General features: G+C 72.7%; 96 protein-coding genes (2 of these 96 cut by a window edge). 39 read left to right on the plus strand and 57 right to left on the minus strand.

Annotated features, from left to right (window positions below):
* Positions 1 to 2,736, plus strand: partial view of an AfsR/SARP family transcriptional regulator gene (locus FXF51_RS18855; protein WP_262379637.1) — the 3' portion only. The gene continues 198 nt to the left of window position 1, outside the view; 2,736 of the gene's 2,934 nt are visible here — the last part of the coding sequence; its start codon lies off the left edge, out of view; its stop codon occupies positions 2,734 to 2,736.
* Positions 2,737 to 2,744: 8 nt separating this feature from the next.
* On the opposite strand, the gene FXF51_RS18860 is transcribed toward FXF51_RS18855, so the two are convergent.
* Both FXF51_RS18860 and FXF51_RS18865 read right to left on the minus strand, forming a co-directional pair.
* On the minus strand, positions 2,745 to 3,770 hold the full coding sequence (locus FXF51_RS18860) for a LacI family DNA-binding transcriptional regulator (RefSeq protein WP_148435803.1): 1,026 nt from the start codon (positions 3,768 to 3,770) through the stop codon (positions 2,745 to 2,747).
* On the minus strand, positions 3,754 to 6,189 hold the full coding sequence (locus FXF51_RS18865; RefSeq protein WP_148435804.1) for a glycoside hydrolase family 3 N-terminal domain-containing protein: 2,436 nt from the start codon (positions 6,187 to 6,189) through the stop codon (positions 3,754 to 3,756). Before FXF51_RS18865 ends, FXF51_RS18860 begins: the two co-directional genes overlap by 17 nt.
* A gap of 362 nt (positions 6,190 to 6,551) precedes the next feature.
* Between FXF51_RS18865 and FXF51_RS18870 the strand changes: the two genes are divergently transcribed.
* Genes FXF51_RS18870 through FXF51_RS18880 form a run of 3 tightly spaced genes read left to right on the plus strand, consistent with a single transcriptional unit; the run spans position 6,552 to position 9,745 of the window.
* Complete coding sequence (locus FXF51_RS18870) at positions 6,552 to 7,922, plus strand: extracellular solute-binding protein (protein ID WP_262379638.1); 1,371 nt, start codon at positions 6,552 to 6,554, stop codon at positions 7,920 to 7,922.
* The gene (locus FXF51_RS18875) at positions 7,919 to 8,836 is read left to right on the plus strand and encodes a carbohydrate ABC transporter permease (protein ID WP_262379639.1); all 918 of its coding nucleotides are present in this window, start codon (positions 7,919 to 7,921) and stop codon (positions 8,834 to 8,836) included. The genes FXF51_RS18870 and FXF51_RS18875 overlap by 4 nt, the downstream gene beginning before the upstream one ends.
* A 3-nt stretch (positions 8,837 to 8,839) precedes the next feature.
* Complete coding sequence (locus FXF51_RS18880) at positions 8,840 to 9,745, plus strand: carbohydrate ABC transporter permease (protein WP_148435805.1); 906 nt, start codon at positions 8,840 to 8,842, stop codon at positions 9,743 to 9,745.
* Here FXF51_RS18880 and FXF51_RS18885 read toward each other — a convergent pair.
* Positions 9,723 to 10,496, minus strand: coding sequence for an aminoglycoside phosphotransferase family protein (locus FXF51_RS18885; RefSeq protein WP_262379640.1), 774 nt, complete (start codon positions 10,494 to 10,496; stop codon positions 9,723 to 9,725). The genes FXF51_RS18880 and FXF51_RS18885 overlap by 23 nt on opposite strands.
* Before the next feature lie 109 nt (positions 10,497 to 10,605).
* Here FXF51_RS18885 and FXF51_RS18890 point away from each other — a divergent pair, with 109 nt between their 5' ends.
* From FXF51_RS18890 to FXF51_RS18900, 3 genes are all read left to right on the plus strand, one after another.
* On the plus strand, positions 10,606 to 11,331 hold the full coding sequence (locus FXF51_RS18890; RefSeq protein WP_187414443.1) for a response regulator transcription factor: 726 nt from the start codon (positions 10,606 to 10,608) through the stop codon (positions 11,329 to 11,331).
* Positions 11,328 to 12,926 (plus strand): sensor histidine kinase, encoded by a 1,599-nt coding sequence (locus FXF51_RS18895; protein WP_148435807.1) that lies wholly within the window; start codon positions 11,328 to 11,330, stop codon positions 12,924 to 12,926. Before FXF51_RS18890 ends, FXF51_RS18895 begins: the two co-directional genes overlap by 4 nt.
* A gap of 146 nt (positions 12,927 to 13,072) precedes the next feature.
* Positions 13,073 to 13,783 (plus strand): hypothetical protein, encoded by a 711-nt coding sequence (locus FXF51_RS18900; protein ID WP_148435808.1) that lies wholly within the window; start codon positions 13,073 to 13,075, stop codon positions 13,781 to 13,783.
* Here the strand turns inward: FXF51_RS18900 and FXF51_RS18905 are convergent.
* Together FXF51_RS18905 and FXF51_RS60845 are read right to left on the minus strand one after the other, a co-directional pair.
* Positions 13,767 to 14,534, minus strand: coding sequence for a DUF4239 domain-containing protein (locus FXF51_RS18905; protein ID WP_148435809.1), 768 nt, complete (start codon positions 14,532 to 14,534; stop codon positions 13,767 to 13,769). The two genes, FXF51_RS18900 and FXF51_RS18905, sit on opposite strands and share 17 nt — an antisense overlap.
* Before the next feature lie 569 nt (positions 14,535 to 15,103).
* On the minus strand, positions 15,104 to 15,262 hold the full coding sequence (locus FXF51_RS60845) for a hypothetical protein (RefSeq protein ID WP_187414444.1): 159 nt from the start codon (positions 15,260 to 15,262) through the stop codon (positions 15,104 to 15,106).
* 165 nt (positions 15,263 to 15,427) lie between these two features.
* Here FXF51_RS60845 and FXF51_RS18910 point away from each other — a divergent pair, with 165 nt between their 5' ends.
* From FXF51_RS18910 to menC, 5 genes are all read left to right on the plus strand, one after another.
* Positions 15,428 to 18,178: an ATP-binding protein gene (locus tag FXF51_RS18910; protein ID WP_187414445.1), complete on the plus strand. Its 2,751-nt coding sequence runs from the start codon at positions 15,428 to 15,430 to the stop codon at positions 18,176 to 18,178.
* Positions 18,179 to 18,253: 75 nt separating this feature from the next.
* Complete coding sequence (locus FXF51_RS18915) at positions 18,254 to 19,834, plus strand: Na+/H+ antiporter (protein ID WP_148435811.1); 1,581 nt, start codon at positions 18,254 to 18,256, stop codon at positions 19,832 to 19,834.
* 89 nt (positions 19,835 to 19,923) lie between these two features.
* The gene (locus tag FXF51_RS18920; protein ID WP_148435812.1) at positions 19,924 to 20,475 is read left to right on the plus strand and encodes an acyclic terpene utilization AtuA family protein; all 552 of its coding nucleotides are present in this window, start codon (positions 19,924 to 19,926) and stop codon (positions 20,473 to 20,475) included.
* A gap of 182 nt (positions 20,476 to 20,657) precedes the next feature.
* The gene (locus tag FXF51_RS18925) at positions 20,658 to 21,425 is read left to right on the plus strand and encodes a GNAT family N-acetyltransferase (RefSeq protein WP_148435813.1); all 768 of its coding nucleotides are present in this window, start codon (positions 20,658 to 20,660) and stop codon (positions 21,423 to 21,425) included.
* Positions 21,422 to 22,522: an o-succinylbenzoate synthase gene (gene menC / locus FXF51_RS18930; RefSeq protein WP_187414446.1), complete on the plus strand. Its 1,101-nt coding sequence runs from the start codon at positions 21,422 to 21,424 to the stop codon at positions 22,520 to 22,522. Before FXF51_RS18925 ends, menC begins: the two co-directional genes overlap by 4 nt.
* Before the next feature lie 63 nt (positions 22,523 to 22,585).
* Here menC and FXF51_RS18935 read toward each other — a convergent pair whose 3' ends face one another.
* From FXF51_RS18935 to FXF51_RS61935, 3 genes are all read right to left on the minus strand, one after another.
* Positions 22,586 to 24,328 carry a PucR family transcriptional regulator gene (locus FXF51_RS18935; RefSeq protein WP_148435814.1) on the minus strand — a complete coding sequence of 581 codons (1,743 nt, stop codon included), beginning with the start codon at positions 24,326 to 24,328 and terminating at the stop codon, positions 22,586 to 22,588.
* Positions 24,329 to 24,393: 65 nt separating this feature from the next.
* A complete protein-coding gene (locus FXF51_RS61930) occupies positions 24,394 to 25,704 on the minus strand; it encodes a serine hydrolase domain-containing protein (RefSeq protein WP_262379641.1) in 1,311 nt (436 codons plus the stop codon).
* The gene (locus tag FXF51_RS61935) at positions 25,668 to 27,584 is read right to left on the minus strand and encodes an alpha/beta hydrolase family protein (RefSeq protein WP_222871354.1); all 1,917 of its coding nucleotides are present in this window, start codon (positions 27,582 to 27,584) and stop codon (positions 25,668 to 25,670) included. The genes FXF51_RS61930 and FXF51_RS61935 overlap by 37 nt, the downstream gene beginning before the upstream one ends.
* Before the next feature lie 213 nt (positions 27,585 to 27,797).
* On the opposite strand from FXF51_RS61935, the gene FXF51_RS18950 reads away from it, so the two are divergent.
* Entirely contained in the window at positions 27,798 to 29,093 is a 1,296-nt protein-coding gene (locus FXF51_RS18950) for a UDP-glucose dehydrogenase family protein (protein ID WP_148435816.1), read from the plus strand.
* A 224-nt stretch (positions 29,094 to 29,317) separates the two neighbouring features.
* Positions 29,318 to 30,490 carry an elongation factor Tu gene (tuf, locus tag FXF51_RS18955; RefSeq protein ID WP_148435817.1) on the plus strand — a complete coding sequence of 391 codons (1,173 nt, stop codon included), beginning with the start codon at positions 29,318 to 29,320 and terminating at the stop codon, positions 30,488 to 30,490.
* 158 nt (positions 30,491 to 30,648) lie between these two features.
* On the opposite strand, the gene FXF51_RS18960 is transcribed toward tuf, so the two are convergent.
* The 9 genes from FXF51_RS18960 to FXF51_RS19000 form a co-directional block, all read right to left on the minus strand.
* Complete coding sequence (locus FXF51_RS18960) at positions 30,649 to 33,441, minus strand: glycoside hydrolase family 2 TIM barrel-domain containing protein (protein WP_148435818.1); 2,793 nt, start codon at positions 33,439 to 33,441, stop codon at positions 30,649 to 30,651.
* A gap of 128 nt (positions 33,442 to 33,569) precedes the next feature.
* Positions 33,570 to 34,979, minus strand: coding sequence for a M20 family metallopeptidase (locus FXF51_RS18965; RefSeq protein ID WP_262379642.1), 1,410 nt, complete (start codon positions 34,977 to 34,979; stop codon positions 33,570 to 33,572).
* A 65-nt stretch (positions 34,980 to 35,044) separates the two neighbouring features.
* A complete protein-coding gene (locus FXF51_RS18970; RefSeq protein ID WP_148435819.1) occupies positions 35,045 to 36,181 on the minus strand; it encodes an amidohydrolase family protein in 1,137 nt (378 codons plus the stop codon).
* Positions 36,182 to 36,269: 88 nt separating this feature from the next.
* A complete protein-coding gene (locus FXF51_RS18975; RefSeq protein ID WP_262379643.1) occupies positions 36,270 to 39,668 on the minus strand; it encodes a phosphodiester glycosidase family protein in 3,399 nt (1,132 codons plus the stop codon).
* Positions 39,669 to 39,906: 238 nt separating this feature from the next.
* Positions 39,907 to 42,045, minus strand: coding sequence for a hypothetical protein (locus FXF51_RS18980; protein WP_148435820.1), 2,139 nt, complete (start codon positions 42,043 to 42,045; stop codon positions 39,907 to 39,909).
* Positions 42,046 to 42,112: 67 nt separating this feature from the next.
* Positions 42,113 to 44,335: a hypothetical protein gene (locus FXF51_RS18985; RefSeq protein ID WP_148435821.1), complete on the minus strand. Its 2,223-nt coding sequence runs from the start codon at positions 44,333 to 44,335 to the stop codon at positions 42,113 to 42,115.
* A gap of 90 nt (positions 44,336 to 44,425) precedes the next feature.
* On the minus strand, positions 44,426 to 45,271 hold the full coding sequence (locus tag FXF51_RS18990; protein ID WP_262379644.1) for a sugar ABC transporter permease: 846 nt from the start codon (positions 45,269 to 45,271) through the stop codon (positions 44,426 to 44,428).
* Positions 45,268 to 46,245 carry a carbohydrate ABC transporter permease gene (locus tag FXF51_RS18995; RefSeq protein WP_148435823.1) on the minus strand — a complete coding sequence of 326 codons (978 nt, stop codon included), beginning with the start codon at positions 46,243 to 46,245 and terminating at the stop codon, positions 45,268 to 45,270. Before FXF51_RS18995 ends, FXF51_RS18990 begins: the two co-directional genes overlap by 4 nt.
* A gap of 3 nt (positions 46,246 to 46,248) precedes the next feature.
* Positions 46,249 to 47,535, minus strand: a complete 1,287-nt coding sequence (locus FXF51_RS19000) for an extracellular solute-binding protein (protein WP_148435824.1) — start codon at positions 47,533 to 47,535, stop codon at positions 46,249 to 46,251.
* A 282-nt stretch (positions 47,536 to 47,817) separates the two neighbouring features.
* Between FXF51_RS19000 and pulA the strand changes: the two genes are divergently transcribed.
* Together pulA and FXF51_RS19010 are read left to right on the plus strand one after the other, a co-directional pair.
* On the plus strand, positions 47,818 to 50,679 hold the full coding sequence (gene pulA, locus FXF51_RS19005; protein ID WP_262379676.1) for a pullulanase-type alpha-1,6-glucosidase: 2,862 nt from the start codon (positions 47,818 to 47,820) through the stop codon (positions 50,677 to 50,679).
* Between the two features lie 151 nt (positions 50,680 to 50,830).
* The gene (locus FXF51_RS19010) at positions 50,831 to 51,478 is read left to right on the plus strand and encodes a hypothetical protein (protein WP_262379646.1); all 648 of its coding nucleotides are present in this window, start codon (positions 50,831 to 50,833) and stop codon (positions 51,476 to 51,478) included.
* Positions 51,479 to 51,530: 52 nt separating this feature from the next.
* Here the strand turns inward: FXF51_RS19010 and FXF51_RS19015 are convergent, their stop codons facing one another.
* On the minus strand, positions 51,531 to 52,148 hold the full coding sequence (locus FXF51_RS19015; RefSeq protein ID WP_187414447.1) for a Uma2 family endonuclease: 618 nt from the start codon (positions 52,146 to 52,148) through the stop codon (positions 51,531 to 51,533).
* A 243-nt stretch (positions 52,149 to 52,391) separates the two neighbouring features.
* Here FXF51_RS19015 and FXF51_RS19020 point away from each other — a divergent pair, with 243 nt between their 5' ends.
* Complete coding sequence (locus FXF51_RS19020) at positions 52,392 to 53,114, plus strand: VIT1/CCC1 transporter family protein (RefSeq protein ID WP_148435827.1); 723 nt, start codon at positions 52,392 to 52,394, stop codon at positions 53,112 to 53,114.
* On the opposite strand, the gene FXF51_RS19025 is transcribed toward FXF51_RS19020, so the two are convergent.
* The 6 genes from FXF51_RS19025 to FXF51_RS19050 form a co-directional block, all read right to left on the minus strand.
* Complete coding sequence (locus FXF51_RS19025) at positions 53,111 to 53,737, minus strand: LysE family translocator (RefSeq protein WP_148435828.1); 627 nt, start codon at positions 53,735 to 53,737, stop codon at positions 53,111 to 53,113. The genes FXF51_RS19020 and FXF51_RS19025 overlap by 4 nt on opposite strands.
* Complete coding sequence (locus FXF51_RS19030) at positions 53,734 to 54,273, minus strand: hypothetical protein (RefSeq protein ID WP_148435829.1); 540 nt, start codon at positions 54,271 to 54,273, stop codon at positions 53,734 to 53,736. The genes FXF51_RS19025 and FXF51_RS19030 overlap by 4 nt, the downstream gene beginning before the upstream one ends.
* A gap of 6 nt (positions 54,274 to 54,279) precedes the next feature.
* The gene (locus FXF51_RS19035; RefSeq protein ID WP_148435830.1) at positions 54,280 to 54,633 is read right to left on the minus strand and encodes a GerW family sporulation protein; all 354 of its coding nucleotides are present in this window, start codon (positions 54,631 to 54,633) and stop codon (positions 54,280 to 54,282) included.
* 27 nt (positions 54,634 to 54,660) lie between these two features.
* Complete coding sequence (zwf, locus tag FXF51_RS19040) at positions 54,661 to 56,028, minus strand: glucose-6-phosphate dehydrogenase (protein WP_148435831.1); 1,368 nt, start codon at positions 56,026 to 56,028, stop codon at positions 54,661 to 54,663.
* A gap of 1 nt (position 56,029) precedes the next feature.
* The gene (gene pgi, locus FXF51_RS19045; RefSeq protein WP_148435832.1) at positions 56,030 to 57,661 is read right to left on the minus strand and encodes a glucose-6-phosphate isomerase; all 1,632 of its coding nucleotides are present in this window, start codon (positions 57,659 to 57,661) and stop codon (positions 56,030 to 56,032) included.
* A 106-nt stretch (positions 57,662 to 57,767) separates the two neighbouring features.
* On the minus strand, positions 57,768 to 59,474 hold the full coding sequence (locus FXF51_RS19050; RefSeq protein WP_148435833.1) for an IlvD/Edd family dehydratase: 1,707 nt from the start codon (positions 59,472 to 59,474) through the stop codon (positions 57,768 to 57,770).
* A gap of 53 nt (positions 59,475 to 59,527) precedes the next feature.
* Here FXF51_RS19050 and FXF51_RS19055 point away from each other — a divergent pair, with 53 nt between their 5' ends.
* Entirely contained in the window at positions 59,528 to 61,825 is a 2,298-nt protein-coding gene (locus FXF51_RS19055; RefSeq protein WP_148435834.1) for a phosphoketolase, read from the plus strand.
* A gap of 7 nt (positions 61,826 to 61,832) precedes the next feature.
* On the opposite strand, the gene FXF51_RS19060 is transcribed toward FXF51_RS19055, so the two are convergent.
* From FXF51_RS19060 to FXF51_RS19070, 3 genes are all read right to left on the minus strand, one after another.
* Positions 61,833 to 62,861: a PAS domain-containing sensor histidine kinase gene (locus FXF51_RS19060; RefSeq protein WP_148435835.1), complete on the minus strand. Its 1,029-nt coding sequence runs from the start codon at positions 62,859 to 62,861 to the stop codon at positions 61,833 to 61,835.
* Positions 62,862 to 62,954: 93 nt separating this feature from the next.
* A complete protein-coding gene (locus FXF51_RS19065) occupies positions 62,955 to 63,374 on the minus strand; it encodes an ATP-binding protein (RefSeq protein WP_148435836.1) in 420 nt (139 codons plus the stop codon).
* Positions 63,375 to 63,468: 94 nt separating this feature from the next.
* The gene (locus tag FXF51_RS19070) at positions 63,469 to 64,113 is read right to left on the minus strand and encodes a response regulator (RefSeq protein WP_148435837.1); all 645 of its coding nucleotides are present in this window, start codon (positions 64,111 to 64,113) and stop codon (positions 63,469 to 63,471) included.
* A gap of 269 nt (positions 64,114 to 64,382) precedes the next feature.
* Between FXF51_RS19070 and FXF51_RS19075 the strand changes: the two genes are divergently transcribed.
* Genes FXF51_RS19075 through FXF51_RS62685 form a run of 4 tightly spaced genes read left to right on the plus strand, consistent with a single transcriptional unit; the run spans position 64,383 to position 68,647 of the window.
* Positions 64,383 to 64,865: a cation:proton antiporter regulatory subunit gene (locus tag FXF51_RS19075; RefSeq protein WP_148435838.1), complete on the plus strand. Its 483-nt coding sequence runs from the start codon at positions 64,383 to 64,385 to the stop codon at positions 64,863 to 64,865.
* An 8-nt stretch (positions 64,866 to 64,873) separates the two neighbouring features.
* Positions 64,874 to 66,034: a cation:proton antiporter gene (locus FXF51_RS19080; RefSeq protein ID WP_148435839.1), complete on the plus strand. Its 1,161-nt coding sequence runs from the start codon at positions 64,874 to 64,876 to the stop codon at positions 66,032 to 66,034.
* Between the two features lie 23 nt (positions 66,035 to 66,057).
* Complete coding sequence (locus tag FXF51_RS19085; RefSeq protein WP_148435840.1) at positions 66,058 to 66,675, plus strand: pentapeptide repeat-containing protein; 618 nt, start codon at positions 66,058 to 66,060, stop codon at positions 66,673 to 66,675.
* Positions 66,676 to 66,724: 49 nt separating this feature from the next.
* Entirely contained in the window at positions 66,725 to 68,647 is a 1,923-nt protein-coding gene (locus FXF51_RS62685) for a hypothetical protein (RefSeq protein ID WP_148435841.1), read from the plus strand.
* 86 nt (positions 68,648 to 68,733) lie between these two features.
* Here FXF51_RS62685 and FXF51_RS19095 read toward each other — a convergent pair whose 3' ends face one another.
* Positions 68,734 to 69,591 (minus strand): helix-turn-helix domain-containing protein, encoded by an 858-nt coding sequence (locus FXF51_RS19095; RefSeq protein ID WP_148435842.1) that lies wholly within the window; start codon positions 69,589 to 69,591, stop codon positions 68,734 to 68,736.
* Positions 69,592 to 69,693: 102 nt separating this feature from the next.
* On the opposite strand from FXF51_RS19095, the gene FXF51_RS19100 reads away from it, so the two are divergent.
* Complete coding sequence (locus FXF51_RS19100) at positions 69,694 to 70,293, plus strand: NADPH-dependent FMN reductase (protein WP_148435843.1); 600 nt, start codon at positions 69,694 to 69,696, stop codon at positions 70,291 to 70,293.
* Positions 70,294 to 70,295: 2 nt separating this feature from the next.
* Positions 70,296 to 71,288, plus strand: coding sequence for an aldo/keto reductase (locus FXF51_RS19105; protein ID WP_148435844.1), 993 nt, complete (start codon positions 70,296 to 70,298; stop codon positions 71,286 to 71,288).
* A 40-nt stretch (positions 71,289 to 71,328) separates the two neighbouring features.
* Here FXF51_RS19105 and FXF51_RS19110 read toward each other — a convergent pair whose 3' ends face one another.
* From FXF51_RS19110 to FXF51_RS19120, 3 genes are all read right to left on the minus strand, one after another.
* The gene (locus FXF51_RS19110) at positions 71,329 to 72,330 is read right to left on the minus strand and encodes a hypothetical protein (RefSeq protein WP_148435845.1); all 1,002 of its coding nucleotides are present in this window, start codon (positions 72,328 to 72,330) and stop codon (positions 71,329 to 71,331) included.
* Positions 72,320 to 72,901 (minus strand): copper resistance protein CopC, encoded by a 582-nt coding sequence (locus FXF51_RS19115; RefSeq protein ID WP_148435846.1) that lies wholly within the window; start codon positions 72,899 to 72,901, stop codon positions 72,320 to 72,322. Before FXF51_RS19115 ends, FXF51_RS19110 begins: the two co-directional genes overlap by 11 nt.
* Before the next feature lie 90 nt (positions 72,902 to 72,991).
* A complete protein-coding gene (locus tag FXF51_RS19120; RefSeq protein ID WP_148435847.1) occupies positions 72,992 to 73,594 on the minus strand; it encodes a hypothetical protein in 603 nt (200 codons plus the stop codon).
* A gap of 62 nt (positions 73,595 to 73,656) precedes the next feature.
* Here FXF51_RS19120 and FXF51_RS19125 point away from each other — a divergent pair, with 62 nt between their 5' ends.
* Complete coding sequence (locus tag FXF51_RS19125; RefSeq protein ID WP_148435848.1) at positions 73,657 to 73,947, plus strand: hypothetical protein; 291 nt, start codon at positions 73,657 to 73,659, stop codon at positions 73,945 to 73,947.
* On the opposite strand, the gene FXF51_RS19130 is transcribed toward FXF51_RS19125, so the two are convergent.
* The 6 genes from FXF51_RS19130 to FXF51_RS19155 all read right to left on the minus strand — a co-directional run bounded on the left by FXF51_RS19130 (position 73,937) and on the right by FXF51_RS19155 (position 80,708).
* Entirely contained in the window at positions 73,937 to 74,974 is a 1,038-nt protein-coding gene (locus tag FXF51_RS19130; RefSeq protein ID WP_262379649.1) for a fatty acid desaturase family protein, read from the minus strand. The genes FXF51_RS19125 and FXF51_RS19130 overlap by 11 nt on opposite strands.
* A 217-nt stretch (positions 74,975 to 75,191) precedes the next feature.
* A complete protein-coding gene (locus FXF51_RS19135; protein ID WP_148435850.1) occupies positions 75,192 to 76,331 on the minus strand; it encodes an FAD-dependent monooxygenase in 1,140 nt (379 codons plus the stop codon).
* Between the two features lie 26 nt (positions 76,332 to 76,357).
* Complete coding sequence (locus FXF51_RS19140; RefSeq protein ID WP_148435851.1) at positions 76,358 to 77,950, minus strand: MFS transporter; 1,593 nt, start codon at positions 77,948 to 77,950, stop codon at positions 76,358 to 76,360.
* Positions 77,951 to 78,028: 78 nt separating this feature from the next.
* Positions 78,029 to 79,429 carry an FAD-binding oxidoreductase gene (locus tag FXF51_RS19145; protein WP_148435852.1) on the minus strand — a complete coding sequence of 467 codons (1,401 nt, stop codon included), beginning with the start codon at positions 79,427 to 79,429 and terminating at the stop codon, positions 78,029 to 78,031.
* A 67-nt stretch (positions 79,430 to 79,496) separates the two neighbouring features.
* Positions 79,497 to 79,733 (minus strand): hypothetical protein, encoded by a 237-nt coding sequence (locus tag FXF51_RS19150; RefSeq protein ID WP_148435853.1) that lies wholly within the window; start codon positions 79,731 to 79,733, stop codon positions 79,497 to 79,499.
* A 69-nt stretch (positions 79,734 to 79,802) separates the two neighbouring features.
* Complete coding sequence (locus FXF51_RS19155) at positions 79,803 to 80,708, minus strand: hypothetical protein (protein WP_148435854.1); 906 nt, start codon at positions 80,706 to 80,708, stop codon at positions 79,803 to 79,805.
* 251 nt (positions 80,709 to 80,959) lie between these two features.
* On the opposite strand from FXF51_RS19155, the gene FXF51_RS19160 reads away from it, so the two are divergent.
* Positions 80,960 to 82,657, plus strand: a complete 1,698-nt coding sequence (locus tag FXF51_RS19160; RefSeq protein WP_148435855.1) for an exo-alpha-sialidase — start codon at positions 80,960 to 80,962, stop codon at positions 82,655 to 82,657.
* 77 nt (positions 82,658 to 82,734) lie between these two features.
* Here FXF51_RS19160 and FXF51_RS19165 read toward each other — a convergent pair whose 3' ends face one another.
* The 4 genes from FXF51_RS19165 to FXF51_RS19180 all read right to left on the minus strand — a co-directional run bounded on the left by FXF51_RS19165 (position 82,735) and on the right by FXF51_RS19180 (position 86,189).
* On the minus strand, positions 82,735 to 83,631 hold the full coding sequence (locus FXF51_RS19165; RefSeq protein WP_148435856.1) for a DUF2382 domain-containing protein: 897 nt from the start codon (positions 83,629 to 83,631) through the stop codon (positions 82,735 to 82,737).
* A 125-nt stretch (positions 83,632 to 83,756) separates the two neighbouring features.
* Positions 83,757 to 84,299, minus strand: coding sequence for a DUF4142 domain-containing protein (locus FXF51_RS19170; protein WP_187414448.1), 543 nt, complete (start codon positions 84,297 to 84,299; stop codon positions 83,757 to 83,759).
* 90 nt (positions 84,300 to 84,389) lie between these two features.
* Positions 84,390 to 85,718, minus strand: coding sequence for an alpha/beta fold hydrolase (locus FXF51_RS19175; RefSeq protein WP_148435858.1), 1,329 nt, complete (start codon positions 85,716 to 85,718; stop codon positions 84,390 to 84,392).
* A gap of 195 nt (positions 85,719 to 85,913) precedes the next feature.
* Positions 85,914 to 86,189: a hypothetical protein gene (locus FXF51_RS19180; protein WP_148435859.1), complete on the minus strand. Its 276-nt coding sequence runs from the start codon at positions 86,187 to 86,189 to the stop codon at positions 85,914 to 85,916.
* Between the two features lie 114 nt (positions 86,190 to 86,303).
* Between FXF51_RS19180 and FXF51_RS19185 the strand changes: the two genes are divergently transcribed.
* Positions 86,304 to 87,284 carry an acetylxylan esterase gene (locus tag FXF51_RS19185; RefSeq protein ID WP_148435860.1) on the plus strand — a complete coding sequence of 327 codons (981 nt, stop codon included), beginning with the start codon at positions 86,304 to 86,306 and terminating at the stop codon, positions 87,282 to 87,284.
* Positions 87,285 to 87,339: 55 nt separating this feature from the next.
* Here the strand turns inward: FXF51_RS19185 and FXF51_RS19190 are convergent, their stop codons facing one another.
* Positions 87,340 to 87,627 (minus strand): HesB/IscA family protein, encoded by a 288-nt coding sequence (locus FXF51_RS19190; RefSeq protein ID WP_148435861.1) that lies wholly within the window; start codon positions 87,625 to 87,627, stop codon positions 87,340 to 87,342.
* A 139-nt stretch (positions 87,628 to 87,766) separates the two neighbouring features.
* Between FXF51_RS19190 and FXF51_RS19195 the strand changes: the two genes are divergently transcribed.
* Positions 87,767 to 88,942 carry a methyltransferase domain-containing protein gene (locus FXF51_RS19195; protein WP_187414449.1) on the plus strand — a complete coding sequence of 392 codons (1,176 nt, stop codon included), beginning with the start codon at positions 87,767 to 87,769 and terminating at the stop codon, positions 88,940 to 88,942.
* Here the strand turns inward: FXF51_RS19195 and FXF51_RS19200 are convergent.
* The 4 genes from FXF51_RS19200 to FXF51_RS19215 form a co-directional block, all read right to left on the minus strand.
* Positions 88,939 to 89,394 (minus strand): pyridoxamine 5'-phosphate oxidase family protein, encoded by a 456-nt coding sequence (locus FXF51_RS19200; protein ID WP_148435863.1) that lies wholly within the window; start codon positions 89,392 to 89,394, stop codon positions 88,939 to 88,941. The two genes, FXF51_RS19195 and FXF51_RS19200, sit on opposite strands and share 4 nt — an antisense overlap.
* An 81-nt stretch (positions 89,395 to 89,475) precedes the next feature.
* A complete protein-coding gene (locus FXF51_RS19205; protein WP_148435864.1) occupies positions 89,476 to 93,453 on the minus strand; it encodes a hypothetical protein in 3,978 nt (1,325 codons plus the stop codon).
* Positions 93,454 to 93,568: 115 nt separating this feature from the next.
* Entirely contained in the window at positions 93,569 to 94,075 is a 507-nt protein-coding gene (locus tag FXF51_RS19210; RefSeq protein ID WP_148435865.1) for a methyltransferase family protein, read from the minus strand.
* Between the two features lie 95 nt (positions 94,076 to 94,170).
* A complete protein-coding gene (locus tag FXF51_RS19215; RefSeq protein WP_411268366.1) occupies positions 94,171 to 95,199 on the minus strand; it encodes an NAD(P)-dependent alcohol dehydrogenase in 1,029 nt (342 codons plus the stop codon).
* Between the two features lie 59 nt (positions 95,200 to 95,258).
* On the opposite strand from FXF51_RS19215, the gene FXF51_RS19220 reads away from it, so the two are divergent.
* On the plus strand, positions 95,259 to 95,915 hold the full coding sequence (locus FXF51_RS19220) for a TetR/AcrR family transcriptional regulator (protein ID WP_148435866.1): 657 nt from the start codon (positions 95,259 to 95,261) through the stop codon (positions 95,913 to 95,915).
* Positions 95,916 to 95,940: 25 nt separating this feature from the next.
* Here FXF51_RS19220 and FXF51_RS19225 read toward each other — a convergent pair whose 3' ends face one another.
* Positions 95,941 to 96,954, minus strand: a complete 1,014-nt coding sequence (locus tag FXF51_RS19225) for a zinc-dependent alcohol dehydrogenase (protein ID WP_148435867.1) — start codon at positions 96,952 to 96,954, stop codon at positions 95,941 to 95,943.
* A gap of 110 nt (positions 96,955 to 97,064) precedes the next feature.
* On the opposite strand from FXF51_RS19225, the gene FXF51_RS19230 reads away from it, so the two are divergent.
* Positions 97,065 to 97,256 (plus strand): DUF1918 domain-containing protein, encoded by a 192-nt coding sequence (locus FXF51_RS19230; RefSeq protein WP_148435868.1) that lies wholly within the window; start codon positions 97,065 to 97,067, stop codon positions 97,254 to 97,256.
* 3 nt (positions 97,257 to 97,259) lie between these two features.
* Here the strand turns inward: FXF51_RS19230 and FXF51_RS19235 are convergent, their stop codons facing one another.
* Complete coding sequence (locus tag FXF51_RS19235; protein ID WP_148435869.1) at positions 97,260 to 97,784, minus strand: type II toxin-antitoxin system prevent-host-death family antitoxin; 525 nt, start codon at positions 97,782 to 97,784, stop codon at positions 97,260 to 97,262.
* A gap of 112 nt (positions 97,785 to 97,896) precedes the next feature.
* Here FXF51_RS19235 and FXF51_RS19240 point away from each other — a divergent pair, with 112 nt between their 5' ends.
* Genes FXF51_RS19240 through FXF51_RS19250 form a run of 3 tightly spaced genes read left to right on the plus strand, consistent with a single transcriptional unit; the run spans position 97,897 to position 100,062 of the window.
* A complete protein-coding gene (locus FXF51_RS19240) occupies positions 97,897 to 98,442 on the plus strand; it encodes a GNAT family N-acetyltransferase (protein ID WP_148435870.1) in 546 nt (181 codons plus the stop codon).
* Positions 98,443 to 98,501: 59 nt separating this feature from the next.
* The gene (locus FXF51_RS19245) at positions 98,502 to 99,263 is read left to right on the plus strand and encodes an SDR family NAD(P)-dependent oxidoreductase (protein WP_148435871.1); all 762 of its coding nucleotides are present in this window, start codon (positions 98,502 to 98,504) and stop codon (positions 99,261 to 99,263) included.
* Between the two features lie 58 nt (positions 99,264 to 99,321).
* Positions 99,322 to 100,062, plus strand: a complete 741-nt coding sequence (locus FXF51_RS19250) for a DUF4142 domain-containing protein (RefSeq protein WP_148435872.1) — start codon at positions 99,322 to 99,324, stop codon at positions 100,060 to 100,062.
* Positions 100,063 to 100,218: 156 nt separating this feature from the next.
* Here FXF51_RS19250 and FXF51_RS19255 read toward each other — a convergent pair whose 3' ends face one another.
* The 8 genes from FXF51_RS19255 to FXF51_RS19290 are packed head-to-tail and all read right to left on the minus strand — an operon-like array spanning position 100,219 to position 108,918.
* On the minus strand, positions 100,219 to 101,640 hold the full coding sequence (locus FXF51_RS19255; RefSeq protein WP_148435873.1) for an aldehyde dehydrogenase family protein: 1,422 nt from the start codon (positions 101,638 to 101,640) through the stop codon (positions 100,219 to 100,221).
* On the minus strand, positions 101,637 to 102,803 hold the full coding sequence (locus tag FXF51_RS19260) for a P1 family peptidase (protein ID WP_148435874.1): 1,167 nt from the start codon (positions 102,801 to 102,803) through the stop codon (positions 101,637 to 101,639). The genes FXF51_RS19255 and FXF51_RS19260 overlap by 4 nt, the downstream gene beginning before the upstream one ends.
* Positions 102,803 to 103,981, minus strand: a complete 1,179-nt coding sequence (locus FXF51_RS19265; RefSeq protein ID WP_148435875.1) for a M20 family metallopeptidase — start codon at positions 103,979 to 103,981, stop codon at positions 102,803 to 102,805. The genes FXF51_RS19260 and FXF51_RS19265 overlap by 1 nt, the downstream gene beginning before the upstream one ends.
* Entirely contained in the window at positions 103,978 to 104,778 is an 801-nt protein-coding gene (locus FXF51_RS19270; RefSeq protein WP_148435876.1) for an ATP-binding cassette domain-containing protein, read from the minus strand. Before FXF51_RS19270 ends, FXF51_RS19265 begins: the two co-directional genes overlap by 4 nt.
* Positions 104,747 to 105,661 carry an ABC transporter ATP-binding protein gene (locus tag FXF51_RS19275; RefSeq protein ID WP_148435877.1) on the minus strand — a complete coding sequence of 305 codons (915 nt, stop codon included), beginning with the start codon at positions 105,659 to 105,661 and terminating at the stop codon, positions 104,747 to 104,749. The genes FXF51_RS19270 and FXF51_RS19275 overlap by 32 nt, the downstream gene beginning before the upstream one ends.
* Entirely contained in the window at positions 105,648 to 106,481 is an 834-nt protein-coding gene (locus tag FXF51_RS19280) for an ABC transporter permease (protein WP_148435878.1), read from the minus strand. The genes FXF51_RS19275 and FXF51_RS19280 overlap by 14 nt, the downstream gene beginning before the upstream one ends.
* Complete coding sequence (locus tag FXF51_RS19285) at positions 106,478 to 107,416, minus strand: ABC transporter permease (protein WP_148435879.1); 939 nt, start codon at positions 107,414 to 107,416, stop codon at positions 106,478 to 106,480. The genes FXF51_RS19280 and FXF51_RS19285 overlap by 4 nt, the downstream gene beginning before the upstream one ends.
* Complete coding sequence (locus FXF51_RS19290; protein ID WP_148435880.1) at positions 107,413 to 108,918, minus strand: ABC transporter substrate-binding protein; 1,506 nt, start codon at positions 108,916 to 108,918, stop codon at positions 107,413 to 107,415. Before FXF51_RS19290 ends, FXF51_RS19285 begins: the two co-directional genes overlap by 4 nt.
* An 88-nt stretch (positions 108,919 to 109,006) precedes the next feature.
* Between FXF51_RS19290 and FXF51_RS19295 the strand changes: the two genes are divergently transcribed.
* The 6 genes from FXF51_RS19295 to FXF51_RS19320 all read left to right on the plus strand — a co-directional run bounded on the left by FXF51_RS19295 (position 109,007) and on the right by FXF51_RS19320 (position 114,877).
* Positions 109,007 to 109,759, plus strand: coding sequence for a FadR/GntR family transcriptional regulator (locus FXF51_RS19295; RefSeq protein WP_148435881.1), 753 nt, complete (start codon positions 109,007 to 109,009; stop codon positions 109,757 to 109,759).
* A 29-nt stretch (positions 109,760 to 109,788) separates the two neighbouring features.
* Entirely contained in the window at positions 109,789 to 110,754 is a 966-nt protein-coding gene (locus FXF51_RS19300) for an adenylate/guanylate cyclase domain-containing protein (RefSeq protein ID WP_148435882.1), read from the plus strand.
* 35 nt (positions 110,755 to 110,789) lie between these two features.
* Complete coding sequence (locus FXF51_RS19305) at positions 110,790 to 111,548, plus strand: aminotransferase class IV (protein ID WP_148435883.1); 759 nt, start codon at positions 110,790 to 110,792, stop codon at positions 111,546 to 111,548.
* Positions 111,549 to 111,577: 29 nt separating this feature from the next.
* Complete coding sequence (locus FXF51_RS19310; RefSeq protein ID WP_148435884.1) at positions 111,578 to 112,555, plus strand: LLM class flavin-dependent oxidoreductase; 978 nt, start codon at positions 111,578 to 111,580, stop codon at positions 112,553 to 112,555.
* Positions 112,556 to 112,588: 33 nt separating this feature from the next.
* Positions 112,589 to 114,109: an acyl-CoA synthetase gene (locus FXF51_RS19315; RefSeq protein ID WP_148435885.1), complete on the plus strand. Its 1,521-nt coding sequence runs from the start codon at positions 112,589 to 112,591 to the stop codon at positions 114,107 to 114,109.
* A gap of 198 nt (positions 114,110 to 114,307) precedes the next feature.
* Positions 114,308 to 114,877, plus strand: coding sequence for a class I SAM-dependent methyltransferase (locus FXF51_RS19320; protein WP_148435886.1), 570 nt, complete (start codon positions 114,308 to 114,310; stop codon positions 114,875 to 114,877).
* A 6-nt stretch (positions 114,878 to 114,883) separates the two neighbouring features.
* Here the strand turns inward: FXF51_RS19320 and FXF51_RS19325 are convergent, their stop codons facing one another.
* Positions 114,884 to 115,343, minus strand: partial view of a benzoate-CoA ligase family protein gene (locus tag FXF51_RS19325; protein ID WP_148435887.1) — the final stretch only. The gene runs 1,082 nt beyond the window's last position; only the last 460 of its 1,542 coding nucleotides appear in the window; the start codon falls outside the window, past its right edge; its stop codon occupies positions 114,884 to 114,886.

Below are 115,343 nucleotides of genomic sequence, written 5' to 3' on the forward strand. Positions count from 1 at the left end.
ACCCGGTCGCCGGGTTACGCGATCCGGTGCCCGCCGGGGCGGCTCGACGTGGAGGCGTTCTACAGGGCGGTGGCCGAAGGCCGCCGGCACGCGGCGGCGGGAGAGCACGGCCAGGTGGTCGAGAGCCTGCGGGCGGCGCTGGCGCTGTGGCGCGGCTCGGCGCTCGGCGGCGTCGGCGACGTCCTGCGCGGCGAGGCGGCCCGCCTGGACGAGACGCGCCTGCTCGTCGTGGAGGAACTGCTGGAGGCCGAGCTGGCGCTGGGCAGGTCCGCGGAGGCGGCCGGCGAGCTGACCGAGCTCGTCCGCGCCCACCCCGCCCGCGAACGCCCCCGCGCCATGCTCATGAGGGCCCTGTACCGGCTGGGCCGCCAGTCTGACGCGCTGGCCGTCTACCACGAGGGCCGCCAGGCGCTGGCCGATGACCTGGGCGTCGATCCCGGGCACGAGCTGCGGGAGCTGTACGAGGCGCTCCTGCGGGGCGACCCGGCGCTCGGCCAGGACACCCCGGTGCGCGCCGCGGCCCGGGTGGTGCCCGCGCACCTGCCGCGCGGCGTCGCGGACTTCACCGGCAGGCAGGAACAGCTCGACGAGCTGGCCACCCTGCTCGGCGCGCCCAGCGACACGGTCACGGTGTGCGTCATCTCCGGCAAGGGCGGGGTGGGCAAGTCGACGCTCGCGGTGAAGGCCGCGCACCTTGTGGCGCCGGCGTACCCGGACGGGCAGCTCTACGCCGACCTGCGCGGCGTCACCGGCTCGCCCGCGCCCGCCCTGGAGGTGCTCGGCCGGTTCCTGCGGGCGCTCGGCCTGCCGTGCTCCGAGGTCCCCGCGACGGCCCCCGAGTGCGTGGACGCCTACCGCAGCGCCCTGCACGGCCGCCGCGTGCTGGTGGTGCTCGACGACGCGGCCAACGAGCAGCAGATCCGTCCCCTGCTGCCGGGCAGCCCCACCTGCGCCGTCCTGATCACGACCAGGCGCAGGCTCGCTGGCCTGGAGGGCGTCAGCGTGACCGACCTCGACGTCCTCGACCCGCCTGCGGCCCTGGAGCTGCTCGCCCGCATGGCCGGCGCCGATCGCGTACAGGCGGAGAAGGAGTCTGCCCGGCGCATCGTCCATCTGTGCGGGCACCTCCCGCTGGCGCTGCGGACGGCGGGGGCGCGGCTGGCGGCAAGGCCGCACTGGCCGCTCGCGGCCCTGGCCGGACGGCTGGCCGACGAGTGCCGCCGCCTGGACGAGCTGACCGCGGGCGACCTGGAGGTGCGCGCCAGTGTCGCGCTGAGCTACCAGGGGCTCGACGAGCAGGCGAAACGCGCGTTCCGGTGGCTCGGGCTGCTGGGGGTGCCCGACTTCGCGTCCTGGGTGCCCGCGGCTCTGCTGGGCGTGCCGGAGACGGAGGCGGACAAGGTCATCGACCACCTGATGGACGCCCAGCTCCTCGACCACGTCGCCGTGGACGCGGCCGGTCAGGCCCGGTACCGCCTGCACGACCTGCTGCGCGTGTACGCGGCCGAACGCGCCGAGGCCGAGGATCCGCCAGGCGAACGCGCGGCGGCCGTCAACCGCGCGCTGGGCGGATGGTTGTGGCTGATCACCCGCGCCGCCGCGGCCAGGCCGCCGGGCGCGCTGACCCCGCGGCGCGAGTACTCCATGGCCAGGCCCGTCGAGTCGGAGGTGCCCGATCTGCTCGCGTGGTTCAACGCCGAGAGCCCCGCGCTGGTCGTCGTCGTGGAGCGGGCCGCCGCGATGAACCTGTACAAGGTGGCCTGCGAGGTGGCCGCCGCCCTGTGCTCGTCGTCGTTCTCGGTGGACACCCGGTTCGAGGAGTGGCGGCGTACGCACGAATCCGCGCTGGAGGCGGCGCGGCGGGCGGGCGATCCGCTGGCGGAGGCCACGCTCCTGGTCGGGCTCGGTCAGCTGCGCTGCCGCCAGGACCGTTACCCGGAGGCGCAGGCGTTCTTCCACCAGGCGTTGCCGCTGCTGCGCGCGGGAGGCGACACGCATGGGGAGGCGGTGGCCGTGGCGGGCATCGGCACCGCCTGCAGGGAGCTGGGGGACCTCGCCGTGGCGCTGGCCCATCTGCGGGAGGCGGCCGCGACGTTCACGCGGCTCGGCGACGGCGCCGCGGTCGGGCACGTCAAGCGGCTGGCCGGATCGGTGCTGCTCGAACAGGGGGAGTTCGGTCCGGCCCGTGAGCTGCTGGACGACGCGCTCGCCGCCTTCCGGCGGCTGGGCAGCAAGCGCGGTGAGGGGATCACGCTGCGGACCATCGGCCTGGTGCACCGGGCGGCGGGGGAGCTGGGCAGGGCCGAGGAAGTGAGCGAGCAGGCCGTCGTCCTGCTGCGTGAGGCCGGTGACCCGCTCATGCTCGCGTACTGCGTGCAGGCCCTGGCCAAGGTCAGGATCCGGCTCGGCGGCGACACGGAGGTCCTGCCCTGCCTGCGGGAGGCGCTGGAGGAGTGCGAGCGGCACCAGGACAGGTTCGGCATGGCGCTGATCGAGCGCACCGTCGGCGAGCTGCACCTGGCCCGGGGCAGGTACGCGCGGGCGGAGGAGCATCTGCGCAGGTCCGTCGCGATGTGGGAGGCGCTCGGCCTGCCGCTGTTCCGCGCCCGCACGATGCGCGACCTGGCCACCGTACGCGAGGCCGTGGGCGACGGCCCGGCCGCCTCGGCCATGCGGGAGGCGGCGCTCGCCGTCTTCGCCCACTGCGGGACCCGGGAGTACGGCGAGCTGAGCTGACCGTCGGTTCAGGCGCGGCGCGGGACCGGGGCGGTCGAGCCGCGCACCACCAGCTCCGTGGCCAGCTCCACATGATGGGAGTCCACCTTCTCCCCCGCCGCCAGCCGCAACGCCGTGCGCAACGCCACCCCGCCCATCTCCCGCAGCGGCTGCCGGACGGTCGTCAGCGGCGGCGAGGTGAGCTGCGCGATCTGCGTGTCGTCGAACCCCACGATGCTCAGGTCCTCGGGGATCCGCAGCCCTCGCGCCCGCGCCGCCTCCATCACCCCCACGGCCACCTCGTCGCATCCGGCGAAGATGGCCGTCGGGGCGTGCGGCAGGTCGAGCACCGCCGCCCCGCTCGCCATCCCGTCGTGGTAGCGGAAGTGCCCCGAACGCACGAACCCGGGCAGGACCGGCGCCCCCTCCGCCTCCATGGCCGCCCGGTAGCCGTGCAGCCGCGCCTGGTTGCAGGCCGCGGTGGCGGGCCCGCCGATGTAGGCGATGCGCCGGTGCCCGAGCGACAGCAGGTGGTGGGTGGCGGCCAGGCCGCCGGCGAAGTTGGTGGAGCCGATGCTGGTGACGCGGGTGCGCGGCAGGTTGAGCGGGTCGATGAGGACGAGCGGCAGCCGCGCCCTGGCCAGCGCGGCCGGCTGCCCCGAGGTGAGCTGCCCGGTGACGGCGATCAGCGCCCGGCGGCCGGCCGCGACGAGCCGGCGGGCCCAGGCGGTGGTGCGGGCGGTGTCACCGCTCCTGATGCTGACGACGATCCCGACCCCCGCCTCCGCCCCGGCGGCCACCGCGCCCTGGATGATCTCGGTGGAGTACGCGTTGAGGTCGGCGTCGAACTGCAGCTCGACCGTGGCCAGGCCGGGGGGCTCGCGGCGGGGCGCCGGGGCGACGTAGTCGTGCTGCTGGAGCAGCGACTGCACCAGGGAGCGGGTGGCGGGCGAGACGTCGCTCCGGCCGTTGAGCACCTTGGAGACGGTCGCGACGGACACCCCGGCCGAGGCCGCGACCGTGGCGAGCGTGGCGCGTCTAGGACTGGACGGCATCCGCACCCCCTCGCCCCCGCACCTCGACGGGGGTGACGAGCCGCCGGTCGTGGCCGACGTGCCTGGACGGGCCGGTCAATCGTACGACGCCGCGGCACGGCAGTTCGGCCGCCGACGTACCGGCGAGGACCTCGATCTCGCCCGGCTCGACGACGCGGCGCAGGTCGCGTCCGGTGAAGGCGGTGCGGTCGGCGTGCACGTGGAAGCGCACGCCGGCGCTCTCCCCCGGTTCCAGCCGCACCCGCGCGTACCCGGTGAGCTGCCGCACGGGCCTGGTCACCTGGGCGAGGACGTCGTGCAGGTAGAGCTGGACGACCTCCTCCCCGGCACGGGCGCCGGTGTTGCGGACGGTGACCGTCGCGGCGAACTCGCCGTCGGTGGGCACCTCGTCGTGGCTCAGGCGCAGGTCCGTGACCTCGAAGGTGGTGTACGAGGCGCCGTGGCCGAAGGGGTACAGCGGCGTCGGGTCGAGGTTGCTGATGCCGTGGCTGTCGGTGCCGAGCGGCGGCTGCAGGTAGGTGCCGGGCTGGCCGCCGGGGCCGCGCGGGATCTGCACGGGCAGCCGTCCCACGGGCTGGACGCGGCCGGACAGCACGCCGGCGATGGCCGCGCCGCCCTCCTCGCCGGGCATGAACGCCTGGACGAGCGCGGCGGCGTACGCGTGCACCTCGCCCAGCGCGTACGGGCGGCCGGAGACGACGACCACGACCAGCGGCGTGCCGGTGGCGGCCAGCTCGGCGAGCAGGTCGGCCTGGACGCCGGGCAGCCGCAGGTCGTCGGCGTCGCAGCCCTCGCCCGACGTGCCCTGGCCGAACAGGCCCGCCAGGTCGCCGACCACGGCCACGCACACGTCCGCGTCGCGGGCGGCGGCGATCGCGTCGGCGAAGCCGGAGCGGTCCTCGCCGCGGACGTCGCAGCCCTTGGCGTAGCGGATCTCGGTGCCGGGGAGTTCGGCGGTGAGCGCGTCGAGCACGGTGGGCGCCTCGATGCCCAGGCCGAGGCCGGGGTGGCGGGGCAGGACGTGGTTGGGGAAGGCGTAGCAGCCCATGAACGTGCGGGCGTCGTGCGCCGCCGGTCCGACCAGCGCCACCACCCGCTCTTCCATCGGGTCCGAGCCGCCCAGCGGCAGCACGTTCCCGGCTTCCAGCAGCACGATCGACCGCTCGGCCAGCTCCCTGGCCAGATCCCGGTTGGCGGGCGAGTCGAGGTCCACGGACCCGGCCCCGGCGACCGACCCCTCAGGCGTCCAATCGGGATCGAGCAGCCCGAGCTCCACCTTCTGCGTGAGCAGCCGCCGCACCGCCCGGTCCACGACCGCCTCGGACAGCTCCCCGCGCCGCACCCGCTCGGCCAGGTGCTGCCCGAAGCCCAGCGTGTCGGGCAGCTCGACGTCGATCCCTGCGCCGAGCGCCAGCACGCCGGCCTCCTCCGGATCGGCGGCGACCAGGTGCATGGTGGCCAGGAACGGGACGGCCCAGTAGTCGGAGACGACGGTCCCGGTGAAGCCCCACTCCTCGCGCAGCACCTCGGTCAGCAGCCACGGGTCGGCCCCCGCGGGCACGCCGTCCACGTCGGAGTAGGAGTTCATGACGGACCGGGCCCCGCCGAGCGCGATGGCGGTCTCGAACGACGGCAGGATCATGTCCGTCAGCTCGCGCCGCCCCATCGGTACGGGCCCGTGGTTGCGGGCGGCGCGCGAGGCGGAGTAGCCGGCGAAGTGCTTGAGGGTGGCGATGATCCCGGCGCTCTCCAGCCCGCGCACGTAGGCGGCGCCGAGGGTGGCGACGACGTACGGGTCCTCGCCCATGGTCTCCTCGACCCGCCCCCACCGGTAGTCGCGCACCACGTCGAGCACCGGGGACAGCCCCTGGTGCGCGCCCACGGCCCGCATGTCGCGGCCGATCGCGGCCGCCATCCGCTCGACCAGCTCCGGGTCGAAGGTGGCCGCCCAGGCGATGGCCGCCGGGTAGACGGTGGCGCCGTACGCGGTGAAGCCGGTCAGGCACTCCTCGTGCACGATCGCGGGGATGCCGAGCCTGGACGCCGCGACGACGGCGCGCTGCAGGCGGACGACCTCGGCCGCGCCCTCAGCCGGGGTGACGGGGGCGCTGCCGTGCACGCGGGTGAGGTGGCCGAGCCCGTGGCGGACGGCCTCGTCCAGCGGAACGGTGCCGGAGGCGGCGAACACGTCCTGCATGGGCGCCACGTTCAGCGACTCGGCGCCGGGCTCCGGCCCCGGGCCGCCGCCGGCGGCCGGGCTCATGTCGTTGCCGAACCACCGGCTGCCGAGCTGCCCGACCTTCTCCTCCAGCGTCATCTCCGCAAGGATGGCTTCGACTCGGTCGGTCACGGCGAGCGCCAGGTCCTGCCACGGGCGGACCGCCCGCTCCGCCGTCGGGGTCCGATCAAGAGCCGTCATCTACTGCGCTCCTTAAAGAGGTGCGGTACTGCCGTAAGTTTTCGAAATGTTTCGACACCGGTGGGCGGCCCCGCGCGAAACCCTCCACCCCATCACGGACCAGGTGAGGGTAGGCGGAAGTTACCTTACACGTGAGCTTCAGGAAATCCAGGGGTTTCCTGATCGACAAGGTCTTGACACCTTTATTGCCGAAATCTAGATTGGCGAACCCCGCGGTCATGTCGAAAATGTTTCGATGAGCTGACTTTAGGAGGAGTGGAAAGTGGCGTCGGGACGACGCCGATCCACGACCGCCGGCCATCGCATGCAGTGATCAACGAGCCGCGACCCCCAGCCCGCGGCATACGAGTACGGAGATCAGCGTGGAGTCCAGGACAACCTCTCGCCGCAACTTCCTCAGCCTCGTCTCCATGGGCGTCCCCCTAGGAGCAGCACTCGCCGCCTGCGGCGGCACAGGACCCACCCAGACCGGCGCCGGGGGCGGCACCGGGAACGCGACCGCCAGCGGCGGTGGCGGCGGCAGCAGTGCCACGTACTGGTACCTGTCGACGCAGCCCCAGGAGGGCGTGCGCACCAGGACCATGGAGCGGCACAACCAGGCCAACCCGAACGGCAAGATCGAGGGCACGACGTTCCAGAACGACGCGTTCAAGACGAAGATCAAGACGGCCATCGGCGCCGGCCAGGCGCCGACGCTGATCTGGGGCTGGGGCGGCGGCACGCTGCGCAGCTACGTGCAGGCGGGCCAGGTCGAGGACCTGACCTCCTGGTTCGACCAGAACGCCGCCGTGAAGGACAAGCTGTTCCCGTCGGCCTTCGGCGCGGCCACCATCGACGGCAAGATCTACGCGATGCCGTGCGAGACCCTGCAGCCCATCGTCCTGTACTACGACAAGCGCTCGTTCGAGAAGATCGGCGCGCAGCCGCCCCAGACGTGGGGCGACATCATGGACCTGGTGCCCAAGTTCAACGCCAAGGGCATCGCGCCGTTCTCCCTCGGCGGCCAGTCGCGCTGGACGAACATGATGTGGCTGGAGTTCCTCTTCGACCGCCTGGGCGGCCCCGAGGTGTTCCAGGCCGTGTTCGACGGCGAGAAGGACGCCTGGAACAACCCGCTCGCGATCCAGGCCCTGGGCGAGGTGCAGAAGCTGGTCAAGGCGGACGGGTTCGTCAAGGGCTTCTCCTCGATCACCGCCGACTCCAACGCCGACCAGGCGCTGCTCTACACGGGCAAGGCCGCGATGATGCTGCACGGCGGCTGGACGTACGGCAGCATGTCGACCGACGGCGGCGACTTCGTCTCCGGCGGCAACCTCGGCTACATGAACTTCCCGCCGATCGACGGCGGCAAGGGCGACCCCGGCAACACTGTCGGCAACCCCGGCCAGTACCTGTCGATCTCCTCCAAGGCCACGCCCGAGCAGAAGGAGATCGCCAAGAAGTTCTTCTCCGGCGCGCTGATCGACGACACCGCGGTCAAGGAGTGGGTGGAGACCGGCGCCGTCCCGATCATCAAGGGCGCGGACGCGCAGTTCGCCGCCTCCAAGGACAAGGACTTCCTGACCTTCGTCTACAACATCGCGGTCAACGCCAAGACCTTCGCCCAGTCGTGGGACCAGGCGCTCAGCCCGACGGCCGCCGAGGTGCTGCTCGACAACATCTCGAAGCTGTTCCAGCTGTCGATCTCGCCGCAGCAGTTCGCCACGAACATGAACGCGGTCATCGGCAAGTGAGCGCGGTCACGACCACCGCCAGGCCCGCCGGAGCACCGGCGGGCCGTCGCGGCGGCTCACTCGGGTGGATGACCGTTCCCGCGCTGGCGCTGTTCATCGGGTTCGCGGTGATCCCGCTGATCGGAGTGCTCGCGCTGAGCTTCGCGCAGTGGGACGGGCTCGGCCAGATCGGCATCGCCGGGTTCGGCAACTGGGGCGCGATCCTGAGCGACCCCGGGCTGCCGCACGCGCTCTGGATCACGTTCCTGCTCATGGCCGTGTCGTGGGCGGTGCAGACGCCGGCGAGCATCCTGATGGGCGCGTTCCTGGCCGGGCACCAGCGGTACCGGGCGGTCCTGTCGGTCGTGTTCTTCATCCCCCTGCTGCTCAGCTCCGCGGCGCTGGCGATCACGTACAAGGCGCTGCTCGACCCGAACTTCGGGCTCGGCGCGGGCCTCGGCATCGACCTCCTCATCCAGGACTGGCTGGGTGAGCCGGTGCTCGCCTTCGGCGTGGTGATCTTCGTGGTGTCCTGGCAGTACATCCCGTTCCACGCGCTGATCTACCAGGGCGGCATCCGGCAGATCCCGCGCTCGATGTTCGAGGCAGCGGAGCTGGACGGCGCGGGCCGCGTGCGCAGGTTCTTCAGCATCACGCTGCCGCAGCTCAAGTACACGGTCATCACGTCCTCGACGCTGATGGTGGTCGGCTCACTGACACTCTTCGACCTGATCTTCGTGCTGACCGCCGGCGGTCCCGGCGACGCCACCCGGGTGCTCGCGCTCGACATGTACAAGCGCGGCTTCCAGGCCAACCTGATGGGCCCGGCCAGCGTGATCGCGGTCATCCTCGTCCTCGTCGGACTCGCCCTGTCGCTGCTGCTGCGCCGGCTCGGCGGACGCGACTCCAGCCACAGTCAGCTCGAAGGGGTCTGACGCATGACGACCGTCCCCACCAGGGCTCCCCAGCGCGCCGCCGCCTCCAAGGCGGACGGCCCGGGTCATCGCCGCAAGGTCACCCGCAGCAAGGAGCGGCCCAACTGGCTGGCCGGCCTGACCAGCATCCTGTGGCTGGCGATCGTGTTCGTGCCGATCTACTGGATCGTCATCACGAGCTTCAAGTCGCAGTCGAGGTACTACCAGGAGAACCCGTTCGCGCCGCCCTCCGAGCCGACCCTGGCGAACTACCGGCTGGTCATCGAGTCGGACTTCGTGCAGTACTTCATCAACAGCGTCATCGTGACGGTCGGCGCCGTCGTGCCGGCCGTGCTGGTCAGCTTCATGGCGGCGTACGCGATCGTGCGCGGCGGCCGCAGCAGGCTGCTGCGCTGGACGAACTCGCTGTTCCTGATGGGCCTGGCCATCCCGCTGCAGGCCACGATCATCCCGATCTACCTGATCATCATCCAGCTCGGCCTGTACGACTCGCTGATGGCGCTGATCCTGCCGTCGATCGCCTTCCACATCCCCCTGTCGGTGCTGGTCCTGTCCAACTTCATCAGGGACGTGCCGAAGGAGCTGTTCGACTCGATGCGGATCGACGGCGCGACCGAGGGTGGCATGCTCTGGCGGCTGGCCTTCCCGCTGACCCGCCCGGCCGTGGTGACCGTGACGATCTACAACGCGCTGCAGATCTGGAACGGGTTCCTGCTGCCGCTGATCCTCACGCAGAGCCCGGACAAGCGCACGCTGCCGCTGGCGCTGTGGTCGTTCCAGGGCCAGTACAGCATCAACGTGCCGGCGGTGCTGGCCTCGGTCGTGCTGACCACCCTGCCCATCCTCTTCCTGTACGTGGTGGGCCGCCGCCAGCTCCTCAGCGGCCTCACTGTGGGCTTCGGCAAATGAGAGCGCTCTCGTGCGCGCGTAGGTGCTCGATGTTCCGCTCGTAGAAGCGGTCGTCCCCGCGGGCGACGTGACCGGCGAAGGCCGCGTCACCCGCGGCGGCGCGCTCCCGCATGAAGGCGACCAGGTGCCGCAGCCGCCTGATCGCGGTCTGCGCCAGCGCCTGCCGGTCGTCGTCGCCGAGCCCGTACGCGTCGGCGAACAGCCGCAGCCGCCGCGCCTGCTCCGCCACCGGGATCCCGTCGCCGTCGCCCGGATGGTGCAACGGCACGAACCGGTAGGCCGCGTACGCCACGTCCCACACGCGCGGCCCCGGATGCGCCGTGTCGAAGTCGATGAACGCGACCGGCTCGCCGTCGTCCCCGAACACGCAGTTGTACGGCGCCACGTCCCCGTGACAGATCACCTCGGCCGGCTCGACCGGCGGGAAGTACCAGACGCCCTCGCGCGGGACGCCCGCCGTCGCGTCGTGGTAGCCGCGCAGCAGGCGCGCCACGCCCGCCAGCACCTCGTCGGTGCGCACCCAGGCGGGCAGCGGGTAGTCGGCGGTCCGGCCCGGCACGAAGTCGAGAACCTCCCGGCCCTGCTCGTCGATCCCGTGGCTCCTCGGCGCGCCGGTGAAACCGCGGGCGGCCAGGTGCCGCAGCAGCGCGTGCACGGACGGCGTCCAGGGGCCCGACGGCCTGCGCACGGTGTCGCCCGCCCGCACCACGTGGTTCACGCCGCCGCCCGTCAGCACCTCTTCCTCCGGCACCCGCGCCCCCTCGCTCGCGTCCTTGATCGCGTCAGTGTGCCACGCGGCCTTCGGCTTCCGCCCCCCATTTTTCACCGGATTCCCAGGTGGACCGGGTAGAACAGGCGGCATGGACTCAGCGCGGAAACCCCCGATGGTGCTCGTGGTCGACGACGAGCCCAACATCCGCGAGCTGCTGCTCGACGCCCTGGAGCTGAACGGGTTCCAGGTCCGCACGGCCGCCTCGGGCACGCAGGCGCTGGAGTCCGTCGGACGGGAGCGGCCCGACATCATCCTGCTGGACGTGATGCTGCCCGACCTCGACGGTTTCGCCGTCGCCCAGCGGCTGCGGCCGGACGGCGGCGGCCCGCCGGTGCTCTTCCTCACCGCCCGCGACACCGTCGCCGACCGGATCGCCGGGCTTTCCGCCGGCGGCGACGACTACGTCACCAAGCCGTTCAGCCTGGAGGAGGTGGTGCTGCGCATCCGCGCCATCCTCCGGCGGACGGGGGCGGGGCGGGAGGAGGAACGGGACGACGGCCTGCTGCGGTACGCCGATCTCGAACTGGAGGAGGAGACGCACGTGGTGCGGCGGGGCGGGCGGCGGATCCATCTGTCGCCCACCGAGTTCGGGCTGCTGCGGTATTTGATGATCAACGCGGAGCGGGTCGTGAGCAAGTCGCAGATTCTGGATCGGGTGTGGAGTTCGGGGTTCGGGGCCGACAGCCGGATCGTGGAGTCCTACATCAGTTATCTGCGGCGGAAGATCGACGTGGCGGGGCCGCCGCTCATTCACACGTTGCGGGGGGTGGGCTACTCACTGCGCGACCAGAGCCTCCTGGACCGGCGCCGATGACCCCGCCGCAGCCTCGGGACGAGCCGTCGCGGCCGCGACCTCCGGATCACGCGGGGCGGGCGGGGCGGGCCTGGCCGTTGCGGCATCGGCTGCTGGCGGCGCTGCTCGGCCTGTCGGCGGCCGCACTGGCCGTGTTCGCCGCCGCCGGGGTGCTCCTGCTCGACCGCTCCCTCCTGTCCCGCGTGGACACCCAGCTCACCGACTTCGCCACGAACTTCCGCAAGGGCCCGCCCCCCGGCGCCCCCGTCCGCCCCCGCCGCGACGACGTCGAACTCCCCACACAGTTCCACCTGGCCATCTACGACCCGTCGGGCACCGTCGTCCGCCGCCTCCCCGACGCCGGCAGCGGCCCCGCCGTCCCCGCGAGCGCGATCTCACATCCGGCCCCCGCCCCCTTCACCGTCCCGGACCGCGCGGGCGCCGCCGAGTGGCGCACGATCGTGGTCCCCCTCCCGGACGGCGACCGGGCGGCGGTGTCGATCTCCCTGGAGTCGAACCGCAGCACCGTACGGCAACTCCTGCTCATCGAGGCGGCGGCGGGCGTGCTGGTGCTGGCCCTGCTGGGCGCGGTGGCGCTGGTGGTGGTGCGGCTCGGGCTGCGCCCGCTGACCAGGATGGAACGCACGGCCACCGCCATCGCGGCGGGCGAGCTGGACCGGCGGGTGTCCGACAGCGACCCGCGTACCGAGACGGGCCGGCTCGGCAGCGCGCTGAACGTCATGCTCGGCCGCCTCAGCGAGGCGCTGCGCCAGCGGGAACGCTCCGAACGGCGGCTGCGCCGCTTCCTCGCGGACGCCTCGCACGAGCTGCGCACCCCGCTGACGTCCATCCGGGGGTTCGCGGAGCTGTACCGGCACGGGCGCAGCGAGCCCGACCCTGCGGTGGCGCGGATCCTCAGCCGGATCGAGGGCGAGGCGGAGCGGATGGGCGTGCTGGTGGAGGATCTGCTGCTGCTCGCCAGGATGGACCAGGAACGAGCGCTGGACCTGACGGAGGTGGACCTGCACGTCCTGGCGGGCGACGTGGTGCACGGGGCGCGGGCCCGCGATCCGGGCCGGACGGTCGAGCTGGTGCTGGGGGAACGGCCGGTGCGGGCGGTCGGCGACGAGCACCGGTTGCACCGGGTGATCGCCAACCTGGTCGGCAACGCCGTCGCCCACACGCCTCAGGAGGCGGCGATCCGGGTGGTGGTGACCCGCGCGGACGGGGGCGACGCGAAGGGCGTTTGCGCAGGCGGGGCCGGCGCGCATGGGTCCGGCGCGCATGGGTCCGGCGCGAACGGGTCCGGCGCGAACGGGTCCGGCGCGGCGGGGCCGGTGACGGTTGCGGGGGCCGAGGTGAGCGGGGAAGTCGCCGTCGTGGAGGTGTGCGACGACGGGCCCGGGATCGAGCCCGAGCACCTGCCGCACGTCTTCGACCGCTTCTACCGGGCCGACGCCGCCCGCTCCCGCGTCAGCGGCGGCACCGGCCTGGGGCTGGCGATCGCGGCGGCGCTGGTGGAGGCGCACGACGGCCGCATCGAGGCACGCAGCCGCCCTGGCCACGGCACGTGCTTCCGCGTGGTGATCCCCCTCCACGGCCCGGGCAGCACCTGACGCCGCATCGCTCCCGCGCCACACCCGAACCCAGCGCCCAGCGCGACCCCGCCACACAGCGCCCGGCGCCACGCCTTACCCGGCCCCCTCGCGCGGCCGCTTACGCCCACCGTCAGCCTCACCGCCGCGCCCGGAACGCCACAGCCGTGGTCGAGGTGATCGCCGTCACCAGCACCACTGTGAGCAGCACGGACTTCATCGGGTTACGCCGCCGCTCCGCCGGCTCGCCGACCTGGACGGGCCGCCGGGGAGAGGGCGTCGCACTGGGGCTGGGCGTGGGGCTGGGCACCGGCGGAGGCAGGACACGAACCGGCACCACGGGCGGCGCGACCGTCCGGGGCTGGGGCGCGGCCCGTGGCCGGCCGCGCGGGCACTCCCCCAGCACGACCCCACCCGCACAGACCCCGTCGGGAAAGACCGTCACCCCCGGCACCGTCACCTCGGGCCTGGCCCGCCGATCGGCGCGCGGCATCGAGATCGACACCTTGGGGTCGGGCGACCTGCGCGTGGACACCCGCGGCACCTTCACCGTGGGCCCCACGGTGACCCGCCTGGGCGGCGCGGGCCTGCGTACGGACACCCGCGGAACCGGCCGCGGCGGACGCACCCGCCCCACCCGCGGCGAAGGCACCGGCCGGGCCATCGGCACCCGGGGGACGCCCGCACGCGGAATCGCCGCACGCGGAATCGCCGCACGCGGGATCGCCGCACGCGGGGCCACCCGCTCCCCCACCGGCGCCCGCCAGGGCCACGGCTCAGGTTCGGCCGCCGCCGGGCCCGCGACGGCGGCCAGGGCGAGGGCGGCGGCGAGCAGGAGGGGCGCACGCCTGACGCCCACGTTCACATCCCCCCGCTGATCCGCGCGAACTCCTCGAGCGCCCCTTGGAAGGCCTCGGGCCCCACGGCCAGCGGCCCGTCGAAGGCCCGGGAGATGTCCCACGTCAGGTAGGTGCCGAACCCGATCAGCGCCGACGTGGCCACCAGAGGCAGGATCGCCAGCCCCTTCGGCCTGGCCCCGGCCAGGAAGGGGAAGACGACGACGAGGACGCCGGTGAGGACGGTCAGGAGGAGCAACCCTTCGGGCGGGCTGGCGTCGGCGTCGGCGGTGCGCTGCGCGCGGGCCGTGGAGATGGCGCTGATGTGCTCCAGGACGGTCGCCTTGGCGTCCTCTTCCTCGTCGTCGGTCGGCTGCAGCGCGTTGACGCGCCCGCGCAGGTCGTCCATGCGCTCGTCGCCGACGGGGTGCATGCGCCCGCCCGCCATGTACGGCCACTCGTCCTTGACCACGAAGGCGACGTACTCGCGCAGCGACCTGCGCACCTCCTCGGGCGCGGAGCCGGGCAGGCCGGAGGCCGCCCAGTACGCGTCGACCGAGGACTGGCTCTCGGCGTGGGTGTTGAGCCTGGCGGCGTCGGCCGTGGTCCAGGGAACGATGATCGCGATGGCGAACACGAGCAGGAACATGGCCGACAACATGGCGCCGGCGTGGGCGGCCGACGGGCCGTTGGGGTCGCGGTCCTCTCCGGCCGTCTTCACCCGCCTGAAGACCAGCGCCGTGAGCGCCACCGCGCCCATCGCCGCGAAGATCGAGAGTATGTACGCCACCATGAAGATCTCCCAGATCCCGTTTGAGTACGCAGTGTCACATTACTATCACACAGCGCAATGATGGCGTGAGGCCCTGAAAGGTAAAGTCCCAGCGCAAGCGCCACGGCTGAGCCCGGCGTCGCGCGGCCCCGTGACCCGCGCGCCCCCGGGCCCAGCCGTACGCGATCCCGCACGGGGCGACGCCGTGCGGGCGCGTCCCCGTGCGGGGCCCGCGGCGGACTGCCGGGGAGCCGCCGCCGCGGGCATGTGAGCGGGCGTCCGACACCGCAGGCCGACCCGGCCCCGGTGAGCACCGCCTCACAGGCGTGTCACCCCGCAGGACGGGGAGAGGCGCCCCGGGGCGGTCGCCGCCGGCTACCTGCGAAGACCGCCCCGGTGACCGCCGGACCCGGCGCCGGCATGGCGAGGACCGGCGCTGCGACGTGGCAGCTGCTCCACGGGGGCCGGCGGGCACCCTCCCCTGCGCGGCGAAGACCTGGCCGTCCCTCCGCGAACGGCCTGAGGGCCTTCACCTGCGCCCCTCCCACGGGGGACGCCTCACATGTTCGGGCTTTCCCGTTCCAAGCGCTTCAGGGTACGTCCCAGGGATAACCCCTGGTGTACGGCGCTTCGAGCACGCGCAGCAGGTCGAGCCAGCCATGGAAGGGCTCGGCCCGGCCGTCGCCCTCCCGCGTCACCAGCCCGTGGACCCCGTCCGCGCCGTACTCCAGATCGACGATGAACCGCATCAGGCCTCCCGGCTCACCGCGAGCGTAGGAACGTGCGCCCCGGGATCGCACCTGGGGATAACCCCTGATTTTCGGGCCGGGTCTGGACACACGGACAGGCAAGTCTTACTTGAGGGAGCCCGCCGTGGCGCGCAAACGTGGGATAACCAGAATGCGGAGGCCGCCATGGCTGAGCCGATCGCGATGTTCGTCGGGCGTGACCACGAGCTCCGCTGCCTGGCGGAGGAGTTCGGGCGCGCCCGTGCCGGGCTGCCCAGGCTCGTGGTGGTGGAGGGGCCTGCCGGGATCGGGAAGACGACTCTGGTGCACCGCTTCCTGGAGGAGAGCGGGCCGGTGGACGTGGTGTTCGCCGACGGCGACGAGGGCGAGCAGTTGCTGCCGTACGGGACGCTGACGAGGTTGTTCTCGGGTCCTGAGGGGCTGCCGGAGCGGCTGGCCGAGCTGGGGCTGGACGACGACGGCGCGGCACTGCCCGACCCGCTGGCGGTCGGGGCGGCGCTGCTCGACGTGGTGACGCAGCGGCAGCGCAGCGAGCCGTTCTGCCTGATCGTGGACGACGTGCACTGGGCCGACGAGCCGACGTTGCGGGCGCTGACGTTCTGCCTGCGCAGGTTGCGCGTGGACCGGGTGCTGGCGGTGCTCATGCTGCGGGACGCGGCGGCGCTGGCGGGCCCTGAGGGGCTGCTGCGGCTGGTCGGCGCGGACGGGACGCGCAGGTTACGGCTGTCCGGGCTGGGCACGGCCGAGGTCGGGGCGATGGCCGGCCGGCTGGGCGCGGGGCCGGTGTCGCAGCGCGGCCTGGCACGGCTGGTCGCGCACACGGAGGGCGTGCCGCTGCACCTGCGCGCGCTGCTGGAGGAGGTGCCCGCGGCGGCCCTGGACGACCTGGGACAGCCGTTGCCCGCGCCGCGCTCGTACGGGCTGCTGGTGCTGGGCAAGGTGGCCAGGTGCGCGCCGCCCGTGCGGGAGCTGATCAGCGCGGTGAGCGTGCTGGGCCTGTCGTGCCCGCTGCATCTGGCGGCCAGGGTGGCGGGGGTGGACGAGCCGCTGCTGGCGCTGGAGCAGGCGGTTCGCGCCGGGGTGCTGCTGGAGCGTTCGTCCTCGCGCGGCCCGCTGGCGGCGTTCGCGCACCCCCTGGACCGTGCGGCGGTCTACCGCGATCTCGGCCCCGCGCACCGTTCGGCGCTGCACGCGCGGGCGGCGCTGGTCGCGGAGGGCGAGCAGGCGCGGCTGCGGCACCGCATCGAGGCGGTGGCGGGCCCGAGCCCTGAGCTGGCGGCCGAGCTGTCGGAGCTGGGCCGTGCGCAGGTGCGGCTGGGCGCGTTCGGCAGCGCGGCCGAGCATCTGAAGGCGGCGGCGGAGCTGTCGGGCGATCCCGCGCCGCTGGCCGCGGAGGCGGTGGAGGCGCTGCTGCTCGACGGACGGGTGGAGGAGGCGGCCAGGCTGACGGCGAGCCTGCCGGAGCGGGCCCACCCGGCGGTGCGCGGGTACGCGCTGGGGCATCTGGCGATGGTGCGCGGCCAGGTCGAGGAGGCCCGCGCGCACCTCGTCACCGCGTGGGAGCGGGCCGGCGCGCCCGAGTCGGGGCTGGCGGCGCGGGCGGCGCAGCAGCTCGCCATGCTCTGCCTGGTCAAGGCGGAGGGCAGGCAGGCGGCCCGGTGGGCGGAGCGCGCCAGGAACTCCCCCGGCTATCGCTTCAGCATCGACTACAACCGTTACACGCTGCTGGCCGGGCTGGGCGTCTCCGGCCAGATCGACGCCGCCCTGGCCGCCACGACGGACCTGCCGTCGCCGTCGTCGGCGTCCATCGCGGAGCTGGACGCGCTGCTCGGCCGCGGGGTGCTGCGCACGTGCAGCGACGACCTGCCGGGCGGCCTGGCCGACCTGTCGGGCGCGGTGGCGGCCTGCGGCGAGCGCTCGGTGCCGTTCCGCATGCTGGCGATGGCGATGCTGGGGCAGGCCGAGTACCGGGCGGGCCGCTGGGACGACGCCGGCCTGCACGCCGAGACCGCAGCCTCGGTGGCCGACGACGCCGACCAGCGGTGGCTGTCGCCGGTCTGCCACGCGCTGGCCGCGCTGGTCCCGGCCGCGCGCGGCGACTGGTCGCCGGCGGAGGCGCACGTGGCGGCGGCCCTGTCGGCGAGCGGGGGCGCGAGCGTGGACGCGGTGGCCTCCCTGGCGTACGCGTGCAGCGCCGCCGCCCACCTGGCCGCCGCGCGGGGCGACCACGCCCGCACCGTGGAGGCGCTGGACCCGCTGCTGGGCGTGAAGGTGCACGACATCGTGTACGAGCCCGGCATCGTGCAGTGGCTGGACCTGCTGGTGGACGCCCTGGTGGCGCTGGGCGAGCTGGACCGGGCGGAGCTGCAGCTCGCCGGGATGGAGCGGCTGGCGGGGCGGCGCGGCAGGCGTTCCGCCCTGGCGGCGGCGGCCCGGTGCAGGGGCGGCCTGCACGCGGCCCGGCACGAGAACGAGCCGGCCGAGGACGCGTTCACCACCGGCCTGGCGCAGGCTGAGGCGGCGGGGCTGCCGTTCGACGAGGCGCGGCTGCGGCTGGCGTACGGGCGGTTCCTGCGCAGGCTGGGCCGGCGCAGGCAGGCGCAGTCGCAGCTCGACCTGGGGGTGGCGCTGTTCGCCCGGCTGGGCGCGCTGCCGTACGTGGACCGGTGCGAGCGGGAGCTGAGCGCGTGCGGGCTGCCGCGCGCGGAGTCGGGGTCTGCGCCGCTGATGCGGCTGACGCCGCAGGAGCAGGCGGTGGCGCGGCTGGTGGCTACCGGGATGACGAACCGGCAGGTGGCCAGGGAGCTGGTGCTGAGCGTGAAGACGATCGAGTACCACCTGGGGAACGCGTTCGCGAAGCTGGGGGTCAGCTCCAGGGTGGCGCTCACCACCAAGATCCAGGCAGAGCGGGGTTGACCAGGGTTTCTGACCCTCTGTCGGCAGGACTGGAAGGTACGGTTACGCTGGTGCCGACGATCATCTGGGGGCGTCGTGGACCAGTTCGTGCTGCTCATGCTGGTGCTGCTGGGCGCCCTCGTCACGGTGCCGCTGGGCGAGCGGCTGGGGCTGCCGGCCCCCGTGCTGATGACCCTGCTGGGCATCCTGCTGGCCGTGCTGCCCTTCGTGCCGAACGTGGACGTCCCGCCCGGCATCGTGCTGCCCCTGCTGCTGCCGCCGTTGTTGTACGCGGCAGTGCAGCGCACGTCGTGGCGGCAGTTCGCGGCCCACTGGAAACCGATCTTCCTGCTGGCCGTGGCGCTGGTGTTCGTGACGACGGCGGCCGTGGCGGGGGCGGCGCACGCGCTGGTGCCGGGCCTGCCGCTGGCGGCGGCCGTGGCCCTCGGCGCGCTGGTGGCGCCGCCCGACCCGGTGGCGGCCACGGCGGTGGCGGGCCGGCTGGGGCTGCCCCGGCGCATGGTGTCGCTGCTCGAAGGCGAAGGACTGTTCAACGATGTGACCGCGATCGTGCTCTACCACGTGGCGATCGCGGCGGTCGTGACCGGCTCGTTCTCCTGGCCGGGGGCGCTGTCCGAGTTCGTGCTGTCGGCGGTGGTGGCCGTGCTGGTGGGGCTGGCGCTGGGCTGGCTGGGCGGGCGGTTGATGACGCTGCTCGGCGACGCGACGCTGCAGGTGGGGCTGTCGCTGCTGGTGCCGTTCGCGGCGTACGCGCTGGCCGACGAGTGGCGCGGCTCGGGAGTGCTGGCGGTGCTGACCAGCGCGTTCTACCTGAGCGACCGCATGTTCGACGCCGACGACGTGTTCGGCAGGTTCGCCTCGACGACGTTCTGGCAGGTCGTGGACACGCTCGTGACCGGGGTGGCGTTCGGGCTGATCGGGCTGGAGCTGCACGCCGTGCTCGGGACCGTGCACGGCCGGCTGTGGACGGTGCTCGGCTGGAGCGCCGCCGTCATCGGGGTCGTGGTGCTCGTCCGGCTGCTGTGGCTGCTCCCCGCCGCGTGGCTGGCCAGGAAGGTGGAGCGCGGCGACGACACCGAGATCCCGCTGAGCTGGCGCGAGACCGTCGTCATGTGGTGGGCGGGCATGCGCGGCGTGGCGTCGGTGGCGCTCGCGCTGGCCATCCCGCTGGAGACGGCGGACGGGTCTCCGTTCCCCGCCCGGCCGGTCATCGTGTTCGTGGCCTTCGCCGTCATCCTGACGACGCTGATCGCGCAGGGGCTCACCCTGCCGTGGCTGGTGCGGCGGCTCGGCGTCGAGGCCGACACGGCGGCAGAACGGGAGCTGGAGAAACGACTCGCCGTCCAGGCCGCCAAGGCGGCCAGGCGGCGGCTGCGGGAGATCGACGAGGCCGAGGAGCTGCCGGAGGACGTCGTCGAGGTGCTCAGCAGGCGGATGCTGGACGTCGGGCTGCGGATCAGCCCGGAGGCGGCCGACGAGGAACGGCGCGAGGCGGTCGAGCAGCGGGTCAAGCGGGTCAAGCTGATGCGGCGGGTGCAGGCCGAGATGATGTCGGCCGCCAGGCAGGCCGTGCTGGCGGCGCGCCGCGACCCGAACGCCGACCCCGTGGTGGTGTCGCGGGTGCTGCGCCGGCTCGACGCCAGAAGCCTGCGGTGACCCCACCTGTCAATGTCCCAGGGCACACCCCAGGAGCCCCAAGCGTGTAACGGTGTGTGACGGTTCGCGGCAAAGGGTAGTCAATAGACATGCTGCGTATCGGCACGTGGAGGTCGTCCGACTCGATCGACGTCATCGCCTGCGGCTGGCACGACGACGGCCCCGGCCCTCTCGGCACCGGCATCAAACTCATCTACGCCATGACCGGCCAGGTGCCGCACTTCCCCGGGCTCAAGGTCGGCGAGCCCATCGCGCGGAGCACGGAGGAGATCGCCGAGCTGCTGGTGCAGGGCATGGACGTGGTCCTCACCGCGCCCGGCGGCTGCCCGGCGGCGCCCGTGGTGGCGGCGGGCATCTGGCACTACGGCTGGACCCGGCGCGATCTCGGCGCCCTCGCGGGGGCGACCGTGGCGGGGCTGGCGCTGGCGGCCCAGCCTGGGCCGTGCATGGTGGAGATCTGGCGGGACGGGCGCAGCTCCCTCGACGGGGACGTCACGGCGGCGGCTGTGCGGGCCGATCTGGCTGATCGCTTCGCCGGCGGGCGGTACCGGACGCCTCAGGTCACGGTGCCGCTGGAGTCGGTGCGGCTCAGCCAGGAGGCGCCCAGCCGGATCCGCATCGCCCTGGCCGCCGCCGGCTGACCCCGCCGCGCCCGGCCCTCGATCGGGTATCCGCCCGCCCGCCGTTCAGCACGCGCGTGAACCTCGGTCATCGCGGTGGGGCCGCACGACGAAAAGGCGCGCCCTCTTGGTGGCCCACGACGATTCCTCCCGCCCCCCGATGGCATACCGTCGCAGGGGATCGTGACGAAAGGGTTGGATCGTTGATCGAGGTCAGGGAACTCCACGAGATGGCGGAGCTCGAACGCGTGGACACGCTGTTCGACGACATCTGGCATTTCGCCCCCGCCGCGCCCCCCATCACGATCGAGCTGATGCGGGCGCTGTCCCACGCCGGCGGCTACGTGGCGGGCGCCTTCGCGAACGGCGACCTCATCGGCGCCTCCGTGGGCTTCCTGGCGGCGGACCGCGCGCTGCACTCGCACGTCACGGGCGCGACCAGGCCGGGCGTAGGCTACCAGCTCAAGCTGCATCAGCGCCGCTGGGCGATGGAGCGCGGCCTGGAGCGCATCACCTGGACCTACGATCCCCTGGTGCGCCGCAACGCCCACTTCAACCTGGCCAAGCTGGGCGCCAGGCCGCTGGAGTACCTGCCGTGCTTCTACGGCGTCCTGGGCGACGCGATCAACCAGGGCGACGAGTCGGACCGGCTGCTCGCCTCCTGGCCGCTGGCCGCGCCGCACGTGGCGGCCCTGGCGCAGGGCGAGCCGTACGATCGGCCGGTGGCCTCGGACGCGGTGGTGGCGCTGGCCGACGAGGGCGGGCGGCCGGTGGCGACGCCGGTGGGCGGCGCCGCCCGTACGGTGCTGGTGGCGGTGCCGGAGGACATCGAGGGGCTGCGCCGGGCCGACCCGGGCGCGGGCAAGGCGTGGCGGCACGCCGTACGTGATGTGCTGGGGGGACTGATGGCGGAGGGCCACGCGGTCACGGGGTTCTCAGGGAAGCGGTACTACGTAGTGGAGAGAGCGTGAAGATCACTGGAGTTGAGCTACGGCGGATCGCGATGCCGCTGGTGGCGCCGTTCCGCACCTCGTTCGGCACCGAGACGTCCAGGGATGTCCTGCTGGTCAGGGTCGTGACGCCGGACGCCGAGGGCTGGGGCGAGTGCGTGGCGATGTCCGAGCCGCTCTACTCCTCCGAGTACGTGGACGGCGCCGCCGAGGTGATCCGCCGCTTCCTGCTGCCGGCGCTGCCGAAGAGCGTCGGCGCGTACGACGTCGGCCGCGCTCTGGAGCCGATCAAGGGCCACCGGATGGCCAAGGCGGCGCTGGAGACGGCGGTGCTCGACGCGCAGCTCAGGGCGGCGGGCGAGTCGTTCGGCCAGTTCCTCGGCGCGACCAGGACACGGGTGCCGTGCGGCGTGTCGGTCGGCATCATGGACTCGGTGCCGCAGCTTCTCGACGCGGTCGCGGGCTACCTGGAGGAGGGGTACGTCCGGATCAAGCTGAAGATCCAGCCCGGCTGGGACGTGGAGCCGGTGCGCGCCGTGCGGGAGCGGTTCGGCGACGACGTGCTGCTGCAGGTGGACGCGAACGCCGCCTACTCGCTGACGGACGCGCCCCGCCTGGCCAAGCTGGACGCGTTCGACCTGCTGCTGATCGAGCAGCCGCTGGCCAACGACGACCTGGTGCAGCACGCCAGGCTGGCGCGGCTGCTGAGGACGCCGATCTGCCTGGACGAGTCGATCGAGTCGGCCGAGCACGCCGCCGCCGCGATCGCGCTCGGCTCCTGCTCGATCGTCAACATCAAGCCGGGACGGATCGGCGGCTATCTGGAGGCCAGGCGGATCCACGACCTGTGCCGGGCCAACGGCGTCGCGGTGTGGTGCGGCGGCATGCTGGAGACGGGCCTCGGCCGGGCGGCGAACGTGGCGCTGGCCGCCCTGCCCGGCTTCACCCTGCCGGGAGACACCTCCGGCTCGCGCCGCTACTTCGCGACCGACGTGACGGAGCCGTTCGAGCTGGTGGACGGCCATCTGGAGGTGCCGGCGGGGCCGGGGCTCGGGGTCGAGCCCATCCCGTCGGTGCTGGACGAGGTGACGACCGCCACGGAGTGGATCACCCTCTGAGCCCTCTGAGCCCTCTGACCAGCAGGGCGGGCGCGGTCGGGGCCGCCGCTTGTGATGTTCGCCCTAGTGTCGTCGGCCGAAGATCCGCAGTTGAAGCTGGACGGTGAGGCGGGCGTCCGGGTCGTCGAGGTCCAGTCCGCTGATCTCGACCAGGCGCTTGAGCCGGTAGCGGAACGTGTTCGGGTGCACGTGCACGCGCGCCGCGGCCACGCCCACGTCGCCGAACGCGTCCAGGTACGCCTCCAGCGTGGCCGCCAGCCCGGTGCCGTGCTCGGCGTCGTGGTCGAGCAGCCGCTGGTACGGGCCGGAGGGCGCCTGCTCCTCCGCGGCGGCCACGTCGGCGACCTGGAGCAGCAGCGACTCGAAGTGAACCGCCGAGTAACCGGCCGCCCGGCCCGCCACGCCGCCGGCCGCGCCGCGGGTGCGCAGGACGCGCAGCGCCCGGTCGGCGTCCGCGCGTGACCTCGCCACCTGGGACAGGTTGAGCGCCGGACGGCCTACGCCGATGTTGGCGGCGTGCCTCGGGCCGACCCTGGCCAGGAAGCTCTCGGCCACCCGCAGGGCCCTGGCCTCCTCGTCGCCACCGCCTGGGGGCAGGGGGAGGACCGCGTAGGCCACCGAGCCGATCAGGGCGGCGGCGGCCTTGGGGTGGATGGCGGCCACGTGCAGGGCCAGGGCGTCGCAGAAGCGCTGGCGGTCGCCTTCGGCTCGGGCGCTCTCCGCGGCGTGGTCGGTGCTGGTGACGCCGTCGGTGCCGGTGCTGACGCGGCCTCCAGGGGCGCTGTGGCCGGCGCTGGTCGTGGTGCCGCTGGTCGTGACGCCGCTGGTCGTGGTGCGGCCGGGGGCGGTCCGTCGCGTGGTGGTGGTGCTCGTGAGCTGGGCGGCCAGCACGCACAACCGCGCGGTCGCGATCCCCAGCCGCCCCGCCGCCTCGGCCGCCTCCGCCCCGCCCGCCAGCACCGTGGACAGCAGATCGGCGCGCAACCGCCGCTGGGTGTCGGCCCCCGCCCGTTCGTGCAGCAGTCGCAGGGCCACGATCTTGGCGGCGTCGGTGAGCGCCCGCCGCCGCTGGGCGTTGAGCGGGTCGCGGACGGCCACCCAGATGGAGCCGAGGATCTCGTCGCCCGCCCGCACCGCGACGGCCTCCCGGTGGATCGGGCTGCCGTCGTCGAGCGCGATGTGGATCGGCTCCTGGCTCTGGTAGAGGCGCTTGAACGCGCCCTGCTCGTCGAGCAGGCGCAGGTAGCGTTCGGGCACCTGCCGGCCGAGTACGGTCTCGACGCGCCCCTGGTCGGCCTCGTCCTGGCGTCCCGAGTAGGCGAGCACCCTGGAGGAGCGGTCCTCGATCGTGACGGGCGCGTCGAGAAGGGCGCAGACGGCGTTGGCGAGGGAGAACAGGTCGCCGTGCGCGCCGTCGCCTGGCTCCGCCAGGTCGCCCTCCGCGAGCAGGGAGCGCAGCAGGGCCGCCACCTGCGCCCAGGAGGCGGCTCTGGTGAGGCCGAGCACGGCGACGCCGGTCCGCAGGACGGCGGCGCGGACCCGTTCGTCCACGTCCACCGGAAGTTTCACCACGACGCCCGCCGCGTGCGGGGCGCGGGCGAGCAGTTCGCAGATGTCGGCCGCGCCCTGGACGCCGACGGCGAGCAGGATCGCGCCCGCGGGCACGATCAGCTCGTCGAGCGGATCGTAGATGTGCACGCCGGTCACCTCGGCGTCGAGGTCGCCGGGTGAGGCGGCCACGTCGAGGACGGTGGTGCCCAGATCGTGGATGATCCGCCCGAGGCTGGCGCGCGGGCGGTCCCTCATCCCATCAACATAGTCCACGTCACGGCAGGTCCATCCCGGCCGGTCCCGGGTGCCGCGCGGGGGCCTCAGCCGGTCCTGGGGGTCGCGCGGGCGCCCATGTGCACGTACGGCGAGCCGTCCGGCAACTCGTAGAAGACGGCCGACATCCAGTCGGGCGAGCCGCCCAGCTTGAACAGGTACGTGTTCTCGTCCACGGCGACCATGGCGCTCTCCTCCGGCGGTTGCAGGGCGGCCAGCGCCCCGGTGGCCTCGTGCCGGAGCCACGGCTCGCCCTCCCTGACCGACACCTCGATCCGGGCGCCGGCCCGCTCGTAGAGGCCGGCGTGGCGGGCGGCGTCCACCTCGGCCGGGGTCCGCGGCGGGGACGGCGGCGGCGGCACGGTGAGGCCGTCGAGCTGGGCGAACAGCTCGGCGCCGAGTGCCCGGGTGAACGGGTTGGAGTGGCCGCCGTTGGCGGCGGCCACCACGATGGTGCCGGTCTCGGGCACGGCCCAGAGGATGGCGTGCTGGCCGATGGTGTTGCCGGCGTGGGAGATGACGCGCTTGCCGTCCCACTCGTCGACGATCCAGCCGAGGCCCCACTGGCGGCCGAGCCCGTCCGGGTTGGGCACGTCCACCTGGGGCTCCCACATCGCGCGCGGGTCGTCGAGCAGGCCGCCCTCCAGGTGGGCCCGCGCGAAGGCGACCACGTCCGCGGGGCGGGCGCAGATCAGGCCGGCCGGTCCCATGCCGCGCATGAGACCCCATTGCGGGGCGGGCGCGCCGCCGGCGTGGCCCATGGCGGCGCGGAAGCGCAGCACGTCCTCGGGCAGGGTCCAGGTGTGGGTGAGGCCGAGCGGCTCGGCGATCTCCTCGCGGATGAGGTCGTCCCAGCGCTTGCCCGCCAGCTTCTCGGCGACGCGGCCCGCGATGACGAAGCCGGAGTTGCAGTAGGAGTGGGTGGCGCCGAGCGGGTGGTTCTGCGCCAGGCCGGCGCAGGCCTCGACGTACTTGGCGACGCAGTCGTCGCCGCGCCCCGTGTCGATGAACAGGTCGCCGTCGATGCCGCTGGTGTGGGTGAGCAGGTGCCTGATCGTGACGGTCTTGCTCACCTCGGGGTCGGCCACCTGGAAGCCGGGCAGCACCTCGGCCACGGGGGTGTCCAGCGTGAGCCTGCCCCGCTCGATCTGCCGCATGAGCAGGGTGGCGGTCCACACCTTGGTGACGGAGCCGATCTGGAAGAGGCTGTCGGTGGTGGACTCGACGCCGGTGGCGGTGTTGAGCGTGCCGGCGGCGAACTCGTGCAGCTCCCCTTCGTGCAGGTACGCCAGCGCGGCGCCGGGCACCTCGTACTCGGCGATCAGCTCCGCGAGCCGCTGACCCATTGCTCCAGCCACGCGATCATCCTCTCGTTGTAGTCGTAGCGGTGTGAGGGCCTGCCGCCGCCCTGGAACAGGTGGCTGGCGCCGGGGTAGCGCACCAGCCGCACGGGCACCCCCCGCTCGCGCAGCGCGGCGAACCACTGCTCCGACTGGCCGACGGGGCACCGGTCGTCGCTCTCGCCGTGCAGGAGGAGGGTGGGCGCGGTGACCTCGTCCACGTGGGTGAGCGGCGACTGGGCGGCCAGGTCGCCGGGGCACTCGTACGCCTTGAGCAGGAGCCCCATGTCGGACGTGCCGCTCATGCTGGTCAGGTCGGTGACGGGCCCGCCGGACACGGCGGCCTTGAACCGGTCCGTCGTCGCGGTCAGCCAGCAGGTCATGTAGCCGCCGTAGCTGTAGCCGGTGACCGCGAGCCGTTCCGGGTCGGCGACGCCCTCGGCGATCAGGGTGTCCACAGCGGCGAGGAAGTCCTGGGTGTCGGCCAGGCCCCAGGCGCCGACGGCCGCGGTGTAGAAGGCCTCGCCATAGCCGTCGCTGGCGCGGGGGTTGATCGCCAGCACGGTCCAGCCGCGGGCGGCCAGGATCTGGCGGTAGACGCGGAAGTTGTCGAGCACGGGCGCCCAGGCGTTGTGCGGGCCGCCGTGGACGTCGAGCAGGAGCGGGCCAGGGGTGGCGGCGTTCTCGTCGCGCCAGACGAAGCCCTCGACGAGGGTGCCGTCGGGGGCGGTGAAGGTGCGGCGTTCCGGCACGTACAGGTCGGCGCCGGCGAGCGCGTGGCCGGTGAGCCGCCGGGCGGCCGTCTCGCCCGGCTCCAGCAGGAAGATCTCGCCCGCGCTGTGCGGGGTCGCGGCCACGTACGCGACGCCGCCGCCCGCGGTGCTCGCCCCGGCGACGCTCACCTCCTCGGGCACGATCTTGGTGGCGAGCTCGCCGCCGGGGATGCGGTACAGGTGCGAGCAGCCGCCGTCGCGGGCGCAGAAGACCAGGTCGCCGCCGAGCAGCGCCGGTGCGGCGCCGGGGTAGCCGGGGTGGCCGGTCATCACGTTCCTGTCGAGGCCCGTCCCGATCTCGGCGGCCCCGCCTGGGCCCAGCTCGAACAGGCGGACGTGCCCCACGGGGCCGCCCTTCTGGGCGGCGGCGACGAGCCGCTCGCCGAGCCACCACACGCCGCCGCAGAGCAGGTCGGGGCCGGTCAGCCGCTCGGGCTCGCCGCCGGACGCGGGGACGGTGTACGCGGCGCCGCCGGGACGCAGGTCGCGGTCGGCGTTCAGGTCGGCGGCGAAGGCCAGCCGCGTGCCGTCGGGCGACCAGGAGGGCTCGCCCGCGTGGAAGTCGCCCTCGGTCACCTGGGTGCTCTCCCCCGAGGCGACGTCCACCACGAACAGGTGCGTGGTGATCCCGCGCAGCAGCCCGGCGCCGTCCGCCTTGTAGTCGAGCCGGTCGATCACCACGGGAGCGTTCGGATCCGGCTCCTCCCCGGCCAGGCCGCTGCCGGCGGGGCGGGTCCCGCGCGGATCGGGCTCGGGGGCGGCCGGGCCCGCGTAGGCGAGGCGGGTGCCGTCCGGCGACCAGCGGGCGGGCCCCGCGCCGAGGGGCGCCCTGGTCAGCGCGTACGGCTCGCCGCCGTCCATGGGCAGCAGGTGGAGCTGCGGCTTGCCGTCCACCGGCCGCAGGAACGCCAGCGTCCGCCCGTCGGGCGACCACCGGGGCGCGCTGCCCCTGGCCAGCCGGCGCGGCTCGGCGCCAGGGGCGGCGAGCCAGACCTCCGCGCGGTTCTCGTCGGCCTCCAGGTCGGCGCTGGTCAGCGTGTACGCGACCGCGCCGCCGTCGGGGCGCAGCGCCGGATCGGAGGGAACGGCGAAGCGATGGACGTCGTCGAGACCGATCCGTGGCATATCCCGGTGCATGACCGCACCGTAGGGCATCACCGCTCCGGTCTGCTTCGGTCTGCCGGACGAACAGCGGGCCCCGCGTTGTGCCACCCGCCAACCAGTCGAGGAGAATGTGAGAAAGGACGTTAGGGTGTGAAGATCCTCCGCCGGTTTCGGCACCTCACTTCCCCGAGCAGCGGGCCCGCCTGCGGTGTTCGCGAGATTGGATGGTCAACCATGGTTGGCAAGCCGGAACGGCAGGTGGCCGTGTTCGGTGCCGGGTACATCGGTCTGGTGACCGGCGCCTGCCTCGCCGAGCTGGGGCACCGGGTGGTGGTCCGGGACATCGATCCCGACAAGGTCGCCCTGCTGCGCTCCGGCGACGTGCCGATCTACGAGCCCGGCCTCGGCGACATGATCGTCAGGAACAAGGAGCGGCTGACGTTCACGCTGGATCTCGAGGAGACGCTGCGCGGCGCCGAGATCGCGTACGTGTGCGTGGACACGCCGCCCTCCGCCTCCGGCGACGCCGACCTGTCCAGGATCTGGTCGGTCGTGAAGTCGCTCGAAGGCGCCGCGCACCTGAAGGCCGTGGTGGTCAAGTCGACCGTGCCGGTCGGCACCGGCGCGCGGGTGCGCTCCGCGCTCGACGCCGCGGGCCTGTCGCACGTCGGGTACGCCGCCAACCCCGAGTTCACCGCGGAGGGCCGCGCGGTCGCCGACTTCATGCGGCCCGACCGCATCGTCATCGGCGCGGCCGACGAGGCCACCGCGCAGCTCATCGCCGACCTGCACGACGGCGTGGACGGCCCGGTCGTGGTGATGGACGTGCGCTCGGCCGAGATGGTCAAGCTCGCCTCCAACGCGCTGCTCGCCACGAAGATCAGCTTCATCAACGAGATCGCCACCCTGTGCGAGAAGACCGGCGCCGACGTCGAGGAGGTGGCCCGCGCGGTCGGCCTCGACCACCGCCTCGGCCCCCACTTCCTGCGGCCCGGCATCGGCTGGGGCGGCTCCTGCTTCCCCAAGGACTCCGAGGCGCTGCGGCAGCTCGCCAGCAACACCGGCTACCACCTGCAGCTCCTGTCGGCCGTCATCGAGGTCAACAACCTGCAGAAACGCCGGGCCATCCAGAAGCTGAAGGACGAGCTGGGCACGCTGGCGGGCATGCGGGTGGCGCTGCTCGGCCTGACGTTCAAGCCCGGCACCGACGACATGCGGGAGGCGACCAGCACGGTGCTGGCCGGCCGGCTGCTGGCCGAGGGCGCCGAGGTGAGCTGCTGGGACCCGATGGCCCGCCCCGGCGAGGTCGAGCCGTGGATCTCCACGACGCGCCACGCGACGCCCGAGGAGGCCATGGCGGGCGCCGACGCGGTGATCGTGGTGACCGAGTGGCCGCAGCTCAAGGAGGTCGACTGGGCGAAGGCGGCCGAGGCGATGCGGCGGCCGGTGCTCTTCGACGGCCGTAACCTGCTCGACCCGGCGGGGATGCGGGCGCTCGGCTACACGTACATGAGCGTCGGGAGGCCGTAGCCGCCGCGGAATAATCCGTTGCGCCGCGGTGCTGATCACCGCACTATGTTCCTCATGTTCCCGTACGCGCGCCTCGCGACGCCCGCAGCATCGCTGCCGGGCTCGTTCGCGTGCGACGGCCTGGAGCGCTGACCTCTCCCTGTTAGTCCCGGAGTGACCCGGCGGGGGGAGGTTGACGACCCTGACGGGTCACGCAGGAGCTTCAGGTACGAGGGAAGAGAGCCATGGCCAAGCAGGCCTACGTACGCAACAAGCCGCATCTCAACATCGGCACGATGGGGCACGTCGACCACGGCAAGACCACGCTGACCGCCGCGATCACCAAGGTGCTGGCGGAGCGCGGGCAGGCCACGTACACGCCGTTCGAGCGGATCGACCGGACGCCGGAGGAGGCGTCCAGGGGCATCACGATCAACATCTCGCACGTCGAGTACGAGACCGCGACCCGCCACTACGCCCACGTGGACATGCCGGGGCACGCCGACTACGTGAAGAACATGATCACGGGTGCGGCGCAGCTCGACGGCGCGATCCTCGTCGTGTCCGCGCACGACGGCATCATGCCGCAGACCAGGGAGCACGTGCTGCTCGCCAGGCGCGTCGGCGTCGAGCACCTGGTCGTGGCCGTCAACAAGGCCGACGGCGCCGACCCGGAGCTGACCGGCCTGGTCGAGCTGGAGCTGCAGGACCTGCTCGCCGAGCACGGCTACCACGGCGTGCCGATGGTGCGCGTGTCCGGGCTGCGGGCGCTGGAGGGCGACCCGGTCTGGACGGCGTCGGTCGAGGCGCTGCTCGACGCGGTCGACACGCACATCCCCGTGCCCGTGCGGTACGTGGACGCGCCGTTCCTGATGCCGGTCGAGAACGTGCTGACGGTCACCGGCCGCGGCACGGTCGTCACCGGCGCCATCGAGCGCGGCACCGTGCGGATCGGCGACACCGTCGAGGTCGTCGGGTTCGGCGACGGGTTCTCCGCCGTCGTGACGGGCGTGGAGACGTTCGGCAAGACGATGGAGCGCGGCGAGGCCGGCGACAACGCCGCCGTGCTGCTCCGCGGCGTGCGCCGCGAGCAGGTTCGGCGCGGCATGGTGCTGGCGGCGCCCGGCACCCAGCACGCCCGCGGGCGGTTCACCGCGCGCGTCTACCTCCTGACGCCGGAGGAGGGCGGGCGGCGGCGGCCCGTCACGTCGGGGTACCGGCCGCAGTTCTACCTGCGGACCACGGACGTGCCGGGTGAGCTGGTGCTGCCGGACTCCGGCGCGCTGCCAGGGGAGACGGTGGAGGTGACGGTCGAGCTGGGCAAGGCCGTCGCGGTCGAGCCGGGGCTCGGGTTCGCCATTCGCGAGGGCGGGCTCACGGTCGGCGCGGGGACGGTGCTCGCCGTCCCCGCCGCCTGACCGGCCGCCTGACCGGCCGCCTGACCGGCCGCCGTCGCGGGGTGCGGGGTCGTCCTGAACGGCCCCGCACCACCTCAGCGCGTGTGTCGTGCCTCGGACGGGCGGCGCGCCCGGGAAGGCCGGGCCCCGTGACGACCCCGGCCTTCCCTGCGACGCGGTCAGGGCTGGTCGAAACGCACCCGGAGGGTGGCGCGCCGCGCCATCAGGTCGTAGGCGGGCAACGGGCCCGGCCCGCAGGTCGCCGTCCCGATGCCCTGATGCGCGAGATCCAGGTGCACGTACACCCGCTCCCCCGCCACCAGATCAGGCCGATGCCGCGCGTCGGCCAGCTCCAGCGCGCTCCACCGCCGCACGGTCAGCCCGAACACCGGCTCGCCCGACACCCGGACCCCGCCCAGCTCGGCCCACCGGACGTCGGCGCGGTGCCCGTTCTCCTGCGGGTACACGTACGGCGTCTGCATCGCCTCCACCGCGGCCGACCACCGCCCCACCCGGGCGGCCATGCCCGTGTCCGGGTAGACCTCCCCCGGCCCGAGCCCGAACCACGTCACCTGATCGACCGCGGAGCCAGGCAGCGACATCGTGACGCCGAGGCGCGGGATCGGCTCGCGCCAGTTCCCCTCCGGCTCGATGTCGAGCACGAGCCGCAGCCCGCCGTCGAACGTCCACCGGTACGTCGCCACCATCCCGAGGTCGGTGGCCGCCGGCGCGACACGGGTCCGCACGGTCAGGCCGTCGCCGGTGGAGATGTCGTCCACGCGGTGGGTGAGGCGGTGCAGGCCGAGGTCGCGCCACCGGGCTTCGAGGCCGGCGGCGCGGTCGTTGTCGGTGGGGGCCCGCCACAGGTCGAGCAGGGGCCCTTCCACCTGGGCGCCGAACAGGCGGGTGAGCCGCCCGGTCGCCGCGTCGAACGCGCACCCGCCGGCGGTCAGCTCGCCACCGCGGCCGTTCCGGGCGCCCGCGCGGGTGAACGTGGTGATCGCCGTGCGCTCCCGCTGCTCCGGCCGCGCCAGCAGCGCCTGCCCCCAGGCCACCTCGTGCCCGGCCGGCGCCCACGGCAGGTCCTCGGCCAGCACCGCCCGTACCGTGAGCCAGCGCTCGCCCTCGGGCCCGTCCGTCACCTCGGGCAGCTTGCACTCGCCGCCGGCGGCGGCCACGTCGAGCGGATGCTCGGCGACCGTCTCCCCCTCGACCTGCACGGTGGCCGTGAACCGCAGGTGCGACAGGTCGGTGAACCCGTGCTGGTTCACCACCCGCACCACCCCGTCGCCGAACTCGAACCGCACCGGCTCGAACACCCTCTTCAGGTCGATCAGCCCCGGGGACGGCGTCCTGTCGGGGAACACGAGGCCGTCCACGACGAAGTTCCCGTCGTGCACGGGCTCGCCGAAGTCGCCGCCGTAGGCGTACTCGTGCGCCGGATGCGTCAGCCCGTGGTCGATCCACTCCCAGATGAACCCGCCGGCCAGCCGCGGGTACCGCTCGAACAGCTCCTGGTACTCGGCGAGCCCGCCCGGCCCGTTGCCCATGGCGTGCGCGTACTCGCACTGCATGAACGGCATCGAGCGGCGCCGCGCGTCCAGCTCGGGGTCGTCGAGCGGGTCCTCCTCGCGCCGGCCGATGGCCTCGACCTCGGCGTGGGAGGCGTACATGCGGGAGTAGACGTCCGTGTGCGCGCAGGACCGGTCGCCCTCGTAGTGCAGCAGCCTGGACGGGTCGCGCTCGCGGGCCCAGTCGGCCATGACGGCCAGGTTGCGGCCGACGCCCGCCTCGTTGCCGAGCGACCACATGACGATGCTCGGGTGGTTCTTGTCGCGTTCGACCATGCGGCGCATGCGGTCGAGCAGCGCGTCGGCGTAGCGGGGGTCGTCGGTGGGGTTGGCGCGCCAGCCGACCGGCTCGAAGCCGTGCGTCTCCAGGTCGCACTCGTCGATCACCCACAGGCCCAGCTCGTCGCACAGGTCGAGGAAGCCGGGGTGGGGCGGGTAGTGGCTGGTCCTGACCGCGTTGACGTTGTGCCGCTTCATCAGCAGCACGTCCTCGCGCATGGTCTCGTACGGCACCGCCCGCCCGTGCTCCGGATGGAACTCGTGCCGGTTGACGCCCTTGAACAGCAGCGGGCGGCCGTTGGCCATCAGCACGCCGTCCACGATGGAGATCGTGCGGAAGCCGACGCGCACCCGTACCGTCTCGTCAGGCCCGGTGATCACGGCCTCGTACAGGCGCGGCGTCTCGGCCGTCCACGGCTCCACGTCCACCGTGACCTCGGCGCCGGGCTCCAGCCCGTCGATGCCCAGCTCTCGGACGCTGAGCGTGCCGGCGCCCTCGAAGCTGAGCGTGCCGCGCCCGTCCTCGTAGGAGGCGTGGACGAAGACGTCGGCGGTGGAGCGGGTGAGCGTGACGTCACGGAAGATGCCGGGCAGCCACCACATGTCCTGGTCCTCCAGGTACGTGGCGGCCGACCACTGATGCACGCGCACGGCCAGCACGTTGCGGCCGGGACGCAGGTACGGGGCGGCGTCGTACTCGACGGGCAGCCGGCTGCCGGTCGAGAAGCCCAGCTCGTGGCCGTTCAGCCAGACCCGGGCGAACGACTCCGCCCCCTCGAACCGCAACCGCCCGCCCGTCCAGCCCTCGGGCAGGTCGAAGGCGCGGCGGTAGTCGCCGGTCGGGTTCTCGTCGGGGACGCGGGGCGGATCGACGGGGATGGGGTAGACGACGTTGGTGTAGGCGGGGGCGCCGTGCCCGTGCAGCACCCAGTGCGACGGGACCGGGAGGTCGTCCCAGGCCGCGTCGTCGTAGTCGGGGCGGGCGAAGTCCTCGAGGACGTCGGCGCCGGGCGAGAGGCGGAAGCGCCACGTGCCGTTGAGGTCCAGGGACGGCGCGTCGGAGTGAAGGGCCGCCCTGGGTTCGAGTCGGCCTGAACCAGGGGAGAAAGTTTCGAGATCCATCTCCGCCGAGCCTAGAGGTTCGGGCCGGTCCAGTCAGCGATGGGTCCGGTGTCCGTTACGACCGGAGTGCCTGACCCTTGCGGCGGGCCCGTGACCGCGGCACGTGGCAGGACGGCTCCGGCACTTCGCTACCGGCCGTCCGCGGCGCTCGGGACGGCGGCCAGGTAGCCCGCGAGCAGGGCCTCCGCGACAGCCTCCACGGCGGCGTCACCGGGCAGGAACGCCGGGCTGTGCAGCCCCTTCGCGGCGTCCACCCCCACGAACATCATCAGCGACGCCGCCACATCCCCATACCGGGCGAAGTCATCGGCCCCGCACGACCGCAGCTCGTCATCCACCGCCCACCCGTGCTCCCGCAACCGCTCCCCCGCCCGCGCGGCCAGCGCCGGGTCGTTGACCAGGATCGGCTCCCCGGGAAAGATCTCGACCTCCGCCACGCACCCGTACGCCCGAGCCGTGTCCTCGACGACCTGCGTGAACCTCCGGTACAGCCGTTCCCGCCACTCCTGCGACATGGTCCGCAACGTCCCCCGCGCCACCGCCTCGACCGGCACGGCGTTGGGCGTCGTCCCCGCGCTGACCGTGCCGAACGTGACCACCGTCGGCGCCATCGGGTCGGCCACCCGGCTGACGAGCTGCTGCGCCGCCACGATCACCTGCGCCATGGCGAGCACGGGGTCGCGGGTGAGATGCGGGTACGCGGCATGCCCCTCGACCCCCTTGACCGTCACCCTGAACTCGTCGGAGGCGGCGTTCACCGGCCCGGGAGCGCAGGCGACCGTGCCTGCGGGCAGCACCGGCTGGACGTGGGCGCCGATCATGGCCTGGACGTGGTGCCTGGTGAGCACGCCGGAGGTGACGACGTCCGCCGCGCCGGAGGGGAAGGTCTCCTCGCGGGGCTGCAGGACGACGACCAGCGGCGCGAGCCCGCCCCCGGTGACGGCCTCCGCCACCGCCTCGGCCGCTCCCTCGGCCGCCGCCTCCGCCACGGCCTCCGCCGCCTCCGTCACCATCTCGGACGTGTCCCTCGCCCCGCCCTCCGATACGCCAACAGCGTGCCCGTTCACGCCGCCGTGCCCGTTCGCGCGCCGCCCGGCAGCCTCCGCGGCCCCCTCGGCCGCCGCCTCCTCGACCACCCCCAGATCGACCTCACCCGAGGACACCGCCGCCACAGCCCGCGCCACCGCGACCACAGCCGCCAGATGCACGTCATGCCCGCACGCGTGCATGGCCCCGTTCCCGGCAGCCCACACCACCCCGGTCCGCTCAGCGATCGGCAAGGCATCCAGCTCCCCCCGAACTCCCACGGAAGCCCCGCCACCCCCGATCCGCACCACGGCCCCCGTCCCGGCCACATGCTCCACCACCCCGCCGGCGGGCAGGGCACGAAGAACCCTCCGCATGGTCGGCCCTTCCTCCCCCGACACCCGCGGCGCCGCGTGCAGCTCCCGCCGCAACGCCACGGCCCCCGCCAGCTCCCGCCGCAGCGCCGCCCGCAGCGCCACCTCGACGCCCACCTTGCGACCGTCGACACTCATCCCCGACATCAATCCCCCAGACAACAATGGTCAAGCCGTACCCGCTGCCCCCATCGGCCGCGCTCTCACCCCAGCCCGTAAACGCGCCGCGCGTTGCCGCTCCCCACCATGGTGAACACGCGCACCGCCTGCCCCACCGTCCATTCCCCGTCCGCCACGAACCCGCCCAGCACCCGCAGCATCGCCCGCCGCCACAGCACCGCCCCCAGGTAGTGCAGCTCGGCGGGCCCCCACGCGTCGGAGGAGTAGAGCAGTTTCGTGAACGGCGCCACCTCCAGGCTCTCGGCGACGACCGCCGCGCCGCGCGCCCCGGTGTGGTTGACGGCGAGCCCCACGTCGAGGAACACGTTCGGGTACGCCTGCGCCAGGAACCCCGCGTGCCGCTGGTACGGGTAGCAGTGCAGCAACAGCAGCGGCACCCCGGTCGGCTCCGCCAGCTCGATCAGCCCGCGCAGCAGCAGCGGGTCGGCCCGCCGCAGGTCCACGTCCGGGTCCCCGAGGCCGATGTGGAGCTGCAGCGGCAGCCCCCGTTCCAGCCCCGTCCAGATGAGGTGCCGTACGAGGACGGGGTCGGCCAGCCGCCCGCCGCCGGCCAGCCACCGTCCGGCGGCGTCGGCGACCTCGGCCCGGGACGGCGGCGCGGGGTCGAAGTCGAGGCCGCACCGGTAGGCGGCCACGCTCTTGAGCCCGCGCGCCGTCCGGGTGCGCTCGTGCAGCGCCTCGGCGAACCTCCCGGCGAACGCGCCGGCGTCGCATCCGGCGGCGGCGACCTGTTCGGCCACGCTCTCCAGGCGCACCACCTCGTCGGCGGGCGCCCCGCAGGCCTCGGCCATGCCGGACGGCCCGAGCAGCTCGTCGCCCCGGTAGCCGGTCTCGACGAGGAGGTGGCCGAGGCCGGCGGCGCCCAGCAGCAGCCGGTTGACCTCGGCGGCGCCGAGCCTGGCGCGTCTGGCGAGGTACTCCTCGGGCGCGCAGGAGGGGTCGAGCCCGAGCACGGGCGGGCAGTGGCGCAGGATGGCGAACCCGAGCTGGGAGTCGAACTGCGTCATCCAGCCGGGCACGGGCCGGTCGGACTCGGTGATCATCTCTTCGAACGCCGTGCGCGACAGGTCGTGCGTGGCCGCCCCGTGCACGTGGTGGTCCACCAGCGGCAGTTCCTCGACGGCGCGGGCCAGCCCGGCGGGGACGAGGTCGAGCTCCATGGTCGCTCTCGTACCCCCGCCCCCGTGGGCGACACGCGAAGGGGCCCCGCGGGACGATCACCGTCCCGCGGGGCCCGCACCACGAACGTCAGGCGGCGGCCTTGGCGGTCACCGCGACCTGGGTCTGCTTCGTGACCCCGCTGACCGTGACGGCCACCGTCACCTGCCCCGGCCGCAGCGCCGTCAGCGTCCCCGACTCGGGGTCGAGGACGGCGACGTGCCACGGCTTGGCGCTCTTGCGGGCGCCGACGTGCAGGTTCGGGGAGCCGGACCAGGTGACCGACACCGGGTGGGCGGCGGGCACCGTGCGGGCGCCCTGCTTGACCGAGGCCGTCACCGGGGCGGGCGCGCCGACGGCGACCGTGGCGGGGGCGGTGAGCGTGAGCTCGTCCACGTGCGGCCGCACCTGCGTGCCGATCCAGTCGGGCGCGTCGGCGAACCAGTTGCGCTTGACGTGCTCGGCCTCGGCCCGCGTCACGGGGTCGACGCCCCACAGCGACCATCCGGTGAACCCGCCGTCGTCGGGCGCGGTGGCGGGATTCTTGCCGGAGTTGCCGTTGATGAAGTACGGCACCGCGTCCACCCGCGAGGCGTGGAAGGTGCCGACGTGCGCCCCGATGAACGCGGCGCCCTTGCCGGTGGTGCGCTGGAAGTCGGCCAGCCACCCCTCGACGAGCGCGGCCTCCTTGCGGTCGCCGAGCTGGCTGCCCTTGCCGGGCGTGGGGTCGCGCGGCGGCACGTGGAACAGCACCGCGACGGACCCGATGGAGCCGTCCTTCGCCGCCGAGTCCAGCAGCGAGCGGAGCTGCGCCACCTGGTCGTAGCCGCCGCCCCTGAGGGTGAGGCGGGAGGTGTCCAGCGTGATGAAGCGGGTGCCCTTGTGGTCGAAGGTCTGGTACGTGTCCCCGAAGACGGCCTTGAAGTTGTCGATCTTGCCGCCCATGACCTCGTGGTTGCCGGGGACGTAGTGGTACTCCACCGTTCCGCCGAGCTCCTCGTCGAGGATCTGCTTCGCCAGCGCGAAGTCCTCCGGCGACGCCTCGTCCACCAGGTCACCGTTGATCACCAGGAAGTCCGGCGCGGCGGCCTTGATCTCGCGCAGCGTGCGGCGCGCGTTCTTGACGATGTCGCTGTCCGGGTCCCTGGCCACGAACTGGGCGTCCGACATGACCGCGAACCGCCACGGCGCCTTGGACACCTCGCTCCTGACCACGGGGTCGGCCACCTCGGGCGCCTCGGGGGCGGTGACCGACGGCGGCACCTTGGCCACCAGCCCGTCGATCATGATCTCGTTGGTGTACTTGACGTCGGCCTTCGTCTCGGCCACGTAGAAGCGCCGCAGCTTGAGCGGGTAGTTCACGCCGGGCGGCACGGTGAACTCGACGTACTTCCAGCCGGTCCACGTCATGTACGGGCCGCGCAGGATCTGCGACTGGCCGAGCGCGTCGTAGAACTCCAGGCTGGGCCACTCCCCCTTGCCGGTGGAGTTGATCCAGAGCCCGAACGCCTGCGGCTGCCCCTCGACCACGATCTGCTGGGGCGGGCTGGCGTAGGCGGCCCGGGTGGCGGTGGAGGTGGTGAAGTCGTACGACAGCTTGAGCCCGCCGCCGCTCTGCCCGGGGGCGGCCGACAGCGAGCCGGTGGCGCGGGCGGCGGCGAACGTCCAGGAGGCCGCGTCCTCGAAGTCGGCGACCGGCTTCGACTCGAACCCGACCGTCACCGGCACCGCGGTGGTGATCTTGCCGACCTTGGCGGTGATCAGGCCGGAGCCGGTGGCCTGCTTGGCCTTGACGGTGAAGTAGCCGTGCTCGGCCGCCGTGACCTCGAACAGGTTCCTGTCGTAGTCGAGCGTGAGGTCGCCCGGCTCGATGGGCGCGGAGTTGCCGTTGCGGTCGTAGCCGACCACGCCGAACGTGGCGGTGCCGCCCTCGCCGGCCATGCCGAGACGGTCGGCGGTGGCGCCGAGCCGCTGCAACGGCTGGAGCACGGTCAGCTCGATGGCGCCCTTGGCCTTGCCGCGTGAGGCGGTGACCGTGGTGGTGCCGGGCACCAGGGCGTGGAACCTGCCGTCGCGGATGACGCCGTGCACGGCCGGGCTGGAACGCCAGGACGGGGTTCCGGCGGCGGGCCCGTACGTCTCGTCGTAGCCGGCGGCGGTCAGCCGCCTGGTCAGGCCGGGGAAGACGCGGTCGGGGCGGCCACCGGCGACGGGGCCGACGCCGGGCGCCTTGGCGGGGTCACCGGCGGTCTCCAGCCAGAAGCCCTTGAGCTTGCCGCTGCCCTCGGGCGCGTAGAGCGCCAGGCCGTTGGGCACGTGCCGCTCGCCGCCGTCGGAGGGGCTGTTCTCCACCTGCACGTCGGCGGAGCCGGGCTCGCGGGCCAGCATGGTGGAGGAGCCGCCGCCGTCGAGGTTGAGCGCGTTGGCGGCGCCGAGGTCCTGCATCATGGCGGCCAGCTCGTTCAGGGTGACGCCGCGGCTGTCGGCCTGGCGGCCGTCCACGGTCAGCAGGTACATCTTCCTGCCGTCGGCCGAGAACCCGACGGCGGTGCGCGGGTGCGCGGCCGTGTCGGTCGAGTTCTGCGGGACGCCGTCCTTGATCAGGAGCTGGTTGCCGCCCACGGCGGCCTTGACCGAGCTGCCGTCGGAGGGCTTGGGCTGGTAGGCCACGTCCACCTTGTCGCCGGGCTTGAGCGCGGACAGGGCGGCGGCCCCGGCGTCGCGGCCGAGCAGGATGGTGGTGCCCGCGGGGATGGGGCCGGTGCCCGCGGAGGTCCGCACCTCGGAGACGACGCCGTCCACCAGCACGACCTCGGCGACGGAGGTGGCGCCCTCGACGGCGCGGGCCCGGGTGTAGGAGCCCCACAGCGGCGTGAACAGGCCCACGCCGCCGCTCTGGATGATCTGGTTGAACTGGGTGAGCTTGATCGGCGCGCCGCCCGGCGGGGTGGCGGTGCCCTCGAAGTACATCTTCAGGACGCGGCCGATGCCGTCGCCGGTGACCGCTACGGCGTTCTCGTGCCCGGCGACCGGCGACTGGATCAGCGTGCCGTCCTGCACGCCGATGCCCTGCGCCGCGCCGGAGTTGTTGATGTCGAAGAAGTCGCCGTTGACGGCCGCGACGGCGCGCGAGCGCTTGGCGGGCCCGGACAGCGGCTCCGTCCTGGACACCTCGCCGGAGAAGACGTAGTCCGCCTTCGCGCCGCTCAGGTCGGCGGTGACGGCGTCCGCGCGCAGCCACCCGAGCGCGTCGTAGGTGTCGAACGAGGTCAGCGAGATGCCCGGCGCCACCGGCCGGGTCTTCTTGGCGGTCTCCAGCCGCTGGGGCGCCGCGGCGGCCGGGGCGAGCAGCGTGGAGGAGGCCGGGTAGGACGACGCCGACTCCAGCGCGTCCTCTGCGGGAGGGGTGGGATCGGCCTGCGCGGGCGCGCTGATGGCCATGGGGCCTAACACGAGCGCGGCGGCGGCCAGCAATCGGAGGGTCTGCACGACCGAACTCAATCGCTCGTGGATATAACTTTCAAGACTTAAGGATGAACTAAAAGAAAATTTCAGATCTTGTATGTCCGCCACCTCGCCTTACACCATGGACAGGTGGATCGAGAGGCGCTCTACCGCGACCCGTATCCCGTCCACGTCAGGGCCCGCCTGACGTTCGCCGAGAAGCTGGACGCCTGGCTGGTGGCCCGGCACGCCGACGCGGCTGCCGGCCCGCGAGCTGCCCGGCCTACACCTCGCCCGCCAGGACGTCGTCATGGCGGCCACGCTCATCCACCGCGCCCCCGAGCGGCTCCTGCTCGCCTGGTAGCCGCACCCCCGCGTGCAGCACCAGCGGCACGGCCATCGCCACCGCCATGGACAGCACGGCCGTGCCCGAGTCGTTGACCAGCATGCCCACGACCCCGCTGACCAGCGCGCCGACCAGCCCAGCCCGCAGCATCGGCGCCCGCGCGAACGCCCTGGGCACCAGGCCCGCGCTCACCTGGCCCGGCCGCAGCACCGCGAACACCAGGAAGATCAGCCCGGCCAGCACGATCGGCATGAGGTTGGGCGAGAGCAGCGTGTGCAGCATGGCGCCCAGCTTGCGGCCGATCATGGGCCAGAACGTGCCGTCCAGCACCTGACTCACGAACCTGCCCAGGTGCGTCTGCGACTGCGGCGGGCGCAGCCAGTCGAGCACGGCGATCACCGACACCGCGACCCCGCCGAGCGCGCTGAACCCGGCCAGTTTCAGCACCGACACCTTCTTGCCCGCGACGAGCAGCGCGGTCACGGCGATGCCCGGCGCGAACGCGATCACGCCGCCGAAGTCGCTGCCCACCCCCGGCCAGCCGGCCAGCAGCGTCGCCGTCACGCCCAGCCCGGTCACCACCGCCACGGCGAGCCGCGTGCGCCCGGCGCGGACCAGGCGCTCGGCGGCCAGCGCGGCGCCCATCAGCACGGACGTGGCCAGCAGCGCGAACGGGATGTTGGCCAGCCCGTAGTAGCGCCCGCCGACCACCGCGGTGTAGCCCATGAGCGCGTTGAACTGCAGGTTCGTCCCGGTCAGCAGGTCGCCGACGAGCACCGTGAAGTTGATCACGCACACGGCGGCGGGCGGGCCGAGCGGGTGGCGCCGCCACGGCCCCAGCAGTGCGATCGCGCTGAGCGCCGCCGTGACCGCCAGCACGCAGCCGATCAGCGTCGGCACGATGGCCGGGCTGTGGTCCCACGGCAGCAGGTTCACCACGTACGTCGAGACGGGCACGCAGGCCATCGCGATGGCGGCCACGGCGACGAACCCGAGCTTCCTGCGGCGGGACAGCAGCAGATAGGACAGCACGTAGAAGGCGACCGTGAGGGTGGCGAACCCGGTGAAGAAGTAGCCGGTCATGCCGCGCACCGTGGTCCCCGCGACGTCGGCGCGCACCAGGTCGGCCGAGCTGATCGGCTCGCCGAGCCGCCACGGCAGCCCGATCACGTTCGGCGGCGGCTCGATGCCCGCGGCGGCCAGGACGGTCGGGGTGACGTCGGGCAGCAGCACGATGTCGTCGCGCCGCGCCGAGTTGCCGCCGATGCGCGGCCCCACGACCTCCTCAGGGTCGCCTGACCTCACGGCGGACGTGGCTCCGGCGCGCTTCCAGATGGCCACCCGCAGGTGCGGCACGGAGCCGTGGTCGCCGATCCCGGCGAGCACGATCTCGGTGCCGGCGGGCAGCCGGTCGAGCGCCGCGCCGACCTCGGCGTCCGCCTGGCGGGCCAGCTCGCGCCGCCGCCCGGCGGGCAGCGCCTCCGGCTCCTGCGGCAGCCTGTCGTCCACCAGGTACGGCCGCACCAGCGCGGCCACGTCCACGGCCAGCACCCGGCACTTCGACCAGTCGCTCAGCCCGGCGGCCGTGTCGGCGTACAGGTCGACCTCGCCCTCCCTGTCGGCCAGCGCGAGCGCCGCGCCCCTGCCGACGGCGGCGGTGCAGTGCCCGGCGGCGTGCACGGCGGCGCCGAGCGTGCCCGCGTTGGCGCCGTCGCGCGTGCCGAGCAGCTCGGGCATGCCGGGCACGACCGCGCCCCGCCCCCGCACGTCCGGCTCGGGCGGCAGCCCGCAGCGCCGCCCCACCGCCGCCCGCACGCCCGACGACACGCTCAGCCAGCCGTCGTACGGGCAGGTCACGGTGCCGACGGCCTTGACCGACAGGGATCCGAGCCCGCTCTGCCCCGCCAGCTCCCACAGGCGCGGCGTGTCACGCGGGTCGAGATCATCCCATAACAGCCCCGGCACGCCGATGAACGCCACCCGCCCGCCCGCGTCCAGGCCCCTCTCGGCGGAGGCGACGGCGGCCGGGACCGACCACCACATGACCCCGGCCACCAGCAGCAGTACCCACCTCACCGTCGAAGCCCCCATCCGGATGCGGCGATCGATTCGGAACGCGGGCCACCCTACCCGGACGAAGGGCTCAGGCGGCGGGTTTGACGGTGATGAGCCGATTCAGCGCCGCGTCGTAGGACGGGTCGAGCCAGTAGCCGGAGTGCCACCGCGTCTCGGGCAGCGGCTCCCCCTGCGCGGGCCGGAGCGGATCCCAGCAGAAGTGATCGACCGCGTGCCGCTGCCCACCGGCGAGCGGATCGACGCGGCGGAAGGCGGGCCCGCCGATGGGGTCGCTCAGCCGGTAGAGGTTGCACCAGGCCACCCGCTCCCGCACGGCGTCCAGGCCGGCGTCGCCGAAGTAGGCGGGGAAGAACGGCGTGTACAGGCGGCGCAGCGGCGAGCCGTGGGTGAGCAGCCGGACGCGCGCCCGCTGCGCCGGGTCGAGCTGCAGCACCAGGGCGGCGGCGATGACGCTGCCCTGGCTGTGCCCGGACAGCACGACCTGGTCGCCGGCGGCGGGGGCGAGCCGGCCGACGCGGGTCATCAGCTCGGGGACGACCCGCTCGGTGTAGCAGGGCGGCGAGAGCGGGTGGATGGCGCGCGGCCAGAACGTGCAGATGTCCCAGAGGATCCCGACCGTCCTGCGCAGCCTGGTGTCGCGGTACGTCCGCCGCCCGACGAGCACCAGCGCCACGACGGCGGCCACCATGGCCCAGCTCCCGACGGAGGCCAGCAGCCCGGCGAGCCCGCCGCCGGGCGTGAACAGGCCCAGCAGGTAGATCCCCGTCACCGCGGCGGACCCGGCGACCCCGATGCCGGTGAGCACGCCCAGCACGAGGCCCGCGCGGTCGGTGAGCGCGGCCAGCGCCCACTGGCGGGCGACCACGCGGGCGTCGTCGCGTTCCAGGTAGTACGGCTTCAGCTCGGGGGCCAGGCGGCGGGCGCCGGCCCGGCGGATCAGCCACAGCACGACGGCCACCGCGACGAGCCCGGCCAGCAGCAGCGGCACCAGCGCCGCCGTCCACCAGACGGGCTCGTCGAGGTAGAGTTTCCCGCCGACGGGGCCGGGGTCGGCGGGGTGCGCGGCGACGCCGAAGAACGAGGCGGTCCAGAAGAGCACGCCGAGCGCCATCACGTTCGCACTGCCCGCCGCCACCATCAGCACCACCCACGCGGCCATCCCCCCGAGCGCCCGCCGCTCCTGCCCGCGCTCCATCCGCGCCAGCGCGGCCGTGCCCGTGAGAATGACGATTCCGAGTGCGACGGTGACGGTGTACTGGAACGCTCCAATGCCAACGCCGGGCAGCCACCACGCCCGCGTCCCCGCCACCTCGGCGGGCAGGCCCATGAACGCCGCCCCCACGGTGGCCAGGAACGCCACCGGCGCCCCCACCCGCAGCACATGGCAGGCGGCCGTCAGCCAGGCGGGCGCCCGCTCCCCCGTGTGCGGATCCAGCCGCCGCGCGATCGACGGCAGCGCGGCCAGCACGGCGGCGGCGAGCATCACGCCCGCGTTGGCCACGGTCAGCGCGAGCCCGGCGGCGGTGCCGGCGAAGGGCGCCGACACCGCCACGGCGATGGAGGCGATCGAGAAGGCCACGTGCACGACCCGCAGCCGCCACACGGGCGCGGCCCCGTGCCACAGCCTCGGCCGGGCCAGCAGCACCCCGTCGTGCGCGGCGACCCGCGGCGGCACGGTGCGCTCGTCCCGCAGCCAGGTGCGCCGCGCGATCCACCACAGCAGCACCACGACCAGCAGCGGGACCAGCGCGGTGACGGCCAGCCGTTTGGACGGCTCGTCGCCCCACAGGACGCCCGGCCAGCGCACCCACGCCGGCGCGGTGTCGTAGGTGCAGGCCCGCCCGGCGGCCGTGCACTGCCAGCCGACGAGATCGACGGCGGCGCGGGTGACGGCGCCGACGAGCGTGCCGGTGAGCAGCAGCCCGAACAGCCGCTGCGCCGCCTCGGTGAGGTGCCGCAGCCGCACGCCGCGCGCGGGCCTGGGCAGCATGAAGTAGGACAGGTTCGCCAGTGAGAACGGCAGCAGGAGCAGCCACAGCGCGATCGCCCGGCCGCCGGAGGTGAGGTTGCCCCACGCGTACGCCTCCCGGTGCCGCACGCCCGGCACGTCGGGATGGTCGCCGGACGGCTGGCCGCTCTCCTGCCATCGCCGGTAGAACCCGGTGGTGCCGTCGCCGGCCACGAGCCGTGGGTGCGGGTGGCCGAGCGTGCCGGCCGGGGGTGTGCCGGAGACGCCGTGGACGCGTAGCTCCGTCACACCCCCGCAGGTCTCGTCCAGGAATCCGTCCATGTGAACAGCATCCTGTGCGAACCATGATTACGCAAAGTGATTGTTCGGTTACTCAAGCGAGAGCCGATGGTGCGTATGTCGGGAGGGAACTCAGGCCTTCGTCGCGCCGGCCGTCAGGCCGGTGATCAGATGCCTCTGGACCAGCAGGAACACCACGCCCGCCGGGATGGCGATGAGCACCGCCGAGGCCGTCATCAGCCCCCAGTCGGACCAGTGCTGGCCGACGAACTGCTGCAGCCCCACCCCCAGCGTGCGCTTGTCCTCCTGCGACATGAACACCGTGGCGTACCCGACCTCGCCCCAGGCGGTCATGAAGCAGTAGAACGCGGTCACCGCGATGCCGGGCCGCGACAGCGGCAGCACCACCCGCCAGAACGTGCCGAACGGCGTCAGCCCGTCGACCATCCCGGCCTGGTCGATCTCGATCGGCACGGTGTCGAAGTAGCTCTTCATCATCCAGGCGCAGAACGGCACCGCGATCGTCATGTACGCGATCACCAGGCCGGGGATCTGGTTCAGCAGCCCGAGCCCGGCCATCAGGTTGTACAGCGGCACGATGAGGATGGCCACCGGGAACATCTGGGTGATCAGCAGCAGCCACATCACCGACCGGTGCCCGGGGAAGCGGAAACGGCTCACCGCGTACCCGGTGGTGGCCGCCAGGAACACGCCGATCACCATCGTCAGCCCCGCGACCAGCACACTGTTGAGCAGCCACCGCGGGAACTCGGTCCCGGTCAGCACCCGGCCGTAGTTGGCCAGCGACGATTCGTCGAAGAACCGCAGCTCGGCCGAGAGCCAGCTGTCGCGCGGCTTGAGCGAGGTCAGCACCAGCCACACGACCGGGAACAGGGAGACGGCCACGGCCAGCAACAGCCCTGCGTGCAGGCCGATGGAGGCCAGCGGGCCGCGCTCTCCGCGCTTGCGGGTGCTCACCACGGATCTCCTTGGTTGCGCAGGGTACGGCGGTACCCGACGGCCAGCACGACCAGCATGATCAGGATGATCACACCCCAGGCCGCCGATCCCGAGTAGTTGCGGATCCCGGTGAACGCCTCGCGGAAGGCGTAGGTGACCAGGATCTCCGTCTCGCTGCCCGGCCCGCCCCGGGTGACCAGGAAGATGATCGGGAACATGTTGAACGTCCAGATCGTGCCCAGCAGCACGACCGTGGTCGACACCTGGCGCAGGCCTGGCATCGTGATCGCCCAGAACCGCTGCCAGGCGCTCGCCCCGTCCACCTCGGCCGCCTCGTACAGGTCGGCCGGGATCGACTGCAGGCCGCCGAGCAGCGCGACCATCATGAAGGGCACGCCGAGCCACACGTTCACGGCGATCACCGCGATCTTCGCCGTGGTCGGGTCGTCCAGCCAGCCGACGCCGCCCAGCCCGGCCATCTTGAGGAAGCCGTTGATCACGCCGTAGTCGCTGTTGTAGAGGTAGCGCCAGATGAAGGCGGCCACGAACGCCGGCACCGCCCACGGCAGGATCAGCAGCACGCGGTACACCGAGCGGAAGCGCAGGCGGCGGTTGAGCATCACGGCCAGGCCCAGCCCGATGCCGTAGTGCAGGGCGACGCACACCACCGTCCACACGATGGTCCACACCAGCTTGTCCCAGAAGACGCCGCTGGTCAGGATGCGCGCGTAGTTGTCCAGGCCGACGAACTCGTAGGTGGACGGGATGACGTTCACGCCGATGGTGCGGCCGATGTTGGCCTCGGTGGCGTCCGTCAGCGACAGGTAGACGCCGCGCGCCAGCGGCCAGCCGATCAGCACCAGCATGACGGCCAGCACCGGGGTGACCATCGCCCACGCGTACCAGTGGGCGCCGAACGAGCGCCGCCGTTCACGACGGTGGCCGCGGGCGGACTCGCCCGCGGCCGTCGCCTTTCCGGTGGAGACCGCCACCGGTCAGCTCCAGTCCTTCATGATCTCGCGGTAGTCCTCCTCGACCTGCTTGAGCATGTCGGCGGGCTGCAGCTTGCCGTTGACCAGGCCCTGGTAGCCCTCCAGCAGCGGCTGGAAGAGCTGGCCGCCCTCGGGGATCCAGGGGCGCGGCACCGCGGTGTCCATGATCGGCTTGAACACGGCCACGTCGGCGTTGCCCTGCACGTCCGGGTTCGCGTAGGCGGAGGTGCGGGTGGGCAGCAGGCTGATCTCCTTGGCGATCTTCGCCTGCGCCTCGGCGGTGGTCATGAAGCGGACGAACTCGTAGGCCGCCGGGATGTTCTTGGAACCGGCGTAGATGGCCAGGTTCCAGCCGCCCGTGGGGGCCGCCGCCTTGACCGAGCCGGCCGGGACGGGCGCGATGCCCAGGTTCTTCTTGTCCTGGAACTCCTTGCCCTGGTAGATCTCCGACAGCGCCCACGGCCCGTTGTAGATCATGGCGACCTTGCCCTCCTTGAGGGCGGTCATGGCGTTGGCGTAGCTGTCGGTGATGGCGGGCTTGGGCGCGGCGCCGGAGCTCATCAGATCGACGACGTTCTCCATGGCCTTCACGTTCGCCGGGGAGTTGACCACGATCTTCTTGTTGGTGACGTCGAGCAGGTCGCCGCCCTCGCCGTACATGAAGGGCAGCAGGAAGTAGGCGTCGACGTTGAGCGCCAGCCCTTCCGCGTCGGTCTTGGCCTTGACGTCGAGCGCGGTCTGCTTCAGCTCGGCGAGCGTCTTGGGCGCCTCCTCGTGGCCCGCCTCCTTCAGCAGCCGCTTGTTGTAGATCAGCGCGAGCGTGTCGGTGACCTGCGGCACGGCGTACGTCTTCTCGTTGTACTTCGTGCTGCTCAGCGGCCCTGGCAGGAAGTCCTCGGGCTTGTCCACCGCGCGGGTGCCGTCCAGCGGCTGCAGGTAGCCCAGCGACGCGAACTGCGACGTCCACGCCACCTCGGACCTGATCACGTCCGGCGCGCCGCTGCCGGCCTGCGCGGCCGTCTGGAACTGGTTCTGCGCCTGGTCCGAGGGCACGTTCACATAGTTGACCTTGACCTTCGGATACTTGGCCTGGAACTCCTTGATCAACGCCTGGAACGTCGGCCCCTCACTGTCGGGACGCGTCGTGTCCCACCACGTCACCTCACCGCTCACCTGGGACGGATCGGATACCTGGGTGGGCGGCGCGGCGGTCTCACCACCGCCGCCACAGGCGGAAACCATCAGGACGAGTGCCGCAACAGCCGCCGCGGACGGTAAGAGTCGTCGCATGTCCTGCTCCTCGCAGCTCGGTCGGAGGTCGGAGTAAGCCGGAGGTTACGCCGACGTGACGCTGATCTCTAGATGGCGGCGCAAGGATTCTGCAAGTTGTTACATGAGTCCTTCCTGGCTCGGATGCCCGGAATCTACGGCGTTTTGGCTGGTCAGAGCGGCCTGCCCGGAGGCCGCGACTCATTGTGAACCCTGGACCGCGCCACGTCAGCTACCGTGCGCGCCACGATGGGGTTTGCCTCATTTCAGTAATTTCCAGAAAGCGTTGCAAAGATCGGCTTCCTGCATTACCGCGGCCCGGACGGGAACCATCACGACTGGGGACTGCACGCGCAGGCAGGCGCCGCCGAGCCCACCGGATGGGCCTCGCCGCTGCCGCCGGCGCGTGCCGACGCATTCGGGGCCGTGTTCGAGGTGCCGCTCGCCGAGGGGGCGAAGAGCCTGAGTTACATCATTCACCAGGGCGACGACAAGGATCTGCCCGGCGACCAGTCGCTCGACGTGTCCACGCCGGGCCACGAGGTGTGGCGGCCGGCCGGGGCGGAGGACCTCCTGCTGCCGCGCCCCGCCGCCACGGCCGCCGACGCCGACCTGAGCAAGGCCAGGGCGCACTGGATCGACCGCGACACGGTGGCCTGGCGGGCCGACCCGTCGCTGCGGCACTTCCTGGCCTTCAGCCCGGCGGGCGACCTCGCCTACGACGGCGGCGACCTGACCGGCGACCTGCGGCTCATCCGGCTGGCGCCCGGCGCGCTGAGCGAGGAGCAGCGGCGCGGGTGGCCGCACCTGGCCGCGTACCAGGCGCTGAAGGTGGACCCGCGCGACGCCGGCCTCGTCCGGGAGGCGCTGCGCGGCCAGGTGGCGGCCGTCGAGCGGGACGCGGCGGGCACGCTGCTGGCCGCGACCGGCGTGCAGATCCCTGGTGTGCTGGACGACCTGTACGCGAAGGCCGCCACCGCCACGCTGGGGCCGTCCGGGCAGAGCGTTCCCAGGCTGGCGCTGTGGGCGCCGACCGCGCGGAAGGTCGAGCTGGCCCTGTACGGCTCCGGCGGCCGGACCGTGCACCGGATGCGGCGCGACGACGAGAGCGGCGTGTGGTCGGTGCGCGGGCTGCCGTCCTGGCTCGGCCGCGAGTACACGTACCTGGTCACCGTCTACTCCCCCGCGGCCGGCGCGGTCGTCACGAACGAGGTGACCGACCCCTACAGCCTGGACGTGACCGCCGACGGCGGGCGCAGCAGGCTCGTCAGCCTCGACGCCGCCGCGCACCGGCCGCCCGGCTGGGACCGGCTGGTCAAGCCCGCCGCCGTGCCGCAGGACAGGGCCGCCGTCTACGAGCTGCACGTGCGCGACTTCTCCGCCTCCGACGCCGGCGTCCCTGCCGCGCTGCGCGGCACGTACGCGGCCTTCCAGCACGACGGCGCCGGCCTGCGGGAGCTGCGGGCGCTGGCCGCCGACGGGCTGACGCACGTGCACCTGCTGCCCGCGTTCGACTTCGCCACGGTGCCCGAGCGGGCCGCCGACCGGACGGAGCCGTCCTGCGACCTGGCGGCGCTGCCGCCCGACTCCGAGCAGCAGCAGGAGTGCGTGGCGCGCACGGCCGCGAAGGACTCCTTCAACTGGGGGTACGACCCGCTGCACTACACGGTGCCCGAGGGCTCGTACGCGACCCGTCCCGACGAGCGGATCAAGGAGTTCCGCGGCATGGTCGCCGGCCTCAACCGGGCGGGGCTGCGGGTGGTCATGGACGTCGTCTACAACCACACCCACTCCACCGACGTGCTCGACCCGATCGTGCCCGGCTACTACCACCGGCTCCTCGACGACGGCGCCGTGGCCACCTCCACCTGCTGCGCCAACACCGCGCCCGAGCACCTGATGATGGGCAAGCTCGTGGTCGACTCGATCGTCACGTGGGCGAAGCAGTACAAGATCGACGGCTTCCGCTTCGACCTCATGGGCCACCACCCGAAGGCGAACCTGCTCGCCGTCCGCCGCGCACTCGACGAGCTGACCCCGGCCCGCGACGGCGTGGACGGCAAGTCGATCATCCTGTACGGCGAGGGCTGGAACTTCGGCGAGGTGGCCGACGGCGCCCGCTTCGAGCAGGCCACGCAGGCGAACCTGGCCGGCACCGGCATCGGCACGTTCACCGACCGGCTGCGTGACGCGGTGCGCGGCGGCAGCCCGTTCGACGCCGACCCGCGCGTGCAGGGCTTCGGCTCCGGGCTCGCCGGCGCGCCGAACGGCTCCCCCGCCAACGGCACGGCCGAGGAGCAGCGCGCCCGCCTGGCCCGCTACGCCGACCTGATCAGGGTCGGCCTGACCGGGAACCTGCGCGACTACGTGCTGCCGTCCGGCCAGAAGGGCTCGGAGATCGACTACAACGGCTCGCCCGCCGGGTACACGGCCGCGCCCGGCGAGGCGGTGACGTACGTGGACGCGCACGACAACGAGACGCTGTTCGACGCGCTGGCCTACAAGCTGCCGCAGGACACGCCGATGGCGGACCGGGTCCGCATGCAGGCGCTGTCGCTGGCCACCGCGGTGCTGGCGCAGGGGACGACGTTCGTGCACGCGGGCACCGAACGGCTGCGCTCGAAGTCGCTCGACCGCAACTCCTACGACTCGGGCGACTGGTTCAACCGGCTGCTGTGGGACTGCGCGCAGGGCAACGGCTTCGGCGCCGGCCTGCCGCCCCGGGCCGGCAACGAGCCCAAGTGGCCCTACGCCCGCCCGCTGCTCGCCGACCCGGCGCTGAAGCCGGGCTGCGCCGACATCCGCGCCGCCCGCTCCCGGTACGGCGAGCTGCTGCGGATCAGGGCGTCGTCACCGGCATTCGCGCTCGGGACGCTGGAGGAGGTGCAGCGGCGGCTGTCGTTCCCCGGCTCGGCGGAGGGCGTGATCGCCATGCACGTGGACACCGAGGGGCTCGACCCGCGCTGGAAGTCCGTCACCGTCGTCTTCAACGCGACCCCGTCACAGCACACGCAGGCGATGCCGTCGCTGGCGGGGCAGCGGGTGGCGCTGCACCCCGTTCAGGCGGGCTCGGACGACCCGGTCGTGCGCACCTCGTCCTTCGACCCGGCCACCGGCACGCTCACCGTCCCGGCCCGCACCGTCGCCGTCTTCGTAGGCGTGTGAGTGTGACGCGGGCGGGTAGAGGGAACGTTCATGAAGAACACCCCGCATCACTGGCATTGAGCCGCACTCCGGCGCAGACTGGATGAACGGCGCTGGAGCGACGGCGATCGCGTGGAGCAGTGGAGCACCCGTGGACAATCACCTTGATCACATGCCGGTTCTTTCCCGCGGCAGGCATCGCAACCCGAAGCGGGGCGCCTGCTTCATGGAGCTGGCCTCCTACCTGGCCGGAGAACGCTGGAGCGACCACCCGGCCTGCACCCACCCGCTGCTGGCCGCACTCGCCCGCCTGGTGAACGACAACACCAGCGACGAGAGCCGGGCCAAGCTCGTCCGGCTGGTGCCCTCCATCATCGGCCTGGCCAGCGACGACCTGCGCGTGGACGCGCACATCGCGCTCCGCTGCGCCACCACCGCCCTGCCGGTGGCGGCGGCCGAGCGCCAGCTCGCCCTCGCCGTGTCCGTCCTCGCCGCCGAGGAGATTCTCGCCCGGCTCGACGGCGCACCGTCGGGACGGCTCAGCGAGCGCAGCCGCCGCGCCATGGAAGAGGTGCCGCACGCGGCCGAGCAGGCCAGGCGCTTCAGCCGGGCCGCCCGGATCACCGAGAAGGGCTTCCGCCGGTACGCGGCGCCCAACGCGGTGCAGCTCGCGGTGGTGGGGATCGTGCAGGCGTGCATCTCCGACCCGGACGCGTTGCTGCGCGGGCTGCTGGAGGAGACCATCGAGGAGTGCTCGGCGCTGATCCGCGGCGGCCAGTCCGCCGAAGCGCCTGCCGTCGAGGCTCCCGTCCACGCCTGAGCCCGGTTCGTGGGTCGCTGCGGCGTCGTCGTGGCGGCGCCGCGGCGGGCTGTCACAGCAGGAGGTCGGCCGGGTCGAAGGAGGCGGGGACGGGGTCGGGCAGCGTCAGTCGCTCCCCGGCCGCGGCTCGACCGACCGGCTCGTAACCTTGGCGCCCCAGCCGTAGTGCTTCGACCTGCGGAGCGTCGGCTCCGTCAAGCTCGACTCTGATGAAGAGCTCGATGCCGGCCTCGGCGTATTTCAGTGGCTTGATCTCGTAGTCACGCCTTCTGCTGCTGGGCCCGGGGCTGACGATCTCGGCCACCGCGAGGACCTCCGCTGCAGGGAAGACGACCATGCGTGACATCACGAGTTGCCGCGGGAGCACTGCGACGTCGGGAATGAGGCCGTCCTCACCCACCATCACGTTGACTGTCTCCACCGCTACAAGGTCCGGCTTCAGCGCCCTGGCGAGAATCGATCGCAGGCCGCCGGCGCACAGAGCGTGCAACCCCATGGGCGCTGGGCTCACCTGGAAACTCCCGTCGATCAACTCGATGCGCTCCCGGGATTCGGGCAGCTTGAGCCAGTCATCGACGGTGTAACCGGAAACGCGACTGAGCGGGAACAACGCGGCTCGCGCGGGTGGCGGATGCGCTGCCAGCCACCCCTCGATCGGCAGAGCACTCATGTCCTCGCCACCTTTCATGAGCCGAGTCTCGCATGCCGCGTCCCGTCACGGCCATACGCGTTCACGCGATCACACCGAGTGACATGGCAACATTACCAGCGCTTGACTCACTTCGAACACCGAAAGAAAAGGATCGAACACTATCCGCAACCCTTCCCAGCTCAGGCAAGCCTTCCCTTCGTTGCGAACCCCTGTTCGGATATGCCAAATTTGAGAGGAGAGATCACATATGTGGAGGTTTTGATGACCATCGAGCTTGTCCGCCCCGAATCCCCCGAACACCACCACAGCCACCGCGACGTGACCGGCGGCTGGCTCCGCCCCGCCGTGTTCGGCGCGATGGACGGCTTGGTCTCCAACTTCGCGCTGATCGCCGGCGTCGTCGGCGCGGCAGGGGCAGGGCAGGGCGCGGTGCTGGCCGGTTTCGCGGGTTTGATCGCCGGTGCCTGCTCCATGGCCGCCGGCGAGTACACCTCCGTGAAGTCGCAGACCGAGTTGATGCGCGCGGAGATCGCCGTGGAGCGGCGGGAGCTGGCCCGCAACCCCGAGGGTGAGCGGGCCGAGCTGGCCGCGTTGTACCGGTCGCGGGGGCTGGACCCCGATCTGGCCGACCGGGTGGCCACCGGGCTGTCGGCCGACCCCGAGCAGGCGTTGCGGGTGCACGTGCGCGAGGAGCTGGGGGTGGACGTGGACGATCTGCCCTCCCCCTACGTGGCCGCCGCGTCGTCGTTCGGCGCGTTCTCGGCCGGGGCGCTGGTGCCGCTGGCGCCGTTCCTGTTCGGGGCGTCCGGGCTCCTGCTGGCGCTGGTGCTGAGCGTGGTGGCGCTGTTCGGGTTCGGCGCCGCCGTGGCGGTGATGACGGCCCGGCCGTGGTGGCTGGGCGGCTTGCGTCAGCTCGCGCTGGGCGTGGGGGCGGCCACCGTCACGTACGGGCTGGGCAACCTGCTGGGCGTCGCCGTGTCCTAGGGGCGGGTGGAGGTGGCGAGTTTGACGCCGAGGCCGATGAGGGCGGCGCCCGTCACGCCGTCCACGGCCCGCCGGACCGCGGGCCGGGCGAACACCTTGCGTAGGGTGCCCACGACGTTCGCCACCACCAGGAACCACGCGACGGTGCCCGCCAGCGCCACCCCCGACAGCGCCATCACCGACACTCCCGAGCCGAGGAACTGCGGCACGAGCGCCACGAAGAACAGCGCCGCCTTGGGGTTGAGCACGTTCGTCAGCAGGCCTTCGGTGAAGGCCGCCCAGGAGCCGCGCCCGCCCGGGTCGGGCACGTCGAGGTTGAGCGCGCCGCCGCCGCGCCAGGCGGCCCGCAGCGACCTGACGCCGAGGTAGAGCAGGTACGCGGCGCCCACCACCTTGACCACGGTGAACGCCACGGCAGAGGCGGCCAGCAGCGCCGCCACGCCGGTGGCCGCGGCCACCACCCAGGCGAACACGCCCACCGCGATGCCCGCCGCGGCCGCCATGCCGTGCGCGCGGCCCGAGACGGCCGAGCGGCGGACCACCACCGCGAAGTCGGGGCCGGGCGACATCGCGCCGAGCAGGACAACTCCGCCGAAAGCCGCGATCTGTGCCATAGAAGTCATGGCGTCCACCTTACGAGCACCCGTCCCTCCGGGATCAAGGCGGACCGCTCCCACGTCCAGGTCGGCACCGTGACCACCTCGGCGGCCCGGCTGAGCGGGATGGGCAGGTCGAGCAGGGCGGAGTGCGGGGTGAGGGGGAGGCCGCCGCGCGGGATGACGACGCTTTCGAGCGGCGTGCGCTGAGCCGGGCCGTCGGGCTCGTCGCGGTCGCTGCGGACCCAGGTGGCCTGGCCGGAGAAGGAGGTGAACGCCAGCGCGCCGTGCGGGGCGGCGCCGGAGTGGCGCAGCGTGCCGGCGGGCAGCCAGCCGTGCTGCCCCGGCAGGTACGTGATGCCCGACACGTGCAGCTCGCCCGACAGCACGACGAACTCCTCGCCGGCCAGGTAGTGGCCGCGTTCCGGCCGCACCCAGCCGGGCGGGAAGCGGACGAGCGTCGCCGAGCCGCCCAGCCTCGCCAGCCGCACCGGCAGGTTGGAGCCGGGGACCAGGAAGAGATCGCCGGGCAGCTCGGCGTCGTCGAGCAGGTCGATGAGCACGTGTCGTCAGCGCCTGCGGCGCCACTTCTTGAAGATGGCCCGCAGGGTCAGCAGCAGCACGACCGCCACGATCTGGCCGCCGATGACGATGCGGTTGACGTCGACGGCGGGCCGCCACAGGGCGTCACCGTTCTTGAGCACGTACACGCCGGCCGGCGTCGCGCTGAAGCCGAAGCCGCCGCCGCTGCCCCCTCCCTCCTCACCCTTCGCGTCCTTGCCCTGGCCTTGGCCTCCGCCGCCTCCTTGGGCGACCCTGGCCACGGGGATGACGACGACGTCACCGTGCTGGATCGGCTCGCCGAAGACGCGCTTGACCGTCGCGGCGTCCTTCGACTGTTCCACCAGTTCCATGATGTCCATCTCCCCATCGTCACCCCGGGACGCCGGTCAGTCGAACGTCGTGGAAATCTCGTGCCACCCGCCGGGCGCGATCTTCTCCGCCGGCTCAGGCCCCCAGGACCCCTTCTCGTACGGCAGCGGCTTGTCCTCCGCGTCGAGCACCGGCTGCACGATCCGCCACGACTCCTCTACCAGGTCGAACCGGGCGAACCTCCGCGGATCGCCGCTGACCGCGTCGGTGAGGATGCGCTCGTAGGCGGCCTCCATCGGCCCGAGCACCTTGGTGAAGTCGACGCTGACCGGCACCGGCCGGGCGTGCTGCTTGCCCGGCTCCTTGGCCAGCAGGTCGAACGTCACCCCGGCGTCAGGCTGCAGCCGGAACCGGATCAGGTTGGGGCTCTCCGGCGCGCCGCCGTTGCCGAACATGGTCACCGGCGGCCGGCGCAGCTCGGCGACGACCTCCAGGTCGGTGGTCGGCAGGGCCTTGCCGGAGCGGATGCACCAGGGCACCCCGGCCCAGCGCCAGTTGTCGATGTAGGCGCGCAGCGCGACGTAGGTCTCGGTGGTGGAGCCGGGGCGCACGCCGTCGGTGCCGAGGTAGCCGTCGTACTGGCCGCGTACGACGTCGGCGGGGTCGAGGGCCTGCACCGCGCGCAGCACCCGCCACTTCTCGTCGAGCTGGGCCCGCGCGTCGGTGGACGGCGGCGGGTCCATCGCGAGGATGGCCAGGAGCTGCAGCAGGTGGTTCTGCACCACGTCGCGGACGGTGCCGTTGGCGTCGTAGAAGGCGCCCCGGTCGCGCACGTCGAAGTCTTCCGCCATGGTGATCTGCACGCTGCGGATGTGCGACCGGTTCCAGATGGGCTCCAGCAGCGTGTTGGCGAACCGGAACACCATGAGGTCCTCGACCGGCTCCTTGCCCAGGAAGTGGTCGACGCGGCGCAGGTGATCCTCGTCGAAGTGGCGCAGCAGGTCGTCGTTGAGCTCGCGCGCCGAGGCGAGGTCGTGCCCGAACGGCTTCTCCACCACCAGCCGGGCGTCGCGGTTGAGCCCGACGGCGGCCAGCCCCTCGGCGACCGGGGAGAACAGCGCCGGCGGCACGGCCAGGTAGTGCACGAGGAAGCCCTTGCCCGCGGCCTCCTCGCGCAGCCGCTCGAACGTGCCGGGGTCGCCGTAGTCGCCCGCCACCAGCCGCAGATTCCCGGCCAGCTTGTCGAACGCCGCGTCGTGCACGCCGCCGCACGCCTCGCGGGCGTGCTCGCGCAGCCCGTCGAGGTCGAGGTCGGTCTTGGCCACGCCGATGACCGGCAGGTCGAGCCGGCCGTCGGCCATCAGGTGGTAGAGCGCGGGCAGCAGCATCTTGCGCGCGAGGTCGCCCGTGACGCCGAACAGGACGAGCGCGCCGGCTCGCGCCATCTCAGACGCGCCTTCCGCGCAGCTCCCGGTACTTGCGGATCAACTGTTCCGTTGAGGTGTCGGGGAACGTGGCGGGCGGTTCGCCGGAGGTCAGCGCGGGCGCCAGGTCGAGAGCCATCTTCTTGCCCAGCTCGACGCCCCACTGATCGAAGGAGTCGACGCCCCAGATGGTGCCCTCGACGAACACGATGTGCTCGTAGAGCGCGACGAGCTGCCCCAGCGTGGACGGCGTGAGCTTGGGCGCCAGGATGGTGGAGGTGGGGCGGTTGCCCGGCATCACCTTGTGCGGCACGATCTCGGCCGCGGTGCCCTCGGCGGCGATCTCCTCGGCGGTCTTGCCGAACGCCAGCGCCGTCGTCTGGGCGAAGAGGTTGGCGGTGAGCTGGTCGTGCATGCCCTCGCGGTCCTCGTACGGCTCGGCGAAGCCGATGAAGTCGGCGGGCACGAGCCGGGTGCCCTGGTGCAGGAGCTGGTAGAAGGCGTGCTGGCCGTTGGTGCCGGGCTCGCCCCAGAAGATCTCGCCGGTCTTGGCCGTGACGGGGGTGCCGTCGGCGCGCACCGACTTGCCGTTGGACTCCATCGTGAGCTGCTGCAGGTAGGCGGGGAAGCGGTGCAGCCGCTGGCTGTAGGGCAGGACGGCGCGGGTCTCGGCGTCGAAGAAGTCGGTGTACCAGATCCCGAGCAGGGCCATCAGCACCGGCATGTTGGCCTCGAACGGGGCCGTGCGGAAGTGCTCGTCGATGGTGTGGAAGCCGGCCAGCATCTCGCGGAACCGCTCGGGCCCGATGGCGATCATCAGGGACAGGCCGATGGCGCCGTCGTAGGAGTAGCGGCCGCCCACCCAGTCCCAGAAGCCGAACATGTTGTCGGTGTCGATGCCGAACTCCGCGACCTTGGCGGCGTTGGTGGAGACGGCCACGAAGTGGTGGGAGACGGCGTCCTCGCCGAGCGCGTCGACCAGCCAGCGGCGCGCGACCCTGGCGTTGGTGAGCGTCTCCAGCGTGGTGAAGGTCTTGGAGCTGACCACGAAGAGCGTGGTGGCGGGGTCGAGGCCGGCGAGGTTGCCGGTGATGTCGGCCGGGTCGATGTTGGAGACGAACCTGGCGGTGATGCCGGCGTCGGCGTAGTCGCGCAGCGCCTCGTAGGCCATGGCGGGCCCCAGGTCGGAGCCGCCGATGCCGATGTTGACGACGGTCTCGATGGGCTTGCCGGTGGCGCCCTTCCACTCCTTCGACCTGACGCGGCCGGCGAAGGCGCTCATCCTGTCGAGCACCTCGTGCACGTCGGACACGACGTCCTGCCCGTCCACGACCAGCTTGGCGTCACGTGGCAGGCGCAGCGCGACGTGCAGGACCGCGCGGTCCTCGCTGACGTTGATGTGCTCACCGGAGAACATGGCCGCCACCCGCTCGCGCAGCCCGGCCCGCTCGGCCAGGGCGGTGAGCAGGCCGATGGTCTCCTGCGTGGCGCGGTGCTTGGCGTAGTCGAGGTAGAGGTCGCCCGCCGTGACGGTCATCCGCCCGGCGCGGCCCGGGTCCTGCGCGAACAGCTCACGCAGATGCCTGCCCGCCAGCTCCTCGTGGTGCTTACCCAGGGACGCCCATTCCTGGGTCTGGGTGATGTCGCCGTTCACGCGTTCCTCCTCGCGTCGCCAAACCGATCATGCCTGGTTCCATCGTCCCGTAACTGCCTACCCCCCGCCGTTGATTCCGCGCATGGCGGAGCGGTGTTTTATCAGCTCAGTGGGATTCGCGGCCCACCCGGTCGCCGCTCGATCCGATCAGGAAATCGAGGTCGGCGCCCCGGTCGGCCTGGGTGACGTGCTCGACGTAGAGGCGCTCCCAGCCGCGCGCGGGCCTGGCGTACCCGTTCGTGACGGGCTCGCGCGCGTTCAGCTCGGCGTCGGGGACGTCCACGTCGAGGCGGCGGGCGGCCACGTCGAGCACGACGGGGTCGCCGGTGCGCACCCTGGCCAGCGGCCCGCCGGCCGCCGCCTCGGGCGCGGTGTGCAGGACGACCGTGCCGTACGCGGTGCCGCTCATCCGGGCGTCGCTGATGCGCACCATGTCGCGCACGCCCTTCTCCAGCAGCTTGGCGGGCAGCGGCAGGTTGCCGACCTCCGGCATGCCGGGGTAGCCCTTGGGGCCGCAGCCGCGCAGCACCAGCACCGAGGTCTCGTCCACGTCGAGGTCGGGCGAGTCGAGCCGGGCGTGGACGTCCTCGACGCTGTCGAAGACGACGGCGCGGCCGCGGTGGCGCAGCAGCTCGGGCGAGGCGGCGGCGGGTTTGATCACCGCGCCGGAGGGCGCGAGGTTGCCGCGCAGCACGGCGATGCCGGCGTCCGGCAGCAACGGGTTCGAGCGGCGCCTGATGACGTCCTCGTCCCAGATCCCGGCCCCGTCGAGGTGCTCGGCGAGCGGCCGCCCGGTGACGGTGATCGCGGCGGGGTCGAGCAGGTCCTCGACCTCCTTCAGCACGGCGGCCAGGCCGCCGGCCCTGAACAGGTCGTCCATGAGGTGCCGCCCGGCGGGCTGCAGGTCCACCAGCAGGGGGACGCCGGAGCCGGTGCGGTCGAAGTCGTCCAGGCTCAGCTCGACGCCGAGCCGCCCGGCGATGGCCAGCAGGTGGACGACCGCGTTGGTGGACCCGCCGACGGCGGCCAGGGTGACGATGGCGTTGAGGAAGGAGCCCCTGGTCATGACCTGGCTGGGACGACGGCCCGCCATGACCAGCTCGACGGCCAGGCGGCCGGTCTCGTGGGAGCGTTCGAGCAGGCGGCTGTCGGGGGCGGGGGTGCCCGCGGTGCCGGGCAGCGTCATGCCGAGCGCCTCGGCCATGAACGCCATCGTGGAGGCGGTGCCCATCGTGTTGCAGTGGCCGCGGCTGCGGATCATGGACGACTCCGAGCGCAGGAACGCCTCGCGGGACAGGGTGCCCGCGCGCACCTCCTCGCTGAGCCGCCACACGTCGGTGCCGCAGCCGAGCGGCGCGCCCCGGAAGTGGCCGGTCAGCATCGGCCCGCCTGGCACCACCACGGCGGGCAGGTCCACGGAGGCGGCGGCCATGAGCAGCGACGGGATCGTCTTGTCGCAGCCACCGAGCAGCACCACCCCGTCGATGGGGTTGGCGCGCAGCATCTCCTCGGTGGCCATGGCGGCCAGGTTGCGCCACAGCATGGCGGTGGGGCGCACGTTCGTCTCGCCGAGGGAGACGACGGGCAGGTTGAGCGGCACTCCCCCGGCCTCCCACACGCCGTGCACGACGCTCTGGGCCACCTCGTTCAGGTGGGAGTTGCAGGGGGTCAGGTCGGAGGCGGTGTTGGCGATGGCGATGTGCGGCTTGCCGCCCTCGAACGCCTCGGGTGGCAGGCCGCGGCGCATCCAGGCCCGGTGGATGTAGGAGTTCCGGTCGTTTCCTGCGTACCAGCGTGAACTCCTGAACTCCATGTTCGGCACCCTATCGGGGATTCATCCTGCTCTGTTGAGGAATCAGCAGGGGCATGGACCATATAGACGCGTACTGGCGGGCGGCGAACTACCTGTCCGTCGGGCAGATCTACCTGCTGGACAACCCCCTGCTCACCGAGCCGCTGCGCCCCGAGCACATCAAGCCGCGCCTGCTCGGCCACTGGGGGACGACGCCGGGCCTGAACTTCTGCTTCGCGCACCTCAACCGGGTGATCCGCGAACGCGACCAGGACATGATCTACATCGCGGGCCCCGGTCACGGCGGCCCGGCGGCGGTGGCCCACGCGTGGCTCGAAGGGTCGTACTCCGAGCGGTATCCGGACGTGTCGCAGGACGTGGAGGGCATGCGGCGGCTGTTCCGCCAGTTCTCCTTCCCCGGCGGCATCCCGAGCCACGTCGCGCCGGAGACACCGGGCTCCATTCACGAGGGCGGCGAGCTGGGGTACGCGCTGGCGCACGCGTACGGCGCCGCGTTCGACAACCCCGACCTGGTCGTGGCGTGCGTCATCGGCGACGGCGAGGCGGAGACCGGCCCACTGGCCGCGAGCTGGCACTCCAACAAGTTCCTGGACCGCCGCCGCGACGGGATGGTGCTGCCCATCCTGCACCTGAACGGCTACAAGATCGCCAACCCGACGGTGCTGGCGCGGATCCCCGAGCAGGAGCTGCTCAAGCTCATGGAGGGGTACGGCTACCGCCCCCACCTGGTCGGCGCCGACCACGGGGAGATGGCGGGCGCGCTGGACACCGCGTTCGAGGAGATGGCGGCGTACAAGGCGGGCGACGCCGACCGGCTGCCGATGATCATCCTGCGCACGCCGAAGGGGTGGACCGGGCCGAAGGAGGTGGACGGCAAGCCGGTCGAGGGCACCTGGCGCGCGCACCAGGTGCCGCTGGCCAAGGTCAGGGAGAACGCGAGCCACCTGGCCATGCTGGAGGAGTGGATGCGCTCGTACCGGCCGGAGGAGCTGTTCGGCTCGGACGGCAAGCCGGTCGAGGACGTCCTGGTCACCGTGCCGCGCGGCGAGCGCAGGATGAGCGCGAACCCGCACACCAACGGCGGCGAGCTGCTGGAGCCGCTGCGGCTGCCCGACTTCCGCAGGCTCGCGGTGGAGGTCAAGGCGCCGGCCGAGCAGGCGAGCGAGCCGACGCGGGTGCTGGGCGGCTTCCTGCGGGACGTGATCGCCGCCAACCCCAGCACGTTCCGGCTGATGGGGCCGGACGAGACGGCCTCGAACCGGCTGTCGGACGTGTTCGAGGTGACCGACAGGGCGTGGGACGCCGAGACGCTGCCGACGGACGAGAACCTGGGCGCGGGCGGCCGGGTCATGGAGGTGCTGAGCGAGCACCTGTGCCAGGGCTGGCTGGAGGGTTACCTGCTGACCGGGCGGCACGGGCTGTTCAACTGCTACGAGGCGTTCATCCACATCGTGGACGCCATGTTCAACCAGCACGCCAAGTGGCTGGAGTCGTCGCAGAAGATCCCGTGGCGGCGGCCGGTGGCGTCGCTGACGTACCTGCTGTCGTCGCACGTGTGGCGGCAGGACCACAACGGGTTCAGCCACCAGGACCCGGGCTTCCTCGACGTGGTCGTCAACAAGAAGGCCTCGGTGGTGCGGGTCTACCTGCCGCCGGACGCGAACACGCTGCTGTCGGTGGGCGACCACTGCCTGCGCTCCAGGGACTACGTGAACGTGATCGTGGCCGGCAAGCAGCCGGTGCTCGACCTGTTCACGATGGAGGAGGCCATCGCGCACAACACACGCGGGCTCGGCATCCTGCCGTGGGCCTCCACCGACGAGGGCAGCGAGCCGGACGTGGTGCTGGCCTGCGCGGGCGACGTGCCGACCCTGGAGACGCTGGCCGCCGCGGCGCTGTTGCGCGAGCATCTGCCCGAGCTGAAGGTCCGGCTGGTGAACGTGGTCGACCTGATGCGGCTGCAACCGCCGTCGGAGCATCCGCACGGCATGCCGGACGCCGAGTTCGACACGCTGTTCACCGTCGACAAGCCGATCATCTTCAACTTCCACGGCTACCCGTCGCTGATCCACCAGCTCACCTACCGGCGGCACGGGCACGCCAACATCCACGTGCGCGGCTACAAGGAGGAGGGCACCACGACGACGCCGTTCGACATGTGCATGCTCAACGACATCGACCGCTTCCACCTGGTGATGGACGTCATCGACCGGGTCCCGGGGCTCGGCAGCAAGGCGGCGCACCTGCGCCAGCACATGAGCGACGAGCGGCTGCGGGCCCGCGCGTACACGCGGGACCACGGTGAGGACCCGGCCGACATCAGGTCGTGGACGTGGCCGCACCCGTCCTGAGCAGCGGCTAGGCGCGCGGTACCGCGGGGACCCAGAACTCCACCGTGGTGCCCGCGCCGGGCGGCCCGTCGATGGTCCACCACCCGCCGGCCGCCTCCGCCCGCTCCCGCATCTCGGCCAGCCCGTAGTGCATGGCCTCGCCGTCCTTGGCGGCCAGGCCCGCGCCGTCGTCGCGGACGCGGACGTGCACGCCCCGGTCGAGCGAGGCCAGCTCCACGACGACCCGGCTCGCCCCGGCGTGCTTGCGGACGTTGGTCAGCGCCTCCTGGCAGATGCGGTAGACGGTCACGGCGGCCTCGTAGGGCGGCTCGGCGTCCAGGCGGCCGCTCAGCTCGAAGGCCAGGCCGTCACCCGGCATCAGCTCCCGCAGGTAGTCGTTCAGACTGGCCATCAGTCCCCCGGCCGGCGGGTGCAGGTCGAAGGCCAGTTCGCGCAGGCGGCCCACGGCACCGTCCACGACGCCGCCGAGCGCCCGCACCACGCCGGCGTACTCCTCGGGCAGTTCCTGGCCCCACAGGCGTAGCCGCATCCCGACGTTGATCATTGACTGGATGGTGTCGTCGTGCACGTCGGAGGCGATGCGCCTGCGCTCCCGCTCCTGCGCCTGGACGAGGCGGGCCAGCAGCATGCCGCGCTCGTCGAGGGCTCTGGCCATGCTGCGCCGCTCGGTCAGGTCGCGGGTCACCTTGCCGTATCCGCGCAGGCCGCCCCTCTCGTCGTACAGGGCGGTGAGGGTCACGCTTGCCCAGAAGCGGGTGCCGTCCTTGCGCACCCGCCAGCCTTCCTCCTCCCACCGGCCGTCGGCGGCGGCCGCCCGGAGGCCGGCGGCGGGTGTGCCGCGCTCGATCGCCTCGGGCGGGTAGAAAACCGAGAAGTGGGTGCCGATGATCTCGTCGGCCGTGTATCCCTTGATACGTTCGGCCCCGAGGTTCCAGCTCACGATCACGCCGCGGGGATCGAGCATGAAGATGGCGTAGTCGCGGATGCTCTGGACGAGCAGCCGCATATCCTCCCGCGAGGGATCGTGCTCGGGCATACCGCAGCCTTGCACGACATGAGCGCAGAGCCAAACCCGATCAACGCAGAGCCACCGTGAGAGCCACTGTGAGAGCCACCGTGCCGGGCCCTCTCACGCTTCGGACGGCCGCACCTGAAGCGGGGCAAGCCGGGCGGCCAGCTCGCACCACACCACCTTGCCGTCCTGACCGGGCGAGATGCCCCATCCGGTGGACAGCAGCCGGACGACGTGCAGCCCCCACCCGTTCAACGGCCCCGGTTCACGGGTCTCGGGCAGCGCCACGCCGGTGTCGCCCACCTCGATCCGCACCTGCGACGTGCTCGCTCTGACGCGTAACGCCGGCGGGCCGTCCCCGTGGACGAGCGCGTTCGTCACCAACTCGGACACGACGAGCAGGACGTCCTCGTGACGCCCTTGGTAATCGCACTCCTTCAGGACCGTTCCCGCCAGGCGGCGTGCCACCGTGATGCTGCCCATTTCCTCCGGCAACTTGGTGTCCACCTGGTAACGCTCGGCCTCCTCACCTTCCACGCATCTACTCTCGGGGAGCCGCGTAGCTGGTCACGAGACGCAAGCGCCTCATGACATCTGATGCAGCTATGGGACCCGGACTAGTACAAATGCGTCAATCCAACAATCCGTCGCGGCGGGCGAGGGCCACCGCTTCCAGTTTCGAGCGGGCGCCCAGCTTCTCCAGCACGTGCTGGACGTGGTTGCGCGCCGTGTTGCGGGCCACGCCCAGCCGGTCGCTGATCTCGTACGTGCTGGCGCCCTCCGCCAGGAGCAGCAGCGTCTCGCGCTCACGGGCGGTCAGCGCCGAGCCCACGTGACCCGCGCGGCCGGTCAGCCGGTCGAGCACGCCGGGCAGCAGGCCGGGCGCGAAGACCACCCCGCCGGCGGCCACCTCCCGCACCGCCGACTCCAGCTCGCCCAGCCGCGACGACTTCACCACCAGCCCCGCCCCACCGGCCGCCACCACCCTGGCGGCCACGGACGCGGTCGCCTCGCCGGTCAGCACCAGCACCCGCGCCCTCGGCGCCACCGCCGCCAGCCGGCCGATCGCGGCCACGCCGTCGCCGTCGGGCAGCCTGCGGTCGAGCACGACGACGTCGGGCTGGCACCTGCCGGTGTCGGCCAGTGCTCCGGCGATGCTCCCGGACTGCGCGACCACCTCGATGTCGGGCGCCCTGCCCAGCGCCAGGCCGATGGCCTCCGCCACCATGGCGTGATCTTCCACGAGAACCAGCCGGATCGGAGCGGCGGTCGGCATGGTGCGTAGTCCCTTGGGGGTCGCTGAGTCGGTGGCGGGTGCCTGTGCTGCTGCCTCGCCGTGGTCCGGGCACCTAGAGCAGTCTTGCACGTGCGGTGCGTACGCCGCAGGTCACTGTCACACCTGCGGTGCTGCTGAAGCCTGCCGAGCCCAAATGGGCCGAAAGTGACACATACACCTCCTCACTACCACCAATTGGCCTATGACTGACCGGGTCATTACGTTGGTAGGGTTGTCCGGAAATGTGCGGATCTGGACGGGTGGGTTAGGTGGAGGTCGAACAAACAGCACTGCCGGGAATCGGACTACGACACGACTTCACCACCCGAAAAGGACAACGGGTCGGCGTCGTGTCCCACCGCACCGGCCGCCGGGACCTGGTGATTTACGACAAGGAAGACCCGGACGCCGTCTGCCAGACGGTCAAGCTCAACGACGAGGAGGCCGACGCCCTGGCCGAGCTGCTGGGCGCGCCCCGGATCGTCGCCCGGCTCAACCAGCTCCACCAGCAGGTCGAAGGCCTGGTCAGCGTGCAGCTCCCGATCCCGGCCGGCTCCCCCTACGCGGGCCGCCCGATGGGGGACGCGCGCGTGCGGACGCGTACCAGCGCCTCCATCGTCGCGGTGGTGCGCGCCGGGCAGGTGTTCGCCAGCCCGGGGCCCGAATTCCCCTTCGCCGCCGGTGACGTCGTGGTCGTCGTGGGCAGCGAGGAGAGCACCGCAGAGGTCGCCGACATCCTGGCGAACGGGTAGGGCCGCGGGTGCACCATACCGCGATCGTCTTCCTCGAGTTCGGTGCTGTCCTCCTAGGCCTGGGAATCCTGGGCGCGCTGGCGTTGCGCGCGGGCATCTCGCCCATCCCGCTCTACCTGATAGCCGGTCTCGCGTTCGGCACCGGCGGCGTGCTGCCGCTGGCCACGAGCACGGACTTCCTCGAAATCGGCTCCGAGCTGGGCGTGGTGCTGCTGCTGCTCACGCTCGGCCTCGAATACAACGCGGACGAGCTGGTCACGAGCCTGACGGGCAACGCCCGCGCCGGCATCGTGGACCTCGTGCTCAACGCCGCCCCCGGCGCCATCTGCGCGCTCCTGCTCGGCTGGGGGCCCGTCGCGGCCGTGGCGATGGCCGGCGTCACCTACGCCACCTCCTCCGGCATCACCGCCAAGGTGCTGTCCGACCTGGGGTGGCTCGGTAACCGCGAGACGCCCACGGTGCTGTCGCTGCTGGTGTTCGAGGACCTGACGATGGCCGTCTACCTGCCGGTCCTCACCACTCTGCTGGCCGGGCTCAGCTTCGTGCAGGGCGCGATCTCGGTGGGCATCGCGCTGCTCACGGTGAGCGTGGTGCTGGTCGTGGCGTTGCGGTTCGGACGCCTCATCGAGGCGTTCGTCTCCAGCCCCAACTCCGAGGTGCTGCTGCTCAAGGTGGTCGGGCTCGCGCTGCTGGTCGCCGGCCTCGCGCAGCAGCTCCAGGTATCGGCGGCGGTGGGCGCGTTCCTGGTGGGCATCGCCCTGTCGGGCCAGCTCGCCGAGGACGCGCACGCGCTGCTGGCGCCGCTGCGCGACCTGTTCGCGGCCGTCTTCTTCGTCTTCTTCGGCCTGCAGACCGACCCGAAGGCGATCCTGCCGGTGGCCGGCCTCGCCGCGCTGCTCGCCCTGGTCAGCATGATCACCAAGCTGCTGACCGGCATGTACGCGGCCAGACGCGCGGGCATCGCCAAAGCCGGCCAGGCGCGGGCGGGCATCGCGCTCATCCCGCGCGGCGAGTTCAACATCGTCATCGCCGGCCTGGCCGTCGGCGCGGGCGTGCACCCCGACCTGGGCGCGCTGGCCGCCGCGTACGTGCTCATCCTGGCCGCGTTCGGCCCCCTGGCGGCCAAGCTGGTGCAGCCGTTCATCACCGCCATCGCCAAGCGCGCCTGAGCGTGATCCGCTAGTTTGTTCGCATGGCAGAGCGCAGGCACGGCGTCCCGGCGCCGCCCACCGAGACGACGATCAGGTCCGCCGACTGGGACGGCCGCGAGATCTCCGGCGAGCGGCACCACCGGGTGCTGTTCCAGGACGTGGACATGACCGAGCTGGTCGACCACGGCTCGTCGTTCGAGGAGTGCCAGTTCAGGAACGTGCGCTTCAACGTGTCCACGCACACCGACGCGCGCTTCCTGAACTGCGTGTTCTCGCGCTGCTCGCTCTTCGACGCGACGTTCGAGAGCTGCAAGCTGACGGGCAGCGTGTTCGAGGGCTGCACGTTCGGGCTGCTCAAGGTGGACGGGGGCGACTGGTCCTACGTCGGGCTGGCCGGCGCCGACCTGCGCGGCAGCACCTTCCGCGGCGTCCGGCTGCGCGAGGCCGATCTTTCCGGGGTCCGGCTGGAGGGGGCCGAGCTGCGGCGGGCCGATCTTTCCGGGGCGTGGCTGCGTGAGGCCGATCTGACCCGGTGTGACCTGCGCGGCAGCGATCTGAGCACGCTGGATCCGCGTGAGGTGACGCTCGCGGGGGCGATCATCGACCCGTTCCAGGCGACGCTGGTGGCGGGCGCGCTGGGCTTCGACGTACGGGACTGACGGCACTTTCCGGCCCGCACGGGTACGCGCGCCCCGGGGAGTGCGTGCCGTGCACGAGGATGTCCATGTGCCGAACGCCGAACTCACCGCCGCCGAACAGGCCGTGGCCACCGCCATCCGCCGCGGCCAGGACGTGGACCTGCGCTCGGGCGACCCCGTCCACGACTCCCCGGCCAACGCCGCCGCCTGGGGCGCCGAGCGCGGCATCCGGGCGGAGGTGCTGGCGGAGCTGCTGCTCGGCGAGTACACCGGCCCGGCGGACAAACCGGCCCTGCGCCTGTCCGGAGCACGCATCACCGGGCTGTTACACCTGGCGTTCAGCGAGGTGGACCTGCCGGTCACCTTCCGCGACTGCGCCTTCGACGAGACCCCCGACCTGTACCAGGCCCGCACCCGCTTCCTCAGCTTCGCCGGCTGCTCCCTGCCTGGCCTGATCGGCTCCAACCTCCAGGTCGAGGGCGACCTGCGGCTGGCCGGCTGCCACGTCACCGGCGAGCTGCGCCTGCGCAGCGCCCGCATCAGCAGCAACTTCTCGCTGAACGGCGCCCACCTGGAGCCCGCCGCCGGGGCCGCGCTCAACGCCGAGCACCTCGACGTCGGCAGCAACCTGCTGGCCCGCGACGGGTTCCGCTGCGACGGCGAGATCATCCTCACCGCCGCCAGGATCGGCGCGGCGGTGAACTTCGAGGGCGCCCGGCTCAGCGCCCCCGGCGGGCTGGCGTTCGGCGGCTCGAACCTGGTCGTCCCGGTGGGCCTGTTCGCGCGGGCGATGACCGTGGAGGGCGAGGTGTCGTTCCGCTTCGCCCGCGTCTCCGGCCCGCTCACCCTGCGCGGCTCCGTGCTGCGCAACCCCGGCGGGCTCGCCCTGCACGGCGGCGGGCTGAACGCCGAGGCCGGCCTGTACCTGTCGCGGATCGAGACCGAGGGCACCGTCTGGCTGGAGGGCGCCGCCGTCGGCCGCACGCTCAACCTGGACGGCGCGCGCCTGCGCGCCCCTGGCGGCGTGGCCCTGCGCGGCGACCGCCTCGCCGTGGACGGCGCGCTGCTGGCCCGCGAGGGGATGTCGGCCGAGGGCGAGATCAGCCTGACCGACGCCTCGGTGTCCGGCCCCGCCCACTTCACGGGCGCCACGCTGGTCAACCCGGGCGGCGCCGCCCTGTCGGCGAACGGCATCACGGTCGGCAAGGTGCTCAACCTCTGCGAGGGCTTCTCGGCTCAGGGCCGGATCCGGCTGACGTACGCGCAGATCGGCAGCCGCCTGTGCTTCGACGACGCCACGCTGGAGGCGCCCGGCGGCAAGGCCCTCACCTGCCGCCGCCTGGAGGTGCGCGAGCTGGCCATGCGGACGGCCAAGCCGGTGCGGGGCGCGGTGGACCTGCGGCACGCCCGGATCGGCGTCCTCCAGGACGACGCCGCCGTGTGGCCGGACGAGCTGTGCATGGACGGGCTGTCGTACGAGGTGCTGGAGCCCATGCTGCCCGCCGCCGAACGGCTCGCCTGGCTGCGCCGCGACCCCGAAGGGTACCTGCCGAACGCGTACGAGCAGCTCGCCGCCATGTACCGGCGGCTCGGCAGCGAGGCCGACGCCCGCGCCACCCTCCTCGCCGGGCAACAGCAACGCCGCGACACCCTGCCCGGATACGCCCGCTTCTGGGGTCACCTCCAGGACGCCACCGTCGGCTACGGCTTCCGCCCGCTGCGGGCGGCGGCCTGGCTGGTGGCGCTTCTGGCGGTGGGCACCGTGGTGTTCCAGATCGTCCAGCCGCCGGCGCTGAAACGCGGGGAGGCGCCGGACTTCAACGCGTTCATGTACAGCCTCGACCTGCTGCTGCCGATCATCGACTTCGGGCAGGAGAAGGCGTTCAACCCGGGTGGGGGGACGCAGTGGCTGGCGTACGGGCTGATCGCGGCGGGGTGGGTGCTGGCCACCACGATCGCCGCCGGGTTGACCCGGACGTTGCGTCGCGCCTGAGCGGCATCTCAGAGCAGGAGGTTGACGACGATCGTCAGGAGCACCGACAGTGCCTCAAGCGGAGCGATGCCCGGGCGGCGCCGCGCTCAGGCGCTGACGGCGCGCAGGGCGCCCGGGTGGCGGCCGGTGAGGTGGTCGAGGGCGGTGGCCGTGGCGGCGTCGGCGGGCAGGTAGACGAGGATCCGCTGGTCGTCCGCCAGCAGGTCGAGCGGCTCCCGGGTCAGCCGCAGCTCGCCGGCCCCCGGGTGCGCCATCCGCTGGACGGGCGCCAGGCGCGGCGGCCCCGCCGTGCGCGCCATGCGCTCGGTGAACGCCTCGCCCGCCGCGAACGACAGCAGGTCGATCAGCTCACCCGCCCACGAGTCGTCGGGCCCCGCCTCGTACTTGAGGGCGGCGGCCTGCTCGTCGGCCACCCTGTCCCAGTCGGGGAAGGCGATCCTGGCCCGCACGTCGGTGAAGACGTACCGGGTCAGGTTGGGCGGGTCGCCGTCGAGCAGGCCGATGGGGCCGAAGAGGCGCTCGAAGCCGGTGGTGCGGGCGATCACCTCGCCGAGCCGGTTGAGCAGCGCGGCGGGCGCGGGCTCCAGCCGTTCGAGCAGGGCGCGCACGCTGGGCCGGACGACGCGGGCGGGCGCCTGACCGGCGGCAGGGCAGAGCGCGATGCCGCCGCTGGTGACCTTGGCGAGGTGGCGCAGGTGCATGCGCTCGTCCGGGGTCATGCGCAGCGCGTCGGCCAGCGACACGAGCACCTGCACGGACGGGTTGCGGTCGCGGCCCTGCTCCAGCCTGGTCAGGTACTCGACGCTCACCCCCGCCACCGTGGCCAGCTCCGACCTGCGCAGCCCCGGCGTGCGGCGCCGGCCGCCGGGGGACAGGCCGACGTCGGCGGGCTTGAGTGCCTCGCGGCGCAGGCGCAGGTAGGCGCCCAGCTCGTTCTCGCTCACGGCTTCGAGTCTACGGATCCCGCTCCCGCTTAGCGTGGCCCTCCCGGGGCCAGTCTGGACGCGGTCTCCCTGCGGGCGCGGCGGGACGGCAGGCTGAGGGCCATGACGAAGATGAAGTTGGCGGTGCTCTCGGGCAGCGTCCGCGAAGGGCGTTACGGGCCGGGGATCGCCCGATGGTTCACCGAGCAGGCGTCCACGCACGGGCTGTTCGACCTGGACGTGATCGACCCGGCCGACACGGCCCTGCCCGCGGCGCTGCCGCTCGCGCCGGAGCTGCTCATGGACGTGTCAGGCCGTTCTGAGGAGATGCGGCTGCTGGCCGGGCGGCTGGAGGCGGCGGACGCGTTCGCGGTGGTGACGCCCGAGTACAACCACAGCTACCCCGCCGCGCTCAAGCACCTCATCGACTGGCACCTGACACAGTGGCAGGCCAAGCCCGTGGCGCTGATCTCGTACGGCGGGCAGGGCGGCGGCATCCGCGCGGCCGAGCACCTGCGGCAGGTGTTCGGCGAGCTGCACGCCGTGACGATCCGCAACTGGCTCAGCTTCGACCAGCACTGGACCCGTTTCGAGCCCGACGGCCGGCTGACCCGCGACGCCGAGGGCGCGGAGGCCGCGGCCAAGGCCCTGCTCGACCAGCTCGGCTGGTGGAGCACCGCGCTGCGGCAGGCCAGGCGCGCCGTCCCCTACCAGGCGGCCTGACGATGCGGTACAGACTGCTGGGCCGGACCGGGCTGCGGGTGTCGGAGCTGTTCCTGGGCGCGATGACCTACCGCGAGGTCTCGCCCGAGGCGCGGCAGATCTTCGACCTGTACGAGGAGTCCGGCGGCAACGTCGTGGACACGGCCTCCATGTACGGCGAGAGCGAGAACGTGGTCGGCGAGCTGCTGCAAGGCCGCCGCGACCGTTTCGTGCTCGCCACGAAGTACACGCCGACCCGTGACCGCACCGACCTCAACGCCGCCGGCAACCACCGCAAGAACCTCGTCCTGTCGCTGGAGCAGAGCCTGCGGCGGCTGCGCACCGACTACATCGACCTGTTCTGGGTGCACGTATGGGACCGGCACACCCCGATCGAGGAGACGATGCGGGCGCTGGACGACGTGGTGCGCTCGGGCAAGGTGCTCTACGTGGGCATCTCCGACGCGCCCGCATGGGTGGTGAGCAGGGCGAACACGCTGGCGGAGTGGCGAGGGTGGACGCCGTTCGCGGGGCTGCAGGTGCCGTACAGCCTGCTGCGGCGCGACATCGAGCGGGAGCTGCTGCCGATGGCGCAGGGGCTCGGCATCAGCGTGGCGGCGTGGGGGGTGCTGGCGCACGGCGTGCTGTCCGGCCGGTACGCCGAGCCGGGCGCGGCGGCCTCGCGCGTGTCCCCCGAGTCGATCAGCGAGCGGGACCGGGCCGGGGTGCGGGCCGTGCTGGAGGTGGCGGGCGAGCTGGGCGTCACGGCCTCGCAGGTCGCCATCGCGTGGGCGGTGCGGCGCGGGGTGCATCCCATTCTCGGGACGAGCAGCGCCGCGCAGCTCAAGGACAACCTGGGGGCCTCGGACGCGGCACGGGCACTGCCCGAGGAGGCGATGCGGCGGCTGGAGGCGGCGGTGGAGTTCGACCTGGGGTTCCCCGGCGACTTCGTCGGGGAGGTGGATCGCAGCCCGGACATCTACGGCGACGCGCTCCCCCGCCTGGACGGCCGCTGAACGCGAAACCGGCTCAGCAGAGCGCCGTGTCTGACAGCGCTCAGCAGAGCGCCATGGCCGTCTGCCACAGCCCCGGCAGCGCCGCGAGGACCCGGTCCCCGCGGCGCCGCCGGGCGGCGAACGTGTCCACCCCCAGATCGGCCAGCAGCTCGTGGAACTCGTCCGCGTACTCCGCGGGCAGCCCCGCCGCCGCCCGCTTGGCCAGGCACCGCGCGTACGTGGCCGCCAGCCAGAAGACCGCCTCCCTGTGCAGGCCTCGCTCGATGAGCTCCATGCTGCCGTCGATGGCGGCCGGCCGGGCGGCGGCGGAGATGTCGGAGTCGAACCGGTAGCCGGGCACCCGGACGGAGGCGGTCGCGTCGAACGCCTTGGCCAGCGCCGCCAGGTGCCGCCGCACCTGCCCGGGGCCGAGGTCGGCGCAGCCGAGCAGGCCGAGCAGGCTCTCGTGGAAGTCGAGCCGCCCGTGCTCGGCGAGCAGCTCGCGGACGGCGGCGTACCGGCGGCGGACGGTGGGGTTGCGCAGCCCGGCCACCAGCAGGACGTGCGCGGTCACCCCGGTGCCGAACAGCCAGGCGGTGACCTGTTCTGGCAGCGGCGCGGACCCGTCCATGCCGTTGATCCAGCCGCGCACCCGGTCCATGGCGTTGGTGCAGCGGGCCAGGATCCAGGGCCGCTCGGCGAAGTCGCGGGAGACGATCCGCTGGAGCTCGGTCAGCCGCCCTGACGGGTCGGCCAGCACGCACGGCAGGTGGAAGCTGCCCGCCAGGTGGTAGTCGCTGAGGACTTCGTGCGGGGAGCCGAGGGGCGCCGTGGAGGACACCTCCAACAGCACCCCCTTATACGGAAATTTCCCGATGTGGGCTATGTGGGTGGACGGTTCCGCCACCACCATGACGTCCACGTCGGAGGTCGGCGCCAGCTCCTCCCCCGGGTCGGCCCACAACGCCGACCCCGTCAGGAACGCCCCGCCGAACCCGGGCAGCCCGGCGCCCTCTTCCCGCACCCACTCCTGCGCGACCCGCCTGGCCTGCTCAATCCGCATGCACTTCCTCCCGATCGGGCCTCCGGCGCGAGCTCCTGATCAGCACGAACGCGCCCAGCACCACCAGCACCGCCAGCCCGCCCCAGATCCAGCCGGGAACCCCGGCCGAGGCGGCGGCGGGCTGCTCCCCGGCGACCGCCGAGGGCCGCGCCGCCCCCGTGCTGGGGGCCGCGCTCGCGGGCGAAGCGGATGCCGTAGCTGATCCTTTCACGTTGAAGGGAATTTCACCCTCAATGGGATGCCCGTCAGAAGAGACGACACGCCACGCGATGACGTACGAACCGGGCGGGAGCGGCTGGGGCACCTCGGCGAACACCACCGGCCCGTCCAGCCGCGGCTTCCCCAGCGTGACCTCCTTCCCTGCGGCGTCGTGCAGCACGACGAACGGGAACTTGACGCTCGCGCTGTACTCCAGCTCGATCTCCTCGACCGAGGTGACCTCGGCGTCCCTGGCGGGCGAGCTGCGCTTGAGCGTGTCGTGGGCATAGGCGGGCGAAACGGGCAGAGTGAGCGGCAGGGTGAGCAGCAGGGCGCAGGTGAATGCGGCCATGAGGGCCTTGCGAAATGCCATGATGGGTCTCCGAAATGATCTTCCGGACGACCGCGCCCGTGGCGCCGGACGTCCGGACACAGGCAAGGGCAGAGAAGGGAAACGCGGCGTTCAGGCCGCGGGTGGCCCTCGCCTGCTGATCGTGCCGGAGACCGTCCGGCCCGGACGCACGAGGGCGCCGGGAGTCCTCGGCCGCCATCGGGGCGACGGCGCGCCCACGCCGTCCGCGACGGGGGCGGTGACGAGCAGCCGCACGACCGGGCGCGGCGCCCCGTACAGACGGATCATCAGCCACAGCGCGCTCTCGCCGCGATGCAGCCACCACGCCGTCAGCCCCGCCACCACGAGGTGGACCAGCACCATGCCGGGCGCGGGATGCCCGTGCCCGTGGTCGGACGCGGTGCCGGGCGCGAGCCGTTCGAAGAGCTGGTGCAGGACGAGCTGGGTGCCGGCGGTCGCGGCGAGCACGGCCGCGGGCCCGCGCTCGCGTCCGTCGATCAGGTACGCCAGCCCGAGCGCGGCCAGCACCCCGGCCAGGCAGACCCCGAACGGCACCGCGCCGCCGCCGGCCAGCACGTGCCCGCCCGCCGACACGGCGCCGCAGACCGTGGCGAACACCACGGCCCGCGACAGCCTCAGCACCGCGGACGCCACCGGCGGCGCGGACACTGGAACGGGCCCAGGAACGGGCACGGGGGCGGGCACAGCAGACATCTTTTCACAAGGTTCTCGGCCCGCCGAGGTTCGAACCGCGCCTGTGAGGGCAGCGGACTTCGATGGACATCGCCACGAGCGCCGGCCAGGACCTGGAACGCGCGGTCCGCCGGGAGCTGATGGACGCGGGCTTCACTGTAGAGCCTTCATTGATGTCCGCCGATGGCGGGCTCGGAGTATGGCATGATCCCACGCGCGGGGTCGTCATCACCTGGGGCACCTCAGCGGACCAGCTCGTCCGGCACGCGACCATCCGCTCTGCGGTCCTGCTCGCGCTGCGGACGGTCCTGATCGAGGCGGGTCATCAGGTCAGGGAGGACTTCAACGGCCTGGAGCTCGTCGTCACGGAGTGACCCGGCGCAGCGGCTCGCCGACCTCGTGCAGGTGGCGCAGCGCCTGCCCCCACGACTCCAGCAGCCCGCACTCGGCGTAGCCGACGCCGAGCGAGGCGCAGTAGTCGCGCACGATGGGCTGCGCCCTGCGCAGGTTCGCGGTGGGCATGCTGGGGAACAGGTGGTGCTCGATCTGGAAGTTCAGGCCGCCGAGCGCGGTGTTGACCAGCCGGCCGCCGCGCACGTTGCGCGAGGTCAGCACCTGCTTGCGGAGGAAGTCCAGCTCGTCCTCGGCGGTGAGGACCGGCATGCCCTTGTGGTTGGGCGCGAACGTGCAGCCGAGGTAGACGCCGTAGCAGGCCTGGTGCACGGCCAGGAAGAGCAGCGCCTTGGGCAGCGGCAGCACCAGCAGCAGCGCTCCCAGGTACGCCAGCACGTGGGCGGCCAGCAGCGCGCCTTCCGTCCCCCGGTTCTTCAGCGACTTCCTGCGCAGCGCGCGGAAGCTCGACACCTTCAGGTTCACGCCTTCGAGGGTGAGCAGGGGGAAGAACAGGAACGCCTGCCACCGTCCGACGAACCGGGGCAGCCCCCGGCTGGCCTCGGCCTGCCGCCGCGACCAGATGAGCACGTCGGGCGCCACGTCCGGGTCGTGCTCCTCGTGGTTGGGGTTGGCGTGGTGGCGGGTGTGCTTGTCCATCCACCAGCCGTAGCTGAGCCCGACGGCCAGGTTGCCGACGATCAGCCCGGCGATCCTGCTGGCCCGCCTGGAGCGGGAGATCTGCCCGTGCGCCAGGTCGTGGGCCAGCAGCGTGACCTGGGCGAAGGCCACGGCGAGCAGCACCGCGACGCCGAGCTGCCACCAGGAGTCGCCGAGTACGGCGAACGCCGCCCAGGTGCCCGCGAACAGGGCGGCCACCAGGCCGATCCGCATCGCGTAGTAGCCGGGCCGCTTGTCGAGCAGCCCGGCCTCGGCGATGCGTCGCGAGAGCCGCGCGAAGTCGCTCCCCCGCTGCGCAGGGGCCGGGCGGGAGGTCTCTGCCACAGTCACGTTCTCGTCTCCGATGCCGGGGAGTGGATGATCTCTCCTCAGCATCGCGAGCGAAGGCGGCCTGGCGGACCCCGGCTGTCACCCGTCCTCGTGGTAGTGCACGCCCTACCGTTGGGCGTCCCCGCCGCCTGGGGATCGGGCCGGCCCATCGCACTCAGCGTGGCACTGGACGACGACTCTCACCTGGTGGGGAATGGCGGGCGGCGGGGGCGCCGGCTCAGGCGAGCTGCAGTTCGGGCATCGGCTCCGGCGCGGCCGCCTCGCCGTGGACGTGCAGTTCCGGGCGGAAGGCCGCCAGGTACGCCTCACGGTCGCGGAAGGTCGCGGCCAGCGCGTCGCCGTAGTCGATGAGCTGGCGGTGCGCGTGCCTGCGCGGCTCGTACCTGGCGTGCAGCAGCCGGTCGAGCAGCTCGGGGTCGGGCCCCGCCGCGCTGATGACGTCCGCGAGGATCTCGGCGTCGTGCAGCGTGTAGCTCATGCCCATGCCGGTCATCGGGTGGCAGGCGAACGCGGCCGAGCCGAGCAGTGCGGCGTTGCCCTTGTGGTACGCCTCCACCCGCAGCGACGAGACCTTGATCCGCTGCCAGGTGGCGGGCTGCAGGGAGTTGAACGCGTCCGAGCTGTCGGTCACGAACTTCTTCAGCTCGTCGATGAGTGCGGGGATGCCGTCCTGGAAGACCTCCTTGTCGTCCTCGGGTGGCAAGCCGACGAACACGCGGGCCTGGTCCCTGTTGATCGGATAGAGGTAGGTGAGCCAGCCCTCCGAGCTGAAGTACAGCCGGTTGAGCTGGGCGACGCTGGCGCTCAGCGGCACGGTCGCCACCCGCATGAGCAGCCGCTCGTACGGCATCGTGAACTGCTCGATGCCCAGCGCCTGACGCACGGCGGACTTGGTGCCGTCGGCGCCGATCACCACGCCGGCCCGCAGCCTCCGGCCGTCGCACAGGATGAGCTCCTCGATGCGGTCCTCGCCTACCGCGATGTCGCCGATGCTGGCGTCGAACCAGAACTGGACGCCCTGCATCGCGCATGAGGTGTAGATGAGCTCGACCAGCTCCCTGTAGGGACGGATGAGGAAGCCGCCGTCGGGGAAGCGGCACTCCTGGATGGGGTCGCCATCGTGGTAGTAGCGGATGATGTCGCGTCGCAGGCCATGGCGTTCGACGAGGCCGGCCAGCCCGTGCCGGGCCAGCACACGCAGGCCGGGGGGCTTGAGGAAGTCGGCGCCCGCGCTCGGGACGGAGGGTCCCTGCTCGATGACGACGACGTTCAGGCCGCGGCGACCCAGCAGCAAGGCCAGGAAGCAGCCGCCGAGCCCGGCGCCGACGATGGCTACGTCGCACGATGTGGTTGCCATGACGAGAGCCCTTTCGAATGGTTGAACTAGTGCGTATGCCCGCGGGTACCTGCGAGGGGGCCGGGTTCGGCCGTCCGCGGCCGCGGGACAGGGTCCAGGTGGGGGTCTGCGGAGGGTGTGCGGGTCTCGACTGGCAGCAGCGCGTCGGCCTCCGCCGCAACGGTGGCGAGGGTCATGCGCAGCTCTAGCAGCAGCCTGCGGGGCACCTTGATCATGACGTCACCCGGGTCCGGCCGCAGCCGGGTGATCTTGGTCAGGGCCAGTGCTCCGATCAGCACAGAGATGGCCACGCACAGGGCGAGCGCGCCGGCCAGGCCCGCGAAGGGGCCGGTCATGAACGGGTGGTCGATCACGACGGACACGACCGCGACGCCGACGGCGCCGCCGACCATGCGCGCCATGGTGGCCGCGCCCACCGCGGAGGCGTACTGGTGCGGGCGGGCGGCCAGGGTGGTGGCGACGGAGGTGCCGGGCGCGAGCGCGCCGACCCCCATGCCGACCACGACACTGGCGACCAGGCCCCACACGGTGGGACCGGCCTGCGTCAGCACGAGCACGCAGGCGCCGCCGCACAGCAGCGAGCCGGCGTAGATGAGGCCGTACGCGCCGACCCGCTTGAGGAGCTTTCCGGCCAGGAAGCTCGTCACGACCACGGCCACCGACGTGGGGGTCAGCCACATCGCCACTTCGAGCATGGGGTAGCCGAGGTGCAGCAGGTACAGCGGCTGCACGGTGAGCAGCCCGTAGGACAGGGCGCCGAAGCCCCAGGTGGCCAGCCAGCCCCAGACGAACCGGGGCCGCCGCCACAGGGCCAGGTCGATCGCCGGCAGGCGGTGGTGCCTGGCCTGCGCGAACGCGCCGCCGAGCAGGGCCAGCGCGGCCAGCGCCAGCCACAGCACGTCCATGCCCCAGGCCATCGCCTTGGAGATGGCCAGGACCACGACGGCGATCCCGGCGGCCAGCAGCCAGGCGCCGAGCACGTCCGGCACGCCCTTGGTGGTGCTGCGCCGCCCGGAGGGGAGCGCCACGCACGCGATGAGCAGCAGGACGCCGATGACGACGTCGGGGACGAACAGCGCCCGCCAGCCGACGGTGGCGGCCAGCCAGCCGCCGCCCGCCTGCATGAGGAGGCAGCCCAGCCCGGAGGCGGAGCTCCACAGTGCGATCGCGCCGCGGCGCTGCGACTCCGGCAGCTCGCCGAGCAGCAGGCCGAGGCTGGCCGGGATCATCGCCGCCGCTCCCGCGCCCTGGACGGCCCGTGCGGCCAGCACGTACGACCAGGGCTCCACGGTGACGGTGGCGATCCCGCCCAGCACGAACACGACGAGCCCGACCGCCAGCACGCGCCGGCGGCCGAACAGGTCGGCCCAGCGGCCGGCGGTGGCCAGCAGGGCCGCGATCGGGATGAACGCCGCGCTGGTCAGCCACACCAGGTCACCCAGCGGCATGCCGGCGCCGGCGGGCGTGTAGCGCAGCACTCCCACTGCCAGGGTGGTGGCCGTGGTGTCGGCCATCACCGTCAACATGACACCCGCACCGACCAGGCGCAGCATCACACCGTGACGCCGGTCCGCGCCGGTCGAGCCCGTCCCCCTGACGGCCGCTGGTGACGAACGCACGTGTCCTCCTATGGATGGCTTGCCGCCTCGCACGCTCCGGCGGTGCGAGGGGCGGAGCTGACGTGTCTCGACGGTGGGTCAGGCGCCGTACCGGCCGGGCGAGATCATGCCGTCCGGGTCGAGCGCCGTCTTGAGCCTGTGCAGCATGCCGAGGCCGGCGGTGCTGGTCTCGGACCAGACGTCGGCGGCGGCGTGATCGATGTCGGATCGGTAGATGGCGCAGCCGTGGCCGCGCAGCAGGCAGCTTCCGTCGTTGCGGAGCTGGTGCGCGCGGTACGGGGCGTCGGGCGCGCCGCGTTCGAAGAAGATCTGGATGACGCCGTTGGCGAGGTGCTCGCTGACGAGGTTCCACTCCACCATGAGGGCGGTGGTGTGGCGGTCCACGGCGGTCTGCAGCGCGGCCAGGATCTGGTCGGTCCTGCGGGCGTGCATGGGCATCAGCGGCAGCAGTGCCAGGAAGCCCATCGCGCCCTCGTCGATCCGGTCGCACGACGTCACGCCGAGCGCGTTGTGCACGCCGCGGCAGGTGGGGATGCCCTGCGCCATGAGCGCGCGGGGGTAGAGCGGGTCGTCGGGGGCGACCTCGGCCGCGTCCAGCACGCGCAGCGCCTCGGCGCCCTCGACCTCGATGAGCGCCTTGCGCAGCAGCTCCTCGGCCAGCTCCACCGTGGCGTCGCTGCCCATGAGCGGCCCGAGGATGGTGAACAGGCCCGGGTCGACGCCGGCGGGCAACATCCAGTCGCCGCCGCTGGGCACCAGCGACAGCTCGCGGACGCGCAGCAGCCCGTCGGCCGGGTTGCCGCGGCGCAGGAAGCCGGTGACGGCGCCGAGCGCCACCCCGGCCTGGTCACGGTTCATCCTGCCGTGCACGAGCCCGATGGTCTCGGGACGCGGCACCAGCGACACGGCCATGGCGGTGACGATGCCCAGGTTGTGCTGTACGAACGTCTGCGTCAGGTCGGGCCCGGCAACGCGACCGTGGTAGCGCCCGGCGGGGTCGAGCCCGCCGGTGGTCACCACGCTTCCGTCCGCCAGCACGGCCTCCAGCCCGGCCACGTCGTGGACGCGGGAGCGGACGCAGCCGTCGCCGCGGTCGAGGGCGTTGCCGATGACCGAGGTGTCGGCGCACGAGGCGGTGACGTTCAGCATCCACGGGGTGTCCCGCAGCACCGCGGCGAGCTGCCGCTGGGTGACGCCGGGCTCGATGACCGCGTAGCCGGCCTCCAGGTCGAGGCCACGGATGCGGTTCATGCCGCCCAGGTCCACGACCACGTTGTCGTCGGTGACCGGCACGGCCGAGCCCATGCCCCAGTTGCGGCCCGTGCTGATCGGGTAGAGGCGGCGCCGGCCGGCCATGGCCTGCCGGACGAGTGCGCGTACCTCGTCCAGGCTGCGGGGCGTCTCGACGCCCGCGACGGTGCGTGTCTGGTGGCCCCCGACGTCACGCGACCTCAGTTCCAGCCGCGATAGTCCCTGCATGACTCTCCTCAAGGGGTGAGATTCGCTCTTCCGGCTCCCTGCGTCGGAGCCGCTGTGGGGGCACACGTCAGACGGTGTGCTGGAGCAGGTCGTCGATCGACCCGATGGCCTGGTTGGACAGCTCTCTGATGCCGAGCAGGCGCTGCTCGACGTACACGTCCTCTTCTGGCGGCGTCTGGGGGAAGTCGAGCGTGCCGCGGGGAGCGGTCTGCGCGGGCACGTCGTGCAGGGTGTAGGGGTGGCGCCGGACGTGGTCGGCGTGCTCGCGCCGGGATCGGGCGGGCAGGTGCGGGGGGGTTCGCATGACGGGAGCTCTCCTACCGGACTCGAATGGGGTTTTCCGGGCGACCGCTCGCCGTTGAGCGGCTGGTGGTCAGCGCGCGCCCTCCTCGGTCTCCTCGAAGCCGGGGTAGCCGGCCCGTGGAGCGACGGCCGCGGGGATGTACCGGGGCAGGCCGTGGTTGATGACGCTCGCGGCGATGCGGCGCTCCGCCAGCCCCATGTGGGGACGGCCGGCACCGGAAGAGCCCGGCCGGGCGCCGGCCGAGCCTCTGATCATGGAGCTGGCGTGCACCCAGCGGCGCGACTCCGCCAGCACCTCACGCTGTGCGCGGCTCAGGTCCGAGTGCTCGGCGTAGTGCTCGCACACGGCCCGCGCCAGCACCCGCGCCATGACCAGGTGCTCCTGGCATGCCGCGGCGACCTTCGCCTCCAGGCCGGTGACCTGGGCGAGAAGGAGTTGCAGGTGCGGCAGGGCCGAGCTGCGCTCGAACCCGTCGAGCTCCGCCAGCCGCTCGGGCCAGCGCAGCCGCCGCTCGATGGCGGCGCACACGGCGCTCACCAGCGCGGCGGCGGGCTCCTCGTCCGGTGCGCGGCCGTCGAGCTGCACGGCGCGCTGCGCGGTCGGCTCGAAGTCGGTGAGCCTGCGCAGCCCGCTCTGCAGCAGGCGGACGCGGTTGTGCAGGCACGCCGCGCTCCAGCCGAGCACCAGGAGGCGGTCGGCGTCGGCCTCGCAGTGCCAGCCGGCCAGCGCCACTTCGCGGGCCATGCGGTGGTGCAGCACCCATGACTCCTGCTGGTCCACCGGTACCGGCGTGTCGATCCATACCTGTAGCCCGCCGGGGGGCAGCTCGGCGACCCCGACGTCCAGTCCCTCCGGCGCGACCCTGACGCAGATCCGCCGTACGACGCGTAGCTGGGCGACGGTTTCCGGCGCCATGGGCACGGGGCCTGGCAGCACGCGCTCCTGGGCCACCTTCGCCCGTGGCTCGATGCTCATCTGGGCCACCTCCTGACCCGCAGTCTCTCGACCTACGTAAATTGACACTTAATAGTGCCGTCCCGATCGTCGTTAGACCGGCGTTTCCTGTCAACTGTCACTTAACGGATCCAGCATGGGTAGATCGGGCCGCGACGGGGAACAGGCGTTAACCCGCGACTTCCCGCAGGTGAATACGGGGTTACGGGGCGTGCATGATCTAGGCTCCGAACGGTGCAGCAGATCGTGGACGACAGCCGGGGAGCGAGCCAGTGCGGGTGCCCAGAGCCGTGGTCGCGGCCATGTCGGTGGCCGCCGGGCTGCCCGCCTACCACGGTCCGGCGCAGGCCGGAGGCAATTACTGCGTGCTACCTGATCACCCCATTCAGTCCGGGCCTTACCTCGTCGCCACTGCTTCCTTCCTAGACTGGATTCATCCGAATCCGCCGCCCGCCGACCCGGAGCCCGAAGGCTCGGAACGGCTCGAGTTCGCCGGGTTCCCGAACGTGTCGGCCCTCGACGTGACCGGCCGCCGCGGCCGTCCCGAGACCAAGGTGATCGCCACCTTCACCACGAACGTGGACAAGGTGGTCACCCTCACCAGCTCCGCCGCCGTCTCCTCGGACGGCGGGCGCACCTTCGGCCCCGCCGAGCAGACGCCGCTGCGGGAGTCGCCGATCGAGCTGCACGACGGCCGGTTCTTCGCCACGGAGTACTACCTGGCCAGGACGGGCCCGCACACGGCGCGGCTGGGCGTGCTGACCTCGTCCGCGCTCGACGACGGCGAGAGCTGGCTGCGCTCGGAGGCCGTGCTGACCACGCCCGGCGACCTGCTGCCCGGCGGGGCCGCGCACGGGGCGCCGATCCAGCTCGCCGACGGGACGATCCTGATCACGGCGTACGCCCGCTACAACCCCACCGGCGCCTACCAGGCGGAGCTGTACGCCAGCCGCGACGGCGGGCGCACCTTCGAGCGGCGCGGCGTGATCGCCGCGCCCGAGCCCGGCTTCGCCTACAACGAGGCGGCGGTCGAGCAGGCGATGGACGGCAGCCTGGTGGCGGTGCTGCGCCACGACGGCGGCAGATACTCCATGCTGCACCAGACCCGCTCCACCGACGGCGGGCACACCTGGGAGCCGCCGCGCGGCCTGAGCCTGGCCGGCTTCGACTGCCTGGTGCGCGGCGTGGCCCCCCGGCTGCTGCTGATGCCCGGCGGGGCGCTGATCCTGAGCGCCGGGCGGCCGGACAACTGGCTCGCGGTCTCGCCCGACGGCCTCGGCCACGAGTGGCGGGAGACCCGGGTCACCTACCACAACCGCGACGGCATCGTGGACACGCGCGGCTCCTCCGGCTACACGGGCCTGGCCGCCGTCGGGCCGCACCGGTTCATCCAGGTGTTCGACAACTGCAAGCTGGCGGGCGTGCGGCCGGACGGGCTGCTCGACGAGACGGCCTGCCCCGCGCACGGGCGCTTCGAGTACGGCGGCCGTTACGCGGTCAAGCGCCTGCTGTTCGACGTCGCCACCCCCGGCACCCGGCTCGACCTGGCCGCGCTGCGCCGCCGCGGCGAGCTGCGCGTCTCCACCGACATGCGCTGGACGAGCCACCGCCGTCCCAGGACGCGGCCCGGCGGCGCCCTCGACGGCAGCACGGGCTACTGGTCGAGCGCCGTCGCCCGGGGCCGCGGCACCTACGTGCTGCACCTGGACCGGCCGTACCCGCTGGCCAGGATCGGCCTGAGCCTGCGGCCGGGGCATCCGGCGAGCGCGCGCGTGTACGTGTCGAAGAACGGCCGGTCCTGGGGCGGGCCGGTCGTCACGATCAAGGACAGGGTCGACCACGCGTTGCGTTACGACGAGATCGGCCGCACCGCCCGGCACGTCAAGATCGTGACGGAGCCGTCGGCGGGTTGCGACCGGGAGATCGGCCGCAGATGCGCGGTGCTGAACGAGGTCGAGCTCTACTCATGAACGGCAGTCTCCCGCCGGTCGGCAAGAGCCCGCAGGGGCCCCTTCACGGTGCCCCCGCGTGACTTTCCCGCAAGCCCTTACCGTCCCGGCGGCATGTCGCCGCGACGGCCGAAGGGCATGTCCTTCTCGTCCTTCGTCACACCCTCCTCGTCGATCTCCAGGCGCTCCTTGCGGACCTGGCCCTCGACGGTCTCCTCGTGCTGGACGTCCTGCTTGCGCACGTGGATGCGCTCGACCGGCTTGGTCTCCTTGCCGACGACCGCGCGCTCCTCGTGCAGGATCATCTGCCGGTCCTCGGCCTGGATCTCGTGCGAGCCGGCCATTTCGCCGTCGCGGATCGGCTCGCGCTCGATCACGACCTCCTCGTGCGAGAGCGGGACCTTCTGCTGGACGTTCTCCGTCTCGACGTACTTGTGCAGGCGTACGCGGCCCGTCTCCCTGGTCTCCTTGCCGATGTGGAGCTGCTCCTCCGACCGGGTCATCTCGATGTCGCGGTCGTCGGTCATGCCGCCGCGCATCTCACCGGCCAGCCCGGCGCGTTCGCCCGGCATGTCGACCCGCTCCCCTGTCAGGCCCGACTTCTCCCCGGCCAGGCCGCCGCGTTCCCGCTCTCCGGTGACGGGGCCGCGGGTGCGGGCCTCGCCGGTGCGCTGACGCGGGATGTCGGCCGGCTGCATGCCGTAGTAGCGGTAGAGGTCGGCCTCCTCGTTCAGGGACAGGCGGTCGTCCACGTCGATGTTGGGCGCGCCCTTGATCATCTCCTTGTCGAAGGGGACCCTGATCTCGTCGCCCGAGCGGCGGGAGTTGGCCAGCGGCACGAAGGTCTGCTTCATCCCGAAGAACCCCGTGCGGACGGTGACCCACTCCGGCTCGCCCGAGTGATCGTTGAGGTAGATCTGGCCCACCTTCCCGATCGATTGTCCGTCCGACCCCACCACATGGCAGTCGAGTAGGTTACGGATCTCTGTTTGCATAGCCACGACGATCCCCCCGATGTGTTCGTCCTGGTTCAAAAGGGACAAATACCCTAAATCGCCACATATCCACACATGGGTGGGGCACGATTCGGCCTATTTCATGAAAACGGGCGCTTGCTGGATCAGCTCTCCTGAGCCTTCTCCAGCGCGTCCAGATGATGCTGCAACGACTGCTGCGCCGTCTGCGCCAGCGTCTTCACCGTCTGGTTGGCCCCCTTGGAGACCTCCGTCTTCGTGGCGGCCAGCGCCTCCCGGTGCGCCTTGATCATGCCGGACAGGAAGTCCTCGTCGAAGTCCCGCCCCGAGCTGTCCCGCAGCCGCTTGACCTCCGCCCGCTGCGCCTTGGACGGTGACGTCGGCAGCTCGATGCCGAGCTGCGTGGCCGCCTGGGTGACCTTGGAGCCCAGCGCGGTGTGGTCGTCGACGAGCAGCTTGCCGACGGCCTTGACCTGCTTGGTGGCGCCCTTCCCCATGGCCAGCCGGCCCGCCTGCACCTCCGAGAGGTTGCCCTGGTGGATGGTCCGCATCCACTCCTTGTCCTGCTCGGACGGCTGCGTGTCGGTACGCGCGGGCAGGGCCGCGGTGTTGGGCGCCACGTCGGCGGCACAACCGGTGAACAGGGCCAGCGTCGCGGCGGCCAGCGGCAGGGACAGACAGGTGCGCATGAGGATTCCTATGACATAGTGATACGTCTCCAATACAGAGAGTAACCGTCGTGGTGCTGCCGACCCCTGCATTACCCCTGCTCGGGCGCGTCAGGAGCCGGGTGCTCGCAGGGGGCCGCGGTAGCCGGGCGGCGGGTCGTCGCCCTCGTAGGCGTTCAACCGGCCGTCCGTCAGGAACGTCCTGGCCAGCCTCAGGTAGGCGTCGGTGCGGCCGGGCGGGGTGCCGTCGCCGGCGTAGGCGAGGCGGGCGTTGGGGAGGGCGCGGCGGAAGGCGGTGGCGTCCGACCAGGGCTCGGCGTCGCAGGCGCCCTTGACGATCAGCACGGGCACGTTCACCCGCGCCAGGCTGTCGCGCAGCGAGGCGGGCGCGGCGCGCCCGGCCAGCGCGACGTAACCGCCCCGGCCCGGTCCCGGCCGGGGCGCCGGGCACGCCGACGGGTCGTGGTCCAGGAGCGAGAGGTACGCGTCCAGCTCGCGATCCCCCGCGAAGGAGTGCGCCGTGACCGGGTCCACCCGCAGCAGCGCCGAGACGGCGAGGGAGCGCGGGTGCGGCAGCCCGGCCGGCCCCAGGGGGATGGCGGCGATGGAGGGACGGGACGACGGGCGGGCCGGGAGGAGGCCGGTGGGCGAGTACAGGACCGCCTTGGAGACGTGGCCGGGGTGTGCGGCCAGGTAGGCGGCGGCGAGCTGCGCCCCGTGGCCGCGGGCCACCAGGTTGAGGCGCTCCGCGCGCAGCGTGCGCCGGATCGACTCCAGGTCGGCGACGTCCCTCGTCAGGCCGTACTCGCGGGGGTCGGCCAGCCTGGCCGAGCGGCCCGCGCCGAGCTGGTCGTAGACGTACACCTGGAAGCCCGCGGACGCCAGGCGGCCGTAGAAGGCCGAGTCGCCCTCCAGGTCGCCGATGCCGGGACCGCCGTGCAGGAAGATCACCGGTTCGGGGTGGGCGGCCTTCGCCGGCGCCGTCCGCACGTAGGCCAGTCTGGAGCCTGTGGGCAGGCGCCACTCGCGTTGCCCCGCCACCTCGGCGGGGGCTCGCGGGGTGGCCGGCGGGTGCAGCGTGATCGCGGAGATCTGCCAGACCACCGCCGTCTCCACGCCGAGGACCGCGATGGCGCGTAACCAGCGGGGCCATCCCGGCCGGGGTCTGGGGACGCACAGGAGGAGGCCCAGGAAGAGGACCGACGCGAACACCGCCAGGCCCACCACCGGGAACACGTCCGGTCCCGCGCCCACCAGCGCCATGCCCGCCAGCGCGGCCAGGCCCGCGACGGGGGCCAGCGCCAGGACCAGCCCGCCCGCCACCACCCGCCCGGCCAGCCGCCTGGCCCTGCGACCTCGCGCACCGGACGTCCGGCTCGGACGGCGCCCGGCGCGCTCGCCCGAGGCTGCCTCGTCCGGCAGGGGTGGAGCAGGGGACACTCGGCCGGTCCTGGTCTCGGCCGGGCGGGCTTGAGGAGAGGACCCGCGACCGCCGGGCAGGGCCTGCTCATGCGTCACCCGGCCACCCGGCGCGGGCTGCGCGGGCGGCGGTTTTCGGCGGGAGGAGCCGGGGCCGGAGGAAGGTTTGGCGCTGGGTGCCACGAAAGGGACGTTAGTGCACGCCCCTCTCCCGGGTCAGGGAAGTGACCGACCCAGCCGCAGCCGGATCCGATCGCCGCGCCGCACGGACTCGCGCACCGTCCACACCCGCTCGTCGACGACCGTGCCCCTGGCCGTCATGTAACCGCCCATCCGCAGCACCGGCCGCCCCGTGTCGTCGCTGAGCAACTGCGCCCGCGACTCGGAGTCGTCGCCGAACAGCACCAGGAAGTCGAAGGCGTCGGCGGGGGCGTCGAGGATCAGGCCGGGATACAGGTGCGAGTGGGGGATCTCGATAACATGCTCGCTCACGGGTCGACGTCTACCCAGATTTCACGCTTTGAGCTGAAGTGAGACGTGGGATAGCGCTTTCCGACGACATGGGATGAAATAACAGCAACCTTGTCTACAGGCTGGAGTACCACTGTGCCACTGTTCGACCTGCCGCTCGAGCAACTCCGCGAGTACCGTCCCGACCGTGACGAGCCCGCCGACTTCGACGCGTTCTGGGCTGACACCCTGGCCGAGGCCGGGAAGTTCGACCTCGCGGCAGAGTACGTCCCGTACAACCTGCCGCTGACCGGCGTGGACGTGTTCGACGTGTCGTTCGCCGGGTGGGGCGGGCACCGGATCAACGGCTGGTTCCTGCTGCCGAGCGGCGCGGACGGCCCGGTCCCGTGCGTGGTGCACTACATCGGCTACAGCGGCGGCCGTGGATTCCCCAAGGACCACCTGCTCTGGCCTGCCGCCGGGTACGCCGTCCTCGTGATGGAGACGCGCGGCCACGGCGGCGCGAACGTCGGCAGCCCCGGCACCACCGGCGACCCGCACGGCAGCTCGAACCCGCAGGCGCCCGGCATGATGACCCGCGGCATCATGGACCCCGCCGACTACTACTACCGGCGCGTGTTCACCGACGCCGTGCGGGCGGTGGACGCGGCGCTGGCGCATCCGGCCGTGGACGCGGCGCGCGTGGTGGTCGCGGGCGGCAGCCAGGGCGGCGCGATCGCGCAGGCCACGGCGGCGCTGCACCCGGGTGTGAAGGCGGCGCTGATCGACGTGCCGTTCCTGTCGCACTTCCGGCGGGCCGTCGAGATCACCGGGCGTGACCCGTACCAGGAGCTGGTCAGGTTCCTCGCGACCCGGCGGGACAGCGCCGAGCAGGTGTTCAGGACGCTGGCGTACTTCGACGGGATCAACTTCGCGGCCCGCGCGACGGTGCCCGCGCTGTACTCGGTGGCGCTGATGGACGACGTCTGCCCGCCGTCCACGGTGTTCGCCGCCTACAACCACTGGCAGGGGCCGAAGCAGATCACCGTCTGGCCGTGGAACAATCACGAGGGCGGGGGCGGCTACCAGTCGGAGGAGCAGGTGCGTTACCTGCACAAGCTCTTCAGCGAGAGCTAGAGGGGGCGGGGCCGCCGCGCCGGAGTGCCCATCCGCTCCGGCGCGGCGGTGCCCGTCAAGCGGATTGCTCGGTGACCAGGAACGACACGCTCCCCTGGTCATCGGCTCCGGCGTCGAGGGACTTGTCCTCCAGCACAGTCGCGGCCACCGGGTCGAGATACACCCGCGCCCCCTCGTTCTCGACCACCGCGTCCGCGGGCTCGGGGGCGGTGGCCAGGGTCAGGGTCAGCGCGCTCGCGTTCTCTCCCTGCGACGAGATGCGGATCCCGCTCTGCTCGGGCTCGGGCGCGTTCGCGGTCAGATCGCGAATCGCCTGGGCGGCGTTGTCTGTCAGGGTGAGCACTACGGCTCCTCCTCACGGTCGACGTTCAGGAGTTGGCTGCCCTTCCCCCTGCTTTCGGCCTCAACCCTTCCTGGCAGTTTCTTTACCCAGAATTCCGGTGCGGCCCGTGTGGCGTGCGCACGCGGGGACAATGGGGCCCATGGACTTCGCGGCGCAGCGGCACGCCCTGGTGGCGCAGCTCAGGACGTCCCAGGACGTCAGCGAACCCGTGGCCGAGGCCATGCTGGCGGTGCCGCGCCACCTGTTCGTGCCCGGCGTCGAGCCGGAGGCGGCCTACCGCGACGAGCCCATCGTGACCAAGCTCGACGACGACGGCCGGCCGATCAGCTCGTCCTCGCAGCCGGCCATCATGGCGACCATGCTCGACCAGCTCCGCGTGGCGCCCGGGCACCGCGTGCTGGAGATCGGCGCGGGCACCGGCTACAACGCGGCGCTGCTGTCCCGCCTGGTGGGCCCCGGCGGGCGGGTGGTCGCACTGGACCTCGACGAGGACACCGTGGAGCAGGCCAGGCAGCATCTGGCGGCGGCCGGGGTGTCCGGGGTCGAGGTGGTGTGCCGCGACGGCGCGGGCGGCCATCCGGGGCTGGCGCCGTACGACCGGCTGATCGCCACGGTCGGCGTGTGGGACCTCGCGCCCGCCTGGCTGGCGCAGCTCGGCCCTGACGGGCGGCTCGTGGTGCCGCTCGACCTGCGGGGCGTGCAGGTGTCGGCGGCCATGGAGCGCGACGGCGGGCGGTGGGTGAGCCGGTCGGTGGCGCCGTGCGGGTTCATGCGGATGCGCGGCTCGTTCACCGGGACGGAGGCGGTCGCGGTGGTGCGGCAGGATCCGTTCCTGGCGCTGGTGCTGCCGGAGCAGCGCGAGGTCGGCGACGTGCTCGCGGCGCTGAACGCGCCGCCCACCGAGATCACGGTACGGCGTGCGGAGAAGGCGGCGTCGTTGACCGTCGCCATGGGGATGGCGCTGTGGCTGGCGCTGCACGAGCCGCGCTGGTGCGCCGTGAGCGGCGACCTCGGCGGCGGGCCCGGCTTCACGGCGGGCATCGTGCAGCCCGACGGCATCGCGGTGCTCTCCGTGGACGGGTCGCTGGTGGCGCGCGGGCACGGGGCGGGCAGGGCGCGGCTGGCGGCGGAGCTGGCCGCGCACGTCAAGGCCTGGGACGAGGCCGGGCGCCCCGAGGCGAGCGCCCTGCACATCGCGGCCTACCCGCACGCTCCGGGCCTGGGCGAGCCCGCCGTCCACGAGAGCGGCGCCTGGTCCGGCCGGACGGTGGTCATCGAGAAGCGGCACACCACCCTGGTGCTGGGCTTCGGCTAGACGACCCAGGCCCCGTCACGGATGAGGTCGCGCCCCGCCAGCTCGTTCGCCTCCCGCCAGGCCTGCAGCCGCACCGGCGCGACGTGGAAGTAGTGGTACCGGCCGGCCTCCTCGCGCGGGTCGAAGCCCGCCTTGGCGGCGAACGCGTCGCCCAGCTCGTCCTGGACCTCGCTCGCGGGCGTGGCCCGCGCGGTGCCCTCGATGAGCACCACGTCGCGCACCAGCCCGATCGCCACCCGCGTCCGCCCGCCGGCCAGCAGGTTGCGGGCGGTGGGGCTGGCGCTGGCTGTGGAGATGACCAGCGCGTCGCCGTCCCACAGGAACGACAGCGGCACCATGTACGGCGTCCCGTCCGCGCCCGCGGTGGCCACCCAGGCGTCCACGTCGTGCTCCAGGCGGTGCAGGGTGTCCCGCTTGCGCTGCTCTGCGGTACGCGGGGTGGGCTGGGACATCGGGCCTCGCTCTCGTCGGTCACAGGGGCTCTGATCGCCCTCGTCATTATTGAGGATGATCAGAATACGGATGTCCCGATGTCACCGGTCGTCGGGGCGCGCGGCGCCGCAGGAGCCCGCCTCGGCCCCCGCCACCTTCCAGTCCGCGCCCGGGAACGGGCTCATGAAGTGCGTCAGCAGGTCCACGGCGTAGTCCGGCGCCTGACCGCCCGGGTCGAGCAGCGACACCATCTGCGGCCCGTCGGCGCCGCGCAGCGTGATCGCGCCGCGTTCCGCCCCGGCGGCGAAGCCGGGCTTGGCGTCCACCGTCACGCAGGCCAGGCTGATCCCGGCGGCCTCGATCTCCTGCTTGGCGCCGATGCGCCGCATCCGCTGGTCGTAGCGGCGCGGGGCGAGCGAGGTGGTGGGGCCGAGCCTGACCGACTCGCGGAAGACGTCCTCGCCGATCTCCCTGCTCAGCCGGACGTCCAGCTTGACGTCGGGCCGCAGGTCGACGCCCTTGGCGGCGAGCTTCACCGTGCCGTAGTCCCCCTCGAAACCGGGCGTGACGTAGCCGAGCGCGGGCGGCGCCTTCATGCCGAACGGCACCTTGCCCGGCCGGATCCGCAGCCACGACACGCGGGCGATGGACAGGGACAGGCTCTCGATGGAGCTCTTCCCCAGCCCGAACTGACCGCCGACGTGGTAGGTGAGGAAGCCGTTGGTGTACGGGACCTCCTTGCTCACCGCCAGCCTCTGCGGGGCCACGCCGTCCACCCTGAGCCCGGCGCGCAGGGTGACACGGCCGGTGGGGACCGGCCGCGAGACCAGGTCGAGCGACTGGTCGGGGTTGAGCCTGATGGTGGTGTCGGCCGCCAGGTCCCTGACCGCGAGCGACACGTCCCCGAGCCGCCCGGACGGGTCCACCAGGCCGCCGTCCACGCCGAGACGGCCGTCGAGCGTGCTGACGCCGCCGACCGCCTTGTAGGTGACGGCCGGCACGCTCAGCCCGGCGGCGGAGGCGTCGGCGTCCACGCCGAAGACGGCGGGCACGTCGGAGAAGCGCAGCTCGCCGGTGCCCCTGCCGGGCAGCGTGAGCTTGGCGGTCAGGTGCTTGACGGCCGCGGAGTTGCTGACGCGGATGCGGGTCCTGGCTCCGTACGTGCCCTGGACGGTCACCGCGGCGGGCACCGGGTCGATCGCGACGTGCCCGCGCAGCCCGCCCGCCTCGGCCCGCACGTCGAGCGCGCCCAGCGTGGCGGCCGGCTCGATCCGGTACGAGGCCTGCACCGTGTTCCCCTCCCCTACGCCGAACGGTCCCACCGACATGCTGGTGATCCTGGACGGCAGCCCGGTCAGGGTGGCCCTGGCCTTGATCGGCACGGGCGACAGCACGCTGCTCGACAGGTACACGCCGAGGTCGCGGCGCTTCGGCCGGAACCCGGAGAACGCGAACGTCTTGCCGGCCAGGTCCACCGTCACCTGGCCGGGCAGGCCCGTCACGTCCAGGTACCCCTGCAGCCCGAAGCAGCCGCGCTGCGGCACGCAGAAGGGGCCGGGCGCGCAGCCGGGCGATCCGGCCGCGCAGCCGCCGTCCACCAGGGACACGCCGCCGGGGATCGCGGGGGCGGCGCGCATGCCGTCCAGGGCGGCGGCCGTGCCGAGCCAGGCGCGGGCGCGCACGTCCAGGCGCGAGCCGGAGTAGGTGAGCCGGCCGCCGTCCGAGGTGACGGCGAGCTTGCCGGGCACGGGCCCGACCGTGCCGGTGATCCCGAAGCGCGTGTCGCCCTGCCGGACGTCGGCGTCCACGGCGAGGGTCTGGGTGGCCGAGCGGAAGTCGGCGGTGAAGCCCCGCGCGGCCGGGGTGAACTCGACGTGCGAGAGCCTGTTGACCAGCACGCTCGCGTCCAGGTCGCCGCTGGCCTGGTCGTAGTGGGCCGCCAGGTGCGGGCCCGTGGGCGCCTTGGCGCCGTCGTGGTTGGTGAAGGCCAGCGCCGCCGTACGGACGGGGCCCGACAGGCCGCGGAAGCGGTACGAGGCCGCGTTCCACGAGGCGTCGAACTTGGCGGGCACGCCGGTGACCTCGGCGGCGGCCCTGGCGTAGCGGTCGCCGAGCTTGGCCCTGGCCAGCGCGGACACGCGTTCGACGGGGCCGTCGGAGACCCAGCTCAGGGTCCTGGCCGCGGTGTCGGCGACGAGCTCTGCCCGCTTGCGCACGCCTTCGACGGTGGCGCGCAGGTCCTCGCCGGTCGCCTGGGTGACGTGCGCTTCATTGGCATAGATCCGCACCGCCTTGAGCGTGGAGGAGGTGGCGACCTTGACGGTCGAGCGCTCGCCCAGCTCCCACGACGCCCGCACGTCGTCGTGCACGCCGCGCACGGTGCCGTCCACGGTGGGGCCTGCCCTCAGGTTCGTGTAGGCGGCGCGCAGCGTGTCGATCACGCCGCTGGCCTGGTAGGCGGCCTTCCTGGCGGCGGGGTCGAGCGTGACGTCCACGGTGGCGGGCGTGTTGGAGATCTCCAGGCGGGCCACGTGGGTGCGGTCGATGCTGGCCGCGCCCACGAACGAGCGGCCACTGGCGTCCACGGCCAGGTGCACGTGCGGCGCGGCCCCGTACGTGGCGTCGAACCCGGACAGCCCCGACAGCAGCCCGGACACCCCCAGCGCGGCACCGTCCTTGATCATGGTGACGTGGCCGCCGCGCGGGGTGGAGACGGCGCCCTCGCCGCGTTGCAGCACGACGGCGAACCTGCCGATGGGCGAGCTGGCCGTGTGCGTGACGCGGTGCGCCCGCAGGTCGTTGACCAGGCGCACCTTGGCGGGCAGCGCGCTGAGCTCGGCCTTCAGCACGGTCTTGGCCGCCGCCAGGTCGAGGTAGCGCAGGCTCGCCGCGCCCGCACGGCCCGAGCGGGTGGCGACGGAGAGCGTCTGCTTGCCGTCCGCGGTGCCGTACCTGGCGGTGAAGGACGGCGGCACGCGCCGCAGCTCGACCTCGGTCACCCTGGTCAGGCGGCCGTCGCGGTAGGACAGGTCGTGCACGTGGGCGCGGGCGGCCGAGGACGGCGCGGAGAAGCGCACCTCGCCGCCCGACAGCCGCACCTCGGCGCTGGCGGGCATGCGGTCGAGCACGGCCCGGGTGAACCGGCGGCTGGTGACGGCCACGGCCTCGGTCCTGGCGGGGGCGGAGGCGGTGACGTTCAGGGTGGGGGTGTCGAGCGTGGCGTCGACGGTCAGCTCGGCGGTGGCCGGGGTCTGACGCAGGCTCACGGCGCCGCGCCCGGTCAGCCCGGCCACGACGGCGGCGCTCCGCCCTGGCTCGTCGCGGTCGACGACCGCCTTGACCCGCTTGCCCGCCAGGTCCACGGTGAACGTGCCGCGGTCGGCGGCCGACAGCGACGAGCCGCGGCGCAGGCCGTCGAAGCCGACCGACACCTTGTCGTCGTACTCGGCCCAGACCTGCGCCTTGACGCTCTCGCGGGACAGCCGCCTGACGGCGAACGAGATCCCCGCCGCCCCCTCGCCAGGGTCGGCGGTGGGCACCAGGTCGGCGGCCAGGTCGGGCCTGGAGTCGCCGGTCACGTCGGCGGCCACCGGCACGCCGACCGGCTGCCTGATCGAGCAGGAGACCGGCACGGCGGCGCTCTCCACGCAGAGCCGGTACGTCAGGCCCGGCACCGCCTTGCCCAGCCCTTCGAACGTCCTGGCGATCGCGGCGAGCGGCTTGCTCAGGTTGAGCGGCTCGGCCCGCGTGGTGTCCGGCAGGACGTCCCGGACGTCGGGCGCCTGCCTGCCGAAGCCCTGCGCCTCCTGGACGGCGGTGGCGGCCTGGCTGATCTCGTTGATCAGCTCAGGACCCGCGGGTGTGGTCACCTCTGGCGCGTCCGGCCCGACCCGCTCGTTCCCCGCGGGCTGGAGTGCCAGCGAGGCGCGCTGCGGCAGGGTCACGGTGGCGGCCGGCGGCTCCTGCACGGCGGGCACCTCGGCCAGTGGCTGCCGGGCCTGGGCCGCGGGCGGTGCGCCGACGAGGACCGTGCCGGCGATGGCCGTCGAAGTGAGCACGCGCATGAGGGCGTGCGGCATGAAACGTTCTCCCCCGGACCCGTCTATTTCATCCCATCAGAAACATAGGTCACGAGACGACCATATTTCCTCACGGGGAGTCAAACAGGATCCGACATGGGACCCCAATTTTCTGTCAGGACCGATATGGGCGCAGCCGTGGCCACCACCCGGGGACGTGCGACCGGTAAGCGGCGTATTCGGCGCCGAACTTCCGGGTCAGGTGCGGCTCCTCGTACCAGTGGACGAAGGAGTAGACGGGGATCGCCAGGAGGGCGGCGTAGAGCAGCAGCCAGGGGTCGCCGAACAGCATCGCCTGGCCGATGACGGCGGCGAAGATCGCCACGTACATGGGGTTGCGGACGTACCGGTAGAAACCGCCGACCACGAGCCGGTCGGGCGGCGCGACGGGGACGGGCGTCCCGAGCCCCTCCACCACGAACCTGACGAACGCGCTCACGATCACGGCCAGTCCCGCCAGCACCAGGAGCGCGCCGAGCGCCCTGAGCGGGATCATGACCGGGTCCGGGAAGGGGCTGTGGAACCGCCAGCCGCCGATCCAGTACGGGACGAGGACGGCGACCACTCCTGGTCCGGCGGCGAAGAAGGTGGCGGTGATGGCGGCTGCGGGCGTGGTGCGCATGGCATCGCTCCTAATTCATCCTGCGATGAGTTTAGGCCGCCGCCCGCAGCCACGTCAACGCTTGTTGGCACCTCGCGCGCCCGGGCTTCGGCGTCTCAGGCGAGCCGGACCACGACCTTCCCCCGCACGCCGCCCGCCTCCAGCGCCCGGTGCGCCTCTGCGATGCCCTCCAGGGGGAACACCCTGTCCACGACCGGGCGGAGCTCGCCGCTGTCCACGTACCGGGTCAGATCGGCGAAGAGCCGGTGGGACGGGTTGCCGCTGAAGGCGCGCACGCGGCGGCGGCCGTGCACCGTGGAGGCGGCGATGTACCCCAGGGACGCGGCGGCCCTCGTGAGGTCGAAGGCGATCGCCACCATGCGGCCGGACGGCGTCAGGAGGCGGCGGTAGGCGCGGTGCTCGGTGCCGACCGTGTCCATCACCACGTCGAACCTGCCCAGATCGGCCGGGGTGGTGGTGGCGTAGTCATGGGCCTCGTGGGCGCCGAGGTCGCGTACGAGGTCGAGGTTGCGCGCCCCGGCGAGCGCCGTGACCTGGGCGCCGAGCGCCCTGCCGAGCTGCACCGCCACCACACCCACGCCGCCGCTGCCACCGCGCACGAGCAGCCGCTCGCCGGGCCGCAACGCCGCCTTGTCGCGCAGGGCCGTGATCGCCGTCGTGCCGACGGGCAACGCGGCGGCCTCCATCAGGTCGAGGCCCTTCGGCGCCAGGGAGAGGTGGCGGGGGCGGACGGCGATGTACTCGGCGAGGCTGCCGAACGTGCGCCCCAGCACACCCCACACCCGGTCGCCCACCTGAGGTCCCGCCACACCGACGCCCCGGACCACGTCCTCGCGACCCCCCGCACCGGCCTCCTCGGGGCTCGCCGCGCCGGGGCCGAGGGCGACGACCTCGCCGGTGAAGTCGAGGCCGATCCGCTTGGGCCAGCCGCGCTGGGCCAGCCCCGTCACCAGCCGCACCCTGCCCGCCCTGCCGTGCAACTCACCGCCGTTGACGCTGGCGGCGTGCACGCGGACGAGCACCTCGCCGGGGGCCGGGACTGGCCTGGGCACCGTGCCCACGTACAGGACCTCCGGCGGCCCGTACCGGTCGAACAGGGCCGCGCGCATCTCGTTCTGCTTCATGCGGACGACGCTAACCGGCTAAACGGATGGGGCCATCCACTTACGCTAATGTGAGAGACATGCCTGCTCGACCCTCTCACCTGGAGCCCGCCGAGCCGCTGCGGGCCGACGCCAGGCACAACCGCGAGCGCATCCTCGAAGCCGCCCGCGAGGCGTTCGCCACCCGCGGGCTTGACGTGCCCATGGCCGCCATCGCCCGGCGGGCCGGGGTGGGCGTGGCCACGCTCTACCGGCGGTTCCCGTCACGGGAGTCACTGATCACCGAGGTCTTCGGGGACGAGCTGGCGGCGTGCGCGTCGCTGGTGGACGAGGCGCTGGCCGACCCGGACCCGTGGCGGGGGTTCCGCACGGCGATCGAGAAGGTGTGCGCGATGCAGGTCGCCGACCGCGGGTTCACCGACGCGTTCCTGACGGCCTTCCCCGCCGCGATCGACTACGAGCGGACGCGGGCGCGGGCCGAGCAGGGCTTCGCCGAGGTGGTGCGGCGGGCCAAGGCTGCCGGGCGGTTGCGGCCCGACTTCGACCTCGCCGACCTGACGCTGCTGCTCAAGGCCAACTGCGGGGTGGCCACCGGTACGGGCGAGGCCGCGGCTGCGAGCTCGCGGCGGCTGGTGGCGTACCTGCTGCAGTCCTTCCAGGCCGAGCACGCCGCACCCCTGCCGCCCGCGCCGCCGCTCACCCTCAGCCACATGCACGCCGCCCCGGCGGCACGCTGACGTTCCCGGCGGCACGTCGGGCGCGTCAGCCCGGCAGGCGCGGATCGACGTGGATCTTCGGGGCGCTCCCCCACTCCGGGCGCCGCCGCCCCGCCAGCACCAGCCCCGCCTCCTCCAGCGGGACCGTCGCCGCGACGAGAGGCCGCGGATCGACCAGACCCGAGGCGTACAGCCCGGTGGCCCCGGCCAGACCACCGGAGGCGCTGAGAATGCCGGTGGCGGTCACGTCCCGGAGCACGAGATCGCGCGTGTCGATGCGGCTGGGCCCGGCGGACAGGCCGATGAGGACCACGCGGCGCCCCGGCTCGACGGCCTGCACGGCCAGCGCGGGCGAGCCGCTGCCGTTCGAGGCGTCGATGACCGCGTCGAAGGCCCGCTCGGGACGGCTCGTCCAGGTGCGGGTGAAACCGAGTGAACGGGCGAACTCCAGCGCGGGACCGGCGAGCCCCAGCAGGTGCACCTCCACCCCGCGCGCCGCCGCCGTCATGGCCGCCAGCAGGCCGATCGTGCCCGGGCCGATGATCAGCAGCCGCTCTCCCTGGTCGAGCGCGGCGGCGTCGACGGCCCTGAGCGCGTTCCCGCCGGGCTCCACCAGGGCGCCCAGCGCGGGATCCACGGTGGCGGGAAGGGGCTGCAGGGCGCGGACGGGGACGGGGAGTCGTTCGGCGAGCGCGCCGGGCCAGCCGTTGCGGACGCCGATCTCGTACCGGCCGGCGCACAGATGCTGCCTGCCGCCCAGGCAGCGCGCGCACCGCCCGCAGCCGAGCATGGTGTCGCCGGTGACGCGGCGGCCGAGCCAGGCGGGGTCCACGCCGTCGCCCGCCTCACGCACGACCCCGCACCACTCGTGGCCGATGCGCACGGGGTAGCGGGCCTCGCCGGTGCGCAGGTACGCCATCGCGCCGGAGTAGAACTCCATGTCCGTCCCGCACACGCCGGCCCGCTCGACCTCGACCACCACCTCGCCCGGGCCGGGCACGGGCGGCTCGACGTCCTGGACCTCCGCACGTCCAGGACCCGTGATGACGAAGGCTCGCATGATCGCAGACGTTACCCCCGTGCGCGGGCGCGCGCTTCACGGGAAGACCCGTCTGTTGCAAGGTGGAGGTGAACCTCAGAGTTGCCGGAGCTCAGCCGAGAGGAACCACCATGCAGGCGAACGTCGGTGACTTCCTGATCATTCATGGTCGTGTGGTCGGCCATGGGGACAGGAAGGGTGAGATCGTCGAGGTCCGGGGGGCGGGCGGCGCGCCGCCGTACCTGGTGCGGTTCGGCGATGGTCACGAGCAGCTCATGTACCCGGGGCCGGACTCGGTCGTCGAACCGGCCACGCCGGAGTAACCGTCACCTGGCCAGCGACCGCAGGGCCGCTGCCGCGTCACGGCCGGAGCCGGCGGCGATCTCGTTGCCGTCCCCGTCGCGGGCGATGGCGATGGTCCCGTCCACCGGGCCCCGGGCCAGCGTGATCGTGTGGCCGCGCGCGAGCAGCTCGTCCGCGTCCGGACCGCGCGGGGCGGGCGGCGGGGCGAGCAGGCGCGGTGCCGCGATGAGGGCGGCGACCGGGGTGCGGTGGCGGGTCAGCAGCACGGGTCCCTCGTCGTACGGGCCGGCGGTCTGGCGTACCAGGTCGCCGAGTCGTGCGCGGGCCGTCGAGAGCGAGACGACCGGCAGGCCGCTGAGCACCCCGTACACCTCCGACAGCGGGATCAGCGCGGCCCACTCGTAGCGCTCACGGGTGATCAGCGTGGTGGTGCCGCTCCTGGCGGCGCGTACGAGCGAGCCCCACTGGGCACGCGCCTCCTCCACGCCGACGGGGGCGCCGAAGCGATCCCGCAGCGCTTCGTAGGCGGCCGGATTTGTGTTGATCATGCCAGAATCGTAAGCCGCCTTACAAATTCGCCGCAAGTCTCCTGGTGGCGTGGCGGCCCCGCACGGGCGAAAACCGGTCGTAAGTGCCCGCACCGGCGACTAAGGTGCCCCGGTGCACATCTACCTGGAGACCGAGCGGCTGACGCTGCGCCGCTTCACCGAGTCCGACGCGGACGACCTGTACCACCTGCACAACGACCCCGAGGTGATGCGCTACCTCAACGGCGGCAAGCCCACGCCCCGGCAGGTGATCCTCGACAGGACCGTGCCGAGGTTCGTCAGCGGTGGCTTCTTCGCGGCCGTGGAGCGGCAGTCGGGCGAGTTCCTCGGCTGGTTCCACCTGCGCCCGGCGGAGGGCGGCCCGGAGGAGGAGCTCGAGCTGGGTTACCGGCTGCACAAGGCGGCCTGGGGGCGGGGGTTCGCGACCGAGGGGTCGCTGGGCCTGATCGACAAGGCGTTCGTCGAGCTGGGGGCGCGGCGGGTGTTCGCGCAGACGATGGCGGTGAACGTCGGCTCGCGGCGGGTGATGGAGAAGGCCGGGCTCCGGTTCGCGCGCACGTTCCGGATGGACTGGCCTGAGCCCATCGACGGGAGCGAGCACGGCGAGGTCGAGTACGAGCTGCTGCGCGCCGACTGGGAGGCCGCCCGCCGACGCTGAGCGGTCCTGATCGGGCTCAGCCTGGTGCACTGGTCGGACCAGTGGTTAGGGTGCGTCGTATGGGATATGACGCGCTGTTCCGCCTGGACGGGCGGCGGGCCGTGGTGATCGGCGCGGGAAGCGGCATCGGCAGGGAGGCCGCGCTGGCGCTGGCCGCGCACGGCGCCTCGGTGGTGTGCGCCGACCGCGACCTGCCCGCCGCGAGCGAGACCGCCGAGGGCTGTGGCGGCGATGCCCGCCTGGTGGACGTGCTGGACACCGAGGCGGTGCGCGCGCTGGCCGCGGACGAGCCGGCCGACGTGCTGGTGTTCACCGCGGCCACGAACGTCCGCAAGCGGCTGCTCGACTACTCGGGCGAGGAGTTCGACCGGGTGGTGGGGCTGAACCTGCGGGCCTCCTTCGAGGTGGTGCGGGCGTTCGGCGCGGGCATGGTCGAGCGGGGCCGCGGCTCGATCATCGGGTTCGCCTCCATCAGGGCGTCGGTCACCGAGCCGGGGCAGAGCGTGTACTCGGCCACCAAGGCGGGGCTGGTGCAGTTGCTGCGCACGGCCGCCGCCGAGTTCGGGCCGCACGGGGTGCGGGTGAACGCCATCGCGCCCGGCGTCGTGGAGACGCCGCTGACCAGGCAGATCAAGGACGATCCCGGCTGGTACGCCGCCTACGCCGCCAAGAGCGCCCTCGGTCGATGGGCGACGGCCGGCGAGCTGGCCGGAGCGGTGGTCTACCTGGCCGGCGACGCGGCGAGCTTCGTGACCGGCTCCGTGCTCTACGTGGACGGCGGCTGGACCGCCGTGGACGGCCGTTTCGATCCGCCGAATTGAGCCGAATACTTCCGACCGAATAGGGCAGCGGGCACGGGTCCCAGGAAAGGAGGGACTCATGAGAACAGCACGGAACTTAGCACCCGCGGGCCTCGCGGCCGTGCTGGCACTGACCATGACCCCGGCGGCCGCCCAGGCTCAGACGCAGGCGACCGCCCCGACCCTGGCGCAGGGCGTCGCACAGACACAGGCCATCACCCATGCGCAAGCCGTCTCGCAGACCCAGGGCGTCTCGCAGGCGCAGGGCGTCTCGCAGGCGCAGGGCGTCTCGCAGGCGCAGGGCGTCTCGCAGGCGCAGTATTCCTCCCAGGCGCAGAGCGTCTCTCAGGCGGCCTGGCGTACCGATGCCGCCGCCGGCGCGTCCGCGGCGGTGCACGCCGCGCCCCAGGACGTCGCCTATCTGAGGGCGGCGCACCGCGGCCACCTCGCCGAGATCGCGGCGGGCAAGGCGGCGTTGCGCAAGTCCCGTGACCGCGACGTCCGCGGTCTCGCCTGGCGGCTGATCCGCGACCACCGCAAGCTGGACGCCCGGCTGCGCGGGGTCGCCGACCGGCTCGACGTCCGCATCCCCGGCTCCCCCAGCGCCGAGCAGCGCCGCGATCTCAGAGCGGTGCTGTCCAGGTCCGGTCACCGCTTCGACCGCGCCTGGTTGCGGCTCCAGGTGGACACGCACGAGCACGCGCTCTGGCTGGGGCAGCGGGAGCTGCGCCGCGGGCACTCCAAGTGGGTGAAGGACCTGGCGCGCGACAGCGCCCCGGTGATCCGGCACCATCTCCGCGCGGTTCGCGCCGCGTTGTAGCGCGCGTCGCATGACCTGACCGGCACGGCCGGTCAGCAGCCGCGCCCGGGCCCGGCGCCGCCCGTCGGAGGTCTCAGACTCCTTGACCGCGGGCGGCCCGGGCTCCGGGCATGGCGACCGCAGCAGTTACAGGCGGAGCGGTTACGGGCGAAGTAGTCACGGGCGGATGATCGCCATCCTGGTCACGGTCAGCTCCTCGATCGCGAACCGCGGCCCTTCACGCCCCGCCCCCGAGTCCTTGACCCCGCCATACGGCATGTTGTCCGCCCGGAACCCCGGCACGTCGTTGACCACCACCCCGCCCGCCTCGATCCGGTCGATGGCCGCGAAGGCAGTGGCCAGCGACCGCGTGAACACCGCCGCGTGCAGCCCGTACCTGGACCGGTTGACAGCGGCGAAGGCGGCGTCGAGGTCGGGCACCTGGCGGACGCACACGACCGGCCCGAAGATCTCCTCGTCCCAGGCGGCGGCCCCGTCGGGCACGCCGGCCAGCACCGTGGGCGCGATGGCGCGCCCGTCGCGGTGGCCGCCCGTGACGACGTCCGCGCCGGAGGCGGCGACCCACTCCAGGACGCGTTCCGCGGCGGCCTGGTCGATCAGCGGGGCGACGCGCGTCTCCGGCAGCCGGGGGTCGCCGACGGTGACCTCCTTGACCCGGCCGGCCAGCAGCGGCAGGAACTCCGCCGCCACGACCTCCTCGACGAGCACCCGCTGCACGGAGATGCACGCCTGGCCGGAGGCGTAGTAGCCGCCCCGCACGACCGCGTCGGCGGCGGCCTCGAGGTCGGCGTCGGCGGCGACCACCAAGGCCGCGTTCGAGCCGAGTTCCAGCAGCACCTTGACCGGGGCGGCGGCGCGCGCGATGGCGTGGCCCGCGGCGGCGGAGCCGGTGAACGACACCGCGCCGATCCGCCGGTCCTCCACGAGGGTCCGGCCGACCTCCACTCCGCCCGTGACGACCTGGACGGCGGCGGGCGGCAGGGCGTCCCTGAGCAGGTGCGCGAGCCAGAGGGTGGCCAGCGGGGTCGCAGGCGCGGGCTTGACGATCACCGGGCAGCCCGCCGCCACCGCCGGGGCGATCTTGTGGGCGGCGAGGAGGAGGGGATAGTTGAAGCCGGTGATGCCGGCGACGACGCCGATGGGCCGCCGCGTCCAGAACCCGATCAGGCCCTCGCCGGACGGCAGCAGGTCGAGCGGGACGGTCTCCCCGTGCAGCCTGGCGACCTCCTCGGCGGCGGTGGCCAGCGTGAGGAGCGTCCTGGCCACCTCGACCCGGCAGTCCACCAGCGGCTTGCCGGTCTCCAGCACGAGCAGCCGCTCGAACTCCGCCCGATTGTCCCGCAGCGCGTCATGGGCGCCCATGAGGGCGGCGCGGCGGGCGTGCGACGGCAGCGCGGCCATCGCGGGCGCTGCGGCGAGCGCCTCTTCCACGGCCGTGGCGGCGTGCGCGGCCGTGCCGAGCGGGGCGGCGGCCACCGTGGAGCCGTCGAAGGGGAAGATCACGTCGGTGGTGGCGCCGGTGTCCACCCAGCCGGCGCCGATGGGCAGGCCCGCGGGCCAGCTCTGCTCGAAGATCATGGTCGGCTCCGCAGTGCGCTCGGGAAGACGTCGAGGTAGGCAGGCGCGTCCGCGCGTCCGGTGGCGGTCAGGACGGCGTCGGCCACCGCGCGGCTGAACACGTCGGCCGCGGCGGCGAGGACGTCCTGTAACGTGTCCTGGCCCGGGGCCGGGCGGGCGCAGGTGGCCAGGCCGAAGATGGTGTCGCCGTCGGTCATGGTGTGCGCCGGCCGGATGGCCCTGGCCAGGCCGTCGTGGGCGACGGCGGCCAGCTTGCCGCATTGGGCCTTGGTGAGAGTGCGGTCGGTGGCCACGATGCCGATCGTGGTGTTGAAGGCCGGGGCGTGCGCGGGGCTCCAGGCCTGGGCCTCGTCCGGGGCCGGAGGGCTGAGGTGGCCGAACTCGCCCGGGAGGCCGTATCGGGCGCCGGCGAGGGTGGCGTCGTGGGGGTCGAGGACGGAGCCCACGGCGTTCACGACGGCCAAGGCGGCCACGGTGGTGCCGTCGGGGAGGATGGCGCTGGCGGTGCCCACCCCTCCGGCCAGGCCGCCCGCCATGGCTCCGGTCCCGGCGCCGATCGAGCCTCTGGCCGGGCCGTGGTGGCAGGTGACGGCGCCGTCCTGCTTCCCGCCTGCCGCGGCTGCCTCGCCGTCCGGGGCCAGGGTCCTTTCAGAGGGTACGGGGGCAGCGCCGTCCGGGGCTGGGGTCCCTTCAGGGGGTACGGGGGCAGCGCCGTCCGGGGCTGGGGTCCTTTCAGGGGGTACGGCGGCGGCGTCGTAGGCGGCGGCCCCCAGGGCGTCGTCCGGAACCGCCCGGAAGGCACCGCCCCGCCCCAGATCGAAGATCACCGCCGCGGGCACGATCGGCACCACCCCGCCCACGACCGGAAACCCCACCCCCGCGTCCGCCAGCCGCGCCACCACCCCGCAAGCCGCGCTCAGCCCGAAGGCACTGCCTCCCGACAGCACCACCGCGTGCACCCGCTCCACCAGGTTCCGCGGATCCAGCAGCTCCGTCTCCCGGGTCCCGGGCGCGGCCCCTCGCACGTCCACCCCCGCCACGACGCCCCCGGCGGGCGCGAGGACGACGGTGGTCCCGGTGCGGAAGCCGCCGCCGACGCGCCGGGCGTGCCCGACCCGCAGCCCCGCCACGTCCACCAGCGAGTTCGTCTCCCCGGCCCGCATCAGTGGTCCCCGTTCAGGAAACGTCTGGCGGCCTCGGCGAACACCCGCGTGCACTGGACGATCTCGGCGACCTCGACGAACTCGTCCGCCTGGTGCGCGATCCACTTGCCGCCGGGCCCGTACACCACGGACGGCACCCCGCCCCAGTGCGTCAGGACGGTCCCGTCGGTGGTCCCCGGCACCCCGCCGTACACCGGCTCCTGGCCCGTGACGGCCCGGTGGGCGGCGGCGAGGGCGGCGACCACCGGGTCGGTGCGCGGCACGTCCACGGGCGGCCGGTCAACCAGGACGGACACCTCCGCGGAGATCCCGTCGCCGGAGGCGAGGGCGGCCACCCGGTCGGCGATCTCCTTGTGGTCGGCGCCGGGCACGGTGCGGACGTCCACGAAGACCGAGGCGACGGCCGGGATGACGTTGACCTGCTCCTCGGACCCGGCCCGCAGGACGGTGGGCGTCACGTACACCTCGCCGAGGTGCTCGTGGGCGGGGTGGCTCCGCTGCAGGTCCTCCTGCAGCGACCGCAGCCCGACGAGCAGGGCGCCGGCGGCGGCGATGGGGTTGCGGCCGTGCTGGGGCATGGCGCCGTGGGCCATCCGGCCGTGCAGGTCCACGCGCAGCCGCAGGGCGCCCTTGGCGACGGCGCAGATCTCGCCCGCCTCTGGCTCGGCGACGATCGCGCCGTCCACGTCGGCGGCCAGGCCGGAGGAGACGAAGTGGTGAGCGCCGAGCATGAGGCCTTCCTCGTCGGCCAGCGCGCACACCTTGATCCGGCCGGGGAACGTTCCCGCGAGTTGCAGGGCCCGGGTGGCGTACAGGGTGGCGGCCAGGCCGGACTTCATGTCGGCGCTGCCCCGCCCCCACAGCTTGCCGTCGCGGATCTCGCCGCCGAACGGGTCCACGGTCCAGGTGGACAGGTCGCCCTCGGTGACGACGTCCGTGTGCCCCTCGAACATGAGAGTGGGGCCCGGGCCGCCGCCGCCTTCGACGACGGCGACGACGTTCGGCCGGCCGGGCGCGGCCTCGTACACGACCGGGTTCCAGCCCCAGTCCCGCATCCGCGCCTCGACGAGGTCGGCGGCGGGCTGCTCGCAGCGCCCGCGCGCCGGGTCGTTGGTGCTGGGGACGCGGACCAGCGCCTGCGTGAACTCCACCACTCCATCGGCGTCGACTTCGATCACAGCAGTCCCTCCAGAGTCGGTACGGCCGCAAGCAGCTCCTGCGTGTACGGGTGGGCGGGCGCGGCCCAGACGTCGTCCACGGGCCCGGTCTCCACGATCTCGCCCTTGCTCATGACCGCGACCGTCTCGCACACGTGCCGCACCACGGACAGGTCGTGCGAGACGAACACGAGCGTGAGCCCCAGCTCGTCCACGAGGTCGGCCAGCAGGTTGAGTATCTGCCCTCGGACGGAGACGTCCAGGGCGCTGACGGGCTCGTCGGCGACCAGCACCTTGGGGCGGGGGGCGAGCGCGCGGGCGATGGCGATGCGCTGCCGCTGCCCACCGGAGAACTGGTGCGGGTACCTGTCGGCGAACGCGGGGGACAGCCCGACGGCGTCGAGCAGCTCCGTCACCCGGTCACCGGCGGGCAGGCCGAGGGCGGCCAGCGGTTCGGCGACGAGGTCGCGGACGCGCATGCGCGGGTCGAGTGAGCTCATCGGGTCCTGGAAGACGATCTGGAGGTTCTCGCGCAGGAAGCGCAGCCTGCGCTCCGGCCTGCCGGTGATCTCCTGGCCGTCGAAGCGGATGGTGCCGCTGGTGGGCTGGTCGAGGGCGCAGAGCAGGCGCAGCAGCGTGGACTTGCCGGAGCCTGACTCGCCGACGATGCCGTAGCGTTCGCCCTGGTGCACGGTGAGGGAGACGTCGCGCAGCGCGTGCACGGCGGCGCCCTGCCCGGTGAGCGAGGTGCGGGGGCGGCGGTAGATCCGGTTGAGTCCCTGCGCCTCAATCAGCGGGGTGCCAGCATGCGTGGGCATGGCCGTCTCCTGTCAGCGCCGGAGTCGTCTCGCAGGTGGGGGTGGCGTGCGGGCAGCGGTTGCGGAAGACGCAGCCGCCGGGGAAGCGGCCGGCCGGTGGCACGCTGCCGGCGATGGTGGGCAGGCGGGTGCCGCGCGGGGTGAGGCGGGAGGCGGCGAGCAGGCCCTGCGTGTAGCGGTGGCGGGGCCGGGTGAAGACCTCGCGCAGCGGGCCCGACTCGACGACGCGGCCGCCGTACATGACCAGGACCCGCTCGCACATGGCGGCGACGACGGCCAGGTCGTGGGTGATGAACAGCAGCGCGGGCGCGACCTCGCCGATCAGGTCGAGCATCTGTTTCTGTACGGTGACGTCGAGCGCGGTGGTGGGCTCGTCGCAGATGAGCAGCTCGGGGCCGTTGGCCAGGGCGATGGCGAGCATGACGCGCTGGCGCTGGCCGCCGGAGAGCTGGTGCGGGTACGCGCGGGCGATCTGCCCGGGGTCGGGCAGCCGTACGCGTTCCAGCAGCTCGACGGAGCGTTCCCGGGCCTCCTGGCGGGGGCGGCCGTGCAGGGTCATGACCTCGGCGACCTGGGCGCCGATCCGCATGAGCGGGTTGAGCGCGGTCATCGGCTCCTGGAAGACCATGGACAGCGCCCGCCCGCGCAGGCCCTTCATGCGGCTCTCGGGCACGCCGACGAGGTCGCGGTCGCCGAGCCTGGCGGCCCCGGAGGCGGTGACGCCTTCGGGGAGCAGGCCCATGAGCGACAGCGCGGTCAGCGACTTGCCGGAGCCGGACTCGCCGATCAGCCCGACCCGCTCGCCCGGCGCGATGCCGAACGACACGTCGCGGACCAGCTCGACGGTGCCCGCGCGGACGGTCAGGCCGTCAACCTTCAGCACGGATCCTCCTGAGCTTGGGGTCGAGGTGGTCGCGCAGGCCGTCGCCGAGGAGGTTGAAGCCGAGCACGGCCACGGCGATCGCGATCCCCGGCCACAGCGCCAGGCGGGGCGTGGAGAAGAGCAGTTCCTGCGACTCCTGCAGCATGCGCCCCCACGACGGGATCGGCGGGCGGGTGCCGAAGCCGAGGAACGACAGCGCCGCCTCGGCCAGGATGGCGATCGCGAACGACACCGACGCCTGCACGATGAGCACGGAGCTGATGTTGGGCAGCACGTGCCGCACGGCGATGGCGGGGCGGCGCCGCCCGGCAGCCCTGGCGGCCAGGACGTAGTCGGTCACCATGACCTGGAGAGTGGCGGCGCGGGCCACGCGGGCGAACGCGGGCACGGTGGCCACGCCGATCGCGATCATCGCGGTGAGCGTGCCCGGCCCGTACACGGCGCCGAGCATGACGGCGAGCAGCAGCGCGGGGAAGGCGAAGACGAGGTCGTTGGCCCGCATGATCAGCTCGGACAGCCCGCCGCGCGGCGTCATCCCGGCGATCACGCCGAGCGGGGTGCCGATGAGCGCGGCGATGCCGACGGCGACGATGCCGACGTAGAGGGTGGTGCGGGCGCCGACCATGAGCTGGCTGAAGGTGTCGCGGCCGAACTTGTCGGCGCCGAGCAGGTAGCCGTCGCCTGGCTCGCGCAACTTGCCCGCGGCGTCCACGAGCGTGGGGTCGTGCGGCGTCCAGAAGAAGGAGACGACGGCGGCGAGCACGACGAGCCCGACCAGCGTGCCGCCCACCAGCAGCGCGACGTTCGTCCTGGCTCTCATCGCAGCCTCGGGTCGAGCAGGTGGTAGGTCACGTCCACCACGAAGTTGATCAGCAGGACGGCGGCCACCAGCACCATCACCACGCCTTGGACGAGCAGCAGGTCGCGCCCGGCGACGCCGTTGAGCAGCAGGTCGCCGAGTCCGGGGATGACGAAGACCCGCTCGACCACGACCGCGCCGATCAGCAGCGTGGCCAGTTGCAGGCCGAGCACGGTGACGACGGGGACGGCGGCGTTGCGCAGCCCGTGCCGCCACAGCGCGCCGGTGCTGCCGCGGCCCTTGGCGCGGGCGGTGCGCAGGTAGTCCTCGCGCATGACGTCGAGCACGGCGCTGCGCACGTAGCGGGTCAGCACGGCGCCCTGGACGAGGCCGAGCGACAGCCACGGCAGCAGCAGACTCCGCAGCCACTCCCCCGGGTCGTCGGCGATGGGCACGTAGCCGCCGGACGGCAGCGCCTGGGCCTGCACCGCGAAGACGAACACGAGCAGGATCCCGGCCAGGAACGCGGGGATGGCGATGCCGAGCTGGCTGGCGGCGCTGATGGCCGCGCCGATCGGGTTCCTGTGGTGGACGGCGGCGAACGTGCCCAGCGGCACGGCCAGCACCAGGGCCACGGCCATGCCGCCGAGCACGAGCACGAGCGTGACGCCGAGCCGGTCGGAGATCTGCGGGCCGATGGGGGCGCTGGTCACGTACGAGGTGCCGAAGTCGCCCTGGGCCAGCCCGCCGAACCAGTCGAGGAACTGCACGACGGGCGGCCGGTCGGTGCCGAACTGGCGGCGCAGCTCGGCGACCGCCTCGGGGGTGGCGTTGACGCCGAGCGCGATCTCGGCCGGGTCGCCGGGCAGCAGCGCCATGAACGCGAACACCGCCACGGCGGCCACGACGGTGCTCGCGAGCAGCACCGTCAGCCGCTTGACGAGGTACAGGGTCACTGCTTGGCGAGCGCGGTGAAGTCGAAGGACTCCGAGATGGCGTTCTTCGGCAGCCCGGTGACGCCCTTCTTCGCCACGATCAGGTTGGGGAACAGGAACAGCCAGTCGGCTGCGGCGTCGTCGGACAGCAGTTCGGCGGCCTGCTTGAGGTCGTCGGTCTGCTCCTGCTCGGTGCCGGCGTCGGCGGAGGCGAGCAGCTTGCCGAACTCGGGGTTGTCGTAGCGGAAGTAGTACGACTTGTCGGCGAATATGCCCATGTCGCGGGGTTCGACGTGGTTGATGATCGACAGGTCGTAGTCGCCCTTGGTGAACACCTGGTCCAGCCAGCGCGCCGGGAACTCCAGCGGCTCGATCTCGGCCGTGATCCCCACCTGGGCGAGCTGCGACTTGACGACCTGCGCGCTGTTGACCGCGTACGGCAGGTTGGGGATGCGCATCTTGACGTTGAACGTCTTGCCGCCGAGCAGTTCCTTGGCCTTGGCCGGGTCGTACGGGTAGTCGCCGGTGCGGTCCTCGTACCAGGGGTCGGTGGGCGGCACCATCGAGCCGATGAGCTGCCCGCGCCCGGCCCAGGCGGTGTCGAGCAGCGCCTTGTGGTCGATGGCGTGCCGCACGGCCTGCCTGACCTGCTTGTCGTCGAACGGCGGGCGGCCGTTGTTCATCGACAGCACGACCTCGCCGTTGGTGGTGCCCTCGATGGTCTCGAACCGGTTGGGGTCGGCGAACTGCTGCAGCGACTCGGGCGCCTGCACGCTGGAGATGACGTCGATGCCGCCGGTCAGCAGCGCGTTGTTCATCGCCGTGGCGTCCTTGAAGTACTTCAGCGTGACCGACGACAGCGCCGGCTTGGCGCCCCAGTAGGAGGGGTTGGCGTCGAGCTTGAGTGAGTCGCCGCGCCGCCAGGAGCCCAGCACGTACGGGCCGGTGCCGACGGGCTTGCTGGCCAGGTCGGCGACGCCGGTGCGGCTGAACATGGCGCCGAGCCTGCTGGTCATCGAGTACAGGAAGCCGTTGCTGGGCTGCTTGAGCGTGACGACGGCGGTCGAGTCGTCCTTCTTCTCGACCTTGTCGATGACGTCGAGCTGCGTCTTGATCTTGAGCTTCCAGTCGGAGGCGACCCGGCCGAGCGAGAAGACGACGTCGTCGGCGGTGAACGGCGCGCCGCTGCTGAACTTCACGTTCTTGCGCAGGGTGAAGGTGTAGGTCTTCCTGTCGCCTGACACGTCCCACTTCTCGGCGAGCAGCGGCACGATCTCGCCTTCCTGGTCGAGCTTGACCAGGCCCTCGTAGACGTTGACCAGCAGCGCCTGCGGGATGGCGGCGCCCTCGGTGGAGGTGAAGTCGAGGTTGGCGGGCTCGGCCACCGCGCCGACCGACAGCGTCTGGCTCTTCGGCGTCCCGCCGCCCCCGCCATCGCCGCCATCGCCGCCTGAACCGCCTCCGCAGGCCGCCGTGACCAGCAGGAGACCGCCCGCGGCGATCCAGATCCCGATTCGCCTCATGTCCTACAGCCTCCTGGCTAGTGCACTGGTCTGACCAGTAGGCTACGCACATTGCCAGCCGGTGACGGCTCGGGTCAAGGGGGCTTGCATGGGTGGTCCGCGCTTCGAGCCGGTGCGTGCCGTGCGCGCCTACGAGCGGGTCGTGGAGCAGGTCGAGGAGGCCATCGAGAGCGGCGCTCTGGCACCGGGCGGGCGGCTGCCGAGCGAGCGTGAGCTGATGGTGCAGTTCTCGGTCAGCCGGTCCACCGTGCGGGAGGCGCTGCGGGTGCTGCAGGCGCGCGGGCTGGTGCGCTCGCGGCCCGGCGACCCGAACGGGGCGGAGGTGCTGCCGTTCTCCCCCGCCGCATTACACAAGTCGATGACCACGCTCGCCAGGGTGGCGGAGCTGTCGCTGGGCGAGCTGGTGCAGTTCAGGATGGTGCTGGACGGCTCCGCCGTGCTGCTGGCCGCGCGGCTGCGCTCCGAGGGCCAGCTCACCGAGATGGACGCGGCCGTCGCCGCCATGCGGGCCGCCGTGGGCCAGGACGAGGAGGCGTTCGGGGCGGCGGACGTGGCCTTCCACGACGCGGTGGCGCGGGCGTGCGGCAACAAGCTCATCCAGGTCTGCACGGACGTGGTGCGTTCCATCGTGGTCAAGCTCATCGCGGAGCGGATCGCGGCGGCCCCCGACCGGGAGGAGCTGATGCGGCGCAGCATCCGCCACCACGAGGAGGTGATCGCCGCCGTCCGGGCCGGCGACGGCCCCCTGGCCGCGCGATTGTCGAGAAAAGCGATGTATGACTACTACGCCGGGTATGTAGATGAAGGAGAGCGGAGTGCCCTGAGGGCACTGTTGGAGTGACTTGGCCCACAGGGTGTTATGTTGCCGAGGTGGCGGGCGTGGACGGGGACGGGCTGGCGGAGGCCTTTCTGCGTGAGCCGCGGCGATACACCAGTCACCAGGTCGCCGAGATGGCGGGGGTGCCGGTCTATCGTGCGCGGCGCTTCTGGCGTGCCCTGGGGTTCGCCAACGTGCCCGACGACGCCGTCGAGTTCACCGCCTCCGACGTCGAGGCGCTCAAGACACTGCTCGGCATGGTGACCTCGGGCGTCTACGACGAGGAGCACGTCCTGCTCATCGCCCGCTCGCTGGGCCGCGCCACCACCAGGCTGGCCGAGTCGCAGGCCGAGCTGGGCGCCGAGGCGCTCGACAACGCCGGCGTGCCGCTCGCCGAGCGGCCCCGCGCCTGGCGCAGGCGGGCCGAGCGGGTGGTGCCCGACCTGGCCAAACTGCTGGTCTACGCCTGGCAGCGCCAGCTCGCCGCCGCCGCCGGGCGCATCGCCGACCAGGACATGAGCGCCGTACGGCTCGCCGTCGGCTTCGCCGACCTGGTCGCGTTCACCCGGCTGAGCAGGCAGATCACCGGCGGGGAGCTGGCCAGGCTGATCGACAGGTTCGAGGGGCGCTCCGCCGACATCGTGACGTCGTCCGGCGGGCGGGTGGTCAAGACCCTCGGCGACTCCGTGCTGTTCGTCAGCGACAAGGCGCACGTGGCCACCGAGATCGCGCTGCGGCTGGTGGAGACGCACGCGCGCGGCAAGGACATGCCCGAGCTGCGGGTGGGGCTGGCCTCGGGGCCGGTGATCTGGCGGATGGGCGACGTGTTCGGCACCACCGTCAATCTGGCCAGCAGGCTCACCGCGTTGTCGCTGCCGGGAACGATCCTGGCCGATCCGCAGCTCGCCGAGGAGCTGGAGGGGGATCGGGCGTTCCGGCTGCGGGAGGTCAACCGGCTGTCGGTGCGGGGGCTGGGGGAGCTGGCGCCGTACACGGTGATGCGCGCCGGGAGCGCCTGAGCTCTCACCGCGGGGAGCCCGTAAAGTAGATCATCGTGACGGGACGTACCGCCGTGGACGGCGACCTGGTGGGCGCCGAGGCGCGGCTCATGCTGGACGCCCGCTACGGGCACTTCACCGCCATGCAGGTCAGGGATCGGCGGGTGCGCGGGCTCGGCCGGCACCTCGACCGGCTCGACACGGCCAACAGGGAGCTGTTCGGGGCGGGGATCGACCGGGCGGCGGTGCTGGCCTCGATCAGGGCCGTGCTGGGCACCGGCGGGCGCGACGCCGGTCTGCGGGTGAACGTCGTGGAGCACGGCGGCCGGCCGCGGGTCGTGGCCGCCGCCTACCCGCCGCACGCTCCGCTCCCCGGTCTCCTGCACGTCAAGCCGGTCGTCTACCAGCGCTATCTGCCGCACATCAAGCAGGCCTTCGGCTTCCAGCAGGCGCACATCGTCCGCCGGGCCACCGCCGCGGGGTTCGACGAGGCGCTGCTCACCACCGGCGACGGCCTGATCAGCGAGGGCGCGATCACGAACCTGGGCGCGTTCGCCGGCGGCCGCCTGATCTGGCCGGACGCGCCGATGCTGCTCGGGATCACGATGAGCCTGCTGCGGGACCTGGACGTGCCGCAGGAGCGCCGCCCGGTCAAGGTGACCGATCTGCCGGACTTCGACCAGGTGTTCCTCTGCAACTCCTGGGGAGTGATGCCGGTCGGCAGGGTGGACGGCGTGCCGCTGCGCCAGGACGCCGGGCTGGTGGCGCGGCTGGCCGAGCACTACGAGAGCGTCCCCGCCGACCCGGTGGATTGATCTGAGCGGCGGGTGTGTTGCACCCGTACATGACCGCCTACTCGATTCTCGACCGTTCGCTCGTCCGCCGCGGCTCGACCCCGGCCGCCGCGCTGCGCGAGACCGTGGCGTTCGCGCAGCAGGCCGAGGAGCTGGGATATCACCGGTTCTGGGTGTCGGAGCACCACAGCGTGCCCGGCGTGGCGGGGTCGGCGCCGACCGTGCTGGCGGCGGCCGTGGCGGCGGCGACGTCGCGGATCCGGGTGGGCACCGGCGGCGTGATGCTGCCCAATCACCGGCCGCTGGTGGTGGCCGAGCAGTTCGGCGTGCTGGAGTCGCTGTTCCCCGGCCGCGTGGACATGGGGCTGGGGCGTTCCGTGGGTTTCACCGGGGGCATCCGCAAGGCGCTCGGGCACGGCAAGGACGACGCGGACCGGTTCGGCGACCAGCTCGCCGAGCTGCTCGGGTACTTCACCGGCACGCAGGACGCGTATCCCGGCGTGCACGCGCTGCCCGCCGAGGGGTCGCGGCCGGAGGTGTTCGTGCTGGCCATGGGGGCGGGGGCGGACCTCGCGGCCGAGCACGGGCTGCCGATGGTGATCGGTGGCGGGGCGCGGATGCTCGACGCCGTGGCGCGCTACCGGGCCGCGTTCCGGCCGTCCGGGTGGGCGGCGCGGCCGTATGTGATGGTCGCGGTGGACGTGGCGGTCGGCGCGAACGCGCCGGAGGCGGCGCTGCTGCAGTTGCCCGAGGCGTGGGCCACGGTGCGCTCGCGCACCGGCGGCTCCTTCCCGCCGCTCGTGCCCGCCGAGGAGATCGCGCGCATGGAGCTGGGGGCGCGGGAGCGGGCCTATCTGGACGAGGCGCTCAAGGGACGGATCCACGGCACGCGGAGTGAGGTCGCGGTGGCGCTCGGCACGCTGGTCGAGACGAGCGGAGCCGACGAGGTGCTGGTCACGATGAACACCTACGACCTGGACCGGCGCCTGGACTCCTACCGGCGGCTGGCGGAGCTGCTCACGGGTTAAGATCGCCCGAACATCGTTCTGAAGGGTGTTCGCATGATCCGTCAGCACGGCATCGGTGACCTCCTGCGGCGCACCGCCGCCCGGCACCCCGCCAAGACCGCCGTCGTCTTCGGCGACCTGCGGCAGAGCTACGCCGATCTCGACCTGGCAGTGAACAGGACGGCCAACGCGCTGGCCGCCAGGGGCGTGGGCAAGGGCGACAGGTTCGCCGTCCTCAGCCACAACAACCACGCCTACGTGGTGGCCTACTTCGCGCTGGCGCGGCTGGGGGCGATCTCCGTCCCGATCAACTTCATGCTGGGGGCCGAGGAGGTGGCGTACATCCTGCGGCATTCCGGCGCCACCGGGATGCTGGCCGAGGAGGCGCTGCTGCCGGTCGCGGCCGTGGCGGTCACGCCCGAGGTCGCGGTGCGCGGCGTGATCGGCGCGGGACGGGACGGGTGGGAGCCGTTCACGGCCTGGTCGTCCTTCGAGGACGGCTCGGAGCCCCAGGTGGAGATCGCGGACGACGACCCGATCCAGCTCATGTACACCAGCGGCACCGAGTCCCGCCCCAAGGGGGCCACGCTGTCGAGCAGGAGCCTGATCGCGCAGTACGTGACGTGCGTGGTGGACGGCGAGATGAGCGCCGACGACGTCGAGGTGCACGCCCTGCCTCTCTACCACTGCGCGCAACTGCACTGCTTCCTGACGCCGGGCGTCTACCTGGGCGCCACCAACATCATCCTGCCGGGGCCGAGCCCGGCGGCGATCCTGGCGACCATCGAGGGCGAGCGGGCCACCAAGCTGTTCTGCCCGCCGACGGTCTGGATCTCGCTGCTGCGCCACCCCGACTTCGACCGCCGCGACCTGTCGTCGCTGCGCAAGGGGTACTACGGCGCGTCCATCATGCCGGTGGAGGTGCTGAAGGAGATCGCCACGCGGCTGCCGGACGTGCGCCTGTTCAACTTCTACGGCCAGACCGAGATGGCGCCCGTCGCCACCATCCTCGGCCCCGAGGAGCAGCTCACCCGGCTGGGCTCGGCTGGGCGGCCCGCGCTGAACGTCGAGACCAGGATCGTGGACGACGCGGACCGGCCGGTGCCGCCCGGCGTCGTCGGCGAGATCGTGCACCGCAGCCCGCACGCCATGCTCGGCTACTGGGACGACCCGGACAAGACCGCCGAGGCGTTCCGCGGCGGCTGGTTCCACAGCGGCGACCTCGGGGTCATGGACGAGGACGGCTACCTGTCGGTGGTCGACAGGAAGAAGGACATGATCAAGACGGGTGGCGAGAACGTGGCCAGCCGCGAGGTCGAGGAGGCCCTCTACCAGCATCCCGCGGTGGCGGAGGCGGCGGTGTTCGGGATCCAGGACGACAAGTGGATCGAGGCGGTGACGGCGGCCGTCGTGCTGCGCGAGGGGGCCGGGGTGACGGAGCAGGAGCTGATCACGTTTCTGCGGGAGCGGCTCGCGCCGTTCAAAACCCCCAAACGCATTGTTTTCCTGGAATCACTTCCTAAAAACGCCTCCGGAAAAGTACTGAAGCGGGAGCTGCGCAGCGGCATTTCCTAAATCATTTTCGGGAAACGGGCACCATCGGGCATCGCCCGCTCGTTGAGCGGGCATTCCCTTTCGACGACGACTGCACCTCACGTCCCGGACGACCCCCTTGTCCCCGACCGAGAGAGGCCGCCCGTGCCCAGCCTTCCTGAGCTCGCGCATCGTACGTTCTTCCGGACCCTTTCCCTGCTGTCCCCCAAGGGGCAGGGCATGATCCTGCGCCGTTACTTCGACTGGTGGCACCGCACCCCCGACCCCTGGAAACTGTCCACCGACGATTACGAGCAACACAAGTACCGGTCCACGCTGAAACACGTGCCGCCCCGGCCGTACCGGCGCATCATCGAAGTCGGCTGCGCGGAAGGCGTCTTCACGCACGCGCTCGCCGCCGCCTTTCCTGACGCCGAGATCACCGGGATGGACGTGTCGGGGCGGGCGCTGGCGCGGGCCAGGGAACGGGTGCAGGAAAAGGACGGGCGGGTGCGGTTCGTCCAGGCCGACCTCCTCACCCATCCCGCCGAGCCCGGCTTCGACCTGGCGTTCTGCTCGGAGACGTTGTACTACCTGGGGCGGCACGAGCGGCTGCAACGGGCTTCCGCGCAGCTCAGCGCGTTGTTGAAGCCCGACGGGGTGCTGGTGGCGGTGCATCCGTGGCCCGAGGCCGATCGGTTGCACGGGTATCTGGACGCGCACGGGGCGTTGCGGCGGCTGGATGAGGAGGTCTACCCGGCTCCGCCACGCCCGTTCGCGGTCACCGTCTACGGCGCCGGGCCTTCGTAGCGGCGGTCAGCCCTTGTCCAGACGGTCGGCGGCGAGCCGGCGGATCACCACGCGCTGGATCTTGCCGGTCGCCGTCTTGGGCAGCTCGTCCAGCACCAGCACCTCGCGGGGCCGCTTGAACGACGCCAGCCCGTCCCGGCAGAACCCGATCAGCTCCCCGGCGTCCACCGTCCGCCCGGGAGCGGCCACCACGCACGCCACCGGCTTCTCCAGGCCCTCCCCGTCGATGTAGGCCACCACCGCGCACTCCCCCACCGACTCGTGCTGCAGCAACCGCGCCTCCACCTCCATCGGCGACACCCAGATCCCGCCCGCCTTGATCATGTCGTTGGACCGGCCGAGGCACCGGTAGGAGCCGTCCTCCTCCCGCACGTACGTGTCGCCCGTGCGCAGCCACTCCCCCTGGAACACCTGCCGGGTGGTCGCCGTCCGGCACCAGTAGCCCGTCGCTATCGAGTCGCCCCGC

The sequence above is a fragment of the Nonomuraea sp. PA05 genome, from assembly GCF_008086045.1.
Classification (GTDB): domain Bacteria; phylum Actinomycetota; class Actinomycetes; order Streptosporangiales; family Streptosporangiaceae; genus Nonomuraea; species Nonomuraea monospora.

Bases quoted from the DNA above. Each gene is read 5' to 3' on its own strand.
- FXF51_RS19150 (WP_148435853.1), bottom strand. From the start codon at position 79,733: ATGCGAACCCCCCCGCACCTGCCCGCCCGATCCCGGCGCGAGCACGCC.
- FXF51_RS18895 (WP_148435807.1), top strand. From the start codon at position 11,328: ATGACCCCGCCGCAGCCTCGGGACGAGCCGTCGCGGCCGCGACCTCCG.
- FXF51_RS18905 (WP_148435809.1), bottom strand. From the start codon at position 14,534: ATGGTGGCGTACATACTCTCGATCTTCGCGGCGATGGGCGCGGTGGCG.
- FXF51_RS19295 (WP_148435881.1), top strand. From the start codon at position 109,007: ATGGGTGGTCCGCGCTTCGAGCCGGTGCGTGCCGTGCGCGCCTACGAG.
- FXF51_RS19245 (WP_148435871.1), top strand. From the start codon at position 98,502: ATGGGATATGACGCGCTGTTCCGCCTGGACGGGCGGCGGGCCGTGGTG.
- FXF51_RS18935 (WP_148435814.1), bottom strand. From the start codon at position 24,328: ATGAGGGACCGCCCGCGCGCCAGCCTCGGGCGGATCATCCACGATCTG.
- FXF51_RS19000 (WP_148435824.1), bottom strand. From the start codon at position 47,535: ATGCGACGACTCTTACCGTCCGCGGCGGCTGTTGCGGCACTCGTCCTG.
- FXF51_RS19135 (WP_148435850.1), bottom strand. From the start codon at position 76,331: ATGGCAACCACATCGTGCGACGTAGCCATCGTCGGCGCCGGGCTCGGC.
- FXF51_RS18880 (WP_148435805.1), top strand. From the start codon at position 8,840: ATGACGACCGTCCCCACCAGGGCTCCCCAGCGCGCCGCCGCCTCCAAG.
- FXF51_RS19260 (WP_148435874.1), bottom strand. From the start codon at position 102,803: ATGCGGGCCGGGGAGACGAACTCGCTGGTGGACGTGGCGGGGCTGCGG.
- FXF51_RS19225 (WP_148435867.1), bottom strand. From the start codon at position 96,954: ATGCGAGCCTTCGTCATCACGGGTCCTGGACGTGCGGAGGTCCAGGAC.
- FXF51_RS19280 (WP_148435878.1), bottom strand. From the start codon at position 106,481: ATGAGAGCCAGGACGAACGTCGCGCTGCTGGTGGGCGGCACGCTGGTC.
- FXF51_RS19200 (WP_148435863.1), bottom strand. From the start codon at position 89,394: ATGTCCCAGCCCACCCCGCGTACCGCAGAGCAGCGCAAGCGGGACACC.
- FXF51_RS18985 (WP_148435821.1), bottom strand. From the start codon at position 44,335: ATGGACGGATTCCTGGACGAGACCTGCGGGGGTGTGACGGAGCTACGC.
- FXF51_RS18860 (WP_148435803.1), bottom strand. From the start codon at position 3,770: ATGCCGTCCAGTCCTAGACGCGCCACGCTCGCCACGGTCGCGGCCTCG.
- FXF51_RS19035 (WP_148435830.1), bottom strand. From the start codon at position 54,633: ATGGACATCATGGAACTGGTGGAACAGTCGAAGGACGCCGCGACGGTC.
- FXF51_RS18890 (WP_187414443.1), top strand. From the start codon at position 10,606: ATGGACTCAGCGCGGAAACCCCCGATGGTGCTCGTGGTCGACGACGAG.
- tuf (WP_148435817.1), top strand. From the start codon at position 29,318: ATGGCCAAGCAGGCCTACGTACGCAACAAGCCGCATCTCAACATCGGC.
- FXF51_RS19100 (WP_148435843.1), top strand. From the start codon at position 69,694: ATGACGAAGATGAAGTTGGCGGTGCTCTCGGGCAGCGTCCGCGAAGGG.
- FXF51_RS19250 (WP_148435872.1), top strand. From the start codon at position 99,322: ATGAGAACAGCACGGAACTTAGCACCCGCGGGCCTCGCGGCCGTGCTG.
- FXF51_RS19235 (WP_148435869.1), bottom strand. From the start codon at position 97,784: ATGATCAACACAAATCCGGCCGCCTACGAAGCGCTGCGGGATCGCTTC.
- FXF51_RS19015 (WP_187414447.1), bottom strand. From the start codon at position 52,148: ATGAGTGCTCTGCCGATCGAGGGGTGGCTGGCAGCGCATCCGCCACCC.
- FXF51_RS19220 (WP_148435866.1), top strand. From the start codon at position 95,259: ATGCCTGCTCGACCCTCTCACCTGGAGCCCGCCGAGCCGCTGCGGGCC.
- FXF51_RS19270 (WP_148435876.1), bottom strand. From the start codon at position 104,778: ATGCCCACGCATGCTGGCACCCCGCTGATTGAGGCGCAGGGACTCAAC.
- zwf (WP_148435831.1), bottom strand. From the start codon at position 56,028: ATGGCGCGAGCCGGCGCGCTCGTCCTGTTCGGCGTCACGGGCGACCTC.
- FXF51_RS19050 (WP_148435833.1), bottom strand. From the start codon at position 59,474: ATGGAGTTCAGGAGTTCACGCTGGTACGCAGGAAACGACCGGAACTCC.
- FXF51_RS19055 (WP_148435834.1), top strand. From the start codon at position 59,528: ATGGACCATATAGACGCGTACTGGCGGGCGGCGAACTACCTGTCCGTC.
- FXF51_RS19155 (WP_148435854.1), bottom strand. From the start codon at position 80,708: ATGAGCATCGAGCCACGGGCGAAGGTGGCCCAGGAGCGCGTGCTGCCA.
- FXF51_RS19230 (WP_148435868.1), top strand. From the start codon at position 97,065: ATGCAGGCGAACGTCGGTGACTTCCTGATCATTCATGGTCGTGTGGTC.
- FXF51_RS60845 (WP_187414444.1), bottom strand. From the start codon at position 15,262: ATGCGGTTCATCGTCGATCTGGAGTACGGCGCGGACGGGGTCCACGGG.
- FXF51_RS19020 (WP_148435827.1), top strand. From the start codon at position 52,392: ATGACCATCGAGCTTGTCCGCCCCGAATCCCCCGAACACCACCACAGC.
- FXF51_RS19105 (WP_148435844.1), top strand. From the start codon at position 70,296: ATGCGGTACAGACTGCTGGGCCGGACCGGGCTGCGGGTGTCGGAGCTG.
- FXF51_RS19195 (WP_187414449.1), top strand. From the start codon at position 87,767: ATGGACTTCGCGGCGCAGCGGCACGCCCTGGTGGCGCAGCTCAGGACG.
- FXF51_RS19120 (WP_148435847.1), bottom strand. From the start codon at position 73,594: ATGTCTGCTGTGCCCGCCCCCGTGCCCGTTCCTGGGCCCGTTCCAGTG.
- FXF51_RS19205 (WP_148435864.1), bottom strand. From the start codon at position 93,453: ATGCCGCACGCCCTCATGCGCGTGCTCACTTCGACGGCCATCGCCGGC.
- FXF51_RS19110 (WP_148435845.1), bottom strand. From the start codon at position 72,330: ATGCGGATTGAGCAGGCCAGGCGGGTCGCGCAGGAGTGGGTGCGGGAA.
- FXF51_RS18920 (WP_148435812.1), top strand. From the start codon at position 19,924: ATGCTGCGTATCGGCACGTGGAGGTCGTCCGACTCGATCGACGTCATC.
- FXF51_RS61935 (WP_222871354.1), bottom strand. From the start codon at position 27,584: ATGCCACGGATCGGTCTCGACGACGTCCATCGCTTCGCCGTTCCCTCC.
- FXF51_RS19085 (WP_148435840.1), top strand. From the start codon at position 66,058: ATGGCAGAGCGCAGGCACGGCGTCCCGGCGCCGCCCACCGAGACGACG.
- FXF51_RS19255 (WP_148435873.1), bottom strand. From the start codon at position 101,640: ATGATCTTCGAGCAGAGCTGGCCCGCGGGCCTGCCCATCGGCGCCGGC.
- FXF51_RS19025 (WP_148435828.1), bottom strand. From the start codon at position 53,737: ATGACTTCTATGGCACAGATCGCGGCTTTCGGCGGAGTTGTCCTGCTC.
- FXF51_RS19145 (WP_148435852.1), bottom strand. From the start codon at position 79,429: ATGCAGGGACTATCGCGGCTGGAACTGAGGTCGCGTGACGTCGGGGGC.
- FXF51_RS19215 (WP_411268366.1), bottom strand. From the start codon at position 95,199: ATGAAGCAGAACGAGATGCGCGCGGCCCTGTTCGACCGGTACGGGCCG.
- FXF51_RS19290 (WP_148435880.1), bottom strand. From the start codon at position 108,918: ATGAGGCGAATCGGGATCTGGATCGCCGCGGGCGGTCTCCTGCTGGTC.
- FXF51_RS19315 (WP_148435885.1), top strand. From the start codon at position 112,589: ATGATCCGTCAGCACGGCATCGGTGACCTCCTGCGGCGCACCGCCGCC.
- FXF51_RS19070 (WP_148435837.1), bottom strand. From the start codon at position 64,113: ATGCCGACCGCCGCTCCGATCCGGCTGGTTCTCGTGGAAGATCACGCC.
- FXF51_RS18910 (WP_187414445.1), top strand. From the start codon at position 15,428: ATGGCTGAGCCGATCGCGATGTTCGTCGGGCGTGACCACGAGCTCCGC.
- FXF51_RS19170 (WP_187414448.1), bottom strand. From the start codon at position 84,299: ATGCGCACCTGTCTGTCCCTGCCGCTGGCCGCCGCGACGCTGGCCCTG.
- FXF51_RS18865 (WP_148435804.1), bottom strand. From the start codon at position 6,189: ATGACGGCTCTTGATCGGACCCCGACGGCGGAGCGGGCGGTCCGCCCG.
- FXF51_RS18965 (WP_262379642.1), bottom strand. From the start codon at position 34,979: ATGAGTGTCGACGGTCGCAAGGTGGGCGTCGAGGTGGCGCTGCGGGCG.
- FXF51_RS19010 (WP_262379646.1), top strand. From the start codon at position 50,831: ATGCCGGTTCTTTCCCGCGGCAGGCATCGCAACCCGAAGCGGGGCGCC.
- FXF51_RS18950 (WP_148435816.1), top strand. From the start codon at position 27,798: ATGGTTGGCAAGCCGGAACGGCAGGTGGCCGTGTTCGGTGCCGGGTAC.
- FXF51_RS19115 (WP_148435846.1), bottom strand. From the start codon at position 72,901: ATGGCATTTCGCAAGGCCCTCATGGCCGCATTCACCTGCGCCCTGCTG.
- FXF51_RS19310 (WP_148435884.1), top strand. From the start codon at position 111,578: ATGACCGCCTACTCGATTCTCGACCGTTCGCTCGTCCGCCGCGGCTCG.
- FXF51_RS19125 (WP_148435848.1), top strand. From the start codon at position 73,657: ATGGACATCGCCACGAGCGCCGGCCAGGACCTGGAACGCGCGGTCCGC.
- FXF51_RS19320 (WP_148435886.1), top strand. From the start codon at position 114,308: ATGATCCTGCGCCGTTACTTCGACTGGTGGCACCGCACCCCCGACCCC.
- FXF51_RS19165 (WP_148435856.1), bottom strand. From the start codon at position 83,631: ATGCAAACAGAGATCCGTAACCTACTCGACTGCCATGTGGTGGGGTCG.
- FXF51_RS18960 (WP_148435818.1), bottom strand. From the start codon at position 33,441: ATGGATCTCGAAACTTTCTCCCCTGGTTCAGGCCGACTCGAACCCAGG.
- FXF51_RS19060 (WP_148435835.1), bottom strand. From the start codon at position 62,861: ATGCCCGAGCACGATCCCTCGCGGGAGGATATGCGGCTGCTCGTCCAG.
- FXF51_RS19210 (WP_148435865.1), bottom strand. From the start codon at position 94,075: ATGCGCACCACGCCCGCAGCCGCCATCACCGCCACCTTCTTCGCCGCC.
- FXF51_RS18970 (WP_148435819.1), bottom strand. From the start codon at position 36,181: ATGGAGCTCGACCTCGTCCCCGCCGGGCTGGCCCGCGCCGTCGAGGAA.